The sequence below is a fragment of the Modicisalibacter xianhensis genome, from assembly GCF_900113605.1.
GTDB classification, from domain to species: Bacteria; Pseudomonadota; Gammaproteobacteria; order Pseudomonadales; family Halomonadaceae; genus Modicisalibacter; species Modicisalibacter xianhensis.
Genome location: NZ_FOPY01000004.1, coordinates 228124 through 327455 on the forward strand (window position 1 = coordinate 228124; position 99332 = coordinate 327455).

The 99332-nt window shown below is 60.8% G+C and carries 100 protein-coding genes and 6 tRNA genes (1 of these 106 running past the window's edge); 54 read left to right on the top strand and 52 right to left on the bottom strand.

Annotation, left to right across the window (positions count from 1 at the left end; all coding sequences use genetic code 11):
• From BM194_RS06050 to BM194_RS06110, 13 genes are all read right to left on the bottom strand, one after another.
• On the bottom strand, positions 1–242 hold the beginning of the coding sequence (locus tag BM194_RS06050; protein WP_092844760.1) for a glycerol-3-phosphate dehydrogenase/oxidase. It extends 1399 nt beyond the left edge of the window; only the first 242 of its 1641 coding nucleotides appear in the window; it begins with the start codon at positions 240–242; the stop codon falls past the left edge of the window.
• A gap of 143 nt (positions 243–385) precedes the next feature.
• A complete protein-coding gene (locus BM194_RS06055; protein ID WP_092844762.1) occupies positions 386–2125 on the bottom strand; it encodes an ABC transporter substrate-binding protein in 1740 nt (579 codons plus the stop codon).
• Between the two features lie 55 nt (positions 2126–2180).
• Complete coding sequence (locus BM194_RS06060) at positions 2181–2453, bottom strand: DUF2160 domain-containing protein (protein WP_092844764.1); 273 nt, start codon at positions 2451–2453, stop codon at positions 2181–2183.
• 11 nt (positions 2454–2464) lie between these two features.
• Positions 2465–3358, bottom strand: coding sequence for a carbohydrate ABC transporter permease (locus BM194_RS06065; protein ID WP_218155371.1), 894 nt, complete (start codon positions 3356–3358; stop codon positions 2465–2467).
• Between the two features lies 1 nt (position 3359).
• On the bottom strand, positions 3360–4241 hold the full coding sequence (locus BM194_RS06070) for a carbohydrate ABC transporter permease (protein ID WP_092844766.1): 882 nt from the start codon (positions 4239–4241) through the stop codon (positions 3360–3362).
• Positions 4238–5335: an ABC transporter ATP-binding protein gene (locus BM194_RS06075; RefSeq protein ID WP_092844768.1), complete on the bottom strand. Its 1098-nt coding sequence runs from the start codon at positions 5333–5335 to the stop codon at positions 4238–4240. Before BM194_RS06075 ends, BM194_RS06070 begins: the two co-directional genes overlap by 4 nt.
• Position 5336: 1 nt before the next feature.
• Positions 5337–6425 carry an ABC transporter ATP-binding protein gene (locus BM194_RS06080; RefSeq protein WP_092844770.1) on the bottom strand — a complete coding sequence of 363 codons (1089 nt, stop codon included), beginning with the start codon at positions 6423–6425 and terminating at the stop codon, positions 5337–5339.
• Between the two features lie 345 nt (positions 6426–6770).
• Positions 6771–7400 carry a uracil phosphoribosyltransferase gene (gene upp, locus BM194_RS06085; RefSeq protein ID WP_092844772.1) on the bottom strand — a complete coding sequence of 210 codons (630 nt, stop codon included), beginning with the start codon at positions 7398–7400 and terminating at the stop codon, positions 6771–6773.
• Between the two features lie 110 nt (positions 7401–7510).
• Complete coding sequence (ung, locus tag BM194_RS06090; protein ID WP_092844774.1) at positions 7511–8197, bottom strand: uracil-DNA glycosylase; 687 nt, start codon at positions 8195–8197, stop codon at positions 7511–7513.
• A 14-nt stretch (positions 8198–8211) separates the two neighbouring features.
• Positions 8212–8700 (bottom strand): xanthine phosphoribosyltransferase, encoded by a 489-nt coding sequence (gene gpt / locus BM194_RS06095; protein WP_092844776.1) that lies wholly within the window; start codon positions 8698–8700, stop codon positions 8212–8214.
• Positions 8701–8726: 26 nt separating this feature from the next.
• Positions 8727–9275, bottom strand: coding sequence for an adenine phosphoribosyltransferase (locus BM194_RS06100; RefSeq protein WP_092844778.1), 549 nt, complete (start codon positions 9273–9275; stop codon positions 8727–8729).
• A gap of 8 nt (positions 9276–9283) precedes the next feature.
• Positions 9284–10588, bottom strand: a complete 1305-nt coding sequence (locus BM194_RS06105; protein ID WP_092844780.1) for an NCS2 family permease — start codon at positions 10586–10588, stop codon at positions 9284–9286.
• 175 nt (positions 10589–10763) lie between these two features.
• Positions 10764–11384 carry a riboflavin synthase subunit alpha gene (locus tag BM194_RS06110; protein WP_092844782.1) on the bottom strand — a complete coding sequence of 207 codons (621 nt, stop codon included), beginning with the start codon at positions 11382–11384 and terminating at the stop codon, positions 10764–10766.
• Positions 11385–11844: 460 nt separating this feature from the next.
• On the opposite strand from BM194_RS06110, the gene BM194_RS06115 reads away from it, so the two are divergent.
• The 4 genes from BM194_RS06115 (at position 11845) to BM194_RS06130 (ending at position 14980) form a co-directional block, all read left to right on the top strand.
• On the top strand, positions 11845–12888 hold the full coding sequence (locus BM194_RS06115; protein WP_092844784.1) for a methionine ABC transporter ATP-binding protein: 1044 nt from the start codon (positions 11845–11847) through the stop codon (positions 12886–12888).
• Entirely contained in the window at positions 12869–13522 is a 654-nt protein-coding gene (locus BM194_RS06120; protein WP_092844786.1) for a methionine ABC transporter permease, read from the top strand. Before BM194_RS06115 ends, BM194_RS06120 begins: the two co-directional genes overlap by 20 nt.
• Positions 13523–13598: 76 nt before the next feature.
• The gene (locus BM194_RS06125; RefSeq protein ID WP_143097573.1) at positions 13599–14429 is read left to right on the top strand and encodes a MetQ/NlpA family ABC transporter substrate-binding protein; all 831 of its coding nucleotides are present in this window, start codon (positions 13599–13601) and stop codon (positions 14427–14429) included.
• Positions 14430–14509: 80 nt separating this feature from the next.
• Positions 14510–14980 (top strand): GAF domain-containing protein, encoded by a 471-nt coding sequence (locus BM194_RS06130; protein ID WP_092844788.1) that lies wholly within the window; start codon positions 14510–14512, stop codon positions 14978–14980.
• 48 nt (positions 14981–15028) lie between these two features.
• Here BM194_RS06130 and BM194_RS06135 read toward each other — a convergent pair.
• Both BM194_RS06135 and BM194_RS06140 read right to left on the bottom strand, forming a co-directional pair.
• Positions 15029–15105, bottom strand: a tRNA-Val gene (locus BM194_RS06135).
• 17 nt (positions 15106–15122) lie between these two features.
• Positions 15123–15199, bottom strand: a tRNA-Val gene (locus tag BM194_RS06140).
• Between the two features lie 235 nt (positions 15200–15434).
• On the opposite strand from BM194_RS06140, the gene BM194_RS06150 reads away from it, so the two are divergent.
• Entirely contained in the window at positions 15435–16505 is a 1071-nt protein-coding gene (locus tag BM194_RS06150; protein ID WP_092844792.1) for an endonuclease/exonuclease/phosphatase family protein, read from the top strand.
• Between the two features lie 25 nt (positions 16506–16530).
• On the opposite strand, the gene BM194_RS06155 is transcribed toward BM194_RS06150, so the two are convergent.
• Entirely contained in the window at positions 16531–17910 is a 1380-nt protein-coding gene (locus tag BM194_RS06155) for a class II fumarate hydratase (RefSeq protein ID WP_092844794.1), read from the bottom strand.
• Positions 17911–18118: 208 nt separating this feature from the next.
• Between BM194_RS06155 and BM194_RS06160 the strand changes: the two genes are divergently transcribed.
• The gene (locus tag BM194_RS06160; protein WP_092844796.1) at positions 18119–18652 is read left to right on the top strand and encodes a peptidase associated/transthyretin-like domain-containing protein; all 534 of its coding nucleotides are present in this window, start codon (positions 18119–18121) and stop codon (positions 18650–18652) included.
• On the opposite strand, the gene BM194_RS06165 is transcribed toward BM194_RS06160, so the two are convergent.
• A complete protein-coding gene (locus tag BM194_RS06165; protein ID WP_177223357.1) occupies positions 18636–19610 on the bottom strand; it encodes an alpha/beta fold hydrolase in 975 nt (324 codons plus the stop codon). The two genes, BM194_RS06160 and BM194_RS06165, sit on opposite strands and share 17 nt — an antisense overlap.
• 69 nt (positions 19611–19679) lie before the next feature.
• On the opposite strand from BM194_RS06165, the gene BM194_RS06170 reads away from it, so the two are divergent.
• Positions 19680–20057: a Rieske (2Fe-2S) protein gene (locus BM194_RS06170; RefSeq protein ID WP_092844800.1), complete on the top strand. Its 378-nt coding sequence runs from the start codon at positions 19680–19682 to the stop codon at positions 20055–20057.
• 45 nt (positions 20058–20102) lie between these two features.
• Here BM194_RS06170 and BM194_RS06175 read toward each other — a convergent pair whose 3' ends face one another.
• Positions 20103–20627: a gamma carbonic anhydrase family protein gene (locus tag BM194_RS06175; RefSeq protein ID WP_092844802.1), complete on the bottom strand. Its 525-nt coding sequence runs from the start codon at positions 20625–20627 to the stop codon at positions 20103–20105.
• Positions 20628–20819: 192 nt separating this feature from the next.
• On the opposite strand from BM194_RS06175, the gene hmgA reads away from it, so the two are divergent.
• From hmgA to BM194_RS06195, 4 genes are all read left to right on the top strand, one after another.
• Positions 20820–22130, top strand: coding sequence for a homogentisate 1,2-dioxygenase (hmgA, locus tag BM194_RS06180; protein ID WP_092844803.1), 1311 nt, complete (start codon positions 20820–20822; stop codon positions 22128–22130).
• 34 nt (positions 22131–22164) lie between these two features.
• Positions 22165–23184 carry a fumarylacetoacetate hydrolase family protein gene (locus BM194_RS06185; RefSeq protein ID WP_092844805.1) on the top strand — a complete coding sequence of 340 codons (1020 nt, stop codon included), beginning with the start codon at positions 22165–22167 and terminating at the stop codon, positions 23182–23184.
• 10 nt (positions 23185–23194) lie between these two features.
• Entirely contained in the window at positions 23195–23839 is a 645-nt protein-coding gene (gene maiA / locus BM194_RS06190; protein ID WP_092844986.1) for a maleylacetoacetate isomerase, read from the top strand.
• Between the two features lie 116 nt (positions 23840–23955).
• On the top strand, positions 23956–24375 hold the full coding sequence (locus tag BM194_RS06195; protein ID WP_092844807.1) for a secondary thiamine-phosphate synthase enzyme YjbQ: 420 nt from the start codon (positions 23956–23958) through the stop codon (positions 24373–24375).
• 21 nt (positions 24376–24396) lie between these two features.
• On the opposite strand, the gene hda is transcribed toward BM194_RS06195, so the two are convergent.
• Positions 24397–25098, bottom strand: a complete 702-nt coding sequence (hda, locus tag BM194_RS06200; protein WP_092844809.1) for a DnaA regulatory inactivator Hda — start codon at positions 25096–25098, stop codon at positions 24397–24399.
• On the bottom strand, positions 25098–26174 hold the full coding sequence (locus tag BM194_RS06205) for an AI-2E family transporter (protein WP_092844812.1): 1077 nt from the start codon (positions 26172–26174) through the stop codon (positions 25098–25100). Before BM194_RS06205 ends, hda begins: the two co-directional genes overlap by 1 nt.
• 115 nt (positions 26175–26289) lie before the next feature.
• Here BM194_RS06205 and purM point away from each other — a divergent pair, with 115 nt between their 5' ends.
• Together purM and purN are read left to right on the top strand one after the other, a co-directional pair.
• Positions 26290–27366, top strand: coding sequence for a phosphoribosylformylglycinamidine cyclo-ligase (purM, locus tag BM194_RS06210; RefSeq protein WP_092844814.1), 1077 nt, complete (start codon positions 26290–26292; stop codon positions 27364–27366).
• The gene (gene purN, locus BM194_RS06215) at positions 27363–28100 is read left to right on the top strand and encodes a phosphoribosylglycinamide formyltransferase (RefSeq protein ID WP_092844816.1); all 738 of its coding nucleotides are present in this window, start codon (positions 27363–27365) and stop codon (positions 28098–28100) included. The genes purM and purN overlap by 4 nt, the downstream gene beginning before the upstream one ends.
• A gap of 61 nt (positions 28101–28161) precedes the next feature.
• Here purN and BM194_RS06220 read toward each other — a convergent pair whose 3' ends face one another.
• The 4 genes from BM194_RS06220 to BM194_RS06235 all read right to left on the bottom strand — a co-directional run bounded on the left by BM194_RS06220 (position 28162) and on the right by BM194_RS06235 (position 32962).
• Positions 28162–30066, bottom strand: coding sequence for an autotransporter domain-containing protein (locus tag BM194_RS06220; RefSeq protein WP_092844818.1), 1905 nt, complete (start codon positions 30064–30066; stop codon positions 28162–28164).
• A gap of 173 nt (positions 30067–30239) precedes the next feature.
• On the bottom strand, positions 30240–30806 hold the full coding sequence (gene dcd, locus BM194_RS06225) for a dCTP deaminase (protein WP_092844820.1): 567 nt from the start codon (positions 30804–30806) through the stop codon (positions 30240–30242).
• Positions 30807–30888: 82 nt separating this feature from the next.
• Entirely contained in the window at positions 30889–31689 is an 801-nt protein-coding gene (gene apbC / locus BM194_RS06230) for an iron-sulfur cluster carrier protein ApbC (protein ID WP_177223362.1), read from the bottom strand.
• 88 nt (positions 31690–31777) lie between these two features.
• Positions 31778–32962, bottom strand: coding sequence for a M24 family metallopeptidase (locus BM194_RS06235; protein WP_092844825.1), 1185 nt, complete (start codon positions 32960–32962; stop codon positions 31778–31780).
• A gap of 138 nt (positions 32963–33100) precedes the next feature.
• Between BM194_RS06235 and BM194_RS06240 the strand changes: the two genes are divergently transcribed.
• Positions 33101–34423: an erythromycin esterase family protein gene (locus BM194_RS06240; protein ID WP_092844827.1), complete on the top strand. Its 1323-nt coding sequence runs from the start codon at positions 33101–33103 to the stop codon at positions 34421–34423.
• 95 nt (positions 34424–34518) lie between these two features.
• On the opposite strand, the gene BM194_RS06245 is transcribed toward BM194_RS06240, so the two are convergent.
• On the bottom strand, positions 34519–35604 hold the full coding sequence (locus tag BM194_RS06245; RefSeq protein WP_092844829.1) for a coiled-coil domain-containing protein: 1086 nt from the start codon (positions 35602–35604) through the stop codon (positions 34519–34521).
• A 314-nt stretch (positions 35605–35918) separates the two neighbouring features.
• Positions 35919–36332, bottom strand: coding sequence for an alternative ribosome rescue aminoacyl-tRNA hydrolase ArfB (gene arfB, locus BM194_RS06250; protein WP_092844831.1), 414 nt, complete (start codon positions 36330–36332; stop codon positions 35919–35921).
• 204 nt (positions 36333–36536) lie between these two features.
• Between arfB and BM194_RS06255 the strand changes: the two genes are divergently transcribed.
• A complete protein-coding gene (locus BM194_RS06255) occupies positions 36537–38294 on the top strand; it encodes a diguanylate cyclase (protein ID WP_177223358.1) in 1758 nt (585 codons plus the stop codon).
• A gap of 22 nt (positions 38295–38316) precedes the next feature.
• Here the strand turns inward: BM194_RS06255 and BM194_RS06260 are convergent, their stop codons facing one another.
• The 5 genes from BM194_RS06260 to BM194_RS06275 all read right to left on the bottom strand — a co-directional run bounded on the left by BM194_RS06260 (position 38317) and on the right by BM194_RS06275 (position 42642).
• Positions 38317–38667: a HopJ type III effector protein gene (locus BM194_RS06260; RefSeq protein ID WP_092844835.1), complete on the bottom strand. Its 351-nt coding sequence runs from the start codon at positions 38665–38667 to the stop codon at positions 38317–38319.
• Positions 38668–38681: 14 nt separating this feature from the next.
• Positions 38682–39278, bottom strand: coding sequence for an exopolysaccharide biosynthesis protein (locus BM194_RS06265; RefSeq protein WP_092844837.1), 597 nt, complete (start codon positions 39276–39278; stop codon positions 38682–38684).
• A 49-nt stretch (positions 39279–39327) separates the two neighbouring features.
• Positions 39328–40293: a magnesium/cobalt transporter CorA gene (gene corA / locus BM194_RS06270; protein WP_092844839.1), complete on the bottom strand. Its 966-nt coding sequence runs from the start codon at positions 40291–40293 to the stop codon at positions 39328–39330.
• Positions 40294–40319: 26 nt separating this feature from the next.
• Positions 40320–40466 (bottom strand): hypothetical protein, encoded by a 147-nt coding sequence (locus BM194_RS20420; RefSeq protein WP_244890890.1) that lies wholly within the window; start codon positions 40464–40466, stop codon positions 40320–40322.
• 82 nt (positions 40467–40548) lie between these two features.
• Positions 40549–42642, bottom strand: coding sequence for a putative bifunctional diguanylate cyclase/phosphodiesterase (locus BM194_RS06275; RefSeq protein WP_092844841.1), 2094 nt, complete (start codon positions 42640–42642; stop codon positions 40549–40551).
• 307 nt (positions 42643–42949) lie between these two features.
• Here BM194_RS06275 and BM194_RS06280 point away from each other — a divergent pair, with 307 nt between their 5' ends.
• Positions 42950–43864, top strand: a complete 915-nt coding sequence (locus tag BM194_RS06280) for a YihY/virulence factor BrkB family protein (RefSeq protein WP_092844843.1) — start codon at positions 42950–42952, stop codon at positions 43862–43864.
• A 19-nt stretch (positions 43865–43883) separates the two neighbouring features.
• Here BM194_RS06280 and BM194_RS06285 read toward each other — a convergent pair whose 3' ends face one another.
• Genes BM194_RS06285 through BM194_RS06295 form a run of 3 tightly spaced genes read right to left on the bottom strand, consistent with a single transcriptional unit; the run spans position 43884 to position 45940 of the window.
• The gene (locus BM194_RS06285; RefSeq protein WP_092844845.1) at positions 43884–44519 is read right to left on the bottom strand and encodes a DUF6064 family protein; all 636 of its coding nucleotides are present in this window, start codon (positions 44517–44519) and stop codon (positions 43884–43886) included.
• Between the two features lie 12 nt (positions 44520–44531).
• A complete protein-coding gene (locus BM194_RS06290) occupies positions 44532–45479 on the bottom strand; it encodes an aldo/keto reductase (protein WP_092844847.1) in 948 nt (315 codons plus the stop codon).
• Positions 45476–45940 (bottom strand): tellurite resistance TerB family protein, encoded by a 465-nt coding sequence (locus tag BM194_RS06295; protein ID WP_092844849.1) that lies wholly within the window; start codon positions 45938–45940, stop codon positions 45476–45478. Before BM194_RS06295 ends, BM194_RS06290 begins: the two co-directional genes overlap by 4 nt.
• A gap of 95 nt (positions 45941–46035) precedes the next feature.
• On the opposite strand from BM194_RS06295, the gene BM194_RS06300 reads away from it, so the two are divergent.
• Complete coding sequence (locus tag BM194_RS06300) at positions 46036–47100, top strand: serine hydrolase domain-containing protein (RefSeq protein ID WP_092844851.1); 1065 nt, start codon at positions 46036–46038, stop codon at positions 47098–47100.
• A gap of 3 nt (positions 47101–47103) precedes the next feature.
• On the opposite strand, the gene BM194_RS06305 is transcribed toward BM194_RS06300, so the two are convergent.
• Positions 47104–48576, bottom strand: a complete 1473-nt coding sequence (locus BM194_RS06305; RefSeq protein ID WP_340148071.1) for a phospholipase D family protein — start codon at positions 48574–48576, stop codon at positions 47104–47106.
• Between the two features lie 91 nt (positions 48577–48667).
• On the bottom strand, positions 48668–50278 hold the full coding sequence (locus tag BM194_RS06310; RefSeq protein WP_092844853.1) for a BCCT family transporter: 1611 nt from the start codon (positions 50276–50278) through the stop codon (positions 48668–48670).
• A gap of 273 nt (positions 50279–50551) precedes the next feature.
• Between BM194_RS06310 and BM194_RS06315 the strand changes: the two genes are divergently transcribed.
• Together BM194_RS06315 and thiI are read left to right on the top strand one after the other, a co-directional pair.
• Positions 50552–51172, top strand: a complete 621-nt coding sequence (locus tag BM194_RS06315; RefSeq protein WP_092844855.1) for a rhomboid family intramembrane serine protease — start codon at positions 50552–50554, stop codon at positions 51170–51172.
• Positions 51173–51216: 44 nt separating this feature from the next.
• Entirely contained in the window at positions 51217–52719 is a 1503-nt protein-coding gene (gene thiI / locus BM194_RS06320; protein ID WP_244890891.1) for a tRNA uracil 4-sulfurtransferase ThiI, read from the top strand.
• Between the two features lie 12 nt (positions 52720–52731).
• On the opposite strand, the gene BM194_RS06325 is transcribed toward thiI, so the two are convergent.
• From BM194_RS06325 to BM194_RS06335, 3 genes are all read right to left on the bottom strand, one after another.
• Positions 52732–53472, bottom strand: a complete 741-nt coding sequence (locus BM194_RS06325) for an alpha/beta fold hydrolase (protein WP_092844857.1) — start codon at positions 53470–53472, stop codon at positions 52732–52734.
• Positions 53472–54011, bottom strand: a complete 540-nt coding sequence (locus BM194_RS06330; RefSeq protein ID WP_092844992.1) for a DUF421 domain-containing protein — start codon at positions 54009–54011, stop codon at positions 53472–53474. Before BM194_RS06330 ends, BM194_RS06325 begins: the two co-directional genes overlap by 1 nt.
• A 62-nt stretch (positions 54012–54073) precedes the next feature.
• Complete coding sequence (locus BM194_RS06335; RefSeq protein WP_092844859.1) at positions 54074–56434, bottom strand: DNA polymerase II; 2361 nt, start codon at positions 56432–56434, stop codon at positions 54074–54076.
• 336 nt (positions 56435–56770) lie between these two features.
• On the opposite strand from BM194_RS06335, the gene BM194_RS06340 reads away from it, so the two are divergent.
• The 16 genes from BM194_RS06340 to BM194_RS06415 all read left to right on the top strand — a co-directional run bounded on the left by BM194_RS06340 (position 56771) and on the right by BM194_RS06415 (position 75961).
• Positions 56771–57976, top strand: a complete 1206-nt coding sequence (locus BM194_RS06340; RefSeq protein ID WP_092844861.1) for a saccharopine dehydrogenase family protein — start codon at positions 56771–56773, stop codon at positions 57974–57976.
• Positions 57976–59148, top strand: a complete 1173-nt coding sequence (nspC, locus tag BM194_RS06345; protein WP_092844863.1) for a carboxynorspermidine decarboxylase — start codon at positions 57976–57978, stop codon at positions 59146–59148. The genes BM194_RS06340 and nspC overlap by 1 nt, the downstream gene beginning before the upstream one ends.
• Positions 59149–59271: 123 nt before the next feature.
• A complete protein-coding gene (gene metG, locus BM194_RS06350) occupies positions 59272–61314 on the top strand; it encodes a methionine--tRNA ligase (protein WP_092844865.1) in 2043 nt (680 codons plus the stop codon).
• Between the two features lie 200 nt (positions 61315–61514).
• Positions 61515–63101, top strand: coding sequence for a diguanylate cyclase domain-containing protein (locus tag BM194_RS06355; RefSeq protein WP_092844867.1), 1587 nt, complete (start codon positions 61515–61517; stop codon positions 63099–63101).
• Between the two features lie 117 nt (positions 63102–63218).
• The gene (gene rsxA, locus BM194_RS06360) at positions 63219–63800 is read left to right on the top strand and encodes an electron transport complex subunit RsxA (RefSeq protein ID WP_092844869.1); all 582 of its coding nucleotides are present in this window, start codon (positions 63219–63221) and stop codon (positions 63798–63800) included.
• A 22-nt stretch (positions 63801–63822) separates the two neighbouring features.
• The gene (gene rsxB, locus BM194_RS06365; RefSeq protein ID WP_092844871.1) at positions 63823–64458 is read left to right on the top strand and encodes an electron transport complex subunit RsxB; all 636 of its coding nucleotides are present in this window, start codon (positions 63823–63825) and stop codon (positions 64456–64458) included.
• On the top strand, positions 64451–66511 hold the full coding sequence (gene rsxC, locus BM194_RS06370) for an electron transport complex subunit RsxC (protein WP_092844873.1): 2061 nt from the start codon (positions 64451–64453) through the stop codon (positions 66509–66511). The genes rsxB and rsxC overlap by 8 nt, the downstream gene beginning before the upstream one ends.
• The gene (gene rsxD, locus BM194_RS06375) at positions 66508–67578 is read left to right on the top strand and encodes an electron transport complex subunit RsxD (RefSeq protein ID WP_092844875.1); all 1071 of its coding nucleotides are present in this window, start codon (positions 66508–66510) and stop codon (positions 67576–67578) included. Before rsxC ends, rsxD begins: the two co-directional genes overlap by 4 nt.
• Complete coding sequence (gene rsxG / locus BM194_RS06380; protein WP_092844877.1) at positions 67575–68216, top strand: electron transport complex subunit RsxG; 642 nt, start codon at positions 67575–67577, stop codon at positions 68214–68216. Before rsxD ends, rsxG begins: the two co-directional genes overlap by 4 nt.
• Positions 68213–68911 (top strand): electron transport complex subunit E, encoded by a 699-nt coding sequence (locus BM194_RS06385; protein WP_092844879.1) that lies wholly within the window; start codon positions 68213–68215, stop codon positions 68909–68911. The genes rsxG and BM194_RS06385 overlap by 4 nt, the downstream gene beginning before the upstream one ends.
• A 48-nt stretch (positions 68912–68959) precedes the next feature.
• Complete coding sequence (gene nth, locus BM194_RS06390; RefSeq protein ID WP_092844881.1) at positions 68960–69598, top strand: endonuclease III; 639 nt, start codon at positions 68960–68962, stop codon at positions 69596–69598.
• 104 nt (positions 69599–69702) lie between these two features.
• Positions 69703–70464, top strand: a complete 762-nt coding sequence (locus BM194_RS06395; protein WP_092844883.1) for a YdcF family protein — start codon at positions 69703–69705, stop codon at positions 70462–70464.
• A 95-nt stretch (positions 70465–70559) separates the two neighbouring features.
• The gene (locus tag BM194_RS06400) at positions 70560–70931 is read left to right on the top strand and encodes a response regulator transcription factor (protein WP_092844885.1); all 372 of its coding nucleotides are present in this window, start codon (positions 70560–70562) and stop codon (positions 70929–70931) included.
• 2 nt (positions 70932–70933) lie between these two features.
• A complete protein-coding gene (locus BM194_RS06405; protein ID WP_092844887.1) occupies positions 70934–72958 on the top strand; it encodes a 3'-5' exonuclease in 2025 nt (674 codons plus the stop codon).
• The gene (locus BM194_RS06410; protein WP_092844888.1) at positions 72955–73209 is read left to right on the top strand and encodes a hypothetical protein; all 255 of its coding nucleotides are present in this window, start codon (positions 72955–72957) and stop codon (positions 73207–73209) included. The genes BM194_RS06405 and BM194_RS06410 overlap by 4 nt, the downstream gene beginning before the upstream one ends.
• A complete protein-coding gene (locus tag BM194_RS06415) occupies positions 73199–75961 on the top strand; it encodes a sensor histidine kinase (RefSeq protein WP_092844890.1) in 2763 nt (920 codons plus the stop codon). Before BM194_RS06410 ends, BM194_RS06415 begins: the two co-directional genes overlap by 11 nt.
• Here the strand turns inward: BM194_RS06415 and BM194_RS06420 are convergent.
• The 3 genes from BM194_RS06420 to BM194_RS06430 all read right to left on the bottom strand — a co-directional run bounded on the left by BM194_RS06420 (position 75950) and on the right by BM194_RS06430 (position 78755).
• Complete coding sequence (locus tag BM194_RS06420; protein ID WP_092844892.1) at positions 75950–77095, bottom strand: DUF294 nucleotidyltransferase-like domain-containing protein; 1146 nt, start codon at positions 77093–77095, stop codon at positions 75950–75952. The genes BM194_RS06415 and BM194_RS06420 overlap by 12 nt on opposite strands.
• Positions 77096–77195: 100 nt before the next feature.
• A complete protein-coding gene (locus tag BM194_RS06425; RefSeq protein ID WP_092844894.1) occupies positions 77196–77483 on the bottom strand; it encodes an HlyU family transcriptional regulator in 288 nt (95 codons plus the stop codon).
• A 51-nt stretch (positions 77484–77534) separates the two neighbouring features.
• On the bottom strand, positions 77535–78755 hold the full coding sequence (locus BM194_RS06430; RefSeq protein ID WP_092844896.1) for an argininosuccinate synthase: 1221 nt from the start codon (positions 78753–78755) through the stop codon (positions 77535–77537).
• A gap of 211 nt (positions 78756–78966) precedes the next feature.
• Between BM194_RS06430 and rnt the strand changes: the two genes are divergently transcribed.
• Entirely contained in the window at positions 78967–79632 is a 666-nt protein-coding gene (gene rnt / locus BM194_RS06435) for a ribonuclease T (RefSeq protein WP_092844898.1), read from the top strand.
• Between the two features lie 93 nt (positions 79633–79725).
• Here rnt and BM194_RS06440 read toward each other — a convergent pair whose 3' ends face one another.
• Positions 79726–80364, bottom strand: a complete 639-nt coding sequence (locus BM194_RS06440) for an HPF/RaiA family ribosome-associated protein (protein WP_092844900.1) — start codon at positions 80362–80364, stop codon at positions 79726–79728.
• A 198-nt stretch (positions 80365–80562) separates the two neighbouring features.
• A complete protein-coding gene (locus BM194_RS06445) occupies positions 80563–80910 on the bottom strand; it encodes a Grx4 family monothiol glutaredoxin (RefSeq protein WP_092844902.1) in 348 nt (115 codons plus the stop codon).
• A gap of 304 nt (positions 80911–81214) precedes the next feature.
• Here BM194_RS06445 and argF point away from each other — a divergent pair, with 304 nt between their 5' ends.
• The 3 genes from argF (at position 81215) to BM194_RS06460 (ending at position 83492) form a co-directional block, all read left to right on the top strand.
• Positions 81215–82132 carry an ornithine carbamoyltransferase gene (argF, locus tag BM194_RS06450; protein ID WP_092844904.1) on the top strand — a complete coding sequence of 306 codons (918 nt, stop codon included), beginning with the start codon at positions 81215–81217 and terminating at the stop codon, positions 82130–82132.
• A gap of 4 nt (positions 82133–82136) precedes the next feature.
• The gene (locus BM194_RS06455) at positions 82137–83192 is read left to right on the top strand and encodes an ABC transporter ATP-binding protein (protein ID WP_092844906.1); all 1056 of its coding nucleotides are present in this window, start codon (positions 82137–82139) and stop codon (positions 83190–83192) included.
• A 114-nt stretch (positions 83193–83306) separates the two neighbouring features.
• A complete protein-coding gene (locus tag BM194_RS06460; protein WP_092844908.1) occupies positions 83307–83492 on the top strand; it encodes a hypothetical protein in 186 nt (61 codons plus the stop codon).
• Between the two features lie 85 nt (positions 83493–83577).
• Here BM194_RS06460 and BM194_RS06465 read toward each other — a convergent pair whose 3' ends face one another.
• The 3 genes from BM194_RS06465 to BM194_RS06475 all read right to left on the bottom strand — a co-directional run bounded on the left by BM194_RS06465 (position 83578) and on the right by BM194_RS06475 (position 85097).
• Complete coding sequence (locus tag BM194_RS06465) at positions 83578–84174, bottom strand: DUF4142 domain-containing protein (protein WP_177223359.1); 597 nt, start codon at positions 84172–84174, stop codon at positions 83578–83580.
• Positions 84175–84273: 99 nt separating this feature from the next.
• Positions 84274–84678: a hypothetical protein gene (locus tag BM194_RS06470; RefSeq protein ID WP_092844912.1), complete on the bottom strand. Its 405-nt coding sequence runs from the start codon at positions 84676–84678 to the stop codon at positions 84274–84276.
• Positions 84679–85021: 343 nt separating this feature from the next.
• Positions 85022–85097 (bottom strand) — tRNA-Ala (locus BM194_RS06475).
• A gap of 257 nt (positions 85098–85354) precedes the next feature.
• On the opposite strand from BM194_RS06475, the gene uvrY reads away from it, so the two are divergent.
• From uvrY to BM194_RS06505, 6 genes are all read left to right on the top strand, one after another.
• Complete coding sequence (gene uvrY, locus BM194_RS06480; protein ID WP_092844914.1) at positions 85355–86002, top strand: UvrY/SirA/GacA family response regulator transcription factor; 648 nt, start codon at positions 85355–85357, stop codon at positions 86000–86002.
• Positions 86003–86072: 70 nt separating this feature from the next.
• Positions 86073–87890, top strand: a complete 1818-nt coding sequence (uvrC, locus tag BM194_RS06485; protein ID WP_092844916.1) for an excinuclease ABC subunit UvrC — start codon at positions 86073–86075, stop codon at positions 87888–87890.
• Between the two features lie 62 nt (positions 87891–87952).
• Entirely contained in the window at positions 87953–88501 is a 549-nt protein-coding gene (pgsA, locus tag BM194_RS06490; RefSeq protein ID WP_092844918.1) for a CDP-diacylglycerol--glycerol-3-phosphate 3-phosphatidyltransferase, read from the top strand.
• 62 nt (positions 88502–88563) lie between these two features.
• Positions 88564–88638, top strand: a tRNA-Gly gene (locus BM194_RS06495).
• 16 nt (positions 88639–88654) lie between these two features.
• Positions 88655–88728 (top strand) — tRNA-Cys (locus BM194_RS06500).
• Between the two features lie 36 nt (positions 88729–88764).
• Positions 88765–88852, top strand: a tRNA-Leu gene (locus BM194_RS06505).
• A 97-nt stretch (positions 88853–88949) separates the two neighbouring features.
• Here the strand turns inward: BM194_RS06505 and BM194_RS06510 are convergent.
• Positions 88950–89555: an exopolysaccharide biosynthesis protein gene (locus BM194_RS06510; protein WP_092844920.1), complete on the bottom strand. Its 606-nt coding sequence runs from the start codon at positions 89553–89555 to the stop codon at positions 88950–88952.
• Positions 89556–89842: 287 nt separating this feature from the next.
• Between BM194_RS06510 and nadB the strand changes: the two genes are divergently transcribed.
• Positions 89843–91405, top strand: a complete 1563-nt coding sequence (nadB, locus tag BM194_RS06515; protein WP_092844922.1) for an L-aspartate oxidase — start codon at positions 89843–89845, stop codon at positions 91403–91405.
• Here the strand turns inward: nadB and BM194_RS06520 are convergent.
• Together BM194_RS06520 and BM194_RS06525 are read right to left on the bottom strand one after the other, a co-directional pair.
• Positions 91394–91726 (bottom strand): hypothetical protein, encoded by a 333-nt coding sequence (locus BM194_RS06520; RefSeq protein WP_143097574.1) that lies wholly within the window; start codon positions 91724–91726, stop codon positions 91394–91396. The two genes, nadB and BM194_RS06520, sit on opposite strands and share 12 nt — an antisense overlap.
• 25 nt (positions 91727–91751) lie before the next feature.
• On the bottom strand, positions 91752–92030 hold the full coding sequence (locus BM194_RS06525) for an FAD assembly factor SdhE (protein ID WP_092844926.1): 279 nt from the start codon (positions 92028–92030) through the stop codon (positions 91752–91754).
• 201 nt (positions 92031–92231) lie between these two features.
• Here BM194_RS06525 and BM194_RS06530 point away from each other — a divergent pair, with 201 nt between their 5' ends.
• Genes BM194_RS06530 through lapB form a run of 3 tightly spaced genes read left to right on the top strand, consistent with a single transcriptional unit; the run spans position 92232 to position 94058 of the window.
• Complete coding sequence (locus BM194_RS06530) at positions 92232–92528, top strand: integration host factor subunit beta (protein WP_092844928.1); 297 nt, start codon at positions 92232–92234, stop codon at positions 92526–92528.
• Positions 92529–92564: 36 nt separating this feature from the next.
• Positions 92565–92870, top strand: a complete 306-nt coding sequence (locus tag BM194_RS06535) for a lipopolysaccharide assembly protein LapA domain-containing protein (protein WP_092844930.1) — start codon at positions 92565–92567, stop codon at positions 92868–92870.
• Positions 92871–94058: a lipopolysaccharide assembly protein LapB gene (lapB, locus tag BM194_RS06540; RefSeq protein WP_092844932.1), complete on the top strand. Its 1188-nt coding sequence runs from the start codon at positions 92871–92873 to the stop codon at positions 94056–94058. It begins immediately after the preceding gene.
• On the opposite strand, the gene pyrF is transcribed toward lapB, so the two are convergent.
• Positions 94036–94752 carry an orotidine-5'-phosphate decarboxylase gene (gene pyrF / locus BM194_RS06545; RefSeq protein WP_092844934.1) on the bottom strand — a complete coding sequence of 239 codons (717 nt, stop codon included), beginning with the start codon at positions 94750–94752 and terminating at the stop codon, positions 94036–94038. The genes lapB and pyrF overlap by 23 nt on opposite strands.
• A gap of 203 nt (positions 94753–94955) precedes the next feature.
• Here pyrF and BM194_RS06550 point away from each other — a divergent pair, with 203 nt between their 5' ends.
• A complete protein-coding gene (locus BM194_RS06550; protein WP_092844936.1) occupies positions 94956–95219 on the top strand; it encodes a ComEA family DNA-binding protein in 264 nt (87 codons plus the stop codon).
• A gap of 72 nt (positions 95220–95291) precedes the next feature.
• Here the strand turns inward: BM194_RS06550 and BM194_RS06555 are convergent, their stop codons facing one another.
• Positions 95292–96053 (bottom strand): SDR family oxidoreductase, encoded by a 762-nt coding sequence (locus BM194_RS06555; RefSeq protein ID WP_092844938.1) that lies wholly within the window; start codon positions 96051–96053, stop codon positions 95292–95294.
• 166 nt (positions 96054–96219) lie between these two features.
• Between BM194_RS06555 and BM194_RS06560 the strand changes: the two genes are divergently transcribed.
• The 4 genes from BM194_RS06560 to BM194_RS06575 all read left to right on the top strand — a co-directional run.
• The gene (locus BM194_RS06560; protein WP_092844940.1) at positions 96220–96732 is read left to right on the top strand and encodes an FxsA family protein; all 513 of its coding nucleotides are present in this window, start codon (positions 96220–96222) and stop codon (positions 96730–96732) included.
• Between the two features lie 187 nt (positions 96733–96919).
• A complete protein-coding gene (locus BM194_RS06565; protein ID WP_043526490.1) occupies positions 96920–97213 on the top strand; it encodes a co-chaperone GroES in 294 nt (97 codons plus the stop codon).
• A 68-nt stretch (positions 97214–97281) separates the two neighbouring features.
• Positions 97282–98916 carry a chaperonin GroEL gene (gene groL, locus BM194_RS06570; RefSeq protein WP_092844942.1) on the top strand — a complete coding sequence of 545 codons (1635 nt, stop codon included), beginning with the start codon at positions 97282–97284 and terminating at the stop codon, positions 98914–98916.
• 134 nt (positions 98917–99050) lie between these two features.
• Positions 99051–99332: helix-turn-helix domain-containing protein (locus BM194_RS06575; RefSeq protein WP_143097575.1), on the top strand; the 282-nt coding region annotated here is incomplete at its 3' end.

The window sequence follows — 99332 nt, forward strand, 5'->3', positions numbered from 1 at the left end:
TTGCATAGCTTGCGCACTAGCGCAAAATCCCCGCTCTCCATGTACTTGATGCCGCCCCAGACCAGATTCGAGGAGTGCATGCTGGTGCTGCTGGCAAAGTCTCCGCGGTCGATCAGGGCCACCCTGGCGCCCTTGCCGCTCAGCGCTGCGGCCGCCGAGGCCCCATTGATACCTGCCCCGACCACGAGGACATCGAAGACCTCGCCGGTAAGCTTCTTGATGTTGTTCTCTCGCAGTTGCATCTTGAACCCTTTCTGAAGGCAAAGAGCCCCGCTCGGTCATGCCGAGCGGGGCTCTCAGTCCCGTTCAGGCAACCGTTCACACGTTACCGTTCGCCCCGCCTTTCCTTGCCTGGTTCGGCGGAACACGATGCTTTCTCACGGGTTCAGCGTGTACCGGCAGCCATCCACTGCTTCATCAACTCGTCGTAGGGCACCGTGGTTCCCTGAGGCATCTCGTTGTCCAGCTTGGCTTTCGGGGCTCCCGGCTGGGACAGCCAATACTCGGGATCGCGCTCTTCGTTGAGATTGGGTGCATAAGTTTCGAAGACCTTGGCCCGGGCCAGACGCGCCATGATGCTATCCAGGTCGCCCGCCAGGTTGTCGAGCGCCTCCTGGGGAGAGATGTCGCCACTCACTGCCGGAGACAGGTTCTGCCACCATAGCGGTGCCATGCGTGGATAATCCGGCACGTTGGTACTCGACGGTGTCCACTGGGACTCGTTGGGACTGCGATAGAATTCGACCAGGCCGCCAAGCTTGGGTGCCATTTCGGTCATCTGGTCGGAGAAGACATCGGATTTACGGATCGGCGTGAGACCGGCCATCAGTTTTTCGAGCGATACGCTCTTGGACACGGTGAACTGAGCGAAAAGCCAGGCTGCCGTGCGCCGGTCTTCGGGCGTGGAGTCGAAGAAGGTCCAGGCCCCCACGTCCTGATAGCCGACCTTCATGCCCTCTTCCCAGTAAGGACCGGTCGGCGATGGCGCCATGCGCCACTTGGGTGTGCCGTCTTCCTCGGTCACCGGCAGCCCCGGATCGGTCATGTCGGCAGTAAATGCGGTGTACCAGAAGATCTGCTGGGCGACATTGCCCTGTGCCGGGACCGGTCCGGCCTCGCCAAAAGTCATCCCGCTGGCCTCGGGTGGTGCATATTTCTTCAGCCAGTCGACCATCTTGGTCACGGCAAAGATCGAGGCCGGCGAGTTGGTGGCACCGCCTCGACTCACACTGGCCCCCACCGGCTGGCTCTGCTCGTTGACGCGAATCCCCCAGTCATCGACGGGATTGCCGAATGGCACTCCCGGGCTACCCATGCCGGCCATCGACAGCCAGGAATCGTGAAAACGCCACCCCAGCGAGGGATCGCGGCGGCCGTAGTCCATGTGTCCATAAACCTTGGTGCCATCGATTTCACCGACATGTTCCGTAAAGAACTCCGCAATGTCCTGGTATGCCGTCCAGTTGGTGGGTACGCCCAGGTCATAGCCATAGATATCACGGAACTGCTTCTGTAGATCCTCGCGCTGGAACCAGTCGTACCGGAACCAGTAAAGGTTGGCGAACTGCTGGTCGGGCAATTGATAGAGATTGCCGTCCGGGCCGGTGCCGTACTGAATACCGATGAAGTCATCCAGGTCCAGACTCGGCAGCGTGTAGTCCGCCCATTCGTTCTTCATGGCCTCGGAGAGATTGACGGTGCTGCCGTAGCGAATATGCGTTCCTATGGAGTCCGTATCATTGATGTAGCCATCGTAGATGTTGCGCCCGGACTGCATCTGCGTCTGCATGTTGTTGACCACATCACCCTCGCCGATGATGTTGTGCGTCACGTTGATGCCGGTCAGTTCACTAAATGCTTCGGCGAGCACATCGCGCTCATAGATATGCGTGGTCAGCCCTTCGGCAACCGTATTGATATCCATGCCGCGGAAAGGTTCGGCCGCCTTGGCGAACCATAACAATTCCTCGATTTGCTGTTCGCGTGTCAGCGTCGAATCCTGGAAATGCTCGTCTATCAAACGCTCGGCGATGGCACGGGCATCATGGTTGTCGGCGTGCAACGTCCCACTGGCCAGCATGACACCGGCAGCGAGCAGAGAGAGTCGTATTCTTGTCGATTTCATAATGACCTCTTCGTTTGTGGTAGTTCGTCCATGAACCAGCAGTTCCATGTCGTTGTCAGCCCCAGCGCAACAGCACCAGAATCCAGAGAATGGACAACCCCAGGGCTATCCAGATACTCAGTGGCGTAAACCCCACCACCAGCAGATGGATGTAGGCGGCGGAAAGCAGCCCGATGAAGAGCCGATCCCCCCGTGTAGTCGCAAGCGGCAGAAAGCCCCTGCGCTCGATGGTCGGTGAGGCAATCTCCCAGGCCGTCATGCCGACCAGCATGGCTGCGATGACAGAAAAGAAGATCGCGGTAGGTGTGGTCCAGACCATCCATTCCATAGCGTGACTCCTCAGGTCCGTCCCAGGGCAAAACCCTTGGCAATGTGATTGCGCACGAAGTAAACGACGACGATACCCGGCAGAATGGTCAGTGCACCTGCGGCGGCCAGCGTTCCCCAGTCGATGCCGGATGCACCCTTGGTCTGGGTCATGACCGAGGCAATCGGCTGCGCATTTGTCGCGGTCAGTGTGCTTGCCAGGAGCAATTCGACCCAGGAGAACATGAACAGGAAAAACAGCGTGACACCAATACCTGAGCTGATCATGGGAATGAAAATCTTCACGAAGAAGCGCGGAAAGCTGTAGCCGTCGATGAATGCCGTCTCGTCGATTTCCTTGGGCACGGAGCTCATGAACCCTTCGAGGATCCACACCGCCAGTGGGATATTGAACAGACAGTGCGCCAGCGCCACGGCAATATGGGTATCGAACAGGCCCACCGTGTAATACAGCTGGAAGTACGGCAGCAGGAAAACCGCAGGCGGTGCCATCAGGTTGGTCAGCAACCAGAAGAACAGGTGCTTGTCGCCGATGAACTGGTAACGGCTGAAGGCATAGGCTGCCGGCAGTGCCACAAGGATGCTGATGACCATGTTCATCAGCACGTAGGCAATGGAGTTCAGGTATCCCATGTACCAGCTTGGGCTGGTGAATATCTTCACGTAATGCTCCGTCGTGAAGCTCTCCGGCCACAATGTGAGTCCACCGAGTATCTCGTTATTGGACTGGAAGGACATGTTGAGCAGCCAATAGATGGGCAGGAGCACGAACACGATGTAGGCCGCCATCAGGCCTCGGCGCCGCCACTGCGCCAGGGCCGAACGCGATTTGCGACGCCGTCGGGCAGCCGCTTGTGCCGCGTGCTTGCGTACGGCGTCGGGGGTACTGACCAGCGAGTCGGTCATCTCAGGCCTCCTCATTCTTCTTGTCTTTTTGCATGTTCATGATCGCCGTGTAGAAGACCCAACTGACGAGCAGAATGATCAGGAAGTAGATCAGGGAAAAGGCTGCCGATGGGCCCAGGTCCTGCTGACCGATGGCCATGGTGGTCAACGACTGGCTGAGGAAGGTCGTTGAACTCCCCGGCCCGCCCCCTGTCAGCACGAAGGGCTCGGCATAGATCATGAAGGAGTGCATGAATCGCAACAGCACGCCGATGACCAGGACATTGGTCAACTTGGGCAGCTGGATATAGCGGAACACGGCCCACCGGGATGCCCGATCAATGCGTGCTGCCTGGTAGTAGGCATCCGGAATCGAGCGCAGGCCACTGAAGCAGAGCAAAGCGATGAGCGGCGTCCAGTGCCATACATCCATCAGGATGATGGTTGCCCAGGCATCCACGGGATTCGCCGTGATGTTGTAACCGTACCCGAGTTCACGCAGGCTCCAGCCCATGAGCCCGATGTCACCGCGGGTGAATATCTGCCAGATACTTCCCACCACGTTCCAGGGAATCAGCAGCGGCATGGTAACCAGGATCAGCACGGCCGAGGCCTGCCATCCCCGCTTGGGCATGATCAGGGCAATGCCAATTCCCAGCGGCACCTCGATGGCCAGTACCGTGAGCGAGAAGGCGAACTGGCGCAGCAACGCAGCCTGCAACGCCGGATCATTGAGCATTTCCTTGAACCACTCGGTGCCCGTGAAGAAACGTGTATTGGCATCGAAGACATCCTGTACCGAGTAGTTGACCACGGTCATCAACGGGATGATGGCAGAGAAGGCCACCAACAGCAGCATCGGCAGGATCAACCACCAGGCACGGTTGTTCTGAATCTTGTTCATGAAGCAATCTCCACGCGGAACTCATCGACATACAGACCGATCCACTTGCCAGGGAAGCGCAGATAGGCCTTGCCGCTGGGCGTCGGCTGTTCTTCCTCGATGCGCGCCTTGAGCGTGGTATCGCCGAGCCTGAGATAGAGAATGGAGTAGGTTCCCAAATCCTGGGCATGGATGATGTCTGCCACCATGCTGCCCTCGACGTGGGCGTCGTGGACCTCGATGAATTCGGGGCGAATGCCCAGCTTGACGTTCGTCGAGCGGATCTCACCCAGCGCATCGGCAAACTCCCGGCCGACAGCCAGCTCCGTCGTGCCTGACACGACGTGTCCATCGCGCAGCGAGACCTCGAGGAAGTTCATGCCGGGGCTACCGATGAAGTAGCCGACAAAGGTGTGGTTCGGTGCCTCGAAGAGTTCGCGTGGCGTTCCGAACTGAACGACCTGGCCCTCATACATCACCGCGATCTTGTCAGCGAAGGTAGAGGCCTCCAGCTGATCATGAGTTACGTAGACCATTGTGATCTCGAAGCGCTGGTGGATTTCCTTGAGCTTGCGCCGTAGCTTCCACTTGAGGTGGGGATCGATCACCGTAAGCGGTTCGTCGAAGAGAATCGCGGACACGTCGTCACGCACCAGCCCGCGCCCCATGGACACTTTCTGCTTTTCATCGGCCGTCAGGTTCTTGGCCTTGCGCTTCAACTGCGAGGTCAATTCCAGCGCATCGGCGACTTCCATGACTCGTTCATGAACCCGGTCTTCGGGTGTCTTCACGTTGCGCAGGGGGAAAGCCAGGTTGTCATAGACGGTCATGGTGTCGTAGACGACCGGAAACTGGAAAACCTGCGCAATGTTGCGCAACTCGGGAGGCAGCGCATTGACACGTTCACCATCGAACAGGACATCGCCACTGGAGGGTTCCAGCAATCCTGAAATGATGTTGAGCAGGGTCGACTTGCCACAGCCCGAGGGGCCAAGCAGTGCATAGGCGCCCCCCTGCTGCCAGACATGATTCATCTCGCGGATGGCATAGTCTCCCGGTGACTCCGGGTTGGACAGGTAGCTGTGAGCCAACGATTTCAAAGCAATCTCAGCCATCTCACAGGCCTCCCAGATGAGTCGGAATGTGCACCACGGCACCCTGTCGATCGAAGGCGTAGATCCGGTGTGTCGGAAAGTAGAGAGTGACCGGTGCCCCGCCATTGAAGCCATGCACGCCACCCAGGTGCACCGACAGATGAAACAGGTCGTTGTGTGCGTGCAGGAAGGTCTCTGAACCGCTGATTTCCGCCATGTCGACGATCATCGGCACCTCGATATCGTCACCGGCACGCGGCGTCAGGGAGATATGCGATGCGCGAACACCGAAACGGTAATCACCGGGCGGTAGTGAACGCAGGTCCTCGTTCACCGGGAAATGCAACCGATTGTCGAAAGTCACCTCGGTGCCGGAGATGGTGCCGTGCAGGATGTTGATCGGTGGCTCGGAAAACATTTCGGCCGTCTGGATATCGCGCGGACGATGGTAGACATCCTCGGTACGGCCATACTGCAGCAGGCGCCCTTCATGAAGAACGGCAGTATTGCCTCCCAGCGCCAAGGCCTCGGCCGGTTCGGTCGTCGCATAGACGGCAATACAGCGACGTTCGCTGAATACCGAGCGCAGCTCCTCGCGAAATTCCTCACGAAGCTTGTAATCCAGGTTGACCAACGGCTCGTCGAAGAGAACGATATCCGCATCCTTCACCAACGCTCGCCCCATCGCGGTGCGTTGCTGCTGGCCACCGGACAGTTCCAGGGGCAAGCGGTTTAGAAAGGGGTCGATATGCAGCATTTCGGCGATGCTGCGAACGCGACGATCGATCTCGCCACGACTGACCTTGGCCAGTTTCAGAGGTGACGCAATGTTGTCGTAGACGGTAAGACCCGGGTAATTAATGAACTGCTGATAGACCATGGAGACGTTGCGCTTGCGAACCGGAACGCCAGTGACATCCTGGCCATTCATCAGCACCCGCCCTCGTGTCGGGGTATCGAGACCAGCCATGAGGCGCATGAGCGATGTCTTGCCCGCCAGCGTGCGCCCCAGAAGAACATTGAACGAGCCGGGTTCCAGCTCGAGGTCGATGCCCTCGATGTGGGTTTCTCCGCCAACCACACGCTCGAGGTTTTCAAGAATCAAAGACATACTGTGCTCGGTTGTTCGTTGTTATCGAGTATTCGTAAGCGGCTAGTTTGAACACTAGTCGAGATTCGAATACAAACACAAATGTCCACAACCGAAAAAAACCAGCAGCGCGTTAAAAATGCGTCAGAAGCGCATTTAATTTACTGTTTTAAAAAGATTAAAATTGGACATTAAACTTTTGACCAAGACGATCGAAAAAGCTGGCGGGAAAGCAAAAGCTTATGTCATGTTCGGTATTGGTCGATTCCGAACATCAGCAGAATAGACAACGAAAAGAAGGGAAGGTCGACGTAAGGACCGAACGGGGCCCGGCTGGCCGACGAGCGGCTAGCCGGGCCGTGGCCCTCAGCGAGTCCCGAAAATCTTGTCTCCGGCATCCCCGAGGCCCGGCACGATATACCCCTTCTCGTCGAGCCGCTCGTCAATGGCAGCGGTATAAATCTCCACGTCGGGGTGTGCTTCCTGCACCCGGCGGATGCCTTCCGGCGCAGCGACCAGCACGATGACCTTCATCAGCGGACAGCCACGGTCCTTGAGCATGTCCAGCGTGGCGACCATCGATCCGCCCGTTGCCAGCATCGGGTCGATGACGATGGCCAGGCGCTCCTCGATGTCGTTCGCGAACTTCTCGAAGTAAGGCACCGGCTCGAGCGTTTCCTCGTTGCGATACAGCCCAACCACACTAATGCGGGCACTGGGAATCAGGTCGGTCACTCCTTCGAGCATCCCCAGACCGGCCCGCAGGATCGGCACTATGGTCACCTTCTTGCCCTTGAGGTGCTCCACTTGGATAGGCTGACCATTCCAGCCCGGAATGGTCACCGACTCCACTTCAAGGTCCTGAGTCGCTTCATAGGTCAACAGCTTGGCGACTTCGCCAGCCAGTTCACGAAAGCTCTTGGTACTGATATCGGCGGTGCGCATCAGGCCCAGCTTATGCTTGACCAGCGGATGATCGATGGCGTGTACGCTCATGGCGAGACCCCTTGAAGGCGGTGAAAGGAGGGACGGGCTAGGCCCGAAAATCGCGCGCAATTCTATCGCGACCTGCCCGCCGGGTTAAGGGCCAATCTCGGCCAGGCCCATCATGCCGGGACGGACGGCAATTGCCAGTCGATCGGACCCCGCCCTTTTGCTTCGAGAAAGTCGTTGGCACGAGAAAAGTGGCGCTGCCCGAAGAACCCTCGATGGGCGGACAACGGTGAGGGGTGAGGTGCGTGGAGCACCAGATGCCGCTCACGATCCACGAACGAGGCCTTTTTCTGGGCATAGCTGCCCCATAACAGAAACACCACATTCCTGCAGTGTTCATTGATGGACTGGATGGCCCGGTCGGTAAACGTTTCCCACCCCCGGTTGCGATGCGCACCGGCGTTGCCCTGCTCGACGGTCAGTACGCTGTTGAGCAGCAGCACCCCCTGTCTCGCCCAGCTCTCAAGAAAACCGTGGTCGACCGAAGTGAAGCCGACATCCTGCACCAACTCCTTGTAGATGTTCTGCAACGAGGGGGGTGCAGGCACACCCGGGCGAACCGAAAAGCACAGCCCATGGGCCTGGCCCGGACCGTGATAGGGGTCCTGGCCGAGAATCACGACCCGAACCTGGTCCAGCGGCGTCAGCTCGAAAGCCCGGAACCAGTTCGAGGAGTGCGGATAAATGACCTTGCGTGCCTGCTTTTCCGCCGCCAGGAAGTCTCGCAGCGAGTGCATGTAGGGCGCCTCGAACTCGGCACCCAGAAAACGATCCCAGCTTTCGGGTAGCGGCGATACCATGGTGCGTCCTTAGCCTAGCTATCCTGACCGCGCATCTGATCCACCAAGGGTTCGACATAGGCAATCCCCATGTCCCAGGGGAACTGGATCCAGCAGCCCTGGGCCACTTCGGTAAGGTACTGGTCGACCAGCGGCTTACCCTCCGGCTTGGCATAGACGGTCACGAAATGTGCCTTGGGCAACATGTCACGAACGGCACGCGCCGTCTTGCCGGTATCGACGAGATCATCCACCAGTAGCCAGCCATCACCGTCATGATCGACGCCTTTCATGACATCCAGGCCGCCCTGTTCCATGTGGTCATAGCTCTTGATGCAGACCGTATCGATCAGCCGCACGTTCAGTTCGCGGGCGATCAGTGCCGCAGGGATCAGACCTCCACGAGTGATGGCCACGATACCCTTGAAATCGCGCTCGACGAGCTGATGGCACAGGGCTCGCACATCGCGATGCAGTTGATCCCAGGAGACGGTGAAGTGCTGGTGGTAACGATTGGCGCTCATGGACGATTTCCCTGGTGTGTTACGACTCAATCGTCGTCTTCCGAGAAGGAGCAGACCGCAAATACGCTATGCCCTTCTTCGCGAATTTTCTGCGACCCCCCAAGTTCGGGAAGGTCGATGATCGAGGCCGTCTCGACGACCAGACCGCCGCTGCGCTGGATCAACTTGGCGGCAGCCAGCATGGTCCCGCCAGTGGCAATCAGGTCGTCCATCACCAGAATGCGGTCGCCCTCGCGGAATGCATCGGAATGCAACTCCACAGTCGCCTCGCCGTACTCCAGCGTGTAGGTCTCGCTGATGGTCCTGAACGGCAGCTTGCCCTTCTTGCGCACCGGCACGAAGCTGCATCCCAGTTCATAGGCAACCGGGGCACCGATGATGAATCCACGCGCATCGATGGCGGCAATCGCATCGAGATTCATGTCCTGATAACGATGCACGAAACTGTCGATCAGCTTGCGAAAAGCCGACCGGTTCTGCAGCACAGGTGTAATATCTCGGAAATTGACGCCCGGCTGAGGCCAGTCGGGCACGGTACGTATCACGGACTTGATGTAGTCGCCGTAGATGCTCATGGATTTCCTCAGTCAAGGAACAGGTATTTCAAGGCAAACAGAATCGCCAGTACGGTGACGGCCGGGCTGAGCTCCCTGAAGCGCCCGGACAGCGCCTTGATGGCGGCGTAGCTGATGAAGCCCAACGCGATGCCATTGGCGATCGAGTAGGTCAGCGGCATGGACAACGCAGCTACCAGCACCGGCGCGGCCTCGGTCACGTCGTCCCAGTCGGCGCGCGCCAGGCTGCCACACATCAGCACTGCGACGTAGAGCAGCGCACCAGCCGTCGCATAGACAGGAATCGACCCTGCCAAGGGGGCGAAGAACAGGCTGATCAGGAACAATCCGGCGACCACGACTGCCGTCAGCCCCGTGCGGCCTCCAGACGTGATGCCTGAAGCACTTTCAATATAGCTGGTCGTCGACGAGGTCCCCAGCAACGCCCCGGTCATGGTTGCCGTGCTGTCGGCCATCAGCGCCTTGTTCAGGCGGGGCAGCTTGCCATCCTTGTCGAGCAGGCCGCCACGCTGTGCCACACCGACAAGCGTGCCGGCCGTATCGAAGAGATCGACGAACAGGAACGCGAACACCACGCTGATCATGCTGATGTCCAGTGCCCCGGCGATATCGAGCTGCAGGAAGACCGGGCCCATCGAGGGCGGCATCGACACGACACCACCGAACTCACTATGGCCAAGCAGGATGGAGATGACCGTCACTCCGAGGATGCCGATCATTACCGCGCCCATCACACGCAGATGTGCCAGCGCGGCAATGACGAAGAACCCGCCCAGGGTATATAACGCAGCCGGCTGAGCGATATCGCCGATCGTCAGAAGCGTCGCGGGATGATCGACGACGATACCGGCATTCTGCAGGGCAATGATCGCCAGGAACAGGCCGATCCCGGCCGCAATGCCCAGGCGCAAAGAGATGGGAATGGAGTTGATGATCCACTCTCGAATACGGAAGATGCTCAGCAACAGGAAGATCACGCCTGACAGGAACACGGCACCGAGTGCGGCCTGCCAAGTATAGCCCATGCCCAGCACCACGCCGAAGGTGAAGAAGGCATTGAGACCCATGCCAGGCGCCAGCGCAATCGGGTAATTGGCCAGCAGCCCCATGATAAGACATCCGATGGCCGCTGCCAGGCAGGTTGCGACGAATACGGCGCCCTGGTCCATGCCGGCCTGCGCCAGCACGCTCGGATTGACGAAGATGATGTACGCCATCGTCAGGAACGTGGTGAGTCCCGCGACGATTTCGGTGCGGATCGAGGTCTGGTGTTCTTCCAGCTTGAAGAAGCTGTTCAGTTGTCGTTTTAGCATTTAGGGGCCTGCGTACCTGGAACGGAATCCTTGGGAAGCGGGAAAAGCCGCACATGGTACCCAATGGCCTAACGATACGCGAGAGACACTGAGTACCGGCGGCCTTGGCTCGTCGGTCATGAGCAAGCTTACTGCCACAAGCCGCAGCGCATCCCAACGCAAGTTGACGACGCGGTCAACGCACTGGATCGTTGCGGCTGGCCAGGACACGCTCGACGGTCTCGACAATGGCCTGCGTTTGAGGATCGATCTCGATGTTGACCCGATCGCCAGGGGCACGATCGCTCAGGGTGGTTCGCGCCAGGGTCTCGGGGATCAGGTTGACGCTGAAGCGTGCCCCACGGACATCGCCGATGGTCAGGCTGATACCATCGACCCCGACATAGCCCTTCTCGAAGAGAAAGCGTGCATACTCGGCGGGCAGTTCGAACCACAAGCGACGGTTGTCAGGAGCCTCGTCGATTTCGACCAGTTCGGCCATGCAAATGACATGGCCGGACATGGCATGTCCACCAATCTCATCCCCGAAGCGTGCAGCCCGCTCGATATTGACCCGATCACCGACCTTGAGGCCGCCCAGGTTGGTCAGGCGCAGCGTTTCACGCATCAGGTCGAAACTGACCCGCTCGCCCTCGATGCGCGTCACGGTAAGGCAGCACCCGTTGTGGGCCACCGATGCCCCGATCTCGAGCCCCTTACGCATGACATCGTCCATGTCGAGCACATGGGTGCGAAACTCGTTTCTTTCCTCGACCGACACCAGTTCGGCCGTACCCTGCACGATTCCGGTAAACATCACGCTCCCCCTTGCTGAGGTCGCCAGTCTAGCCAAGAGGCAGAAGGATCGTCCACGCTTTGGTGAGTGGGCGGCACGCCCAACAGGATAAAGCTCCGAAAACACGCCGTATTACAAAAATAATTTCTATATATAAGCGGCAAACATTCGCACATATTCCAGGGCGATTGACACGTTTCATCTTACTCCCTAGAATCCAGCGCACATCATTCAGGCGCCGATTTGTACCCGGATTGCGGGCGCCTCCGGAGCCTTGTGTTCCGGAAAGTGCAGCTAAAAGGGTGTGTCCAGCGTTGATGGCCACCCACCAGGGTGGCCTTTTTTTTTGCGAGTCCGCTACCCTCCTGCTGTTCGAGCATCATCCCGCCCGCATATGCCGATACGTCCTGCCCTCTTCCCGGCGGGCCGGTGGGACAGTATCGCCACTAGCGTACGTTGGCGCCGCGTTTCGACCAGGACCATGATCACACTCGAGAACGTCTCCAAAACCTATGGCAGCGGCCCACAGGCGGTCCATGCCCTCAAACCGACCGACCTGCACGTGGCGCAAGGAGAGATCTATGGCGTCATCGGCCTGTCCGGTGCCGGCAAATCGACGCTGATTCGCTGCGTCAACCTGCTCGAGCGCCCCACTACCGGTCGTGTTGTCGTCGATGGCCAGGAACTCACTTCGCTCGGGCGCCAGGCGCTCAATCACGCGCGCCATCGTATCGGCATGATCTTCCAGCACTTCAACCTGCTGTCGTCGCGTACGGTCTTCGATAATGTCGCCCTGCCCCTGGAACTGATGGGCGTAGCCAAGCGCGAGATACGCGAACGTGTTCAGCCCCTGCTGGACCTGACCGGGCTGAGCGACAAGCATGACAAGTACCCGGCCGAGTTATCCGGTGGCCAGAAGCAGCGCGTAGCCATTGCCCGCGCCCTGGCCAGCCGACCCAAGGTACTGCTGTGCGACGAAGCGACCTCGGCCCTCGATCCGCAGACCACGCAGTCGATTCTCGACCTGCTGAAGGACATCAACCGCAAGCTTGGGCTGACCATCCTGCTGATCACGCACGAAATGGAAGTGGTCAAGTCGATCTGCCACAAGGTCGGCCTGATCTCCGCTGGCAAGCTGGTCGAGGAAGCCGATGTCGGCGACTTCTTCACCTCGCCGAGCACGCGCCTGGGACGTGAGTTCCTCAATGCCTTTCTGGAACTCGATCCGCCACAGGCGTTGATCGACCGCATGGAAGCCAAGCCCGGCCCGCAGACTCACCCTGTGGTACGCCTGGCATTTACCGGCGATGCCGTATCCACACCGCTGATTTCCCGCCTCGCTCGCGACTGCAATGTCGATGTCAGCATCCTCGAAGCCAAGGTCGAGTCGATCCAGGACCGTACCCTGGGGCTGATGATCGCCGAGTTGATCGGCCCTCAGGAGAAGACCCAGCAGGCACTCGCCTACCTCAAGTCACACGATTTGCAAGTGGAGGTGCTCGGTCATGTCCGGCGCAATGCTTGAACTGATACTGATGGCCACCCTCGACACCCTCTACATGGTGGGTATCTCGGGCCTCGTCGCCGCTGCCCTGGGCGTACCGCTGGGCGTTCTGCTCTACGTGACTCGACCCGGGCAGATACTGGCCCGCCCCGCCCTGAACGGGATTCTCGGCATCGTCACAAATATCGGTCGCTCGATTCCGTTCATCATTCTGATGGTCGCCATCATTCCCTTTACCCGGCTGGTCGTCGGCAGCTCGATCGGCACCAACGCCGCCATCGTACCGCTGACCATTGCGGCGATTCCCTTCGTGGCACGCCTGGTCGAAGGCGCTCTCAACGAAGTCTCGCCCGGCCTGATCGAGGCAGCACAATCCATGGGAGCCACCCCCTACCAGATCATCACCAAGGTGCTGCTGCCCGAAGCGCGCGGCGGCATCATTACTGGATTGACGATCACCGTGGTCACGCTGGTCAGCTATTCGGCCATGGCCGGTGCCGTTGGCGGCGGTGGCCTGGGCGATCTGGGCATCCGCTATGGTTATAACCGCTTCAACCCCGTGGTGATGCTGATCACGGTCGCCATCCTGGTCGTCATGGTGCAAGGCTTCCAGAGTCTCGGCGACACCCTGGTACGCAAGGCGGACCACAAATAGCCCGTTACGACTTGAAACACCGGCCGGCCGCCATCATGAAGGCAGGCTATCGCCATCACCTGCAAGGAGATATCGAATGACACCGACCCTGTCGCACCGTTTCAGCCCCGTCCGCCTGCTGGGCGCGGCAGCCCTGCTCGGCAGCGCCCTGCTCGCCGGCTGCGGCGGTAACGACGATGCCGAATCGTCCTCGATCAAGGTCGGCACCGTGGCCGGTCCCGAAACCGAGGTCATGCAGGTCGCCAAGCAACTGGCCAAGGAAAACTACGACCTGGATGTCGAGATCGTGGAGTTCACCGACTACGTCTCGCCCAACGCCGCACTGGCTGATGGTAGCCTGGATGCCAATGCCTATCAGCACGAGCCCTACATGCGCAGCATGGTCGAGGACCGCGGCTACGATTTCGCCATTGCCGGGCGCACCTTCGTCTACCCGATCGGTGCCTATTCCGAGAAATACGACAGCATCGATGCCCTGCCCGACGGCGCCACCATCGCGCTGCCCAACGATCCGTCCAATGAGGGCCGTGCACTGATCCTGATGCACAACGAAGGCCTGATCGAGCTCAAGGACCCGACCAACCTCGAGGCCACGCCGATCGACATTGCCAAGAACCCGCACAACTTCGAGTTCCGCGAGATCGAGGCCGCCCAGTTGCCACGCGTGCTGCCTGACGTCGACATGGCATTCATCAATAACACCTTTGCCCAGCCGGCCGGCCTGAGCCTGGACGACGCATTGATCCGTGAAGGGCCTGAATCGCCCTACGTGAATCTGATCGTGGTACGCGAGGGTGACGAGGACCGCGAGGCGATCCAGCAACTCGTCGACGCCTACCAGAGCGAGGAAGTCGCTGCCAAGGCACAGGAACTGTTCAAGGGCGCGGCCGTACCGGGCTGGGAGTAATCCCGTCCAGGCAAACGCCACACGTCGAGGCCAGCCGCTGTGCTGGCCTTTTTCATGCTTTGTGACTCGAGGACATGGCCATGACCGATTATGCCTTGTTGACCCGCCAACTTGATGCCCTGCTAGATACCCGCGACTGGCTGACCAATGCTGCCCAGACCTGCGCGTTCCTCATGCAGGAACTCGACGACCTGAACTGGGCCGGCTTCTATCTGTACCGCCAGCCCGAAACCCTGGTACTCGGCCCGTTCCAGGGCAAGCCGGCCTGCAATCCCATTCCTTTCAGCAAGGGTGTCTGCGGAGCTGCAGCTCGCTCACGTCAGACTCAGCGCGTCGAGGACGTACATGCCGTGGCCGACCACATCGCTTGCGATACCGCGTCACGCTCGGAACTGGTCGTCCCTATCATGGTCGACGATAGCGTCTGGGGTGTGCTCGATCTGGACAGCCCACGCCTGGCCCGCTTCAGCGAAGCGGACAGGCAAGGCATCGAGCGGTTGGTCGAGGTCTTCATCAAGGCCAGCGAACTTTCTCCACTGGCCGACGGATAAGCGACCTGAAACGAAAATGCCCCGAGGAAAAACCTCGGGGCATGAATCTGGTAGGACCAAGCGGATTTGAACCGCTGACCTCCACGATGTCAACGTGGCGCTCTAACCAACTGAGCTATGGTCCTGCAATGTGACGACCTGCTGGTAGGACCGAGCGGATTTGAACCGCTGACCTCCACGATGTCAACGTGGCGCTCTAACCAACTGAGCTACGGTCCTTCAGGCGCTTTCCGCGATCACCTCGCGGCAACGGATGCGTATTCTACGCAATTTCTTGCAGATTGCAAGCTTGCGCACGAAAAAACGTGGATGATCAAGCAAGTGAGCCGCCTCCTCGTTACTCGATGGCAACGGAGAGATGCTTGAACGTAAAACGAATGGCACCATGAACAAGAATATGGCGACACACTGGACAGTGTCGTCTCGTTTCGCCTTGGCCAGGAGGCACATTGCAATGCTCGATATCGGACTGGGCATCATCGCCGCAGGACTACTGATCGCGACACTCGTCCCCTTCCTCCACATTCGCTACTGGTGGGTCCGCGGTTTCGATTTCCCTCGCCTGCAACTCGCGTCGCTGGCCGTGATCGTTGGCGCCGCCCACTGGTTCTGGGGCACGGCCGACTGGCGCTGGTGGTCGATCGCTGCCTGCATAGCGGTAGCCGTCATCCAGGCGGCGCACATTCTGCCCTGGACTCCGCTGTGGCCCAAGCCGGTAAGGACAGCGACCAGCAACCGGGAGATGCGTTACCTTACGCTGATGGTATCCAATGTGCTGACCCCCAACCGCAACGCCCAGGGCCTGCTCGAACAGATTCATGAGCACCAGCCGGAGGTCGTGCTGACGCTGGAATCCGACGAGTGGTGGGGTGAGCAGCTCGAAGCCTCACTCGGTGAAGAATGGCCACATAGCGTACGCATCCCTCTCGATAACCTCTACGGCATGCATCTCTACTCCCGGATTCCGCTAGAAGAGACCGAGGTCAAGTGGTTGATCCAGAGCGATATTCCATCGATCCACACCTGGCTGCGGATGCCCTGCGGTGCCCGGATTCGTTTTCACGCCTTGCATCCTCGCCCTCCTGCCCCCAGCGAGAGCGAGCAATCGCTATGGCGCGACGCCGAGCTGCTTCTGGTCGGCAAGGGAATCCACCGTCATGAACAGCCCACACTACTGGCAGGCGATCTCAATGATGTCGCCTGGTCACGTACTACGCGGCGTTTCTGCCGGGTTAGCGGCATGCTCGATCCACGTCGAGGCCGGGGCATGTTCAGCACCTTCCACGCCAGCTACCCATTGATACGCTGGCCGCTGGATCACATCTTCATCAGCGAACACTTCACTCTGGTCAACATGCAGCGCCTGAAAGCCTTCGGCTCGGATCACTTTCCAATCATTGCCACGTTGTGCTATCGCCCGGCACGCGCCGACGAGAACGAGACGCCCGAGGCCGACCGCCAAGAACGCCGGGAAGCTGCAGAGACGATCGACAAGGCGCGCAAGGAAGGCGATGGCGAGGCCTGAGCCCCGCCATCGACAGGAGGGAGAACTACTCGGGAATGCCTCCCCGGGTGAGCTGGGCCGGATCTAGCAGGCGTTCGAGCTCTTCCCGGCTGAGGTCGGTTTCCTCTTCGGCTACATCCACGATTGGCCGCCCGGCCTGGTAGGCTTTCTTGGCAACGGCTGCCGCCGCATTGTAACCGATGACCGAATTCAGGGCCGTGACCAGGATCGGATTGCGCGACAGCGGCGCGTCGATATTGTCGCGGCGCACCTTGAAGGTGGCGATGGCGCGATCGGCCAGCAAGCGACTGGTATTGGTCAGCAGCGTGATCGAGGTCAGTAGATTGTTGGCAACCAGCGGCAACATCACGTTGAGCTGGAAATTGCCGCTCTGCCCAGCCACGGTCACGGCACTGTCGAGCCCGATGACCTGCGCGGCAACCTGGGCGGCCGACTCTGGAATCACTGGGTTGACCTTGCCGGGCATGATCGAACTCCCCGGTTGCAAGGCTTCAAGCTCGATCTCGCCCAGGCCGGCCAGCGGCCCCGAGTTCATCCAGCGCAGGTCATTGCTGATCTTCATCACGGCGCAGGCATAGGTGCGCAAATGGCCGGACAATTCGACGGCGGCGTCCTGAGAGCCCAGGCTGGCAAAGAAACTGTCGTTGGGCCGCAGTTCGAGCCCGGTCTGGGTCGCCAGCGCCCTGGCCATGCGTTCGGCGAATTCGGGATGCGCGTTGATGCCGGTACCGACCGCCGTCCCCCCCTGCGCCAGCCGCCCCAGGCGCTGCTGCCCGTCCTTCAGGCGCTCGATGGCCTGACCCACCTGGCTCGACCAGGCCCCTAGCTCCTGGCTCATGCGCACCGGCATGGCATCCATCAGGTGGGTGCGTCCGGTCTTGACGACGTCGTCGAGTTCGCCGGCCTTGCGCTCGATGGTCGCCTTCAGATATTCCATGGCCGGCAGCAGGCGCTCCTTGACCTCCAATGCAGCGGCTAGATGAATGGCAGTGGGAATCACGTCGTTGCTCGACTGCCCCATGTTGACGTGATCGTTGGGACCGACTTCCGCCCCCTCCTGCGATGCCAGGTGCGCGATCACCTCGTTGACATTCATGTTGCTGGACGTCCCCGAGCCGGTCTGAAACACATCGATGGGAAACTGGTCGACATGCTGCCCATCCACCAGTTGTCGAGCGGCATCGACGATGGCCGTTGCCCGTGCGTCGTCCAGCAGTCCAAGATCGCGGTTGACCTCGGCAGCCGCCAGCTTGATACGGGCAATGGCTCGGATGAAGGCTGCCGGCATCGGCTGCCCGCTGACCGGAAAATTATTGACGGCACGCTGGGTCTGGGCCCCGTAAAGCGCCTTGGCGGGGACTTCCAGTTCACCCATGCTGTCGCGTTCGATTCGTGTGTCGCTCATAGCACTCTCCTATCCTTCATGATCAGCGGTTGGCCGAGGAGAACTGCGTAACCCCCAGCATCGTCACCCTCTTGTTTCGCGACGCCGCTTGCAAGCGGGCCCAACGCATCGCAACCATAGCGTTGGCTTATCGGTTGCCGTTTCGACCAGTCTTTGTAGACTGCTTCAGAAGATAGCCCCCGTGCCACAAGCCACAAGGAAACGTGTCATGAAACGATGGATTTCCGTTGCCCTGATTGGCAGCTTGCTTGCCGGATGCCAATTCATCGGCACCGATCGAGGCGATACCGCCCCGCCTGAAATCGAGGACCTCGGCGCGCCGGCCCCCGGTGTTCCCGAGCGTGCCGAACGCCAGGTAGCCTTTCCCGAAGGTGAATACGCCAAGTTAGAAAAAAATGGCAACGCGGTGCTCACCGGTCAACTTTTCGTCACGACGCCGTCGGGCCAGACGGTCTATGGCGCGAACGAAACCGTCTCGGTAGCGCCGGCAACGACTTATACGGCCGAGGCCGCCGAAGCCGCACTGGCCGGCAAGGTACTGGAAAAACAGGACCCCCGCGCCCAGGAATACACGCATTACGCCAAGACCGACGATCGAGGTTACTTCAAGGTGACGGGGTTACCCTCGGGCGTCTTCTACGTTGGCGGCCGGGTCAGTGTTCCCGGAGGCAAGCGCTATGTCATTATCGACCAGGTCCGCCTGAGCTCGGGAGAGACGGCCAAGATTACTCTCGATCGCTGACGCGATCATGGCTTGTCACCGCCTCAGCCACATGGCGAACCAACTCGGCACAAGCCTCGGGGCGCGTGATAGGAAGCATGTGTCCCTCGCCAGGGAGTCGCTTCAGTGCAGTCACGGAGACGATCCCCGCCAGCGATATGCCGTGCCGTTCGGGGTCCAGCAAATTGTCTGCTTCACCGACAAGCACCCCGATCGGCATGTTCAATTCCGAATAGCGCTCGAACATGGCCGGCATCGGATCGTTGAGCTGGCTCAACTCGAGACTCAATGTCGAAAAGGACGCCGGACGCAACCCCAGCAAGGCGCCTCCACGATGGGCAAAATCTCTTGGTGGGGTCTGCGGGGCGAATATGCGACGTAAGGTACGTCGCGCGGACAAGATTGACAGCGGTATGCCAAAGGTCGAGGCCACGGCCTTGCGTAGCCATGCCGAACGAATGGCGATCATGCGAAACGCACCGGGAATGGGCTGCACCCGAATGAGAGGCGCCAGCAATACCAGTCCACCGACGAGCTCGGGATAGTCGAGCGCGATACGCAAGGCCAATGCGCCCCCCAGGGAATGACCCACCAGCAGTGGGCGCTCCAGCCGCTCCTCCCGAATAAGCTCCGCAATGCAACGGGCCTGGAACGCCAGATCCGCGGTTTCCTCATTTCGCCACGCCGAATACCCCATACCGGGACGATCCACCGCCAAGACACGGAAACCCTCGAGTCGCTCGACCAGCGCGTAGGTAAAATGATTGAGCTGTCCGCCCAAGCCATGGAGCAAGATCACGGGCGTCCCTTCGCCCTGCTCGACGACATGCAGGCGCACGGAAGGCAAGTCGACATACCGGCCCTGCGCAGGTACCTCCCCCTCTACCCGACGCGCAACCCATCGGGTCAGCCCCCACGACACCAGCGCCAGGAGCATTAAAATGACGACGAAAAGCCCAATGACATCGAATAAAGGCATGACGTACCCTTCGGGTGCAAACATGAGTTAACGAAACATCAGCATAGCCGGCGAGAAGAATCGAGGATCATGGCTTGGGACAGTTACAAGAGCGCGCCTCCCCGAGGCACCCGTCTGCTGGAATCACACCAATTGGAGGTTGACGGCGTCCACAGCCTCTCCGTGACAAGCGACAATGGCACGTTTCCCGTCCTGCTGGTTAAGGCTCGGGAAGGCATTCACGCCTACGTCAATGCTTGCCCTCATCAATACCTGCCGCTGGATCAACGCAGCGAGAACATTCTCAGCAGTGACGGTGAACTGATTCGTTGCTCCAATCATGACGCCGCGTTTCGTGTCAGTGACGGCGAAGGCGTAGAGGGCCTGGGGCTCGGCGATTGCCTTGATGCCATTCCGGTGCATGTCGACGATCAAGGCTGGATCGTGATCGGTGAAGCCAGCCCCTAGCTGGTACAGGAGCCGTGCCCTCCTTCAGCGAAGGGCACGGGGCACTCAATCGATACGCTCGAGTGTCGTTTTGTGCAGCGCGCCGCGAGCGACATAGCCTTGCGCATTCTGCTTCAACTTTTCGATAGCCTCAGGCGTCAGTTCCCGCACGACCTTAGCTGGCGCGCCCAGTATCAATGAGTTGTCAGGGTAATGCTTGCCCTCCGTGACCACGGCCCCCGCCCCGACCAGGCAATGCTTGCCGATGACGGCTCCATTCAGTATGACCGCCTGAATGCCGATCAAGGAACCATCGCCGATCGTGCAGCCGTGCAGCATGGCTTGATGCCCAATGGTCACGCCAGCGCCGATGATCAGTGGAAATCCCGGGTCGGTGTGCAGCACGGCCCCATCCTGAACGTTGCTCCCCTCGCCCACCTCGATGGGCTCGTTGTCTGCGCGCAGCACAGCCTGGTACCAGACGCTTGCCTGGCGCTTCAGCGTTACCTTGCCAATCACCGTCGCCGATTCCGCCACATAGGTTTCCTCGCCGATGGTGGGTGCCTGCTCATCCAGCTTGTAGATCGCCATTATCCCTGCCTTTTGCAATGCCGTGAATCTCCCTTCTTACCTTATCGTGAGTGTGTCACGACATACGGCTTTGGCCGGATAGCCCCGCCAATCGCTTGACGCCCTCGGCGGCGACACCTAGCATGCGCATATAGTTTCATTTGAAACTTAATACAGGCCAGTCAAGCTTCGCCTGCGATCCGAGGAATAACCATGAACAACAACACTCAGGAATACCTGTGCGGTTTCCGCAATCACCACGCCACGGAAGCCCTGCCCGGCGCGCTTCCGGAAGGCCAGAACTCGCCCCAGCGCTGCCCCTACGGACTGTATGCCGAGCAGGTGACCGGCTCGGCCTTCACCGCGCCGCGTAGCCATAACCTGCGCAGCTGGCTCTACCGCATACGTCCCTCGGTGGCGCAAAGTGCGTACCGGCCCCTGCCCGCCGGGCTACTGGCCACGGCCCCCCCGCGCGAGCCGGCTGCCGACCCTAACCAGATGCGCTGGGATCCGCGCCCGCTGCCCGAGGCCCCCACCGATTTCATCGACGGGTTGTTGACGATCGCCGTCAATGGCGATGCCGCCGCACAGACCGGCTGTGGCGTGCATATCTACGCCTTCAACCGCGACATGCACGAGCGCTTTTTTTACGACGCCGATGGCGAGTTGCTGATCGTGCCGCAGCAGGGCGCCATCACGCTGCGCACCGAGTTGGGAACCCTGAAAGTAGTTTCAGGTGAAATTTCCGTCATTCCGCGCGGCATCAAGTTTCAGGTCCACCTCGGTGAGAATACCGACGCCGCCCGCGGCTATGTCTGTGAAAACTACGGCAGCCCCTTCGAGCTACCCGGCCTGGGGCCGATCGGGGCCAATGGCCTGGCCAACCCGCGCGACTTTCTGACCCCGGTGGCCGATTACGAGGACCTAACCGGCGAGTTCGAGCTCATCGCCAAGTTCTCGGGCCGGCTCTGGACCACCCGACTGGACCACTCGCCACTGGACGTGGTGGCCTGGCACGGCAACTACGCGCCTTACAAGTACGACCTGGCCCGTTTCAACACCATCAACACGGTCAGCTTCGATCACCCCGACCCCTCGATCTTCACCGTGCTGACCTCGGCGTCCGACACACCGGGCATGGCCAACATCGACTTCGTGATCTTTCCGCCACGCTGGATGGTGGCCGAAGAGACCTTCCGTCCGCCTTACTTCCATCGAAACCTGATGAGCGAGTTCATGGGCCTGATCCATGGCGAATACGACGCTAAGGCCGAAGGCTTCCTGCCCGGCGGTGCGAGCCTGCACAACAGCATGTCGCCCCATGGCCCCGATGCGGAGACCTTCGAGAAGGCCACTGCGGCCGAGCTGGCACCCCAACGCCTGGCCGATACCTTGGCTTTCATGTTCGAGAGCCGCTACGTGTACCAGCCGACACCAGCCGCCCTGGAAGCCGATTTCCGCCAGTACGACTACGTCGATGTCTGGGCGGGGCTACGCTCGCACTTTACGCCCGACCAGCGCTGACAACCGATTCCTGACGACAACCAAGGACCGCTTCATGAAACTCGCTTCACTCAACCAGGGCCGCGACGGCCAATTGATCGTGGTCTCACGCGACCTGACCCGCGCCGTGCGCGTGCCGCAGATTGCCGCCACCCTGCAGCAGGCCATCGAGAACTGGGACACCCTCGCGCCTCGGCTGGAAACGATCTATGCCGATCTCAACGACGGCCAGGCCACGGACGCCTTCGATCTCGACACGACCGCCCTGCACTCCCCGCTGCCACGCACCTACCACTGGGCCGATGGCTCGGCCTACCTGAACCACGTCCAGCTGGTACGCCAGGCGCGTGGCGCCGAGATGCCCGAGACGTTCTGGACCGACCCGCTGATGTATCAGGGCGGTGGCGACAGCTTCCTGGCGCCGACCGAGGACATCGAGGCGGTCAGCGAGGAGCACGGCATCGACCTCGAGGGCGAACTGGCAGTGATCGTCGACGACGTGCCGATGGCCGTGTCTCCCGAGCGAGCCGCCGATCACATCAAGCTGGTGATGCTGGTCAATGACGTCAGCCTGCGCGGCCTGATCCCGGGTGAGCTGGCCAAGGGCTTCGGCTTCTTCCAGTCCAAGCCCGCGTCGAGCTTCTCGCCGATCGCCGTGACGCCGGATGAGCTGGGCGATGCCTGGCGCGACGGTCGAGTCCATTTGCCGCTCACCGTGCACCTCAACGGTGAAAAGTTCGGCGAGCCCGAGGCCGGCCCCGACATGATCTTCAGCTTTCCGCAGCTCGTTGCCCACGCGGCGCGGACGCGCCATCTGGGCGCCGGGGCGATCATCGGTTCGGGCACCGTCTCCAACCCGGGCATCGACGGCGGCCCCGGCAAGCCCGTCGCCGATGGCGGTGTCGGCTACAGCTGCCTGGCCGAAGTGCGCATGGTCGAGAAGATCCTGCATGGCGAGATGAAGACGCCCTTCCTGCGCTTCGGCGACCGGGTGCGCATCGAGATGTACGACCGTTGGGGCAACAGCATCTTCGGTGCCATCGATCAGCAGGTCGTGCGCTACCAGCCGACATGAGCAGAGGCGCCTGATGAAACTGTACGGTTATTTCCGCTCCTCGGCGGCCTATCGCGTGCGTATTGCGCTCAACCTCAAGGGCCTGGCCTATGAGCAGGTCGCAGTCAATCTGGTCAACGGCGAGCAGCGTGGCGAGGACAACCTCGACCGCCACCCGCAGGGATTGGTCCCGACCCTCGAGACTGAGGACGGCACGCGGCTGACACAGTCGCTGGCCATCTGCGAGTATCTCGACGAGCGTTATCTCGAAACGCCCCTGCTACCTGCGGACGCCGAAGGGCGCGCTCGCGTTCGCGCCCTGGCCCAGATGATTGCCTGCGAAATTCATCCGCTCAATAACCTCAAGGTGCTCAAGTACCTGACCGGGGATCTGGGCCTGGGCGAGGATGCCAAGCTCGCCTGGTACCGGCACTGGATTCGCGATGGCTTCGAGGCACTGGAAGTCATGCTGGCCAGTTCGCCCGCCACCGGTACGTTCTGTCACGGCGATGCGCCGACCCTGGCCGATGCCTGCCTGATTCCGCAGGTCTTCAACGCCCGGCGCTTCGAGTGCGACCTGAGCGACTACCCCACGCTCCGGCGCATTGCCGAGCACTGCGACACGCTGGAGGCTTTCCAGCAAGCCGCACCGAGCGTGCAGCCGGACGCCAGGTAACCCGAAGTACTGGCAAGGCGCCCTCTCAGACGATACCTTCAGAACAGCGGCGAGTACGGTGCCAGCACCCTCTCGCCGCTTTTGTACACTCCACTTCAGCGAGGAAAGGCAAGCCCATGTGGTGTCAGAAGGAGATCCGGCTCAAGTCGCATGTGCGCGGCTTTCACCTGATCACGGAACAGGTAATTCAGGAGTTGCTCGAACTTCGGCGTATTTCCGTCGGACTGTGCCATATCTTCATCAAGCACACCTCGGCCTCGCTGACCATCAACGAGAATGCCGACCCTACCGTCCGACAGGACTTCGAGAGCTTCTTCAGCCGCGCGGTGCCCGCCGACGAGCCCTACTACCGGCACACGCTCGAGGGCAGCGACGACATGCCTGCTCACCTCAAGAACAGCCTTCTGGGCAGCAGCGTCAGCCTGCCGGTGAGCGACGGCCGCTTCAATCTCGGTACCTGGCAGGGCATCTACCTTTGTGAACATCGGGATCACGCCAGCAGTAGAACACTGGTGGTAACGCTGCAGGGGGAATGAGCAGGCGCTGGCGGGCGTCAGCTACCAGCCAAGCGCCTGCTTGACGAAGGGAATGGTCAGCTTGCGCTGCGCCGTGAGGGAAGCCCGGTCGAGACGTTCCAATGTGGAAAACAGCTCGGGCAGGCGGCGAGAGCCGCGGTGCAGGATATATCGTGCCACTTCATCGGGTAGCTGCATGCCCCTCCCCTGGGCGCGCAACTTGAGTGCCTCGAAGCGACCTTCGTCGTCCAGTCGCTGGACCTGGAAGGTAACTCCCCAGGTCAGCCGTGAGGCCAGGTCGGGTAATTTGACGTCAAGCTGGCGCGGTGCAGCCGGTGCGGAAATGATCAAGCGCTTGCCGGCATCGCGCAGCCGGTTGAAGCCGTGGAACAAGGCCTCTTCCCAACGCTTTCTACCGACGACCTGATCGATGTCGTCGATCACCACCAGGTCCAGGCGCTCGACGTCCTCGAGCATATGCGGGGGGAAATGGCCCAGGTCATTCAAGGGCAGGTAAAGGGCTCGCTTGTCGCGACGACTGGCCTCGTGACAGGCGGCCTGGAGAAGATGGCTACGGCCGGAACCCTCGCTCCCCCAGAGATAGATGAAGGTTTCACCACCGTCATCCAGTTGAGCCTGCAACGCGGCAAGTGCCGCTGCATTGCCACGCGGCATGAAATTGGCGAAGGTCGCATCGTCGCGCAGGCCGATACCGAGAGGAAGCTGCGCAGGCCCGGGTCTCATCAGGTGTCCTCATTGCCGCCGCGTTGATCGGCGACATCGTACAAGGTGCTGTTTTTATAGCGCTCATGAAGGTAGCGCAATAGTACCATGACAACTGCGGCGACGGGTAAGGCGAGCAGGATACCGGTAAAGCCGAACAACTGCCCCCCGGCGAGTACGGCAAAGATGACCGCGACCGGGTGCAGCCCGATCCGGTCCCCCAGCAGCAACGGCTGGAGCACCATGCCTTCGAGCATCTGCCCCACGGCGAATACGGCCCCCACCCCGGCCAGGTGCAGCAGGTCGCCATACTGGAAGAACGCCACCAAGGCGGCAATCGCCAAACCGACGATGACTCCCAGATAGGGGACGATGCTCGCCAGCCCGGCAACCAGGCCGATCAACACGCCGAACTGAATGCCGATCAGCGTCAGCCCGATGGCATAAATGATGCCAAGGCTGAGCATGACCATCAGTTGCCCGCGCAGGAACGCAGCCAGTACCTCATCGCACTCCTTGGCCAGGCGGGTCACGGTCGGCTCGAAGCGCCTGGGCAATAGATTCTGGATGTGCCGCTTGAGGCGATCCCAGTCCAGCAACAGGTAGAAGGTGACCACCGGAATCAGTGCCAGGTTGGCAATCCATACCAAGAAAGCCAGGCCCGAGCGCGACACCTGCGCCAGCAACGTGGCGGCAAAGGTGCCCGTCTCCTTCCAGTTGGCCATCAATGTCTGGCGCAACTGGTCGAAATCGGTGGAAAAATCCATGCCGCTGACCGACTGCACCCAAGGCAGCACCGTGGATTGAACCCAGGCGAGAATGATCGGAATCGCCTCGATCAACTGGGCGAGTTGGCGTCCCAGCAGCGGGATGAGAATCAGACAGGCCGTGCCGATCGCCAGCGACAGCACCAGAAACACCACACTGACGGCCAGCCGGCGCGAGAGCCCCTTGGCTTCCAGCCAGTCGGTCAAGGGGTCGCCCAGGTAAGCCAAAATCATGCTGACGAAAAACGGCATCAGGATCGGCGCCAGCAGCGCCAGCAACCAGATGATGGCAGCCAGCCCCAGCAGCGACCAGACTTGGATTCGTGACATTCCGCTTCCCTAGCAACTAGAAGTATTGTGGGTCCGCCTCGGCGATGCACCCTGACAGGCGCGATGCTACAATGCGCGCGCTTCCTACCACCAGGCCATTCTGACAGGACACATCATGACTCGCAGCGCTTCCGACAAGCCACAGTCCCCCTCATTGAGCTACAAGGATGCCGGCGTGGATATCGATGCCGGCAATGCCCTGGTCGAGCGCATCAAGGGCGTTGCCAAGCGCACCACTCGCCCAGAAGTGCTGGGTGGCTTGGGCGGCTTCGGTGCGCTGTGCGAGCTACCTGCCGGCTATCGCCAGCCGGTACTGGTCACCGGCACCGATGGCGTCGGAACCAAGCTGCGCCTGGCCATGGACCTGAATCGTCACGACACCATCGGCATCGACCTGGTAGCGATGTGCGTCAATGATCTCGTGGTAGCCGGTGCCGAGCCGCTGCAGTTCCTCGACTACTATGCCACGGGCAAGCTCGATGTAGATATCGCCGCCGACGTGGTCACCGGCATCGGCGAAGGCTGCCTGCAGGCCGGCTGTGCCCTGGTGGGTGGCGAGACCGCCGAAATGCCTGGCATGTACGAAGGCAGCGACTATGACCTGGCCGGCTTCTGTGTCGGGGTGGTCGAGAAATCCGAGATCCTCGACGGCAGCAAGGTCGCCGAAGGCGATATCCTGCTCGGGCTGGCGTCTTCCGGCCCGCATTCCAACGGTTATTCGCTGATTCGCAAGATCCTCGAGGTCAGCCAGGCCGATCTCGACACCGATCTCGACGGCCAGCCGCTCGGCGACGCCCTGCTTGCCCCGACCCGCATCTACGTCAAGCCCTTGCTCTCACTGATCAAGGAGAGCGGTGTCGATGTACACGCCCTGTCGCACATCACCGGTGGCGGTCTGCTCGAGAACGTACCTCGCGTGCTGCCTGCCCACCTGACAGCACGCATCGATGTGCGGGCATGGCAGCGGCCTGCCGTGTTCGACTGGCTGCAGAAGCAGGGCAACGTCGCCGAACGCGAGATGTATCGCGTGCTCAACTGCGGTATCGGCATGATCGTGGCCATACCGGCCAACCAGGCCGACGCGGCGACCCGCCATCTCGAAGCCGCCGGTGAGTGCGTCTATCGCCTGGGCGAGATCGTGGCGCGCGACGGCGACGAAGAACAGGTTCGTCTGGAGAATCTAGAGGCATGAGCGACGAGCAGTCCACCGATACGCTGAATGACTTCACAGCGGAGCAGGCCGATGCACGGCGCATCGTCGTTCTCATTTCAGGCAACGGCAGCAATCTGCAGGCGCTGATCGACGCCCAGTCCTATGGCGAACTGGGCGGCGAGATCGTCGCAGTGATTTCCAACAAGGCCGATGCCTATGGCCTGCAGCGCGCCAGGGATGCAGGCATCGACGCCGTGGTCCTGCCGCATCACGAATATGAGAACCGCGAGGCCTTCGATGGCGCCTTGATCAAGGTCATCGAACGTCACGAGCCCGACCTGGTGGTGCTGGCCGGATTCATGCGGATCCTCACGCCGATGTTCGTGCACCGCTTCCATGGGCGGCTGCTCAATATCCATCCGTCGCTGCTCCCCGATTACCAGGGCCTGAATACCCACGCTCGGGTTCTGGCTGACGGCTGCACGGAACATGGCGTCAGCGTGCACTTCGTGACCGAGGAGCTCGATGGCGGACCGGTGGTGATGCAGGCCTGCCTCAGGCTCTGCGCTGACGATACTGAGGAAAGCATTATCGAGCGCATTCATGCCCGCGAGCATCTGATCTACCCGATCGCCGTGCGCTGGTTCCTCGAAGGCCGACTTCAGCTTGGCCCCAAGGGGCCAACGCTGGACGGCATGCTGCTGCCAGCGCAGGGCATGCGCCTATCCCATGAGGATGCTGCCGAAGAGCTGGACGAAGAGATCGACGACTGAAGCGTGTCAGCCGCCATGGCCCACGCAATGGCGCCATGGCGCGAGCCCGCCGGCGACACTATCAGAAGTTGAAGCCGGCACTCAGTTGCACATGCGTTGCCGCCTCACCCCAACCCTGCACGCCACCTCCTGCCTGCACGGTGAAATCGCCTAGTCGCAGACGCAGCCCCGTATCGAGGCGAAGATAGTTTTCGTTCTCGCGCTTACGGTCTTCACCTGACCAGCGGTTGGTCGGCAGCGCTGCCAACCTGACCTCGGCACCTTCGCGAGTCTCGTCGAGATAACGCCCTCCCGCCACTTCGGCAAAGAAGCCCAGGCCACCCAGCGGCGCCCGGTCTACCAGGAAACCGATTTCCGCCTGCCGGTCGGTCACGGACTGGCCGGAAACCAGCAAGGCATTGGCCGCCGAGCCTTGCTCACGGTAGCCCTCGACATCGGCCTCGATATGCCGATAACCAATGAACGGGGCGTTGTACCAGGGGGAGTCGCTGTCGGTCAGGCGATAGTCGAGTCGCAGGTCGCCTGCCCAGCCATCGCCCTCGGTAGCGCCCTCAAGTGTCCTGCTAGCCAGCCCCAGCACGACCCGCCGCTGCAGGTCGAGGTCAAAGCTTCCCCGGCTGGCAATTGCCTGCACTCCGAGACGACCAACCTGCTGGCGCGTGAACAGGCTGAAGACTTGGCCGTCGAGTTCGGTATCCATGGGAGCGTCAAGCGAGGCTTCGCGTTGGGCGACAGCCATTCCCAGCCACCCTCGCCCGACCGGGACGACAGCCCCGACGGCTGCAGCACGATGCGTCGCCTCGAGCCTGGGGTCGTCGACATAACCACGGTTATCGTCCCAGTGCTGCTCGCCCTGCACGAACAGGCGAACCCCGTCGCTCTGCTGACCGGGACGCAACTCGCTGGCCATGGCCTGTTGCTGTGCCGCCAGGGAACTTGCAGTCAGTTCTCCGCCCAGTGCCAACCACTGCGGTGCCGCAATCAATGCATAAGCATAGTCGGCCAATATCTCCTGGCCTGCCGTGGTCGGATGCACCGTGTCATGGAACAGCAGGCGGGAGGGATCCGGCGATCCAGACGCCAGTCCATAAGCGGAGGTATCGCAAACGGGGTCACTGAAGCAGACATCGGACAACGGGATATCCGTCGCCAGCCCGAACTCGTCAGGGGATGCTGTCACCTCATCGAACAGGCCTGCAACATCCAGCCGAATGATATCGATGCGCCCATCGTAGCGGGCCAGACGCTCGCCAAGCGCCTGGTTATACACATCGACCAGCGCCGAGAATGCGTCCCGCTGGCCGCTCACCAGCCCTGCCGGTGAGTCGCCAACGTCCGGCAGGTTAGAGACCATGATGGTTTGAGCGCCTGCCGCGGCCAAGGCGTCGATCCCCATGGCCAACGTATCGGCGCTCTCTATCGCATCCGCCGGCTGGGTTACCAGGCCATCGAGAAAATCGTTACCGCCGCCATTGACGTAATACAGCGCCTTGGGATCGGCGCGGTCGTTCTCTATCAGGTAGCCATCCCGTGTACGCAGCGTCAATCCCGACCGGCTGACGACAGACCCTTCCACCTCGGTGATGGAGCCAACGATATCGTCAGTGGTATACCCGCCCGTGGCATAGTTGGTGCCATCCGGTAGCCCCAACTGATCGCGAATGACCGAAGTGGACGGTAGCAACGGCTCCAGTCCCAGGGCATCGGCCAAGCGTTGGGTACTGACTTCGCCGTAGGGCGAAGGTGCCCGGTACGTAGGTCCCTCCCGGTTGGTGAAGCGCAGGCTGCCAAGTTCGCCTAGAAGCAGGCGCTCTGGATCGGGAAACTGGCCCGAATCGCTCAGGCTGTCGCCAAATACGACCAGTTGGGAATAGCCAGTGGCACTCGTCGAAAGCAAGCAGGCCGTCAAAACGACCAGGCCTCGGCGTAACCCGAACAAACGACGAGATACGAGAAAGTCTCTCATGCGTCAGCGCCTCGCAGGATCAGGGGTGTCATGACACCCGACCGCAGCGCCATGCCTTCACAGCGTAGCCGACACTCCCCTGACTTGACGCCAAATGTGCGATTCAGTGGGCTGAAACGATACGGCCGAGCCCTGTTGGCTCGGCCGTCAATGCCGCTGTCGTCACGCCAGTCTCACGCCCTGGGCAGTGTCACGCCCCGCTGCCCCATGTACTTCCCGCCACGGTCCTTATAGGACACCTCGCAGATCTCGTCGGACTCGAGGAACAGCATCTGAGCCACCCCTTCGTTGGCATAGATGCGCGCCGGCAAATTGGTAGTATTGGAGAACTCCAGCGTGACGTGTCCTTCCCACTCCGGCTCCAGTGGCGTCACGTTGACGATGATGCCACAGCGCGCATAGGTGGACTTGCCCAGGCAGATGGTCAGAACATTGCGCGGAATGCGGAAATACTCCACCGTACGCGCCAGGGCGAACGAATTGGGCGGGATGACACATGCATCGCCCTTGACGTCGACGAAGCTCTTTTCATCGAAGTGCTTGGGATCGACGACCGCCGAGTGAATGTTGGTGAAGACCTTGAACTCGTCGGCACAGCGCACATCGTAACCGTAGCTCGACGTCCCGTACGAGATCACCCGCTGGCCATTGACGTGACGAACTTGATCGGCCTCGAAGGGCTCGATCATGCCTTCGCGTTCGGCCATGCGGCGTATCCACCGGTCGGATTTGATGCTCATGGGGCGTCCTTTGGGTTGGCGCAGTAAAAAACGGGGCCGTTATGATAACGGCCCCGGTGTCGTTTAATAAAGACGCCTATGTTCAGTCGCTGAAGGAAATGCTCGGCGACTCGTTGGCCTGCCCCTCGACGCCCTCGGCCACAGCACGCGCAATGCTGCGGAAGGTCTCGGTAATCCCTCCCTCGGGGTCGGCCACGACGGTCGGCTTGCCACCGTCGGCCTGTTCGCGAATCGACAGTTGCAGCGGCAATTGTCCCAGCAGCTGGGTGCCGTACTGCTCGGCAATACGCTCCCCCCCGCCCTGGCCAAAGATCGGCTCGCTGTGACCGCAGTTCGAGCAGATATGCAGGCTCATGTTCTCGACGACACCCAGCACCGGCACATTGACCTTGCGGAACATCTCGATGCCCTTGCGGGCGTCCAGCAGGGCAATGTCCTGTGGTGTCGTCACGATGACTGCACCGGAGACCGGCACCTTCTGCGCCAGGGTCAACTGAATATCCCCGGTGCCTGGCGGCATGTCGATGAACAGGTAGTCGACATCATCCCACACCGTCTGGTTGAGCAACTGCTGGAATGCCCCTGAAACCATCGGTCCACGCCAGACCATCGGCTCGTTGATGTCGACCATGAAAGCCATCGACATCGCCTGAATGCCATAAGCCGGCAACGGGCTGAAGCGGTTCTCCCCAGCCATCTTGGGGCGCACGCCTTCGCCAATGCCCAGCATCTGCGCCTGGCTGGGTCCATAGATATCGGCATCCAGCAGGCCTACACGGTACCCTTCGGCCGCCATGGCCAAGGCCAGATTGGCCGTCACCGTCGATTTGCCTACGCCTCCCTTGCCGGACGCCACGGCGACGATATGCTTCACACCCTCGATCACGGGTTAACTCCTTTGGTACGTTCGCCTCTTGGTATTCCCCGAGTATAACCCTCAACCCGAGGGTAAACCCAAGCGTCGTTGTCGGCTATTGTGTCGATGCCAGGGCCCAGGGGTTGTCGGTCAAGGGGAGCGCTCCATCCTCGGTGACGCATACCGTGTCGCTGCAGCCGATTCCCCACTGGCCGGGAATCCGCAGGCACAACGGCAAGTGAAATACCATGCCGGGCTCGAACACCTTCCCATGTCCGCGGGCAATAAAGCCCGATCCCTCGACCCATGAGGGTGGAAACTGGGCGCCGACCGTATAACCGAACACGCCGGAAAAGAACGCGTGTTCCTGGAGCGGCGCCAAGGCCTTTTCTGCGGCCTGCGCCGCACTGTCGAACGACTCGCCAGGGCGTATGGCGCCAATCAGAGCGTCGTAGATTCGCCGGCAGGTATCGAAGACATGGATCATCTGCGAGGAGGGCTGCCCAGCCACGAGCGTACGCATCATGGGCGCCGTGTAACGCTGCCAGGCTGCGCCGAACTCGAGGAAGACCGGGTCACCCTCGTTGATGCGACAGCGCTTGTGGTTGAGGTGGATCACACTGCTGCGGGGACCGCTGGTCACGATCGGCTGCATGCTCATGAACTCACTACCTGCGGCATGAAGTGCACGTGCCCCTTCGGCAGCCACCTCGGAGTCCAGCACGCCACTGCCGACGGCATCAGCGGCCGCCTCGATACCCACGCCTGTCAGACGCGCGCTTTCGGCCAGGCAATCCAGTTCTTCTGCCGACTTGACGATCTTCACGCCCGGCAGCAAGTCACCGGCATTCAGGAACTCGCAGCCGGCCATGCGCTCCTTAAGTCCTTGAACCAGGCCATGGCGCATTCCACCCTGCCAGGGATCGATGCCGATGCGCCCATGACAGCCGGTTAGCGCATCCATCAGCGGGTCCAGGACTTCATCGATGTTTTCCCAGCGGTAGCTGCGTATGTCGTCGATTCGGGTGCAGGCCACTGCTGGCCCAGTTTCGATCGAGGGTACCTGTAGGGTCAGACGATCCTCGGTCAACATTAGCGCCGTATGCACGGACACCTCGAACGTGCTGTAGCCAGTGAGGTAATAGATATCGGCAGGCGACGTAAGTAGAAGCGCTGTCAGTCCAGCCTCGTTCATGCGCTGGCGAGTCATCTGACGTCTTCGCTGCAGTTCGTCTTCGCTGAAGACACATTCCGACCCGGCCAGGCCAGTGAGACGCTCGCGGTAGCTCTCGAAATCCATGCCGCCCCCTTGAAAGGAAACCTGATATCAGGGTAGTACGCCCCCTCTCTACATTTCGATACCGAATAGCGGCTCACGCAGCCATTGCGGTTGTCTAGAGTCACAAGACATCGACGCATGTCTCAGGGAGGAAATCGCATGACGACGCCACTCGAAAGCATACACAACGTGGCCTTGCCACTTGAAGGCACTCGCAGCGACTACGATGCCCTGCTGGAGCAGATCGGCGACCGTCCCATCGTATTGTTGGGCGAAGCTTCGCACGGCACACAGGAGTTCTATCGCATGCGGGCCGACATCAGCCGCCGCCTGATCGAGGAGAAAGGCTTCGAGGCCGTGGTCGTCGAAGCCGACTGGCCCGATGCACTGCGACTCAACCGCTATGCCCGCCATGACAGCGACGACACGTTGATTGAGGCCTTTGCGGATTTCCAGCGCTTTCCGCAATGGATGTGGCGTAACCATGAAGTGCGCGATTTCCTGGCTTGGCTGCACCAGCACAATGCCGGGCGCGACAGGGACCAGCAGGTCGGTTTCCATGGGCTGGACGTATACAGCCTGCATCGCTCGGCCGAGGCGGTGATCGATTATCTGGAAGGCACCGACCCCGCGCAGGCAAAGCTGGCCCGTGAAGGCTATGCCTGCCTCGATCACACCGACGACCCCTTCCGTTACGGGCGTAATGCTGCCTTCGGCATCAACCAGAGTTGCGAAGATGCGGCTGTGCGCCTGTTGGCCGACCTGCTGGAGAAATCGACCCAGTATTTGCGTGAGGATGGTCGTAGTGCGGCCGACGAGCAGTTCTTTGCCGAGCAGAATGCGCGGGTCGTGATCAATGCCGAGGCCTATTATCGCGCCATGTTCGGCTCACGGGTCGATACCTGGAACCTTCGCGACGACCACATGACCGATACCCTGGCCGAGTTGCGCCAGCACCTTCGCAACCATGGCGACCAGGGCAAATTGATCGTCTGGGCCCACAATTCCCACCTGGGCGATGCCAGCAGTACCGAAATGGGCTGGGCTCGCCATCAGCATAATGTCGGCCAACTGGCTCGGGAGCGCTTTGGCGCCGATAACGTGTTTCTGGTCGGCTTCACCACTCACACCGGCTACGTTTCGGCAGCCCAGGATTGGGATGGCCCCGTCGAGCATCGCTGGGTACGTCCGTCGCTCGAGGGTAGTTATGAGCGCCTGTTTCACGAGAGCGGGTTGGATCGTTTCTACCTGCCGCTCACCGGCGAACGTATCGCGCCGTTACGAGAGATTCGTCTGGAGCGGGCTATTGGAGTCATCTATCGGCCCGAAACGGAGCGCCAGAGCCATTATTTTCAGGCCTCGCTGCCCAGCCAGTTCGATGCCGTATTCCACCTCGACGAGACGACTGCCGTCGAGCCATTCGAAAAAGGCGAGTTATGGCGCCCCGAGGTCATCCCCGACACCTACCCTTTCGGGGTCTGACCCATCAGTGCTAACTGAGATGACACTTCTCTGGAACCAAGAAAAAGCCGGCCCACAGTGGCCGGCTTCATCATGACGAGGCGAATCGTCGCTAGTTACTGGCTGGATTGCTCGGAAACGGCACCGCTCGTCCCCCATTGAGCACCGGATTGTTGACCACTGCCACCTTGGTTGCCGGACTGCTGGTCGCTGCCACCCTGGTTGCTGGACTGCTGGTCACTGCCACCCTGGTTGCTGGACTGCTGGTCACTGCCACCTTGGCTCCCGGTCTGTCCCTGGGTCGCGGCCTCGACACTCTGGCTCAGCTCGGACAAGGTGTCCTGCATCGCAGCGATACGGGACAGTTCCTGCTGCACGTCGGCAATACGCTCCTGCAAGGCCGACAGTTGCTCGACACGTGCCTGGATCTGGGATTCCAACTGTTGTAGCTGCTGCTCGGCCTGCTGAACCTGTGACGCGACCTGCTCCTGCTGCTGCTGAGCTTGGGACAACGCCTGGCGCTCCTGTTCCAGGTTCTCGCGTGTCTGCGCCAGTTGGCCCTCGAGTTCCGCCAACTCCGATTCACGCTGAGAAATCTGCTCTTCCAGCGTATTCAGGCGCTCATTGCGGGCGCTCACCTTCTCTTCAAGCTCCGCATATTGGCCTTCGAGCTCGGCAGTACGATCCTGCACATCCTGCAGTTCGGTTTGCGCATTGCGCAGACGCTCTTCTGCGGCCTGCGCTTGCCCCGAAACCTCGTCAAGGTTGGCCTGGGCCTGCTGAACCTGGTTCTGCAGGGACTGCAGTTGCTGGTTGGCTTCCTCAACCTGGCCTTGGCGCTCAGACAACTGGCCTTCCGCCTCACCGATCTGGGTCTGCAGTTCGTTCATCCGGGTTTCGGCATTGCCGATGTTGCTCTGCAGCGAGGCGTATTCGCTCTGTGCGTTCTCGACACTGGAGTAGATCTCTTCGAACTCGGCATTCCGATCACGCAAGTTCTGGTTGTCACTCTCCAGCGTGGATATCCGCTCTTCCAGCGAAGCGCGTTGTGTATTCCACTCCTCCTCCTGAGAACTGGCACTGGAAGCAATGTATATCGCAACGATCACCGCAATGATGGCCACAATGACGACAGCGCGGACCCGATTGTCCTTGAATGGCTGATTGGAATTATTGGGCTGGTCCGGCGAGGATTCTGCCATGAAACGTTCTCCTTCAGTTCGACTTGTCGGTGGGCTCCGTGGCCAGGCGAGACCGTGGCATAGGTGCAGGTCGGCTCTGTACCGACCGCGATCCCGCTCCATACTGGACCATGCCGCCAAGTAAAGTATTGCGTCATGCCGGACCAGACGATGGAAGCGTTCGCGAACGGGTCTGCAGCACTTTGCAAAGGGTTACTTTTCAGCAGCAAAAAGACGCACTGCCTGGAAACACGGAAAACCCGGTTACAGGGGCTTCGCTTCCCCTTACACAAACCTTAGCCTGTCACGGGCCAGGTTCAAGCCGTTGGGCTTACTCAATGGTCGATCTTGCGCCGCAACGACTTGCGCTCACCCTTGCGCGCCTTGCTTTCCAGGCGACGTCGCTTGGCTGCACGGGTAGGCTTGGTCGGAATGCGCTTCTTTCGCTCACGGGTCACTTTCACCAGTAACTCGCGCAGGCGTTCCAGCGCATCCTCACGGTTCCTTTCCTGGGTGCGATAGGCCTGTGCCTTGATGATCAGGACACCCTCCTTGGTGATGCGCTGGTCGTTCAGTGCCGCCAGGCGTTGCTTGTACTTTTCCGGCAACGAGGACGCAGCGATATCGAAGCGCAGATGTACCGCCGAAGATACCTTGTTGACGTTCTGGCCGCCGGCGCCCTGTGCACGCACGGCATGCATCTCGATCTCGTGGTCGGGAATGGCAATTTTCCGTGATACCTGCAGCATCCTGCCTGACTCCTCAGTATGATTTGCCAACCTGCAATGACAGATGTCATCGGCGCCACTTGCCTGCCCCGAAAGCACCTTGTCAGGCTTGGCTCAAGGTCTCGAGCGTTGAACGATGAAGCCATGGAACCATTGATCTTGCCAGGCGCTGAGAGACAATCAGCGTCGGCTCGCCATTGGCGCGCTACTGACGAGGCCGTGCCTGTGCAAAGAAGAACGCCCCCGGGTTGGAAGAACGCTTGCCCTTCATTCAAGGTGGCCAAGTGGGCACTCGCCCTACTCCTGCTTTGGCTGTCATCGGCACTCGTCAAGGCTGGCGAGCCTGACAGCATCGAAATCGGCACCCTGCAACATCAGTTATTACGCGCACCAGCCAGCTATCTCGTGACCGACACGCGCTCCTCCCTGACGGAAGTCATCGGTCGCGACTTTCAGCCACTCACTGACAGGAGCGTCAATCAGGGCATCAGTTCACGCACGTACTGGATACACGTTCGTCTGCAAAACAGCAGCCACCAGGATCGCCGCTGGGTCATGCATCACGAGACGGCCTACCTCGACAACGTGACCGCTTATGTGATGGATGACGGAAAGTCACCGCACACTATCGCCATGACGGACCGGGGTCCCTTCGATGCACGCCCTCTGGATTATCGCAAGCTGGCCTTTGCGCATACGACACCGGCCGGGGGCTGGAGCGATGTCTACCTGCGCCTGGATTACGACAAGGCGGACTCGGTCAGTCTGAACGTTCACTTTTGGGAGCACCAGGCGTTCGTACAACGTCTACACAAAGAATACCTTCTGTTCGGCAGTTACTTCGGGATGATTCTGGCGCTCTGCCTGATTGCCCTGCTCTTTGCGCTGGTCATGCGCGAATCGACCTATCTCTACTACGCGCTATTTCTAATCATCAGCGGGGCCATGTGGGCCCAGATCAACGGATTCGCCTATCAATACCTCTTTCCCCACCTGCCCTACTGGCATAATGAGGGATGCCACATTAGCTATCTGCTGTTCGTCATCGTCACCTTCCAGTTCACCCGTCGATTCCTTCATACCAGCGAGTATTTTCCGCGTATCGATCGGCTGATGTATGGATTGCAGGCCGTCATGATATTGGCGATCGGGTTACGCTTGCTTGGTGATTATGATGTGGTTCTGCATATTGCCTACGGTAGCCTGACCCTGCCGTTGCTCCTCTTGCCCGCTCTGGGCTGGTTCGCCTATCGCAAGGGACTGGTCTACGCGCGCTGGTTTGCCCTCGCCTGGTTGATCTATTCGCTGGGGCTGGTGATCAGCCTGGTAAGCGCTTATACCAAGCTGCTGCCTTGGGGCATGGACGCCTTGATCTATACGCAGATCGGCAGTCTGCTGGAGTCGCTGTTCCTGCTGGTGGCACTGGGCGAACGCCTGCGATCACGCGAGGAGGATCGTCGCCAGGCGCTGCGACTGGCCAACCACGATCCATTGACCCAACTCGGCAACCGGCGACTGCTGGCCCAGCAATACGACCTCATGGCACGACGCTTCGAAAGCGACGGAGTACCGGTCTTTCTGCTGATGATCGATCTGGATCACTTCAAGGCACTCAACGATACCTATGGGCACCTTGCCGGCGATCACATTTTGCAGAAACTTGGGGGCCTGCTCAGGCAATATTGCCAGGACAGCGATGCCTGCGTGCGCCTCGGTGGCGAAGAGTTCGCCATGTTGTTCCAGGCCCGCGACCAGCAGGCGGCCCTGGACACCGCCGAGCGCATTCGCCAGGCATTCTGCCGAATACCGACCGTTTATCGCGACCAGCGCATCGTGCATACGCTGAGTATCGGCCTGACCCCGGTCCTGACCGCCGAACACCAGTTGTCGTTGCAGGAAGCGATGATCCAGGCAGATGAGGCGCTCTATCAGGGCAAGGTCAGCAGCCGCAACTGTACGACCGTGTATCAAACCGCCACATGAGTGCCGCCCGAAGCCACTGTGCTCACATCGCCAAGGGCGTCAGTGGATCGCGGTCGAAGGCGATTTCCTGCCATCCCGTTTGCATGAATTGGCGAATGTTGCGATGACCTTCGCCAGTCGGATCACTCAACACGTCCTGCCGATAGAAGCGGCCAAAACAGTGCAGCGTCTGGCTCTCGCTGAGGCCATGGCGCCTGGCGAAGGCGAAGATTCGGCACGAGCCGGCGTTCTCGCCGGGCGCATTTTCCAGGGGACCATTGCGGAAGCCGGTCGGCGTATAGCGATAATTCGCCTCGATGACTTGCTGCGTGTCATCGAACTCGACGCGATCGGGTGCAGTTTCGATGGCAGCTATCAGGGCATCGAGGGTCATGACATGTCTCGTTCTCAACTCAATTGATAAATGATGAAACCGGCCGTTCCCGTGACCAGCATGAAGCCGATCAAGGCCAGTAGACCATCACGTGCGATCAGTGCCAACCCGAACAACGTCAGGGCGGCCCCTGCGCCATTGGCGGAAAAGGGAACCACCTCCATGAGCGGCATGCCAAGCGCAATCAGGCTGCACGTCGCCGCGACAGTGAGAATTCCCGGGCCTCGCACCAGCCTCACCAGGCGCGGTTTGAGCAGCTTGTCGATGCCTCGGGCCGGACGGCGCATCCAGCGTATGCCTCGCGTGAACTTGCCCCCGTCCACCGAACGCTCGAGTAACCATTGAGGCAGCCAGAAATGCCGTCGTCCGACAACCAACTGCCCTGAGACCAGCAGCACGAGAATTCCCATGACAGTGGGGACACCCGGAATATCGCCAATCAGCGGTGCCAGGGTGATCAGGCCGGCAATCAACAGCAAAGGCCCGAACGAGCGGCTACCGACCGTTTCCACGATCAGGCTCAGGCTGACCCGTTCGACACCCCGGGTCGAATTATCCAAATGCTCTATTAACTGCGTCAGTCCATCGAACTGCTGTGTGTCATCATCCATGACTCACCGCTTGCACTGATAACGCTCCTCTTTCTTAACCATCCACGGCTCAGAGCCAGCCAGCCTTGCGAAACCGATAGTACAGCCCACCACAGGCCACCCCCATCAGCCCCAAGGCCATAGGGTAGCCGAGTTTCCAGTCCAGCTCCGGCATATGCTCGAAATTCATTCCCCATATTCCGGCCAGTACCGTTGCCACCGCAAAGATGGCAGCCCATGCAGCCAGGCGCTTGTGCACTTCGCCTTCATCGATGGCTACCATGGAGAGGTTGACTTGGATGGCAGTGACGATGGTATCGCGCATCGAGTCAATCGCGGTTTCGATACGATGCAGATGGTCGTATACGTCCCGATAGTACTCTTGGGTGTTGACGCTCAGCGTCGGCACTCTGCCCCCGAACAGATGCACCAGTGCCTCGGCCAGCGGTGTGACAGTATGCTTGACCTGGGTCGCCTTGCGCTTGAGCTGATAGAGATGCTCAATGTTCTCGCGAGCCGCATTCTTGACGAAAATACTCTCCTCGATGGTTTCCAGCTCCGATTCCAGCGCTTCGACGACGGGAAAGTAGCGATCAACCACCGCATCCATCAGGGCATAAAGCACAAAGGACGGTCCCAACTTGAGCAGATGTGGCTCGCGCTCACAGCGTGCCCGCACGTTACGGAAGTCCTGCTGTGATTGGCTGCGGACCGATAGGATGTAATCCGCCCCGACGAAAACCGACATTTCCCCATGGTCGATTTCGCCGTCATGTACGCTCAAGGTACGCATGAAGGCAAACAGGCACTCGCCGTACTCCTCTATCTTGGGACGTTGATTGCCATGCAGCGTATCTTCGACCGCCAGCGCATGCAGCGAGAAGACCTTCTGCATATGCTCCACCTCACCGGGAGCAGGATCGGCCAGCGCCACCCACACAAAGCAATTAGGCTGGCCCAGATAATCGGCGACGTCCGCTACCTCGATATCGCGGAGACGTCGGCCGTCCTGGTACACCACGCAGTTGACGATCATGGCCGCTTATCTCATTTCGTAAATAGCTACTGTCCCCATTGCCCGCTACGACGCATCTGCCCCCACTGATGCTTGCGCCGCGCAAACCATTGCCACATGCCACGAAAGCGCCACAGCGTGTTGAGCTGACGGTAGCCAACATTCTCGAGGATGGCCATTAGGAAGAGAAGCAACACATCGCGGATAGGATTAGGCCATGCCGTATCCTACATATGAAATGCAGCATACATTAGCCTAGACGCAAACGGGAAAAGGTTATGTCTCGAGAGCCTCGCGGGTGGACAGGAAAGCGCTAAGCTCCTTGGCGGGCAACGCCTTGCTGCACAGGTAACCCTGGTACTGGTGTCCCTGAAGCTGACGGATGAATGCCAATTGTTCTTCTGTCTCGATCCCCTCGGCGATGATTTCCAGGTTGAGGCTGTGCGCCAGCGCAACGACTGCCTTGACGATGGCGGCGTCCTGGTTGTTTGACACCACGCCAGCCATGAAGGAGCGGTCGATCTTCAAGCGATTGATGGGAAAACGTTTAAGCTGCGACAGGTTCGAGTAACCGGTACCGAAGTCGTCAATGGACAGCACGACACCCAACTCGCGCAGTTCGCGCAGAATCAGCAGCGCATGATCGGGATTCTGCATGATTGCACTCTCGGTCAGCTCGAGCTCGAGATAGTGCGGCGGAAAATGCGTCTCGCCGAGGACATTCCTGACCACGGTCACGAAGTTGCGGTTGTTGAGTTGGATGGCCGACAGGTTGACAGCCATCGGCAGCAGGTCGTGTCCCTCCCGGTACCAGGCCTTCGACTGACGACACGCCGTACGCAACACCCATTCGCCGATGGGCAGGATGAGCCCGGTATCTTCGGCCACAGGAATGAGTTCGTCGGGTGACACGACCCCCAACTCGGCGTCATGCCAGCGTAACAGGGCCTCGACACCCGTGATGCGGCCGGTGACGACGTTGACCTTGGGCTGGTAAGCCAGCATCAGAGTGTCATTGTCGATGGCCAGGCGCAGTCGACTCTCGAGCAGCGCCCGCCGCTCTGCGACCGACGACATGCCCTGCTCGAAGAACTGGAAGTTGTTGCGTCCCATGTCCTTGGCGCAGTACATGGCCGCGTCGGCATGAATCATCAACTCGTGCTTGTCCCGGCCATGCTCGGGATAGAGACTGATACCCACACTGGACGATACCCGCACGATGGTATTGTCGATCTGGAACGGCTTGCCAAACGAGCTGACGATGCGCTCGGCCAATGTCGTGATCACCTCGCGGTGTGTGCCGGTGCCGGTGATCACCATGAACTCGTCGCCTCCGACCCGGGCTACCGTGTCGGTTTCGCGTACCGCTGCCTGCAGGCGGGAGGCCGCCTGCTTGATCAGCTCGTCGCCGGCATGATGCCCGAGCGAGTCATTGACCGTCTTGAACCGATCCAGATCGACGAAGAACACTGCGAACCCGCTACGTTCGCCAGCGGCTTGAACCAGCTGGCCATCAAGACGTTCCTCGAAAAGCAGTCGATTGGGCAACTGGGTCAACTGGTCCCGGTAGACCATGTCCTTGAGTTCACGGTTGGCTCGTTGCAGGGAATCGGCCAGGCGCGCCGTTCTCGAGGAAAGGTGGGCATCGTAGATGGACATCATCAGTGCGGCGAGCATGATACAGGTCGAGACCAGTGCCACCATTACCGCCAAATGGTCCGGCGATACGCCTCCCGAGGTCTCGTGCATGACGCCGGGAGGATAAATGGCGGCAGCCATCCCGGTGTAATGCATGCCGGTAATCCCGCTCGCCATGACCAGTGCCGCTATGCCACGCTGCCAGAATGGCGAACGCCGTCCTGTCATGCCCGAATTGAGACGGAAAGCCAGCCACAGCGCGACCACCGAGGCAGACACTGCAATCAGCACCGAGATTGCGAAGAGCAGCGGGCGATAGGTCAGCGCTTCCTGGGTCTGCATGGCTTCCATGCCGACATAGTGCATCAGGCATACGCCCGTCCCCATGACGATGCCGCCAAACGCCAGTCGGCGCATCGCAAGTGCGCCCGACTGGACAATGGAAAGCGCCAAGGCCGAAGCCAGGATGGCGGCGGTCAGCGAGACGAAAGTCAATGACATGTCGTAGCCGAACGACACAGGCATGTTCAGTGCCAACATGCCGATGAAATGCATTGCCCAGATTCCGGTTCCCATGGCAAAGGCGCCACCGGCCAGCCAGACATGCGTTGCCACCCCTTCACTGACGCGTATGCGGCCTGCCAGGTCCAGCGCTGTCAGCGAGGCAATGGCCGCAATACCGTAGGACAGCACAACCAGCGCCAGGTCATAAGAGCCATGCATTTCATTCATGGGAGACTACCCGAGAGACCACCAAAGGAAACCGGCATCGAGACACAGGCAAGGCCGAGACGCAGTCAATGCTGGATGTTCCTCCGGATTAACGGCCCCTGCCGAGAGAACTTTAACCTGGCCAGTCCTGGCTATGCGCCAGGCGGCCAGGACTGGCATCGGCAGGAAAAACGCTGTCGGGTAGGCTGGAACAGGCTGACAGGCCTCGTCGAAATTGCCATTTGCAAGGTGCGGTGAACGGCGGCCACTATAATTCCATCCCCGAGTTACATAGTCGACCCGACATACGAAACCACGGATTCCATTGATGCCCATACGCGACCACGCCCCGAAAGAGCGCCCCTTCCGCAAGGTTATCCCGCATCTCATGCGCTTTATCCTGCGCGTGCTGGGCGCTTTCTTCCATAATCGTGGCATCCTGCTTGCCGGCGGGGTCGGCTACAGCGTGCTGCTCTCGGCGGTACCGCTGTTTGCGGTGCTGTGCGTATTGCTGACCCATATCGTGCAAGAGCAGCAACTGTTGGCCATCATCACGGTTCAGGCTCGTCACTTGGCTCCTACCCATGCCGACGTGATTCTGGACTCGGTGCGAACCCTGCTCGACTCCCGAGATGTGGTCGGCATCGTCGGGACACTGGTGTTGCTGTTCTTCAGCTCCTTTGCTTTCCGCATGCTGGAGGATTCGATCAGCTTGATCTTCCACCAGCCAGAAGACCCTGCCAGGCGACGTTTCTGGGTGTCCGTGCTGCTACCTTACGCGTTTATGGTCATGCTTGGCGCCGGCCTGCTCGCCCTGGCCCTGCTCGTGGTGCTGGCCAACGCCTTCAATTCGCTGATAATCGCGCTGTTCGGCATCGAGTTGCATTCGGCACAACTCGCCACGGCGTTGCTCAACCTGTTCAGCTTTCTTGGCATGTTCCTGCTATTCAGTGCCATCTACAAGGTCATGCCGGTGGTACGCATCGGCTACTACCGTGCCTTGATTGGCGGCTTCGTGGCGGCACTGCTATGGGAAGTGGTCAGGCTGGTGCTGGTGTACTACTTCGCCAACATCTCGCTGGTCAACGCGGTCTACGGCTCCCTGGCCACCATCATCGTGGTGCTGCTGAGCCTGGAAATCGGCTCGATCATCCTGCTGCTCGGCGCGCAGGTGATCGCTGAGCTCGAGCGCAGCGCCAAGGCGGGGCTGCCCTGGTATTGCGATCCCAGCCGGCCGCGCTGAGCCATCAACGCCAGCGAGTTTAGCTACGTGAACGGTACGCAAGCACTGCCAGAGATATCAGGCCGGCTGCGGGAAGTACGGCATCCTGTACCAGTCCCAGCCACCATGCCAATACACCGGCGATCAGGGCCCACAATACGGGCACGGCGAACAGCAGGTAGGTGACACGCCCTGTAGCCAGCAGCAATCCGCCCAAGGTGACCAGCAGTGTCGCCCCCGGCGCCATGGGAAAATAACGCAGGCTCTGCCATGTCTGCCCCAGTGCCGCATCGACCAACGGGTAGCCGAACAGGCCATACCCCAGCAACCCCACGCCGGCCCCCCCTGGCAAGCCACGCGCCAGGCGATAGCGCGGGCTCGCCTTGAGAGCGGCAATGGCAAACAGTGCAGCCTGGATAAGAAACAGCGCCCCGTAGTAAGGCGCGGCGAAATTGAACGGCGCGAAATGCACCAGATGAAAGCCGACCCCCGTCCAGGCCCAGGCCAGTGCCAGAAAGCCATTGACCATGCGAGCAGCAGTGGCACTTTCTGGCCTTTTGACAACCAGCAGCATCAAGACCAGCGCCAGCAGAGTGAAACCCAACTGAGCCGGCCACACCACCTGATTGAACTGCGCGTAGATGGCAAAGAGTATCTCTGGGGAATAGGGCAGCATGATCAGGCCCCGCTACAACCGCTCGACATAACGGACCATCTGTTCACGCATTGCCTGATCGGGTTGACGCCCATACATTGCGCCCGTGTCCTCGCGCATGTGATCGACTCGGGTGGTGGCAGGAATCGTGCAGGTCACGTCCGGGTGCGAGACGATGAACTTGAGCAGGAACTGTGGCCAGTTGGCACAATCGATCTCGCTTGCCCATTCCGGCAACGGTGCATTCTCGAAACGCGAAATCAGCCGCTTCTGGCGAAACGGACGGTTGGCAATCACTGCGATGCCACGTTCCCTGGCCAGGGGCAGGATGTCTTTCTCGGGCTCGCGATCGAGGATGTTGTAAGTCAGTTGCACGAAATCGATGGGCTCGTTACGCATGATCGACATCAATTCCGCGTGGCGTCGCCCGTGCGAGGTGGTGATGCCAATGTAGCGCAAGCGCCCCTGGTCCTTGTCGTCCAGCAGTCGGGGCAAGTGGGTCTGCCAGTCGACCAGGTTGTGTATCTGCATCAGATCGAACGTTTCGACACCCCATAGCCGACGCGACTCAGCCATCTGGGCCGCCCCGCGATCCGCCATGCGCGTCCAGACCTTGGTCGCGGCGAACAGGTCATCCGGTTCGTCGAGCTGATCCAGGCAATATCCCACCACGGCCTCCGAAGTGCCGTACATGGGCGACGAATCGATGATCCGCCCACCCCGAGCGAACAACTCGGCCACGATCTCGGCGCGCTGCGCTCGCAGGCTCGCCAGTTCGCCCACATTGAAGGTGATCCAGGTGCCCATGCCGATTGCCGGAATCCGTTCTCCCGTGGCAGGAATCGGCTTCATCAAGGGCTCGCCGCGCTCGCCTTGCTGTGCCGGCACGCACGGCGTCCAGCCCAGGGCCGCGGCAGCCCCAGTGCCGATTAGTCCCCCAAGAAAACCACGCCGGGTCAGGGGCGGGAATATGCCGGTCATGTCTGCGCTCCGCCGCGCCCCTCCTGAACGCGCAACTTGGTGCGAATGAAATCGCTATGGCGCACGAACAGCAGATCGGCCAACTTGCGGATACGGTGTTCCTCGAGCGCGTCCAACTGCTCATCGGCATACGCCAGGCGCCACATCAACTCGACCAGTTCGACCTTGTCGACATAGTCGTAATGCTCGTTGACCAGGCGCACGAACTGGAAGTGGTCGACGGCCTGGTCGGCCTCCGCGGCTGCCAGTTCCATCAGCTCGTCGACTGCCGCACGGTTCAGGGAAAACCGTGACTGCAGCATGTCGCGCAGCGTATCGAGTTCCTGCGGCTCCGTCTGGTAGTCGGCCCTGACCACCTCGCACAGCAGCGCAGCGGTCGCCAGTTCCAAAGTCAGGGCGCGATTCGCATCGTCCTGAGGCGCCAAGGTGCGAGTGAAGAACTGCTGAATGGCATCAAGCATCGGACCTCCTACCCTTATTATCAGGATGGCCGCGCTGGCGGCCTCACGCCATTGGACCGCATCGGGACGAAAGGTTCGCCAACGAAGGAAGCGCCATGCCTGTCATCACGCGTCGTCTATTGTCACGCCATTGGGGATTATGTTGCCTATTAGCCGGGGGTGTACTGATCGCCCCGGTGGCCTGGGGCCAGGACGCCACGCCCGGCCTGCCTCGCTCAGCCATCGATGACGCCACATTGCGAGCGGCGGCACTGCCGCGCCTGCATAGCCTGGTAGTGGCACATCAGGGCGAGAAAGTCATCGAATATACCGCCAAGGGGGAGAGCCTCAGCGAGCCGGCCAATATCAAGTCCTTGGCAAAGACCCTCATGTCCGCCATGGTGGGTATCGCAATCCAGCGCGGCGTGATCGAAGGCGTCGACCAGCCGATCGTCGACCTCCTGGACACACGCATACCTGACGAGGCCAGCCCACGCATCGATAACATCACGGTGGGCAACCTGCTGTCCATGCAGGCCGGCCTGGAACGCACCTCGGGCCCGAACTACGGCGCCTGGGTGGCCAGCGACAACTGGATCGATTATGTCCTGACGCGCCCGTTCGTCGCCGAGCCCGGCGGACGCATGCTCTACTCTACCGGCAATACCCACCTGCTATCCGCCGCACTGACACTCACTACCGGCCGCGACACCCACGCCCTTGCCCAGGATTGGCTGGGAGAGCCGCTGGATATCGCCATACCGCCCTGGACGCAGGACCCTCAGGGCATCTACATGGGAGGCAACGAGATGGCGCTGTCACCGCTCGCCATCCTCCGGTTCGGCGAGATGTATCGACAGGGCGGCACCCTCGATGACGAACGCATCCTGTCCCGAGAATGGATCGAGGCATCATGGACGCCGCGCACGCGCTCGGTCTTCAACCATGATCAGTATGGCTATGGCTGGTTCATCACCGAACTGGCTGGCGAAGACGTCTATTACGGCTGGGGGTATGCGGGCCAGATGCTGTATATCATCCCCGAGGTTGGCTTGAGCGTGGTGATGACCTCCAACCCCACCCCGCCGTCGCCAGGGCAAAGCTATCTGGAAAAGCTGGAAGCCATCGTCGCCGAAGTCCTGATTCCTGCCGCACAGGATGCCCGGTTCACGAAGAGCTGAGGGTCAGAACGTCGAGAGACCGGTTGCTTCCATCAGCCGATACTGCCAGTAGCGCCAGCGCGACTCGTCAGCATAGGTGGCATAAGGCACGCTTAACCGCTGGTCCTCGGGGTTGTGCCAATAGCGTTCGAACCAGCGCGCGGCATCGGCGATTGCCGGCGTGTTCTTCGAGGCGACCAGACGCACGCTGGTTTCCAGGTTGAGATCGTCGAGATTACGTCGCGTGAAATTGGCCGAGCCGAGATAAAGCACGGCGTCACCGCTCAATGAACGCTTGAGCAACACCTTGGCGTGGCATTGCTCACCATTGGTGGCACACCAGCGCACCGGAATGCCTGCCTCGTGCAGTTCGGCCGCGACCGGCCGGTTGGGTATGCCCGATTTCTCGAAACCGAAGGCGTCCTTGTTAGGATCGAGCACGACCCTGATTTCTACGTCGCGGGCTTGCGCCTCCTTGAGCGCATCGATCAGATCGCGGTGCGCAAGATAGAATGTGGCAATATCGATGCGATCGCCCGGCTCGGCACTCTGCACTGCAATGACCAGGGCATCGCGAATGTTGCCTTCGGTCAGCACCTGCATGCGCGGCCCCTCGGGCACCACCGACCCGCGCAACTGAAGCGGATCGAAATCGATGTCGCCCCCAGACAGGTGCGCCACGGCACGCTCACTCTCGAGCAACTCCGCCACGGCCGGGCCCTGGAAGCGCAAGGCAACATTACCATGGCTGCTACTGGCATCGTGGGGATTGGCCGAGGTCACCATCCCGGCCCAACCATCATCGACATCAACAACCAATGTCTTGCGATGATTGGCCTTGAAGTTGACCATGGTCAGGTAACTGCGCAGTGTCACCTGCCCCGGCCCCAGCGGATTGTCCAGCCAACCGCCCTCGGTTGTGTTGCCCAGCCACTGGCAGCACCAGTACCAGACTCCCGACCAGGCCGGGTTGGAGGCGCGCAATTGGGTGAGATCGGTCGTGATCAACTTGACCCCGGCGGCACGCAGCGCCGTGAAATGCTCGAGTGTCAGCCCGCCATACATCGTATTGAGTGGATCGGTAATGACCACCGCTTCCAGGCCCGGCATTTGTGCCTTGCGGTCGATCAAGGCACGCGCGAGCTGTGACGACAGCGGTCGGTAGTCCCCGTTCGCCTCGCCGGCAAAGTCATTGAACAGGAACATGTCCAGCACCACCAGACGCTTGGCCTGGCCGATCAGGCGCAGCATTTCATCGAAGATGGCCTGTTCGGATTGACGATTGCCCGCGGCGTCGAGATAGGTGACGTCCGCCAGGAAAGCCACGTCGGAGACCGGCAGCAATGGCGAGGCGACACTGATCCCATCGGGCAATGGCTTGAACGCCTGATAAATGGCCATGCCAAGATAAGCGGCAAGCAGCAGAAGCAACCAAGGGCGCAGCCATCCGCGCCGCTTGCCCGCAAGTTCATTGGCTACCGTATTGCCACTGGTCACACTGCACCTCTACCCGTTCCGTTGTTGCCGCTGGTGCGCAGTATACGCGCTATCGGCGATGTGTCGCTCAACGAACAGGAAGCGCGCAGCCCTACAGTTCATCCACGCGGGGAGGCTCGGCCACCTGGGTCTTGCTGATGCTTTCACTGCCCAATGCCCGTAGCAAGGCGAAGACCATTGCGAAAACCAGCAGGAAGATCGGGAAGCCAAGTACCGTGATGACCTGCTGCAGGGCATTCAGCCCGGCTTCGCCCGCCAGCACGATGAGCATGGCCGCCACTACCCCCTCGGAAACGCCCCAGAAGACCCGCTGACGCACAGGGCCGGGGTCGGCATCACCGGTACATAGCATGTCGACGACCAGTGACGCGGAGTCCGACGACGTGGCAAAGAAGATGGCCACGATGACGACCGCCAAGCCCTGAATCAAGGTCGTGAAGGGAAAATGCTCGAAAAACGCGAACATTGCCAACGGCACACTCTCCTCCACCGCCGCGGATAATGCGCCGGCCTGCTCTCCCAGCGCGGCACGCGCTTCGGCACCGATACCATCGATCTCCATGGCAGACCAGCCGAAGATGGCAAACCAGACCAGGGTGAACAGCGACGGTGCGAAAAGCACACCGAGCACGAACTGACGAATGGTCCGCCCCCTGGAGATACGCGCGACAAAGATGCCGATGAACGGTGACCAGGACACGGTCCAGGTCCAGTAGAAGACCGTCCAGTTACCTTGCCAGCCCCAGCCCCCGTTTTCCGAGGTGTATTGCGCCAGCATGTCGTTCCAGAACGCCATCGGAACGAGGTTGGAGCCGTAGATGGCGACTGTCTCGACGATGCCTCGCAACAGGAAAACGGTCGACCCGGTAACCAGCACGAAGATCATCAATGCCGTGGCCATGCCGATATTGATGTTGGATAAGCGCTTCACCCCCTTGTCGAGGCCCACCACGATCGAGGTGACGGCGACACTGGTCAGGACAGTAATGATGATGACCTTGGAGACCACCGAGTCGGAAACACCGGTCAGCTCCGTCAGTCCGGCGTTGATTTGCGATGTGCCGAGACCGACCGACACCGCCACGCCGAACAGGGTGCCCAGCACAGCGAAGATATCGATCGTCTTGCCTATCGGACCGTAAATTCGGTCATGCAAGAGCGGATAGAACACCGAGCTGACGCGGACCGGCAATTCATAACGATAGATGAAATAGGCAAAAGCCAGGCCGGGCAGCGTGAAGATGGTCCAGGTGTGCAGCCCCAAATGATAGATCGAGAAGCCCATCGCGTCTCGCGCGGCCTCGACCGTGAAGGGCTCGACCTCATCGTATGGCGGGTTGGAAAAATGAGAAATGGGCTCGGCCACGCCCCAGAACATCAGCACGGTCCCGATCCCACCGGCAAACAGCATGGTAAACCAGGAAAGGTTGCCATACGCGGGCTTGGCGTCCTGCCCACCGAGGCGAATACGCCCGTGACGGCTTGCCGCCAGGTAAAGAAGAAAGATCAGCCAGGAATTCACGCCAAAGATGAAGAACCAGCCGAGATTGGTGACGATCCACGACCGACCACTGGCAAAAATGTCGCGAATCTGTTCGGGCGCAGCCAACAGGGCGATCAGGAAGACGATCATGCACCCCGCTGAAACAAAGAAGATGGTGGGATCCGTACGCAAACCGAGCCGCTTGGCTAGCTGTTCCATTTGGCGACCTCGCTTCCTGATTGTTTTACATTGTGAACTGCAGGCAGTTGCCGATATCGAACGTCTCGCGTGTCAGCCAACGGCTGTTGACCATGGGAGTATTCAGATCACGCCCAGACTCAGCATGGTTGCTTCCCCTGGCAGCGTCCAACCAGCGACGGTAAAGGGAACGTAAACGAACATGTCGTGGCAGAGCGACAAGCACGACAAATCTGGCATGATGTCGATATCGATACGGCGCTATGGATAGCCCTCACCTGAACGGAGACTGCCATGCTGGACCTGACCCAAGCCCCGATCACCCTGGTGCTGCTGATCGTCAACGTGATCGTCAGCCTGTACGTACTGCAGCGACGTCCCCAGCTCATCGACCGCTTATCGTTTCGTCCCGACCGGATTCGACGAGGGGAGTTCTATCGCCTGGTGACGGCCGGCTTCGTGCATGTCAACGGCGCCCACCTGCTGGTCAATATGCTGACGCTGTACTTCTTCGGTCCGTTGCTGGAATACGTGCTGGGACCCGTCGGCTATCTGATTCTCTACTTTGGCTCGGATCTCGCTGCCCACGGTCTTTCTCTTATCTTTCATTACCGCAATGCCCGGTATTCGGCGGTAGGCGCCTCGGGAGCCATCAGCGGGCTGGTGTTCGCCTTCTGCCTCTATGCGCCTTTCGAAATGCTGTATATCTTCTTTGCCATACCCATCCCCGCCATCGTCTTCGCCATCGGTTTCGTGGCGATCTCCATGTATGCCATGCGCCGCCGCGATCCCCACCGCACCGGCGGCCTGGCCCATGAAGCCCACCTGGGCGGCGCACTGGGCGGCGTGATCATCACCATGCTGCTGGATGCCTCGGCGCTGCCACGCTTTCTCTACCAACTGGGGCTGTCATAGGCGAGCAGGTGGGCACATGGAGGCATGGCGCATGACTTGTTACCATGATGTGCCCACCCGCCAACGTCATCCGTAGCATGCGTTATCGAGTAAAGCTGTTTCCGGAAATCACTATCAAGTCACGCCCGGTTCGCCAGGAGATGGTGCGCTGCCTACGTACCAATATCCGTAATGCACTCGAGCGGATCTCCCCCGGCGTACGCGTTGCCGATTGCTGGGATGCTCTTGAAGTCCGACCACGCCACACACTCGACGCGGTCGACCAGGAGGCGCTGGAAGCCAGCCTGACCCGAATTTCCGGTATCCATGAAGTGCAGGTCGTGGAGACCCACGATTTCGTCGGCATCGACGAGGCCGCTGCCCGTTTGGTACCGCTGTGGCGCGACGCCCTGGCAGGCCGGCGCTTTCGCGTCAGGGTCAAGCGCCGCGGTCGTCATGCCTTCAGTTCTGAAGAGCTTGAGCGCCACTTGGGTCGCGTCCTGCTCGAGACTACCGAAGGTGCCTCCGTCGATCTCAAGCGGCCCGACATCGAGGTCCGTGTCGAACTGAAAGATGACCGACTGGTACTGGTCACCCGGCGCCTGCCGGGACTCGGTGGTTACCCGCTGGGTACCCAGGGAGAGGCACTGGCGTTGATCTCGGGCGGGTACGACTCGCCGGTTGCCGCCTGGCAATTGCTGCGACGGGGGCTCAAGACGCATTTCGTATTCTTTAACCTTGGCGGGCCGGCCCACGAACAAGGCGTGCGTGAGGTGGTGTATCATCTCTGGCAGCGTTACAGTGCCTCGCACCGGGTCAATTTTGTCAGTGTGCCTTTCGAAGGTGTGGTCAACGAGATCCAGCGTAACGTGCCCACGGGACTTGCCGGCGTGGTTCTCAAGCGCATGATGCTGCGTGCCGCCAATCGCGTGGCGGCCAGGGCGCGTATCCCTGCCCTGATTACCGGCGATGCACTGGCCCAGGTATCCAGCCAGAGCCTCACCAACCTGGGATTGATCGATGCCGTCAGTGAGCGCCCTATCCTGCGACCGCTGATCGCCAGCGACAAGCAGGCCATCATTGCCGATGCCCGACACATCGATACCGCGCGCTTTGCCGAACGCATGCCGGAATACTGCGGCATCATTTCCAAGCGCCCCAACGTGCGCCCCAGCGCGGGGAAGATCGAGCGTGCCGAGGCCTCATTCGATTTCGCCGAACTCGATGCTGCGGTATCGGGATCGACCCTGACGCGAGTAGACCGGCTGCTTGATGTAGCAAGGACATTGCCCGATATTCCTGAACTCGATTCCGGGGAAGCGCTGAGCAGTTCGGATGACATCACCGTGATCGATATACGCCATCCCGAGGAACGCGATGCCCAACCGCTGGAGCTGCCGCGAGGCAGGCCGCTGGCGATTCCGTTCTTCGAACTGATGGAGCGCGCGGAGACGCTGCCCCGCGACCGACGGTACCTGCTTTACTGCACTCAGGGCAGGATGAGCTGGATGCAGGCGCTTCAACTGGCTGATAAAGGCCTGACGCAGTTCGGCGTCTATCACGCCTGACTCGGCCTCCCTTCAGAAAACCAGGAACGGACGCATCGCCTCAGCGACGCGCCCAGGGGCACTGAACTGCACGGCATGTCCCCAACCGGCAATCTCCTTCACCTGAGCTGCACCATGCCGTCGCGCGGCTTCGTCCAACCAGCGTCGCGGCGCGACGGGATCGAACTCGCCACGCATCAGCAGCAGCGGCTGGTTGAGTCTTGGCAACTTGTCCTCGGTGGCATACGCGAACATGGCTTGCAGTTCAGGGACGAATCGCCATCCCATGCGCAGGTAATCCCAGGCCACACGTGGCACCAAAGCCACACGTTCGAAGGGAATATCGACCACGAAACGCAGCACCTGTCGGGGCAGACTGCGCCCTGCCGGGTCCAGGGTGGGTGCGATCAGTACCAGCCGGTCGACACACGCCGGCTGGCGCAACGCCGCCTCGACCACTACCTGACAGCCAAGGGACTGTCCGGCCAGCACGACCGGTCCGAGTTTCATGGCTGCCAGCCATTCCAGCAGTGCCTGGGCCAGCGATTCGATGGAGCGAGTCCGGCACGTTGCCGGGCTATGCCCGTGCCCCGGCAGGTCCGGCGCGTAGACATCGTAGGTGTCGGCCAGGCAGCGCATGACCGGCTGGAAATATCGGCTGGATACGCCCAATCCATGCACGAATACGACCGGCAGCCGGTCCTGGCGTGACTGGCCAACGATGCATCGATAGAACAGAGGGCGGCCCTGAAGCACAATCCAGCGCTTCTCCATCAGACGTGCCTCGGCGCCTCGTGCGGCCCCGGGCGCACCACATCGCTTAGGCTGGAGGCTTCGTCATCTGCCCTCCGCTGAACCACGCTGAACGAACCATCCGTTTCCAGCACCACGGCTTCAACCTCGCCCAGTGTCGACACGCCTGACGCACGAATGGCAGCGCGAATCTCCGCCTCGGTGACCCGTGCATGTTTCAAGGCCTGAGACAGGTAATCGCCGCGGTAGAACAGCAAGGCCGGCTCCCCAGTCACCAGCCGACGAACCCAGCGCACGCGTACGCTGGTCCAGGTCACGACGAACTGCATCCCGATCAATAGTCCAAACGCTACCACGCCCTGACTGAGCGTGACGCTCTTGCTGAGGATCACCGACGCCAGCGTCGATCCCAGCGCCACGGTAACGACCAGGTCGAAGGCGTTCATTTTCGACAACGTGCGCCGGCCCGAGATTCGCAACAACAGGACGAGGCTCGCATAGGCGAGCACGCCGAGAATGCCGGTACGCCAGATTGCCTGCCAGCTATCGAACAAGATCATTTCCACGCGCATCTCCTGATTTACCGTCAGAAGTAGCGTAGTTCACGGATACGGCGATCTAGCTAGAACAAACCGAGTTGACGATCGATCAGCGCCTCGAAGGACTCGCCGATGAACGGCAGGATCGCATCGGCGACCGGCTGGAGTTGCCGGCTCAGGTAGTGCTGGTAATCGATTGGCGAACGTCGCGTCTCCAGTGGTTCAGGCCCACTCACGGTGATCACGTAGCTGATCCAGCCACCCTGCTGGTATTGACGCGGCCGGCCCAGTTGGGCGTTGTATTCGTCGGCCAGTCTTGCCGCGCGCACATGGGGTGGCACGTTGCGCTGATAGTCAGCGAGTCGGCGACGCAGGCGCTTGCGATAGATCAGCCGCTCGTCATATTCACCGGATAGGGTGCGACTGACATAATCGCGCACGAATTCCTGGCAGGGCTCGTTGAGGAAAACGCGCCGATAGAGTTCCTGCTGGAAGAATTTTGCCAGCGGCGACCAGTCGGCACGCACGGCTTCGAGCCCCTTGAAAGCCAGCCGCTGGCCGCCGTCGGCGTCCCGTACCAGTCCGGCGTAGCGTTTCTTGCTGCCCGCCTCCGCGCCGCGGATGGTCGGCATCAGAAAGCGTTCGAAGTGCGTCTCGAACTGCAGCTCAAGGGCACTCTCCAGACCATATTCCTGTTGAAGGTATTCTTGCCACCAGCTATTGGCACGGGCCACCAGAGCCTGACCAATGCACTCCGCCTCGCTATTCTCATGAGACCGCCCCAGCCATACGAACGTCGAGTCAGTGTCACCATAGATAACGGTATAACCATCGGCTTCGATCAACTCGCGGGTGCGCTTCATGATCTCATGGCCGCGCAGCGTGATCGATGACGACAGTCGCGGGTCGAAGTAGCGGCAGCCACGTGCGCCCAGGACACCATAGAAAGAGTTCATGATGATCTTGAGCGCCTGGGCCAGTGGCGCATTGCCTTCGCGCTTGGCCGTCTCACGCCCCTCCCATACCCGGGCCACCATGTCGGGCAGCGCATGGCGCTTACGTGAAAAACGCGCACCGCGAAAGCCAGGCACCGTATCGTCTTCCGGCTCATCCAGTCCCTGCACCAGTCCGACCGGATCGATCAGGAAGGTGCGAATGATCGAGGGGTACAGACTCTTGAAGTCCAGCACGAGCACCGAGTCGTAAAGGCCGGGGCGTGAATCCATCACGAACCCGCCGGGGCTATTCTCGCCACGCTGCTCGCCCAAGGCAGGAGCCACGAAGCCGAGCCGATGCATGCGAGGCAGGTAAAGGTGTGAGAAGGCGGCCACCGAACCACCGCTGCGGTCGACGGGCAACCCCGTCACGGAGGCTCGCTCGAGCAGGAAGGCGATCAGCTCGGTATGCGCGAAGATCCGCGTGACCAGTTCGCAGTCCTTGAGGTTGTAGCGCGCCAATGCCGGCTTGTCCTCGGCGAACATGCGGTTGATGTCGTCCATGCGCTGGTAAGGGTTATCGATGGCCTTGCCCTCGCCCAGCAGCGCCTGTGCGACATGCTCCAGGCTGAATGACTCGAAGCTCCAGGTCGCGGAGCGCAGCGCCTCGATACCGTCGATGACCAGTCGTCCCGGCACCGATGCAAAGAAATGGTTGGCATTGCTGCCGTGGACGCGACATTCCATGGGCTCGCCACCTCGGCCCAGTCGCAAGGGCACACCCAGCGCCTCTGCATGGCGCTGCAGGATCCGCAAGTCGAACTGCAACACGTTCCAGCCGATGATGGCATCGGGGTCGAAGTGGGCCATCCAGTCATTGAGCCGCTCGATCAGCTCCTCACGGCTCTCGCAATAGTCCAGCGAAAAATCGACCGCCTCCCCCCTGCGCGGCCCGCTCACTGGCCCCAGCATGTAGACCTGGCGTTGACCACACCCTTCCAGCGCGATGGAATACAGCTCGCCACGCTCACTGGTCTCGATATCCAGCGACGCCAGCGACAACCGCGGGCGATACTCCGGTGCCGGCTTGAGCTGCGCCTCGATCAACTCGTCAACCGCCCTCTCTTGCCCGGTAAAGGTCACTGCCGCGGTGATGAAACGTTCCATCAGGTAGCGCTCGGGCGGGCGAATATCGGCCTCGTAGACATCCACGCCGGCCTCGCGCAGGCGCCGCTCCAGGTGAATGAGCAGGCGATGCTGGCGGCAGTACAGGCCAAGCACTGGGCGATGCTGGAAATCGCACAGCTCGAGCGGGCGAAGCTCGACGTCGCGCTCCGCTTCCAGCACTCGCTCGGCCAGGGCACGCTGCTCGGCTGGCACGAACGCCACCGAGGATTGTACCGGCAACCGGACATGACGCGGACCAGTATCGGTTGCCAGCCAGAACGACACCTCGGTGCCTTGGGGCGTATCGCGCCAATGGCGGGTCAGGACGAAACCTTGCTGCACGGGACTCTTTCAGTGGAGCGCATTTCCGCCATGGTAATGGGTATCGCCAAGCTTGTCGCAATGGACACAGCTCCGGTCATCGAATCTCAATAAGCGATATTTACATTGTTAGCGAAAAAGACTTGAGCCTGGCCCCTGAGTTGCGCATTATCGGCGCCCTCTTGCCAGGCTCCTCGGGGCCGGGTGAGGCCATGACCGGAGTGAATACCGACCGGACGTGCGTCCGTCGCTCACTTCCGACTAGGCTGTGTGTCTGAGCGGATGGCAAGCGCAGCTTGCTTTCGGGCACAGCCTGGACTCGACCACTGTTGAATTCATCCTTCTGGAGGCGAACGCATGAGCAAAGCCTTGATTATTGGCGCCGGCGGCGTCGGTGGTGTCGTGACTCACAAGTGCGCGCAGCACCCCGAGGTGTTCCACGAGATCTGTCTGGCCAGTCGCAACGAAGCGAAGTGCAAGGCGATCGCGGACCAACTGGACCGTCCCATCCAGACAGCCCAGGTCGACGCCGATGACGTCGAGGCGCTGGTCGCGCTGATCGAGTCGTTCAAGCCTGACGTGCTGATCCATGTGGCCCTGCCCTACCAGGACCTGACCATCATGGAAGCCTGCCTGCGTACCGGCGTGCCCTACCTGGATACCGCCAACTACGAACACCCGGACGAGGCCAAGTTCGAGTACAAGGAACAGTGGGCGTTCCAGGAGCGCTTCGCCAAGACCGGCAACATGGCCACGCTGGGCTGCGGCTTCGACCCCGGCATGACCAACATCTACTGTGCCTACGCCCAGAAGAACCTGTTCGACGAGATTCACCGCATCGATATCCTGGATGCCAATGGCGGCGACCATGGTTACCCGTTCGCCACCAACTTCAACCCGGAAATCAACATTCGCGAGATCACCGCGAATGGCCGCTACTGGGAAAAAGGCGAGTGGAAGGAAACCGCGCCGCTGGCCGAGAAGCGCAAGTTCGACTTCGATGGCATCGGCGAGAAGGACATCTACCTGCTCTATCATGAAGAGCTGGAATCGCTGTCCCAAAACATCAAGGGGCTTGAGCGCATCCGCTTCTGGATGACCTTTTCCGAGAAGTACATCACCCACCTCAAGGTGCTCGAGAACGTCGGCATGACCAGCATCGAGCCCATCGAGGTCGAGGGCTGCAAGATTTCGCCGCTGCAGTTCCTCAAGTCTGTGCTGCCCGACCCGGCCTCGCTCGGCCCGCGCACCAAGGGCAAGACCAACATCGGCGTGATTCTCGACGGCATCAAGGATGGCAAGCGTCGCAAGGTGTACATCTACAACATCTGCGATCACGAGGCGAGCTACCGCGAGGTCAAGTCACAGGCGATCTCCTACACCACCGGCGTGCCAGCCGTGACCGGCGCCATGCTGATGCTGCAGGGCATATGGAAGGGCGAAGGCGTGTTCAACGTCGAACAGCTCGATCCCAACCCGTTCATGGAGCGCATCGGCGACATGGGCCTGCCGTGGCAGATGGTCGAACTCGATCCCGATGACGACCCGCTGGCAGACGAGTGATGGCGGACACGACTTACCCGTCCGACGCATACCCGTTTGACATCGGGGCCTGTCCGTCGCCGGCCTACGTGGTCGACGACGCCCTGCTGCGTCGCAACCTGGAACTCCTCAAGGAGGTCCAGGTGCGTAGCGGGGCGAAGATCCTGCTCGCCCTGAAGGGCTTCGCCATGTGGGATACCTTCCCGCTGGTCAGCCAGTATCTGGTGGGCACGACCTCCAGCGGACAGGATGAAGCACGCCTCGGCGCCGAGACCTTCGGCGGCGAGGTCCACGTCTACTCGCCGGCTTTCACCGAGCCCGAGATGGACGTGGTGCTGCGCTACGCGGACCACATCAGCTTCAATTCGCCGGGCCAGTGGCGCCACTTTCGCGACAAGGTCGCATCGGCGCCGCGCACCGTCTCCTGCGGGTTGCGGGTCAACCCCGAGCACTCGACGGGCGAGGTCGCCATCTACGACCCCTGCGCACGCGGCTCACGGCTCGGTACCCGAGCCGTGCATGTCAATGCAGAGGTGCTGGACGGCCTGGACGGATTGCACTTTCACACGCTGTGCCAGCAGAACAGCGACGCCTTGGAAGCTACGCTGGCCGCCTTCGAGAAGAAGTTCGGCGAGTATCTGCCGGGCATGCGCTGGGTGAATTTCGGTGGCGGGCACCACATCACCCGCCCCGATTACGATGTGGAACGACTGGTACGGCTACTCTGCGACTTCAAGGCGCGCTACCCGCACCTCGAGGTCTACCTGGAGCCGGGCGAAGCCATCGCGCTGAATACCGGATACCTGGTATGCAGCGTGCTGGACATCGTCGACAATGACGGGCCGATCGCCATCCTCGACACCTCCGCCACCGCGCACATGCCAGATGTGCTGGAAATGCCCTACCGGCCCGAGATCATCGGCGCCGGCATGCCGAGCGAGAAATCTCACGCCTACCGGCTGGGCGGCATGACCTGCCTCGCCGGCGACGTGATCGGCGATTACTCGTTCGACAGGCCGCTCGAGATCGGCGACCGACTGGTGTTCACCGACATGGCTCACTACACCATGGTCAAGACCACCACCTTCAATGGCATCCGCCTGCCGTCGATCTGCCGAGTCGACGAGACGAGCCGCGAGGTGCGCACGGTCAAGACCTTCGGTTACGTGGATTACATGCAGCGCTTGAGTTGAACCGTTCGTGGGGCAGGCTAGCGGCCGCCCCACGGATGCACCCGGCGGCCAGGCGGGCTACAATCGACCTTTCGTCCTAGCTGACGCCCGAATTTTCGTTTCCGAACCAGTCACAGAGCCGCCATGCCCACTACCGCCAACGCCAAGCGCAAGATCCTGGTCACCAGTGCCCTGCCCTATGCCAACGGCTCGATCCATCTGGGCCACCTGCTCGAATACATCCAGACCGATATCTGGGTGCGCTTCCAGAAAAGTCGCGGCAATGAATGCCACTATGTGTGTGCAGACGATGCCCATGGCACCGCGATCATGCTGCGTGCCGAGCAGGAAGGCATCACCTCGGAGCAATTGATCGAGCGAGTGTCGCAGGAACACCAGGCGGACTTCGCGCGCTTTGGGGTGGCCTTCGACAATTATCACTCGACCCATTCGGAAGAGAACCGCATCCATAGCGAGCGCATCTACACCGCCCTGCGCGATGCCGGCCACATCTCGACCCGCGACATCGAGCAGATGTACGACCCGGTCAAGGGCCTGTTCCTGGCCGACCGCTTCATCAAGGGCACTTGCCCGAAGTGCAAGACGCCGGATCAGTACGGCGACAACTGCGAAGCGTGTGGCGCCACCTACACCCCGGCGGAGCTGATCGATCCGGTATCAGCGATCAGCGGCGCCACGCCGGAAGTGCGCAGTTCCACCCATTATTTCTTCAAGCTGCCCGACTTCGAGGACTTCCTGAAGCGCTGGACCCGTGCCGGTCACGTGCAGCCGCAGATCGCCAATAAATTGCAGGAATGGTTCGAAGCCGGCCTCAACGAATGGGATATCTCGCGCGATGCGCCCTACTTCGGCTTCGAGATTCCCGATGCCCCGGGCAAGTACTTCTACGTGTGGCTGGATGCGCCGATCGGCTACCTGGCCAGCTTCCAGAACCTGTGCGAGCGCGAAGGCATCGACTTCGACAGTTACTGGAAGAAAGAATCCGAAGCCGAGGTCTACCATTTCATCGGCAAGGACATCGTCTACTTCCACGCACTGTTCTGGCCGGCGATGCTCGAAGGGGCCGGCCTGCGCACACCGACCGCCATCAACTGTCACGGTTTCGTGACCGTCAACGGCGCGAAGATGTCCAAGTCGCGCGGCACCTTCATCAAGGCCGAGACCTACGCCGAGTATCTGAATCCGGAATACCTGCGTTACTACTTCGCTGCCAAGCTGACCTCGCGCGTCGACGACCTCGACCTGAATCTCGAGGACTTTGCCTATCGGGTGAACTCCGACCTGGTCGGCAAGGTGGTCAACATCGCCAGCCGCTGCGCCGGGTTCGTCAAGAAGCTCGGCGGAGGCAAGTTGTCGGAGACATCGGCGGAGCCCGAACTGCTGGCCCGCTTCATCGCCGCCGGCGACGAGATCGCCGAGGACTTCGAAGCCCGCGAATTCGGCCGTGCCATGCGCAAGGTGATGGAACTGGCCGACGAGGCCAACACCTACATCGCCGACAAGGAACCGTGGGTACTGGCCAAGCAGGAAGGCCGCGAGCAGGAGGTGCTCGACATCTGCTCGGTGGGCATCAACCTGTTCCGCCAACTGATGGTCTACCTGGCCCCGGTCGTCCCGGCCATGGCCGACGAAGCACGCGTGTTCCTGAACCTCGACAGCCTCGATTGGCATACCCGTCACGATGTGCTGGAAGGCCACAGCATCAACAAGTTCAAGCCGTTGATGACCCGCATCGAGCGCGACAAGATCGACAGCATGATCGAAGCCTCCAAGGAGGACCTTGCGGTGGAAAAGAAACTCAAGGAAACCCCGAAAGGCCCGTTAGCCGACACGCCCATCGCCGACGAGATAGCCTTCGATGACTTCGCCAAGGTCGACCTGCGCATCGTGCGCATCGCCAAGGCGGAGTACGTGGAAGGCGCGGACAAGCTGCTCAAGCTGACCCTGGACCTGGGCGGCGAGACGCGCACGGTGTTCTCCGGTATCCGCTCGGCCTATGCCCCGGAAGCCCTGGAGGGCCACCTGACGGTAATGGTCGCCAACCTGGCGCCGCGCAAGATGCGCTTCGGCGTCTCGGAGGGCATGGTATTGGCCGCCGGCGATGGCAAGGGAATTTACCTGCTTGAGCCGCATAGCGGTGCCGAGCCGGGGCAGCGAGTGACCTGATTGCATCGTCATTCAGCCCAAGATGTTAAGCGCGGCCCCTGGCCGCGCTTTTTGTTGTCTCTGCTCACTCGGTCACGGGAAGGACTCTGCTCGAAACGCCCGCAATATCGGTTAAAGCTCTTTTCAACCAAGCCGATAAAAAGCATATCTCTAAGTACGCCTAGGGCAGTTATGCCTCACAAGACACGGTATGCAACGTCATGAAGCGAGCCCTGAACTCCCTGCGTTATCGGTTTTTCCTGGCTCTGGGAGTCGTACTGCTGATGGCGCTGTTGGCCTTGGGCGTCATTGCCAAGGTCCTGGTCATTCCCGCCCTGCTCGCCAAGGAAGAGGAATATGCCAGCCAGGAGCTTGACCGGGCCGAGCGCGCCATCAATAACGAACTCAAGCACTTGAGTCTGCTCAATAACGACTGGGCCGTCTGGGATGACAGCTACGACTTCATGCAGGGGAAGTCACCCGACTATCTCGAAACCAACCTTGCCGAAGGCTTGGTCTTCAAGGACGCCAACCTGCGCTTGATTGCCTTCTTCAATCCTGATGGATCGCCTTATTGGCTGGCCGGGATCAACCCGGGAAGCGGGGAGTATACCTCCTGCTCAAGCCTGTCCGACGCCTGCCAATGGACACGACAGACCGTACAAGCACTCTCCACCCGTATCCAGAATGATACGACTCAGACTCGGCAAACCTGGCTTCAGGCGTCGCCAGAGCGCGCCCTGGTCAGTCTCAATCCTGTACTGAGAAGTGACGGCAGTGGCCCTATCGTGGGCTGGATGGCCATGGTTCGCAGCATGAACGAAAGCTGGTTTGCGCGCCTGGAGGAGAGCACGGGCCTTCCGTTAAAGGTAAGAGCCGTACGCGACCTGACGACAGCCTGGTTCGGAACCACCATCGAGCGAATCGATGAGAAATCGATGCTGGCGACACGTGGCATTGCCGCGTTACCTCAAGGGTATCATTTACGACTTCAGGCCACGCTTCCCCGACAAGGGTTCAAGGCAAGCCTGGAGACCTTTCGCTTTGCCTTGTACTGGACTATCGGGCTGATCATCGTAGTCGTCTCCGTCGTACTGATTCTTCTGGAGCGCATGATCCTTTCTCCACTGCGCCAGTTTGCTGCCTTTACCCAGCAAGTTCAGTCAGGCAAGGCTGAAGAGCCTCCCTCGGCCCTGCTCCGACGACGTGACGAGATTGGAACCTTGGCTCGTGAGTTCCAGCAGTTGCTTGAGTTACAACGACGCCAGACGTCTTCTCTGGTTGAACTCTCTCATCACGACCCCCTGACCGGGCTCGCCAACCGGCGCCTTTTTGATCAGACCCTGGAGGAGACTCTCCAGCAGGCACACCTTCACAGCCAGCCAATGGGCCTGCTGATGGTCGATATCGACAGCTTCAAGAATTACAACGACCATTTCGGCCATCCCGCTGGCGACGCCTGTCTCAAGGCCATCGCCGATGCCATGCAGCGTCACTTCCTGCGCCCGAATCAACTGGTGGCACGCACAGGCGGAGAAGAGTTCAGCATTGTCCTGCCCGGCAGCAGCGAGGCGGTCTGCGCAAGGCTCGCCGAGAGCTTGCGCCAGGCCATCGAAGCGCTGGGCCTGCCGCATCCTGCATCGGAGGTCAGCCCGGTGGTCACAGTCAGCGTTGGCGTTGCCTGTTCCGCCCCCGAGCAGCCTCGCTCGCCCCAGGAGCTGGTTGATGCCGCCGATGCCGCGCTGTATGCCGCCAAGCAGGCGGGACGCAACCAAGTAAGCATGGAAGGTGAGCAGGCCACAGCCTGACTCTCTCCCCGGCACGGTAGGCCGCACGACGAGAGGCGCGTATAATGCCGGCCTCGATTCAAGGCACCGGCATCCGCTCACGGCCAGCCGGTCGCCACTGCGCTGCGGTTGGCTGCGATGACGCATTATCTCCTGATTCTGGTCAGTACCGTTCTGGTCAATAATTTCGTGCTGGTCCAGTTCCTTGGGCTATGCCCTTTCATGGGCGTCTCCAACAAGCTGGAATCGGCCATGGGTATGGCGCTGGCCACGACCTTCGTGCTGACACTGTCATCGGTGGCCAGCTACCTGACGTTTCATTATCTGCTGGCTCCACTGGGGCTGGAGTACCTGCGCACCATCGCCTTCATCATGGTGATCGCCGTCGTCGTGCAGTTCACTGAGATGATGGTGCGCAAGACCAGTCCGCTGCTCTACCAGGTGCTGGGCATCTTTCTGCCGCTGATCACCACCAACTGCGCCGTGCTCGGCGTGGCACTGCTGTCGCTCAATCGCAAGTCGAGCTTCATGGAGGCCACCCTGTACGGTTTTGGCGCAGCGGCGGGCTTTTCTCTAGTGTTGATCCTGTTCGCAGCAATGCGCGAGCGCCTGGCGGTAGCCGATGTGCCCAAACCCTTTCGCGGCGCGGCCATTGCCATGATAACGGCCAGTCTCATGTCGCTGGCCTTCATGGGCTTCAGCGGGCTAGTTCAGGTCTAGCCGCCGGCGACGGAGAATGACGATGCTCGAATGGCTCACCGCTCACGGTATTCTCGCCGCCACCCTTGCCCTGCTGGGCCTGGCAGTGGCGTTCGGCGCCCTGCTGGGCTTCGCTGGGCAGGTCTTCAAGGTCGAAGGCGACCCGGTGGTGGAGCGTATCGATGCACTGCTGCCCCAGACGCAGTGCGGTCAGTGCGGCTATCCCGGCTGCAAGCCCTACGCCGAGGCCATCGTTCAGGGCGACGACATCAACAAGTGCCCGCCCGGTGGCGACGCGACCATTGCGGCCCTGGCCGATCTTCTGGGCCGCGAGCCCAAGCCACTGGATGGCGAGGCGCAAGACATCCCCAGGGTCGCCTACATCCGTGAAGAAGAATGCATCGGTTGCACCAAGTGCATCCAGGCCTGTCCGGTGGACGCCATCCTCGGTGCAGCCAAGCACATGCATACGGTGATCGTCGATGAATGTACCGGCTGCGACCTGTGCGTCGAACCCTGCCCGGTAGACTGCATCGACATGCTCCCCCATCCCGACCTGGCCAAGCAGTGGCACTGGCCACGCCCACCCGGCCCGGGGCATCGACCGTCGCAGCCCATCGCGGCCACGCTGATCGCCAGCGACCGCCAGCCTGCACCGGAGGAGCGTGCACATGGCTGACTTCGATTTTCCCGGCGGCATCATGCCGCCTGAACGAAAAACGCTGTCCAACCAGGCGCCGCTGGTCAAAGCGCCTCTGCCCGCTCGAGTCATGCTGCCGCTGACCCAGCATGTCGGCCAACCCGCCGAACCGGTCGTCAGCGTTGGCCAGACGGTACGCACCGGAGAAATCATTGCCTGTGCCCAAGGCATGATCTCGGCACCGGTGCATGCCAGCATCACCGGTACCGTCACGGCCATCGAGGAGCGCGCCGTGCCCCACCCCTCGGCGGCGGTGGGAGAAGCGAAAGCGTTGTGCATTGTCATCGAAGGCAACGGCCAGGACGATGACTGGCAACGTATGCCGCCGCTGGACTGGCGCAGCGCCAGCGACGAGGCCCTGCTCGAACGCTTGCAGTCGTCCGGCGTGGTCGGCCTCGGCGGGGCCGGGTTCCCTGCTGCGGTGAAAGCCCAAGTCCGCCAGCGTCACGCCATCGACACCTTGATCGTCAATGCCGCCGAGTGCGAGCCGTACATTACTGCCGACGACCTGACGCTGCGCACCTACCCCGGTGATGTCATCGAGGGCGCGCGCATGCTTGCTCGACTCTGCGGCGCCGAGCGCATCCTGATCGGCATCGAGGACAACAAGCCCGAGGCGGTCGCCGCGCTGCGTCAGGCCTTATCGACCTCGAATGACACCACGCCTGTCGAACTCAAGGTCGTGGCGACGCGCTACCCGAGTGGCGGCGAGAGCCAGCTAATCCAGAAGCTCACCGGTCGCGAAGTGCCCTCGCGCGGCCTGCCGGCGGATGTTGGCTTGCTATGTCACAATCCGGGCACGCTGCTGGCTTCGCTGCGGGCAGTCCGCGACGGCGAGCCGATGATCTCGCGGATCGTCACCCTGACTGGCGAGGCGTTGACCCGCCCGGGCAATCTTGAGGCACGCCTTGGTACGCCCCTGCATGCACTGCTGAGCCTCGCCGGACTGCGCCCGGCGCGGCTGTCACAACTTATCCTGGGCGGGCCGATGATGGGCTTTACCCTGGATAGCGATGCTTTGCCACTGGTCAAGACTGCCAACTGTCTGATTGCCGGAACCGCCGACGAATTCCCGCCGGCGCCGCCCGAGCAGGCCTGCATTCGCTGTGGTGCCTGCGAGACGGCCTGCCCGGCCTCGCTGCTGCCCCAGCAGCTGTACTGGTTCAGCAAGAGCCGCGAGCATGACAAGGCCGAGCTGTTCAATCTGTTCGACTGCATCGAATGTGGTGCCTGCGCCTACGTTTGTCCCAGCCATATTCCACTGGTGCAGTACTATCGCGCTGCCAAGGGCGAGATTCGCCTGCATGAACGCGAAGCACGCAAGGCCGAGCATGCCCGCCATCGGTTCGAGTTTCGCCAGGCACGCATGGCTCGCGAAGAGGCTGAAAAGGAAGCACGGCGAAAGGCTCGCCTTCAGCAGGCCAGAGCGTCACGTCCGGCGCCGGAACAACGCAAGGCTGCGGTATCTCCTACTCCCAGCGATACGCCTCAGAGCGACAGCCAGGACAGCGCCGCCGAACTCAAGAAGCTGAAAATCGCCCAAGCCGCTGCCAAGGCCGCCGTCAGGAAGGCCGAGAGGGCACTAGCCCGCGCCAGCGAAGGCGGTCAGGACCCGTCGGCGGATGTTAACGATCTGGAAACCCAGCTGGCCACGGCGCGCGAGAACCTCAAGGCGACCGAGACCCGCCTGGCCGCATTGCAATCCCGAACGGCACCCGCTGCCACTCAGCCCGCATCGACGACAGCAACGGGACCCGGCGTCCCTGCAAGCCAATCCATGCCTACAGGCACCACTACCGAAGATACGGCCAAGCAGGTCCGCCAACGCAAGATTGCCGTCGCCTCGGCCCAGGCCGCCTACCGCAAGGCCGAAAAAGCCCTGGAAAGTGCAGCGGCACAGAATGACGACGCGACCTTGGCAGCGGCCCGGCAGAAGTTCGAGCGTGCACAAGGCAATCTGGATCGCGCCCGCAAGGCGCTCGAGGAAGCCGAGACCACTGCCCACGAACCCAAGGACACCTCGACGCCATGAGCCTGTTGCACGCCAGTTCGCCGCATACTCACGCCGCGACATCCACCGGACGCATCATGGGCTGGGTTCTGCTGGCCACGCTACCGGGCATTCTCGTCGCCACCTTCCATTTCGGCTGGGGTGTACTGATCAACGTGCTGTTTGCCGCCGTGGCGGGGGTGATTCTGGAAGCCGGCGTGCTGCGCCTGCGTCAACGCCCGCTGGGCATGACACTGCGCGACAACAGTGCCCTGGTCACCGGCGTATTGCTTGGCGTCTCACTGCCCCCGTTCGTCCCCTGGTGGCTGATTCTGGTGGGAATGGTCGCTGCCATCGTCGTTGCCAAGCATCTTTTCGGCGGGCTGGGCCAGAACCCCTTCAATCCGGCCATGGTCGGCTATGCGCTGCTGCTGATCGCGTTTCCAGTCGACATGACGCAGTGGGCCGCCCCCCTCGGCCTGTTCGGAGCGGACGCCATTGCCCCGGGCGATGCGCTACGCCATTTCCTGGGGCTGATTGCCCCCACCGATGCCATGACCGGCGCCACCCCACTTGATGCCTTCAAGCACAAGGGCGAGACGCTGCTGGCCAGTGAGTTCTGGGCTGCCGACCCGTTGCCTCCCGGTACGCTCGACGCCTGGCACGACGTCGCCCTGGCCTGGCTGGCAGGCGGCGCCCTGCTGCTCGTCAAGCACATCATCACCTGGCATATCCCGGCGAGCCTGCTGGGTAGCCTGACGCTGTTGGCCAGCGTGCTGTACGCCATCGACCCCAGTCATTTCGAGACGCCGCTTTTTCACCTCCTAAGCGGGGCAGCTATCTTCGGCGCCTTTTTCATTGCCACCGATCCGGTGAGTGCCGCCACCAGCCGCCGCGGCAAGCTGTGGTACGGAGCTGGCATCGGCTTGCTGATCATGGTGATTCGCCCGACCGGGGCCTACCCGGATGCCGTGGCCTTTGCCGTACTGCTGATGAATTTCGCCGTACCATTTATCGACTATTATACCCAGCCTCGCACCTATGGGCATGCGCAGGCCAACCGCGGCATCAAGGTGCGCCAACTCGATGACGACGAGGAACTGCCGTGAGCGAACTGACACGAAGCATTCGGCGCGGCGCCGTGGGGCTCGGCCTGTTCGCCATGGTAACGGCGGGTGTGGTGGGCGTGACGCATTCGCTGACTGCCGGGCGGATTCATGACAACCGGCTCGCCAGTCAGTATCAGGCGCTCGGCCAGGTGATGCCGGCCGAACTGCATGACAACGGCCTGCTCGATGGCGCCGTCACGCTGCCTGGTGCAGAGGCCCTAGGCCAGCCGGGCCCCTTCACCGCCTGGCGAGCCCGGCGCGAAGGACAGGTCAGCGCAGTGATTCTCCCGGTCGTGGCCCCTAATGGCTACAGTGGTGACATTGCCCTGCTGGTCGGCATCGCCGCCGATGGTACGTTGACCGGGGTACGTGTGCTGTCCCACCGCGAGACCCCGGGCCTGGGTGACAAGATCGAAGCCCGCAAGGCCGACTGGATCGAACAGTTCAACGGGCTGTCACTGAACAATCCGCCGACGGGCGAATGGGCCGTTCGGCCCGATGGCGGCACGTTCGATACCTTTACCGGTGCGACGATCACGCCGCGTGCCGTGGTTGGTGCCGTGCGGCGTAGCCTGGAATACTTCGCGGCCAACCGCGCCATGCTGCTGGACCGCGCCGAAGGAGACACCTCGCCATGAGCCAGTTCAACGAACTCACCCGAAACGGCCTGTGGAGCAACAATCCCGCGCTGGTCCAGTTGCTCGGGCTGTGCCCGCTGCTGGCAGTGACCAGTACCGTGGTCAACGCGCTCGGCCTGGGCCTGGCCACGCTGCTGGTAATGGTGGGTGCCAACGTCTCGGTCTCGTTGATTCGTCATCATGTCCCGGCCAGCGTTCGCCTGCCCGCCTTCGTGATGATCATTGCCGCCTTCGTGACCTGTGCCGAACTGCTGATGCAGGCGTACACGTTCCGTCTCTATCAGATCCTCGGCATCTTCATCCCGCTGATCGTCACCAACTGCGCCATTCTCGGCCGGGCCGATGCGTTTGCCGCCAAGAACCCCTTGCTGCCCGCCGCAACCGACGGGCTGATGATGGGCCTGGGCTTTGCCGCTGTGCTGGTAGTACTCGGCGCGGTGCGGGAGCTGTTCGGCCAGGGCACGCTTTTCGCTGGCATGGACCTGCTGCTGGGCCCCGTCGCCACCGACTGGCAGGTCACCGTCTTTGCTGACTACAGCTTCCTGTTTCTGGTCCTGCCCCCGGGGGCGTTCTTTGCCACGGGGCTACTGATCGCTGCCAAGAATGTCATCGACGATCGACTGGAGCGCCGGCGCCAACAGGCCACACAGCCGAAGGAAAGCCGTCGGGTACGGGTGACAGGCATCATACGCTGACGACGATTTGTTACACTTTCGCTTTCGATCCAGACGCATGAGCCCCGGATGAACGCCCAGAAACGCCACGATATCTTTGTCCGTCTGCGCGAGCACAACCCTACGCCCACGACCGAACTCAACTGGACGACGCCCTTCGAACTGCTGGCGGCGGTGCTGCTTTCCGCCCAGGCCACTGATGTCGGGGTCAACAAGGCGACGGCTCGCTTGTTTCCGGTCGCCAACACGCCGCAGGCCATCATTGACCTGGGCATTGACGGCTTGAAGGAGCACATCAAGACCATCGGCCTGTACAACACCAAGGCCGAAAACCTGATGAAGACCTGCCGCATCCTGGTCGAAGCGTACGCTGGCAAGATTCCCAAGACGCGACAAGGACTGGAGGCCCTGCCGGGCGTAGGCCGCAAGACCGCCAACGTGATACTCAACACGGCGTTCGGCGAGCCCACCATTGCCGTGGACACACACATATTCCGGGTTTCCAACCGCACACGCATCGCCACCGGCAAGAACGTCAACGAGGTCGAGCAGAAACTGCTGCGACATGTCCCGCGGGAATTCCGCCAGGATGCTCATCACTGGCTGATCCTGCATGGCCGTTACACGTGCGTGGCGCGCAAGCCCCGCTGCGGCAGCTGCGTGATCGAGGACCTGTGCGAATATCCCGACAAGACCGAACTCTACTGAACGGGACGCTTCCCCGGTTTGCGAAACGCAGCGTCTGGGTTACCTTCTGAAGATCAGCCAGCATGCGCTGGCATACTGTGTGACCAGTCACCGGGCCACGACGCATGCTGCTTACTATCCTGAAATACTTTTTCCTTCCTCCGTTGGCCAATGCCCTGCTGATCCTGGCCGGCTTGGGACTCTGGAAGCGCCATCGCCGCTGGGGCCTATCCCTGGTCACACTGGGTCTGGCCACACTGCTCATTCTCGCGACCCCATGGGCCAGCTATTTGCTGCGCTGGAGCCTGGAGCCCTACGACCCACCGACACCTGCCCAACTGGAAGAGGCCCAGGCGATCGTCGTGCTCGGCGGCGGACGCGACTACGGCGCACCGGAATTCGGCTGGGGAGATGCGCCAGCCAATGCCACATGGCGGCGCCTGGCCTATGCCGCCTGGCTGACACGACAGTCCGGCCTGCCCCTGCTGGTCTCGGGTGGCCGCGTGCATGGCGAGACCACGGCCGAAGCCACCCTGATGGCCCAGGCACTGGAAGAAGTGTTCGGCCTGAAGGCGCGCTGGCAAGAGAGCCGTAGCCGCACGACGGCCGAGAATGCAGCCTTCAGCGCCGCCATCCTCAAGCGCGAGGATATTCGTACTGTACTGCTGGTCTCCCAGGCCTGGCACTTGCCTCGTGCCGTGCCCGAGTTCATCCACGCCGGCATGGTAGTGATTCCCGCGCCGACCGAGTTCGCCAGCCAGCCACCACCAGGGCTCATTGCCTGGGTACCCCGCGCCTATCACCTGCATCACAGCACCCAGGCGCTGCACGAGTGGCTGGGCCGGGCTTTTTACCTGCTGCGTTCGCGACTGGTGCCGGGTTACTGAGCGAAACTGTAAATACGGGATTCTTGACTCGGCTTCGCCATACCCTGACGACACGGAGCTAGACTCAAGGAAATGGCTGTTGGCGAGGCACAGGCATGGCACGCATTCTGATTGTCGATGACGAACCCAACATCGTCCTCTCGCTGGAATACCTCATGCAACGCAGCGGCTTCGAGGTCGACACTGCCAACGATGGCAGCCAGGCATTGCAAGCCCTGCAAACCCAACCGCCCGACCTGGTCCTGCTCGACATCAGCTTGCCTGACATCAGCGGCTTCGACGTTCTTCGGCAGTTGCGCCAGACATCTTCCATGCGCACCTTGCCGGTCATCATGCTGACTGCGCACGGTCGTGAAGTCGAGCGCGAAAAGGGCCTGGCGCTGGGCGCGGACGATTACGTGACCAAGCCCTTCTCCACCCAGGAACTGGTTGCCAAGGTCCAGGCGTTGCTCGATGAGGTGCGTTGATCATGCCACACCAGCGACGCCTGCTAGGACTATGGATGCTGGCCTGTGGCGCCCTGCTCTTTGGCGGTGCCTTTCTTGCCTTGTGGCTGGACGCGCGGCTGACGCCAGACACCCTGGCCCGGGCCTGGCTCTGGCTGGTCGCCCTCGCTCCCGGTACTTTCGGCGTGGCGCTGGGCTGGTGGCTGAGCCATTACCTGCTTACCCCGCTACGGCACCTTCGTGTGCAATTGTCACGGCTCGTGGCCAACCCACAAGCCCAGGAAGCCTATTTGCCCGAAGGCTGGCTTCGTGACATGGATGGCGATCTGCAGCGCCTCCGCGACGGCTGGCGCCAGGATCGCGAAGCACTCGCCACGGCTCATGCCGACGGAGCGCGCAACGCCGCCCGCATTCGCCAGGAACTCGAGACGCTGGTGCAATCGCTGCAGGTACCCCTGATCCTCTGCGATGGCCATCGGCGGATCCTGCTGTTCAACCATGCGGCCGAGCAACTTTTCAAGGAGGCGGCGACACCCTTGGGCCTGGGCCGTCAGTTGCAGACGGTATTTTCCGCCCCCAGCCTACACTACGCCTGGAGAGTCCTGTCGTCGACCCACGAACAGCACGAGGTGCTGGTACCCCTCGGCAACCGCTGGTTACGCGTCACCCTGCGCCGGGTCGAGTCCCGACATGGCGAGGTACTCATGACATTGCAGGACGCCACAGCAAGCTGGTTGCGGGAAGTGAAAGATTATAGCGACCTGCATGGTGTTCTCGGCACCCTGCGTACCCATTGTGCCAATCTGCAAACGGGCCTGGCCGCGCTTGAGCAAGCCACAGCCGATAGGGCGATACGGCACCGGCTCGAACAGGCGACTCGTCGAGACGCCGAGACCATCGGCAAGGAAGTCTCACGCCTTGGTGAGCTCATGGAACACCTGACGGCCCAGAGCGAACGGCTGGGCCCGATCTGGTCGAACGATTTCTGGCATTCGCTGGCCGCTCGGCTTGGCGACCGACCTGCCCTGGTCCCGATCGGCCTGCCAGCCTGGTTCCAGGGTGACGTTCCTGCCCTATTGCCAATGATTCAAGCCCTTTGCGAGAACTTGGCCGACTTCGCCGATACGTCGGCTTTGGAAGCGGAAGCCTGCCTGGGCAACCGGCGCGTCTACCTGGACCTGATCTGGCGCGGCCAACCTCTATCTCAGGGAACCTTGGCGACGTGGTGCGAAACATCGCTGGAAGAACTGCCCCTGGCCCCGCGGATCGGCGATCTCCTGCGCCAGCATGACAGCGACTTGTGGAGCCTGGCGGATGCCGACGGACTTCACGCCCGACTTCGCTTGCCGTTGCAGGCCATCCCCCGGGTCGGCTCCCCGTCGCCACCACCTCCGCCACGGCCCGAGTTCCATGACTTCGACATTGCGAATTTACCCGATCCCACGCAGACACTGGCCCATCGAGCCCTTCACCAGCTGGAACTCGTCGTCTTCGACACCGAGACGACCGGACTGGAACTGGCCAATGGCGATACCGTGGTCAGCCTCGGCGCCTGCCGTGTGGTCAACGGGCGACTGCTGGCGGACGATTGCTACGACCAGTGCGTGGACCCGCAGCGCCCGATACCGGCACAAAGCACCCGCTTTCATGGACTGACGGACGATGATGTGCGTGGCGCGCCGACACTGCGCCAGGTGCTGCCCCGCTTTCGCGACTACGTCGGCGATGCGGTACTCCTGGCCCATAATGCCGCCTTCGATATGCAGGCGATCCATCCCCTGGGAAGCTCCGTGCGCTTCGACAACCCGGTCCTCGATACGCTGCTGCTTTCCCGCGCCCTGGACACCACGCTGGATGATCACGATCTGGACGCACTGGTCGAGCGCTATGCCCTGACGATACCTCCCGGCGCGCGTCACACGGCTCTCGGTGATGCCCGAGTCACGGCAGTCCTCTGGCTGGGCATGCTGCCGCGCCTCGAGGCACGCGGCATTGTCACCCTCGGTGATGCACTCAAGTTCCAGAAGCGCAGTGGAGTCAACGCATGAGCGGCCGCCGTCACACTGCCAGGCGAATCGCCCTCGCCATATTGGCCCTACTGCTCTTCAGCCCGCCCGTGATCGGTCTGTTCGATATTCCCTCTGCGATCACAGGTCTATCCTGGCTTCCCCTTTATCTTTTCTGCGCCTGGGGCGGCATCATAGCCTTGACCGCCTGGCTTCAATCCCGCGAATCCGTGCTGCAGGAGATGCCGAGCCTTACTGAAACACGGTCGGACGACGCTCGGCATGAGAAGTAACCTGATCGTCCTGACCGTCGCCTTCGGCTACCTGGCCCTGTTGTTCCTGATCGCCGCATGGGCTGACCGACGCGCGGCGCAGGGGCGCTCATTGATCGGTTCGCCCACCGTCTATGCCCTGTCCATCGCCGTCTATTGCACGGCCTGGACCTTCTACGGCAGCGTCGGGCGAGCTGCTTCCCACGGTCCTAGCTTCCTGCTCATCTACCTGGGGCCCACCCTGGCGATGCTGGTCGCCCCGCTGCTGATCCGCAAGATGGTGCGTATCGCCCGCGCCCAGCGCATCACATCGATCGCCGATTTCATCAGTGCCCGCTACGGCAAGCGTGGCGGGCTCGGCGCCCTGGTGGCAGCGATTGCCCTGCTCGGTATCACGCCCTACATCGCGCTGCAGCTCAAGGCCATTACCCTGGGTCATGCCATTCTGACAACCTACCCGACTCTGCCGGCCGATACGCTGGCCGCCAGTCCTTTCTGGACAGACAAATCCTTCTGGGTGGCGCTGGTTCTGGCCGTCTTCATCATTCTCTTCGGCACCCGCCAGCTAGATGCCAGCGAACGACACGAAGGCATGGTCGCGGCCATTGCCGTCGAATCGCTGGTCAAGCTGGTGGCATTCCTGGCAGTCGGCCTGTTCACGACATTCATGCTTTATTCGGGGCCATCCGCCCTGTTTTCCCGAGTCGCCGCGCAGCCATCGCTGGCCGGTGTCCTGAGCCTGGACAACGTGCCGGGAGGACAAGGGGGCTGGCTGGGCATGCTGGTCCTGGCCACACTGGCGTTTGTGACCTTGCCGCGGCAATTCCAGGTACTGGTAGTCGAGAATGTCGATGAAGCCCACCTGTCGCGCGCCAGCTGGCTCTTTCCGTTATACCTGCTGCTGATCAACTTGTTCGTGATTCCGATTGCCCTGGCCGGGCTGTTGCTCGGCGATGCTGCGCTCGACCCCGACAGCTTCGTGCTGACGGTCCCCTTGGCCGCGGGGCTCGAGACCCTGCCGCTAGTGGTGTTCATCGGCGGCCTGTCTGCGGCCACCGGCATGGTGATCGTCGAGACCATCGCCCTGTCCACCATGGTCAGCAATCATCTCGTGATGCCGTTGCTGCTGCGCCTGGCCCATCGCCGACCGGCCCGCTACAAGGATACGGTCCTGGCCGGCTGGCTGCTGGGAATTCGCCGGATCGCCATCGTGCTGATCCTGATGCTGGGTTATCTCTATCATGCGCTGATCGGAGAAACCTACAGCCTGGTCACCATCGGGCTGGTATCGTTTGCCGCCGCCGCCCAGTTTGCTCCGGCCATGCTGCTAGGGCTGTACTGGCGAGGCGCGACCCATGCCGGTGCTGTCGTAGCGTTGTCGCTGGGCATTGCCACTTGGGCCTATACCCTGCTGCTGCCTGGCTTCGCCCGCTCGGGATGGCTGGACGACACCTGGGTCAATGAAGGGCTGGCCGGCCTGGCCTGGCTACGCCCCTACGCCCTGTTCGGCCTGGAAGGTTGGGATATCTACACCCATGCCCTGTTCTGGAGCTTGCTGTTCAACCTTGGCGCCCTGATCGGTGTATCGCTCTTTACCCGCCAGAGCCCTCTGGAGCGAACCCAGGCCGCGTTGTTTACCGGCGCCCTGCAACCGGGTCTGTGGTCCCGGGCTGTGACCGGGCAAGGGCAAACCACCCAAGGCGAGCTCTATCAACTGCTCACACGTTACCTCGGCCTTGCGGCAGCGACACGTATCTTTGCACAGGCCGACGCCTCCACGCAGACGAGCGCCCATGCACGCCCCGCTTCACCGTCGCTGGTGGCGCGCAGCGAACGCGCCTTGGCCGGTGCGCTGGGCACTGCCTCGGCGCGGGTATTGATGGACAGCGTGGTGCGTGGAGAAACCCTGGATCGGGAAGACATCCTGAGCCTGCTCGACGCCACGTCCCAGGCCCTGGAATACAGCCGGCGCCTGGAGCAGAAATCCCATGAGCTGGAAGAAACCAGTCAGGCGTTACGTGCGGCCAATGCCAGGCTGCGCGAGCTCGATCGCCTCAAGGATGAATTCGTGGCGATGGTCAGTCATGAGCTGCGCACGCCACTGACCTCTATTCGCGCCTTCGCGGAAATACTGCACGACGCAGACACGCTGCCGGAAGCGCAACGTCAGCGCTTTCTGGATGTCATCGTTCATGAGAGCCAGCGCCTGTCGCGCCTGATCGACGAAATCCTCGACCTGGCCCGTCTGGAATCGGGACGCATGACGCTTCACCCTCGGCGCCTGGATCTCGTCGAACTCGTGCGGCGCAGTACGGAAACCATCCAGCGAGTTCTCGCCGAGCGTGGCGTGACTCTCGAACTCGACCTCCCCGATGTGCCAACACCGGTGAGCGGCGACCCGGACCGCCTGGAGCAGGTGATCATCAACCTGGTGGACAACGCCAGCAAGTTCGCGGCACCGGAGCATCCTCGCGTCCGGCTGGCCCTGGCCACTACCGATCGTCACGTCCGCTTGCTGGTCGAGGACAATGGCCCGGGAATCGCCATGGAGGCACGTGAACTCGTCTTCGAGAAATTCCATCGTCTCGAAAATACCTCGCTCAACGTTCCGCCCCATGGCCGCCCGCGGGGAACCGGGCTGGGATTGCCGATCAGCCGGGGCATCGTGGCCCACCTGGGTGGCCGCCTGTGGGTAGACGATGCGCCGACACTGGGCGGTGCCTGCCTGCTCATGGAATTGCCCTTGGCCCCCGACGAGGCTTCAACAACGTAAGGCCGGCTTGGCACGCCGGGCCACGTCCACCAACCGGCTCACCTGCTGGAGTGAATGGCGCAGCCGCAACCGATCCGTGTCGCTCAACTGGCGCAGGTCGACCCAGTCGTCCGCCCTCCGCCCGGCCTCCAGGGATGTCAGTTGGGCGTCGAGCAATAGGGTCTGGCAATGGTCGAGTGCTTCCCCGGCATTTTGTGCCAATGCCGGCCTAAGCACGTCCGCGGCGAGCAGCGCCTGCAACCGGCTACGCGTATCGACGTGACGCACGCCGTACATGATGGCGAGCAGCCGCGCTGCATTCTGCAGCGGCAGGATTCCCTGGCGCTTCAGATTGAGTGCCGCGTCATGCGGCGCCTCCCGGCCATCAGGCGACAGGCGCCCGAAACGATCCAAGGCGACGGGCACCTCATCGAGCAACGCCGTCATTTCATCAAGGAACAAGGTACATGGCGGCAGCGTCTCGACGACCGTGTCGCGCAGGGCATCGGCCAATGCAGCCTCACCGTACACCGGAGCGAAGTCCAGCAGGATGTTCGCTTGCTGGACGCGCTTGACGATGCGCCCGGCCGTCCAGATGCGAAACTGCTCGCGCCATTCCGACAGTCGCTTGCGCCACATGGGCCAACGCGCCATGACCTGTCCGCCGCAGAGCGGAATGCCCGCCTGGGCGAGAGCATCCGTGAAGCGCTCGCCAAGCGCCTGAAAATAGCCATCGATGGTGTCATGCGCATCGTCGGGATAGTCCGCCACGATCATTCCATTGTCCTGGTCGGGCGAAAGCAGGCTTTCATGCCGCGCCAATGACCCCATCGTCAAGACGCAATAGGCTACTGGTGGCTCGCCCCAGCCATCGCTGCGCAAGGAGTCTAGGGAGTGGCGGATCGACTGGCGATAAAGCCAGTCATCATGGTCGCTGAGCACCTGGCTGATACGCCAACCGGGCAGATCGAGGCGCTGCAGGGCACGACAGAGTTCGTACTGCCAGGCTTTTGACGACTTGAGGCTGGGGTCGGGCCCCAGGCAAACGAGTGCATCGCGTAACGGAGCCAGCAAGGGCGGGAACGTCGCCGGGTCCGGTAACGTTTCCCCTGCGAACAGGCCACGCCAGGGAGAGGCACGATGGAGCAGGCGCATGTCGTTTCCTCACAACCAGGCCTGCTTGAAGTGTAGTGGCCATGTCACGAAAAACGGCACCCCATGATAGGGTGCCGTCTCTTGCAGGCAGGCCTGACGATCAACTCGTAAAGATATCGTCGCCACGCTCGTCGATGAACCGTTCGGCCTTGTCGATGGTCAACTCGATACACGCCTCACGGCTACCGACCATGTCCGAGCGCTCGAAACGATGCTCGAGAGTCTGGCCGCCTTCGACCGGCTTGCGGATCCAGCCACTGACCCGGTACTGGCCGCCAGCATCCTGCGGGTCCGGCGTGATCAGGTAACCGCGATAATCCGTTGCCGGTATCTCTTCGGCGCTGACATCGCCACTGCGAAACAGGCCATCGATCAGTTTCTTGAGCATGCCACCTCCCTGGTATCTGGTATCTACCAAGCCATGTCGTCCGGCCTTTCCTCAGCCGGCGTTACGCCCCTTGCCTGCCGCAATGCGCAAGCGCAGCGCATTGAGTTTGATGAAGCCTTCGGCATCCTTCTGATTGTAGGCGCCTGCATCATCCTCGAAGGTGGCAATGGACTCGTCAAACAGTGATTGCTCCGACTTGCGTCCGACCACACTGGCGCTGCCCTTGTACAGCTTCATGCGTACCACGCCATTGACGTACTGCTGGGTCTCGTCGATGGCCGCCTGCAGCATCTTGCGCTCGGGACTCCACCAGTAGCCGTTGTAGATAGTCTCGGCGTACTTGGGCATCAACTCGTCCTTGAGGTGCGCGGCCTCGCGGTCGAGGGTGATCGATTCGATGGCGCGATGGGCGCGCAGCATGATGGTGCCCCCCGGCGTTTCGTAGCAGCCGCGCGACTTCATGCCCACATAGCGGTTCTCGACGATGTCGAGGCGGCCGATGCCGTTGTCGCCACCCAACTTGTTGAGCTTGGCCAGTACCTCGTGCGGCGCCAGGCGCTCACCGTCGATGGCAACGATATCGCCCTTCTCGTAGGAGAGCTCGATGTAGGTGGGCTGATCGGGTGCGGCTTCCGGGGAAACGCTCCAGCGCCACATGTCTTCCTCGGCCTCTGCCCAGGGGTCTTCCAGAATGCCGCCCTCATAGGAGATGTGCAGCAGGTTGGCATCCATGGAGTACGGTGACTTCTTCTTGCTTTTGGAGAAATCGACCGGAATATTGTGCTGCTCACAGTAGTTCATGAGCTTCTCGCGCGAGGTCAGGTCCCACTCGCGCCACGGCGCGATGACCTTGACACCTGGCTTGAGGGCGTAGGCGCCCAGTTCGAAACGCACCTGGTCGTTGCCCTTGCCGGTCGCGCCATGGGAGATGGCGTCGGCCCCGGTCTCGTTGGCAATCTCGATCAGGCGCTTGGCGATCAGCGGACGTGCGATGGAGGTGCCCAGCAGGTACTCGCCTTCATAGATGGTATTGGCGCGGAACATTGGGTAGACGTAGTCTCGCACGAACTCTTCGCGAAGGTCTTCGATGTAGATTTCCTTCACGCCCAATGCCTGGGCCTTGGTGCGAGCCGGCTCGACTTCTTCGCCCTGACCGATGTCAGCGGTGAAGGTCACGACCTCGCAGTCGTAGGTTTCCTGCAACCACTTGACGATCACTGAGGTGTCCAGGCCGCCGGAATAGGCGAGGACGACCTTTTTCACATCGGACATGCGGGGCTCCTTAACTCTCTGGCTTGACGCGATGGGGCAGCAGCGCCCGGCCGCACTGTGGCCGGACCTGACGTTCGATCGCCCAAGTATAACGCCCGGCGTCAGCGACGAACACCGCCGGTCGGGACGCCGAGTCGTCAAAGATGCTAAACTCACGGCCATTGTGGCGCGGGGCGACCGCAATCCATCGACGCTGTATTGGGAGAGGTGCATGACCGAGGCGAACGCCCACGTGCTGATGGCTCAGCGCTTTCGCAGTTTTTTGCCGGTAGTGGTAGATATGGAAACCGGCGGATTCAACGCCGAGCGCGATGCCATTCTGGAGATCGCCGCTGTCACCCTGACCATGGATGCTCAAGGCAATCTATTGCCCGATGCGACCTATGCCTTTCATGTCGAGCCCTTCGAGGGCGCGAATATCGAGCAGGCGGCCCTGGACTTCACCGGTATCGACATCGACAACCCCCTGCGCAAGCGCATGGCCCTCATGGAGTCCCAGGCGCTGGGAGAAATATTCCGGCCGGTGCGCAAGGCGATCAAGGCCAACCAGTGCACGCGGGCGATACTGGTCGGCCACAATGCCTCGTTCGACCACGGCTTCCTGAATGCTGCCGTGAATCGCTGCGGCATCAAGCGCAACCCCTTCCACCCGTTTTCCAGTTTCGATACCGCCACCCTGTCGGGGCTAGTCTACGGCCAGACCGTCCTCGCCCGGGCCTGCCGTGCGGCAGGCATCGAGTTCGACAATTCCGCCGCCCATTCGGCACGCTACGATACCGAGCGTACCGCAGAGCTGTTTTGCGCCATCGTCAACCGGTTCAAGGATATGGGGGGGTGGGACCTGGCCCAGCGTGAGCAGGGCATGGAAGGCGACTGAGCCGTCAAGCGCCGGTAAACAACCCCATAGTCATGACCCACAGGGCCCGGAGACGAGCGTCTTCCGGGCCCAGATTGTCTTGCAGTACCAGTGTCAGTGGTGACGCCCCCAGCCGGCAGCCTGGCTGACATCGTTCTCGACATCATGCGCCCCGGCCACCCCGGGCTTGTCGATGATCTGCACCGTACTGGCCTGAGGCCCCTTCTCGCCCTCCTCGGGTTCGAAACGCACCTGGGTACCTACGGTCAGCCGCTGGAAATCGTTGTGCAGCACGGCGTTGCGATGGAAATAAATTTCTTCGCCGCTGAGGTTCTTGAGAAAGCCATAGCCGTCTTCCTCGAACTTGCGTACTACGGTGGCGACCGGTGGCACCGGCTCGTCACCCTCGTAGTGCTTGACCTTCCTACCCCCGCGCTTGCCGTTTTCCTTCTTCAACTGCTTTTCCATCGCTTCGAAGGCGTGGCGAATGATCGGACGTAGCTGTACCTGCGGATCGGTCACCGTCTCTGTCTTGTCTGCTACCAACTCACGCTTGGCGGGCAAGGAAACTTCGATGTGAGCACGGTACGGGTTACCGGTCCGGTGCGGATTCTGGGTCTGCTCGACCACGACGCGACACGCGACGATGTTGTCGCTCAAGTGTTCGAGCTTGTCGACACGCGACTTGATGTAATCATCGATCCAGTCGGAGCGGGAAACATGGTTATAGGTAATTTCCAGTGGAACCTGCATGTATATACCTCCCTGATCATGCTCACGTTGCCAGCCGATGCGTCTCAGCTGCTCACTCAACCAGCGTGGCTGTGGAGGTCAGTCTTTTCAATGACGTGGAAACGCTAATTTCGTATCCAAACGTATCAATCCGTGCATACAGAAAGGCCTGCGGGGAATCCCCCGCAGGCCTCATCCATACGATGTGCCAGAGGCAAATCAGGCGTTGTCGCCCTGCTCCGCATTGCTCTTGGCAGCAGCGTCCTTGATCAACGTCTCGAGCTCACCGTTCTGGTACATCTCGACCACGATGTCGCAGCCGCCGACCAATTCACCATGCACCCACAATTGCGGGAAAGTCGGCCAGTTGGCGTACTTGGGCAATTCGGCACGGATATCGGGATTGTCCAGCACGTTGACGAAGGCAAAGCGTTCGCCGCAGGCCATCAGTGCCTGGACGGTCTGTGCGGAAAAGCCACACTGCGGAAGCTGCGGCGTTCCCTTCATGTAGATCAGGATGGGGTTTTCACTGATCTGCTGCTTGATGTTCTCCAGAGTGGTACTCATGTGGCGTTCCTTTCCTTAACTCCGGGCCTTGACACCGGGCAGCTCGATAACAACCAGGCCTGCGCGATGCCGCTTACCGGATGAATGATTGCGTATGTCTCATTCTACTGATGCCGCAGGCTGAAAGCAGCCCCCGCAGGCACATGAATGCCTTGCGTGCGTTGCGCTGTGACCCGCCACTGGATAGGATGGTTCCCTTTCGCGCGGTCAGACATTCAGATGTCGTGGCCCGGGCGCCGACGGTGCAGCTCCCGCTCCCTCGGCGCCTTTTTCGTTAGCGGTATGTCGATGACAGGAGCTTGCCATGGCGACACGCCACTTTCTGACCCTGCTGGACCTGACACCGGAAGAGCTTGCCTACCTGATTCGCCGGGCCATCAGCATCAAGATTGGCCTCAAGACTCACGGGCCCACGTATACACCGTTCACCAACCGCACCCTGGCGATGATCTTCGAGAAGTCATCGACGCGGACCCGTGTATCATTCGAAACCGCCATGGCACAGTTCGGCGGCCATGCTCTGTTTCTATCACCGCGTGACACCCAGCTTGGCCGAGGTGAACCAATCGAGGATACCGCACGGGTCCTCTCGGAAATGGTCGATGCCGTCATGATCCGGACTTTTTCTCATACCGGCCTGGAGACGTTCGCCAAGGCAAGCACGGTACCGGTGATCAACGCCCTTACCGATGACTACCATCCCTGCCAGCTGCTGGCCGATGTCATGACCTGGACTGAGTGCCGCGGTAGCGTGAAAGGCAAGACGGCCGTCTGGATCGGTGATGGCAACAACATGTGTCACTCATGGATCAACGCCGCCAGACAGTTCGATTTCCAGCTCAGGGTGTGCTGCCCCGAAGGTTACGATCCCGATCCCGCGATACTGCAAGCTGCCGGCGACCGCGTCACGCTGTTACGCGATCCCCAGGAAGCCGTGGCCGACGCCCACCTGATCACGACCGACGTGTGGGCCTCCATGGGCCAGGAAGAAGAACAGGCCGAACGGGAACGCGCCTTTGCCGGTTTCCAGGTGACCGAGGCCATGCTCGACAAGGCCGCCGACGAGGTACTCTTCCTGCACTGTCTGCCAGCCCATCGCGGCGAGGAAATCAGCGAGACCCTGCTCGACGACCCGCGTGCCGTGGTCTGGCAGGAAGCCGGCAACCGTTTGCATGCCCAGAAGGCCCTGCTCGAGTTCCTGCTCCTCGGACGTGTCGAGTAAGCCCATGTCAGAGCCGCTGCTTCAGGTTCGGGATATCGAGTGCCGTTACGACGACACGGTCGTTACCCGGCACGTCTCATTCACGCTGAACAGCGGTGATATCTGCTGTCTGCTGGGCCCCTCCGGCTGTGGCAAGACAACATTGTTGCGTGCCATTGCCGGCTTCGAGCCGATCGCCGCCGGGACCATCACACTCGATGCCAAGACCCTTTCCGCTCCAGGCAAGCTGATTGCCCCGGAAAAGCGCCAGGTGGGCATGGTCTTTCAGGACTATGCGCTGTTTCCGCATCTTTCGGTGAAAGACAATGTTGCTTTCGGGCTGCGCCGTCTGCCCACCGGCAAGCGCAGCGAACGTGTCGACGAGATGCTAGAACTGGTTGGCCTGACTTCGCTAGCCAACCGTTACCCGCACGAACTTTCCGGCGGTCAGCAGCAACGGGTCGCCCTGGCCAGGGCCCTGGCGCCCCAGCCGCGATTACTGCTACTCGACGAGCCATTTTCCAACCTCGATGTCGAACTGCGTCGGCAGTTGAGTCAGGATGTTCGCCGCATCCTCAAGCAACTCGGTATCAGCGCCATCCTCGTCACCCATGACCAGCAGGAAGCCTTTGCACTGGCCGATCAGGTCGGCATCCTCAACAACGGCCAACTGCAGCAGTGGGATACTCCCTACAACCTGTATCACGAGCCCACGACACGCTTCGTGGCCAGCTTCATCGGCCAGGGGCTCTTCTTGCCCGGCACCATGTGCGAACAGGACCGAGTCGATACCGAACTGGGGCTGATTCAGGGCAACCGCGCCTACCCCTACGCTCCCGGCATGCCCGTCGATGTACTGCTTCGCCCCGATGACATCGTGCTCGACGAACACAGCTCACAAGCGGCGATCGTTGAGGAATGTATCTTCGCCGGCGCCACGACGCTCTATCGGCTGAGGCTGCCCTCACGCCAGGTGGTCGAGGCCGCATTCGGCAATCATGAATTCCAGGCCGGTGAGCATGTTCCAATCCGGCTGGATCCGCGGCACCTCATCCTGTTCGAGAGACACGGCGCAGCGTGACTCGAGGCAGCCCTACCGACTGGTCATTGCCCCGATTCACTTCTAGCTTAGGAAGGTGCGTTCTGGACATGAGCGTATTTTTCGATAGCCAGGGAGCGCCAAAGGAGGCATGACATGGTGACGAACGACGATCAGGAACGGAATGAAGGCATGGAACCGGGTGACGAAGCCGAGCCAGGCACTCCCGGCACCGGGGAAGACATCTGCCGTGCCTGCGATGGCACCGGTCAGCTGGAAGGCAAGGAATGCCCCGATTGCGGGGGATCGGGCTATGTCATCCGCGGCATCGGCGGAGCCTGACAACCCTTTCAACGATATCGCCAAGACCGACATGCGCCCCGCCTTTTGGCCGGGGCGCATTCGTTGGCGCTTGCGACAAGCTTCCCTATAGCACGTCTTTTAGACTCTGCTGTGCCTGCTCGCGGTGCTTCTCGAGCATATCCCGGTAGCTTTCCAGATAGTCGAGCACTGCCGGCTCGTCAGCGCCGGGAATCAACTGGGTGCGTACGACATCCAGCGATACCTCGTGCAACACGACCTGCTTTTCCAGGTACGTCTTGTTGAATTCGTAACCGGTCAGCCCAGCCATGTCTTCGAGAAATGCGTTGACCTGAAACTGGATGCCTTCGCTAATCGAGCTCGAGGCACTCTCGGTGTCGGTTTCCACGGCCTGCTCAAGCTCGTCCACCGCCTGACTTGACGCAGTATGGTCCTGCAGGATGCGGCGCGCCAACTGAGTGACTTCGTTATTGCGCGAATGCTGCAGGGCGAGTTCTGCCTGCTCGGCCTCACCCAGATTGATTGTCTCGAGGACGTACAGGATTTCACCGCTTGTCATCGACTCGGGCTTGATCTCTGCAGTGGTCGCCGTGTTTGTCTCGGGTTCGCTCTGACTGGGCGTGCTGCACCCTGTCGCAGCAAGCCCGAGAAAGACACCCAGAGCAACAATGGCCGGACGAAAGACACCGCTACGTCGTTGCATGACAGCCTCCCTGCTGATGTAACGTTGGATTGTTAGCCTCATGCTTGCTGAGTTTGGGCGATCCCCGGACCGAGAACAAGGGTGTTGCGGCAGGTTGGGTCAGTCGCAGAAAACCTGCCACGTCAGCGGAAAAGCTGTCGATTCGTTTTCGAACCCCAACGTTCCTGTGCCCATGTCATGAACGAATCGCTGATAGCCGGATGAGGCTTTGCCCGTCACCGGCTGGTTGACCTCGCCGCAGAGAATGGGATTTTCCATATCATGATTGATATAAAGGTATCGAAAACTTGCCTTATTGCCATTTTCTACCAGTTGCCTGACCGCACTGACTCCCTGGGAAATTAGTTTTTCTTCCCCAATTTTCTCATACTTTTTTTGTTGAATATTTCCGTCTTCGTTGGAGGTTTTTTCCATAGTGCCCGAGGCCTGGCAAAGCCCCGAAAATGCGACGAAGCCTATGAAAAAAGCCAGACGCCATCCCTGCGCGCCATGTACCAATCTCATAAGGAGACCTCCCTGATACCGAAATTAATTACACTTAATTACGCTAGCAGAGCTCTCCCCAGTGTGGCCAGTCTGGCGATTGACGCTTTGGTATAAGCAATGGTGAATCAAGCGAAAAACGAGTCGACCAGCTCCGCTGGTTCTGAAAAATTCTGCCAATATCGATGATGGATTATCTGCAATATTGGAGAAAATTCAGCTAGCCGAAGCGATGAGACCCGATGACAAAGGTGGGCTTCAAGAAAGAGGGCGATGGGTATCAAGAATCCGCGGGGGCCGAGGCTTGCGCACGAAAAAATCCGCCTGAGCATATGCTCTAAGCGGATGATTTCTTGAAACTTTTTGGTGGAGCCTACCGGGATCGAACCGGTGACCTCAACGCTGCCAGCGTTGCGCTCTCCCAGCTGAGCTAAGGCCCCATCAACACCCTAGAAAATGCTATTTCTACAGGTGAGTGGTGTCCGACAACAAAAGCCTATGCTTCAATAATCGACCTGCAGCCGGTTGCTGCGTTGCCGTCGGAACGGTGCGTATCATAGGGACTCGTCACCGTGGAGTCAAGCCCAGCGAAACGATGCTATACAGTAGATCATCGTTTCGCTACTCAGTACAATTATGATCCCGCTTCGGCCTGAGGCTGACGCCTGAACCAACCGATGCTATGCCAGGAGCGAACTTGATCAAGGTTCTAGTCGCAGACGACCATCACCTCGTCCGTACCAGCATCGCTCGCATGCTGAATGAGGAGGAGGGACTGCAAGTCATCGGCGAAGCTGCCGATGGCGAGGAGGCTATTAGCCAATCACGCGCCCTGCGCCCCGACATCGTGCTGATGGATATTCGCATGCCCGGCATTGGCGGTCTGGAAGCGACCCGCAAGATCGTTCGCGGCATGTCGGATATCAAGGTCGTTGTACTTACGGCCTATCTCGAGGAAACCTTCGCCCAGCGCCTGCTGGATGCAGGGGCCAGCGGCTTCATCAGCAAGGGCAGCGAACTCGAGGAGATGGTGCGTGCCATACGTACCATTCATATAGGTCAACGCTACATCAGCCCGGAGATCGCCCAGCGTCTCGTGCTGGCCAAGCTCGACGCTCAGGACAATCCCTTCGATCAACTGTCCAGTCGCGAGTTGCAGGTGGCCATGATGATCGTCAACTGTCACAAGGTTAGCGATATTTCCGATCGGCTCTTCCTCAGCCCCAAGACCGTCAATACCTATCGCTACCGCATCTTCGAGAAACTTGGGGTGCAGTCCGATGTCGAATTGACGCATCTGGGGCTGCGTTACGGGCTGGTGGACGGCTACAGTAACGACGAGTGATTCGCTATCCGCCACGCGGCTGGCTGGCGATCCGGCTCCTGCCGATTCAGTCTAACGGTCCAACGGTGGCATGAGTTTCGACGCGAAGCACTTTCTCAAGACGGTCAGCGAAGCACCCGGTGTCTACCGGATGCAGGATGACCAAGGCAACGTCCTTTATGTAGGAAAGGCCAAGCGTCTAAAGGCACGCTTGGCCAGCTATTTCCGGGGGGCGCTCAATACCAAGACCCAGGCGCTGGTAGCACGCATCGCCGACATACAGGTGACCATCACCCGCAGCGAGACAGAAGCGCTGCTTCTGGAGCAGACGCTGATCAAGGAGTTGCGTCCGCCCTACAATATTCTGCTGCGCGACGATAAATCCTATCCGTATGTGTTTGCCAGCGACCGGCATCCCTACCCTGCCCTGGAGTTCAAGCGAGCCCGCAGCAAGCGCAACGATGGCCGCTACCTGGGTCCTTACACCAGTTCCAACGCAGTGCGTGAAAGCCTGGCTCTGATGCAGAAGATCTTTCGCATCCGCAACTGCGAGGACACGGTATTCGCCCACCGTACCCGGCCCTGCCTGCAGTATCAGATTGGCCGCTGCAGTGCGCCCTGCGTGGATTACATCAGCCAGGAAGACTATCGCCGCGATCTTGAGCACGCGGTCATGTGTCTGGAAGGCAAGAGCGAGCAGGTCACGAACCAATTAACGGCAGCCATGGAAGCGGCCAGCCATGCCCTCGATTTCGAGGAAGCCGCCCGGCTGCGTGATCAGGTTCAGCACCTGCGCCGCCTGCAGGAGCGCCAGGTCGTCGACACCGACGCCAGCGATGCCGATATCTTTGCCCTGGCTGAACGCCCGGGCGGACTGTGCGTCAGCGTGCTGACCGTTCGCCAGGGCCGCATGCTCGGCGCACGACACCATACCCCGGAAAACGGCCTCGACCTGACGCCAGACGAGCTTCTTGGCGAGTTCGTCAGCCAGTACTACCTGGGCCAGGGCCGTGAATTACCGGCGGAAGTGATAACCAGCCATGCACTGCCTGATAACGACATCCTGCAGGCCGCCCTGTCGGAGCATGCCGGCAAGCGCATTCGTGTCGCGCATCAGGTACGTGGTTACCGCGCCCAGTGGCAGCAGCTGGCTATCACCAATGCCGAGCAGTACCTGGGCACCCAACTGGCCAATCGATCCCAGTTGTCCAAGCGCTTCGAGACACTACGCTCAGCACTCGGCATGGAGCAGCCCCCCCATCGGCTAGAGTGTTTCGATATCAGCCATAGCCACGGCGAGGCGACGGTGGCATCCTGCGTGGTGTTCGATCAGGAAGGCCCCGTCAAATCCGATTACCGCCGCTTCAATATCGAAGGCGTGGCTGCCGGCGACGACTACGCCGCCATGCGCCAGGCGCTGACCCGGCGCTTCAAGCGCCTGCAGCAGCAGGAAGACGGCAAGCGGCCAGATATCCTGTTGATCGATGGCGGCAAGGGCCAGCTCAACATGGCGCGCGAGGTACTCCAGGAACTCGGCGTAACCGATGTTCGCCTGATCGGCGTGGCCAAGGGCACCACGCGCAAGGCCGGGTTGGAAACGCTGTTTCTGGAGACGGTCGACAACACGCTGAGCCTGGAAAGCGGTTCACCGGCCCTGCACCTGATTCAGCACATACGTGACGAAGCGCACCGTTTCGCCATCACCGGGCATCGACAGCGTCGTGACAAGGCCCGGCGTACCTCGACGCTACAGGACATCCCTGGCGTCGGCCCCAAGCGCCGGCGCGAGCTGCTGAAGTTCTTTGGCGGCCTGCAAGGGGTGCGTCACGCCACGCGTGACGAACTGGCCCGTGTCCCGGGGATCAGCGCCAGCCTCGCCGCATCCATTCACCAGGCGTTGCATGGATGAGACACAACGCAACAGATAGAATAACCGTTTTTGACCACTGGCAAGGGACCCACGATACATCAATGAATATTCCCAATATCCTTACGCTCGCGCGTATCGTGTTCATTCCGCTGCTGGTTCTACTGTTCTACCTTCCCTACGCCTGGAGCCTGCCAGTGACGGCCGCCCTGTTCGGCCTGGCAGCCATCACGGACTGGCTGGACGGCTATCTGGCCCGGCGCTGGGACCAGAGCACACCTTTCGGGGCCTTTCTCGATCCGGTGGCCGACAAGGTCATGGTCGCCGTTGCCTTGGCACTGCTGATCGAGCGCTACGAATCGATCTGGCTGACCCTGCCGGCACTGGTCATCATTGGACGCGAAATCGTGATTTCCGCATTACGTGAATGGATGGCCGAAATGGGCAAGCGAGGCAGCGTTGCCGTCTCCTGGGTCGGCAAGGTCAAGACGACGCTGCAGATGATCGCCCTGCTGCTGTTGCTCGGCTTCCTGCCAGGTAGCATCATTGCCAACATTGGCGTGGCGACGCTTTATGCCGCCGCCATTCTGACGCTATGGTCAATGTACCAGTACCTGCGCGCTGCCTGGCCGGAACTCTCCCGCTCGATGTGACTAAAATGGCGTTAAACGTTTGACAGACGCGCACTTATCTGTAGAATGCGTCTCCGAGTCAAGCGGGAATAGCTCAGTGGTAGAGCATCGCCTTGCCAAGGCGAGGGTCGCGAGTTCGAATCTCGTTTCCCGCTCCAAACGAAGACTCATTGAGGCTGGATGGCAGAGTGGTTATGCAGCGGACTGCAACTCCGTGTACGCCGGTTCGATTCCGACTCCAGCCTCCATTTTTTCGCTCGGCCTGACCGGCCCACCCAATCCCCGCCCGGATGGCGAAATTGGTAGACGCAAGGGACTTAAAATCCCTCGGAGGTTGACTCCGTGCCGGTTCGAGCCCGGCTCCGGGCACCAAGATCAGTTGCTTCCCCTCCCGCTTTTATTTGGCCAATTTGGCTATGTCATAGCTCCACATGGCTACCAAGCAATCACTTGCGCTAACACAACGTGATTACATGAACTGGTATGCAATGGCTCCAAGCCCCATCAGGTAGACAGCCACGGTCAATACGACCAGCAACCCGTCGCGTGCGATAAGCCCCAGCCCGATGGCGGCCAGCGCCGCTCCCGACAGGCTATTGGCAAACGGCACCAGTTCCAGCACCGGCATGCTCAGCGCAATGAGGATACAGATAACGGCCACCACCCAGGTCGCCGCGCCATGCGTCAGCATCGTCAGACGATGTTTGATCAGCTTGTCGACCCAACGGGCAGCGGGACGCAGAAACCGTAGCGCCTTGAGAAATCGCTTGCGTGGAACCGAGCGCCTCAATAACCAGCGAGGCAACCAGAAATGTTTTCTGCCGGCCAACAATTGCCCAGCAATCAAGAGCACCAGCAAGCCACATAGTGTCGGTAGCCCGACGATACCGCTAAGGGGAGAAAACACCAGCAGCCCGGGTACGAGCAGCATGGCCCCGAACGAGCGCGAGCCAACGGCATTGAGCATGGTTTCCACACTGATGGAGTCGGCGTCGACCTCTTTGCCAGCCCCCTCGAGAAAGTCCAACAAGCCTTCTAGATCTTCGGGCGCCTGCTCTGCATCGTGGTTCGTCATCCTGACTATTCCTGTTCGTCCCTGACTGATATCAGGTTAACACGCGCGGCCCCACCAAAGGCGTACGGCGAGGAATTGCTAAGCTACTGATAATTGTAGCGCCTTGGCATTTGCCACCCCCTATAGCAGAATAACGTCACGCCGCGCGCCGGCTCGGCTGGCACGAGAGCGGTCCGGATCGCCGCTATCGGCGCGATTCATACCCGTTGATCCTCCCGCCTTTGCCGACGTCTCCTTATGAGCCGGCCCAAGATAGCAACCCAATGATAGAGCCAGGACCGGTAAGCATGACGCACAGCGAACATGATCTTCTCATCATCGGTGGTGGCGTCGCCGGCCTGACCCTGGCGCTGGAAGCCGCCAATTACCGCGATGTGACCCTGCTGAATCCCGGTTTGAGCGCCCTGGGCGCCAGCCGCTGGGCCCAGGGCGGCATCGCCGCGGTACTCGACCCCCAGGATGCCATCGAAGCCCATGTCCAGGATACGCTGGTCGCGGGAGATGGATTATGCGATGAAAGCGCCGTGCGCTTTACCGTAGAGCACGGGCATGAGGCGATCGACTGGCTGATTTCGCTGGGCGTTCCGTTCACCCCGGATACGGCAATGGAGGCCCGTTACCCTTACCACCTGACACGTGAAGGCGGACACGGGGCGCGCCGCATCATCCATGCTGCTGATGCCACCGGGCAGGCTCTCATCGACACATTGACGGAACGCGTCCGGCAAGCGTCCGGAATCCACGTCATCGACCGTCTGAGTGCGGCCCAACTGCTCCGCAATGAGGAGGGCCACTGCTGCGGTGCGCTCTGCCTGGATGACCATGACCAGGCATTCGCACTGGTGGCGCGAGATACCGTACTTGCCACCGGAGGGGCGAGCGGGCTGTATCTCCACACTACCAGCCCCTCTCCTGCCTGCGGCGAAGGCATGGCCATGGCAGCCGAACTCGGCGCCACGCTGATGAATCTCGAGTTCCAGCAGTTTCACCCTACTTGCCTCTACGATCCGGCAGGCACGCCCTTTCTGATCAGCGAAGCGGTACGCGGCGAAGGCGGCCTGTTGCGCACCATCGATGGGCATCGTTTCATGCCCGATTATGATGCCAGGGCCGAACTGGCACCTCGCGATATCGTGGCGCGCGCCATTCACGGCGAGATACTGAAAGGTGCGGCGGAGCACGTCCTGCTGGACATTACCCATCTGGACGCCAAGGCAATTCGCGAGCACTTCCCGACCATCCATGCCCATTGCCTGAGCCGAGGGCTGGATATCACCCGCCAGCCCATTCCGGTGGTCCCCGCGGCGCATTACAGCTGCGGCGGGATCGCTACCGATACCAACGGCAAAAGTGATATCCCCCATCTTTATGCGATTGGCGAAGTGGCCTATACCGGCCTGCATGGTGCCAACCGCATGGCCAGCAACTCCCTGCTGGAATGCCTGGTCTATGCTCGCTCGGCAGCCCAGGCGATGCGCCAGCCCGCCGGCAAGAGCGAGCTTCGGCCCATCAACCTACCGAATCTTCAAGGGAGCTGTGTGCACGAGGGCATAGACACCGCAGTACACGCCTTGCGACGCATCATGAGCGACAGTGCGGGAATCGTGCGCAGCGACGCGGGCCTGGCGGCAGGCCGCTGCGCCCTAGGTAAACTGCATGACGAATATAGCTATCTGGGGCTGGACCAGCCTGTCAGGCTTGCTCACTTCAGGCTGCGGCACATGCTGAGCCTCGCCAGCATGATGCTGGAGCTTGCCAGCGCCAGGCGCGAATCGCGCGGGCTTCACTTCAACCGCGACTGCCCACATCATCAACCCGAGCCGACCCCCTCGCGGATATCACGACGCTGATTGCCAAAGCAGCACGCGCCGCAGGGCCTGGCGCTCCTGGGCGGGAGCGCTGTCGGGCCACAACCAGCAATGATGGCCGGCCACTTGCACCCCGATGAACCAGCGACCGAGGTAGGTACAGCGCAGCGAGACATCACGCCACTCGCCGCAGGTCATGGCTCGCTGCTGCCACCCACCTTCTTCCCCGGGAACCCAGCGCAGTTGCCATGACCTTTGCTGCCTGTGCTCTCGCAGCAGCACCAGGCCAAAACCAAGAACCGCCGTGACCATTAGCCACGGCGGTCCATAGACAGCAAGAAGCAAGCACACGACAACGGCCATTATCCAGGTTGTCCGCCGCTGCCAGTCAGAGGGTGCGATACTGATCGTTACTGGTCGTTTCAGCATACTCGACGATCATTTTCACGATACGACGCAATGCGTCATTCTCGGGCCACTCCCGGCGCATCAACCATATGAACAGATCCTGATCCTCTTCCTCGATCAGGGCGCGATAGGCCGCCTTGTCGGCGTCGTCCAGATCGGGATAGCGATGCTCCAGAAAAGGCAGCAGCAGCAAGTCGAGCTCCCACATGCCACGCCGGGAATGCCAGTACAGGCGCTTGAGGGCAGTATCTTCGCTCACCAGGGGCCCCTTGTGTCTCGGATGAATGTCGCGGCAGTATACCCGAGCCTTTCGGGGTACGATATTGCCGCTGCTCGCCTTCGAATGGCATGGTGTTTGTTGTCTGGCTAGTGCGTTGTTTTCTCACGGTTTACGCAGTATGCTGAACAAAACAACAACACATGCCGCCTGCTGGGCAGGCCATGCCGCACGGAGATATCGATGACCAAGTCCGAGTTGATCGAACAGATCGCCATGCGACAGCCAGAGCTGTCCATCAAGGAAGTCGAGGCAGCGGTACGTATCATACTCGACGACATCACTGATGCCCTGGCTGACGGTGGCCGTGTTGAAATACGTGGTTTCGGCAGTTTTTCGCTGCACTATCGCGAGCCACGGCTAGGCCGCAACCCAAAGACCGGCGAACCTGTCGATCTCGATGGCAAATACGTGCCACACTTCAAGCCGGGCAAGGAACTGCGGGAACAGGTCAATGCCAGCCGAGCGCTTGGCTATTGATTCCCGGACGAGACCGAATTCGAAAAGGATATTGCTATGCGTTGGCTTAAAGGGTTGCTGCTGGCCGCCATTCTGCTGGTAGTCTTGCTGCTAGGCATTCTCTTCGCCGTGAATAACCAGCAGGCGCTGCCACTGAATCTTATCTGGGTCGAGCTGCCTCCTGCCTCGCTATCGCTCTGGTTACTCGTTGCCCTGGCTTGTGGCGTACTTCTGGGCATGCTGGCGATGACCGGCGTCTACCTGCGCCTGCGCACGCTGTTGACCCGTGCCCAGCGTCACAACCAACAGCAGCGCAAGGAGCTCGATCGTCTCCGCATTCAGGAGTTCAAGGAAATTCCCTAAATGCCCGACCTGCTGCTGCTGGCCCTGCTGTTGGCAGCAATTGCCATTGGCTGGTGGCTGGGACGCCGCGAGGCGATCAAGCCACACCGCCAGTCGCAGCAGCAAGCCAGCCTGTCCCGCGATTATTTCGTCGGGCTCAATTACCTGCTCAATGAGCAGCCCGATCGAGCCATAGAGACTTTCGTCCAGGCGCTCGAAGTCAACAGCGATACCATCGAAACCCACATCGCCTTGGGCAACCTGTTTCGTTCACGGGGCGAAGCCGACCGTGCTGTCAAGATACATCAGAACCTGCTTGCCAGGCCCTCGCTGACCAACGCTCAGAGTGACCAGGTCCAGTTGGAACTGGCTCGTGACTTTCTGCATCTTGGCCTGCTCGACCGCTCCGAACGCCTGTTGCAGCAAGTAATGCGCGATACCCAGAACGACACCATGCGCCAGGCAGCCCGGCGCTTGCTCGTGGATCTGTTCGAACGCGAGCGAGAATGGCAACAGGCGCTGGACGTCGCTTTGCCCCAGATGGTACGCCAGGACCAGGATATCCGACGGGCGGCGGCACACTGGCATTGCGAGTTGGCCCAGTTGGATATGCAATCGGCGAGCCCTGCCCTGGCACGCAAACGGCTGCGACAGGCGTTGTCCATCGACGAATGTTGCGTCAGAGCCAATTGGTTGCTGGCACGACTCGAACAGGAAACCGGCAACTACAAGGCGGAAATTCGCTTCCTCAGCAGAATTCCCGAGCAGGATCGTGACTTTGCCCCGGTCGTCCTCGAGCCAATGCGTGACGCCTTTTACAAGCTGGAAAACGAGCCTGGCCTGGAGCAGTACCTTCGTCAGTCGGTCGCGGCCACGCCGCACATAAGCGCCGTGCTGATGCTGGCGGAGCTGGTGGAACGCCGCGAGGGCATCGAGGAAGCAACGCGCCTGGTCAGCGAGCAGTTGGCCAGCACGCCCAGCCTGCGGGGGATCGATTACCTTATGGATCTTTCGCTGCTCGACACCACGGACGCACCGCAACGTGAACGAATCGCCTTGCTCAAGCAGCACACCGAGAAACTGCTCGCTGCACGACCGCGTTTTCGTTGCCAGCGCTGCGGTTTTTCGGGAGGCCAACTGCTCTGGCAATGCCCCAGCTGTCGACACTGGGGCACTACCAAGCCGATTACTGGCCTTGAGGGCGAGTAGCCAATTCTTGCTCGATGGCAACCAATGCTGCCATGGGGTCGTCCGCCTGCGTCACCGGGCGACCGACGACCAGATGCGTGCTGCCTGCCGCCATGGCATCGGCCGGCGTCATGATTCGGCGCTGGTCCCCAGCCTCGCCATTGGCAGGACGAATGCCTGGCGTTACCTTGAGGAAGCTGTCGCCGCAAATCTCGCGTATGCGTGCAGACTCCCGTGCCGAACAGACCACGCCATCCATACCGCTCGCCAGGGCCAGCGCAGCCAGTCGCTCCACCTGCTCCATCGGCTCGATATCGAGACCGGTCTCGGCGAGATCGCTGCGCTCCATGCTGGTCAGCACGGTCACGGCAATCAATCGCGTGTCGAGATTGTGCGTTTCCAGCCTCTCGCGCGCGGCTGTCATCATGCGACGCCCCCCCGAAGCATGGACGTTGACCATCCATACGCCCTGCTCTGCGGCCGCCTGGACAGCACTGGCCACGGTATTGGGAATGTCGTGAAACTTGAGATCCAGAAACACCTCGAATCCACGACCGTGGAGCGCTTCGAGAATGTCCGGTCCACTGCGCGTGAATAACTCCTTGCCGACCTTGACACGGCAGCGACGCGGATCGAGGCGATCCGCCATGCACAGCGCGGCATCCAACGAGGCGTAGTCAAGCGCAATGATCAAGGGAGAGATTGGGGAAGGCATGGCGACTCCAGGGCAGTGTTCGGCGCCAGTATACCAGCGACACCCCAAGGTCGGCATGCAACCTCAATGCGAGCCATGACGTCGTCTCGTCGGGACAATGGCTTACATCATTCGGCGGCAATGACGCTATTACCGAATCGTCCATCGAATTAGGGTAGGACCGGCAATAATCATTGCCTATCGAAAAGAAAAAAGGATATGAGATGAAAAGCTTGCTAAAGGTGGCAATCTTCAGCCTGTTGCTCGGCAGCGCCTCCCTGGCCATGGCGCAGGAAGCCACGGTCAATATCAATACCGCCGATGTCGAGACCTTGTCGCAACTGCCGGGTATCGGCGCCACCAAGGCGCAGGCCATCGTGGAAGACCGTACGGCCAATGGCCCCTTCGCCAGCGTCGAGGAACTCGATCGCGTCAACGGTATCGGCGCTGCCACGATCGAAGGACTGCGTGCCCAAGCCGGTACCTAAGTAGCCACGCCGGCATGCATAAAGGCAGGCACAGGCATCATTCGATGCACAGCGTGCCTGCCACTGCTGGCACTAGATGCGCAACGCACCATCACACTCGATGACTCGCCCACTGAAATAGGCATTCTCGAAAATGTACCGTACGCTGTCGGCGATATCCTCTGGCTGTCCCAGCCGCCCCAGCGGAACGCCCTTGGTAATTTTCTCGAGGATTTCCGGACGCATCGACGAAGTCATCTCGGTCTCTATGAATCCGGGCGCCACTGCGCCGACCCGAATGCCGTAGCGCGCCAGCTCCTTGGCCCAGGTCACGGTCAGGGCAGCTACGCCTGCCTTGGTCGCCGCATAATTGCTCTGGCCCATGTTTCCCGCCCGGGAAATGCTGGAGATGTTGACGATTACCCCTTCGTGACCCGCCTCGATCATTTGCGTGGCCGCCTCTCGCCCGCAGAGAAAGACGCCTGTCAGGTTGACATCGATCACCTGCTGCCACTGCTCGAGCGACATGCGCCCCTCGACTCGCCTTTCCTTGGCCTTGACCAGCAAGCCGTCTCGAGTGATCCCCGCATTGTTGACTAGACCGCACAACGCCCCCATTCGCTCACGAATGGCACTGAATGTCTCGGTGACCGATTTTTCGTCGGCGACATCAGCCACAAATGCTTGCGCCTCGATTCCTGCATCCTTCAGGGTGTTGACTGCCTTATCCAGTGCATCCCCTTCCCTGTCAATCAACGCCAATCGGGCGCCTCGCTCGCCGAGCTGTCTGGCCATGGCCAGCCCCAAACCACGAGCGCCACCCGTTATGGCTATCACTGCATCATCGAGTTGCATGACTTCCTCCTGCCCTAGCGTCTATTGTGCACTGCAATATGTCGAACATAGCATGCTGCGCCCTTCCTCGCTATTGATCATAGGCGGGAGAACTCGATACCGGCCTGGACTTGCAATCCCCGGTTCCGCCACCATTTCCCTATAAGTCACGCGATCCGGAGCGTATATGCCGATTCTCTTTGCCTTCACCCTGTTCGCCCTGCTGGATTTTGTCATCCTGTTTTCGGTCGGCGCCCAGATTGGCCTATTGATGACGTTGCTACTCATACTCGGCACCGGCTTCCTGGGCCTGCACTTGGTGCGCCGCGAAGGCTTGGCTACCTTTCAGCGAGCCCAGCAACGCCTGGCCCAGGGAGAAATCCCCTCTAACGAGCTGATGACCGGCGCAGCGCTGATCTTCGGTGGCGCCCTGCTCATGGCCCCTGGATTTCTCTCAGACGCCCTGGGCTTCATGTGTCTACTGCCTACGTCGCGCCAGTTCCTGGGCAAACTGCTGTCCCGACTCCCTTTCAAGGTACAAAGCTTCACCTCGACCACCTATACACGTGGCAGCGAGGGCTGGTCGCAGCAGACGCGCGAGAACGACGAGACGACCCACCAGCCCCGTCACGACGAGCGCCGCGACGGAGGCACTCCGCTCGAAGGCGACTTCATTTCCAAGGACGAGCCGCGTTATTGAATTTTTTTTCAGGGCAGCCCTTGAAAGGAATTTGCCCGGCCCCATCAAGGGGATCAGACACGGATTCGGTCATTCGGCATTGCCGATTGACCAATAACACCGGGAGGCCAAGGCCTCTCACCCCTTGAGCTTTGCTCGACAGGGATCATGCATTTCGAGTCATGCAACCATCAGGAGAACGTGAGCAATGAACATCCGTCCCTTGCACGATCGCGTCGTCGTCCGTCGCGTTGAAGAAGAACAGAAAACCGCTGGCGGCATCGTGCTCCCGGGTAACGCCCAGGAAAAGCCGACTCGTGGCGAAGTGCTCGCCGTCGGTAACGGCCGGATTCTCGACAATGGGGAAGTTCGTCCGCTGGACGTCAAGGTTGGCGATACCGTCATCTTCAAGGAAGGTTTCGGCGTAGAAAAGCAGAAGATCGACGGTGAAGAAGTGCTGATCATGAGCGAGTCCGACATTCTCGCCGTGGTTGAAGGCTAATAGCGCTAGTCTTGCCCCTTCTCATTTTTGAACGTTGTTTATCGCACTGACTTCAGGAAGCAAAGAAAATGGCAGCGAAACAGATCAAGTTCTCAGACGACGCTCGTAAGCGCATGGCGCGTGGTGTCAATGTTCTCGCCGACGCCGTGAAGGCCACCTTGGGTCCGAAGGGCCGTAACGTCGTTCTCGAGAAATCCTTTGGCGCCCCCACTGTCACCAAGGACGGCGTTTCCGTAGCCAAGGAAATCGAGCTCAAGGACAAGTTCGAGAACATGGGCGCCCAGATGGTCAAGGAAGTCGCTTCCAAGACCTCTGACGTGGCCGGTGACGGCACCACGACTGCTACCGTTCTCGCTCAGTCCATCGTCAATGAAGGCCTGAAGGGCGTGACTGCCGGCATGAACCCGATGGACCTCAAGCGGGGCATCGATCAGGCCATCGTCGCCGCCGTCAAGGAAATCGAGCAGCTGGCCGTGCCCTGCACTGATTCCAAGGCCATCGCCCAGGTCGGCACCATCTCCGCTAACGGTGATGCCCGTATCGGCCAGATCATTGCCGAGGCAATGGAAAAGGTCGGCAAGGAAGGCGTCATCACTGTCGATGAAGGCCGTGGCTTCGAAGACGAGCTGGAAGTCGTCGAAGGCATGCAGTTCGACCGTGGCTACCTGTCGCCCTACTTCGTGACCAACCAGGACACCATGGCCGTCGAACTCGAAGACGCCCTGCTGCTGCTGGTCGACAAGAAGATTTCCAACATCCGCGAACTGCTGCCGGTACTGGAAGCGGTCGCCAAGGCCGGCAAGCCGCTGGTGATCATCTCCGAGGATATCGAAGGCGAAGCGCTGGCCACCCTGGTCGTGAACAACATGCGCGGCATCGTCAAGGTTGCGGCTGCCAAGGCGCCCGGCTTCGGCGACCGTCGCAAGGCAATGCTGCAGGATATCGCCATCCTGACCGGCGGTACCGTGATTTCCGAAGAAGTCGGTCTGACCCTTGAGCAGGCCAACCTGGACCACCTGGGTAGCGCCAAGCGCATCACCATGTCCAAGGAAAACACTACCATCATCGATGGTGCCGGTGCCGAGGGCGACATCGAAGCGCGTGTCAGCCAGATCCGCGCCCAGATCGAAGAGACGTCTTCCGACTACGATCGCGAGAAGCTGCAGGAGCGTGTCGCCAAGCTGGCTGGCGGTGTTGCCGTCATCCGCGTCGGTGCTGCGACTGAAGTCGAGATGAAAGAGAAGAAGGCTCGCGTCGAAGACGCCCTGCACTCGACCCGTGCTGCCGTCGAGGAAGGTGTCGTGCCTGGTGGCGGTACCGCCTTGGTACGCATCCTGACCAAGATTCAGGAGCTCAAGGGCGACAACGAAGATCAGACCCACGGTATCGCCATTGCCCTGCGTGCCATGGAATCTCCGCTGCGCCAGATCGTCACCAACGCCGGCGAAGAAGCTTCCGTCATCCTCAACCGCGTCAAGGATGGTGAAGGCAACTTTGGCTACAACGCCCAGACCGGCGAGTACGGCGATCTGTTCGAGATGGGTGTACTCGACCCGGCCAAGGTGACCCGTACTGCGCTGCAGTCTGCCGGTTCCGTGGCGGGTCTGATGATCACCACCGAAGCGATGATCGCCGAAGATCCGGAAGAGAAGGAAGCCGCTCCGGACATGGGCGGCATGGGTGGCATGGGCGGCATGATGTAATCGCCGACCCGGCAAACCCACTAGCCTTTGCTAGTATCGAGAAGCCCTGCCAACCTTGGCAGGGCTTCTTTTGTTTGGGCTGACCTGTCCTGAATAGAGTTGACACGTTCCGCCCCTTATCTTGGGAGAACGTGATGAATCAACGCATTAAACGCACCCAGCGGGACTACACCCTGGCCTTTAAACAGACGGTGGTAGACCAGGTCGAGCGCGGCGAGATGACCTACAAGCAGGCTCAGGCTCGCTACGGTATCCAGGGCCGCTCGACGGTACTACAGTGGTTGCGTCGCTATGGTCACCAGGACTGGCGTCCCGGGGCCACGGAGCGCGCCGCCAGGAGACCTGTCATGCCAAAATCGCCTCCGACCCCGGAGCAGCGCATCAAGGAACTTGAGGAGAAGCTGCGTCTGGCCGAG

Bases quoted from the DNA above. Each gene is read 5' to 3' on its own strand.
- BM194_RS06055 (WP_092844762.1), bottom strand. From the start codon at position 2,125: ATGAAATCGACAAGAATACGACTCTCTCTGCTCGCTGCCGGTGTCATG.
- BM194_RS06060 (WP_092844764.1), bottom strand. From the start codon at position 2,453: ATGGAATGGATGGTCTGGACCACACCTACCGCGATCTTCTTTTCTGTC.
- BM194_RS06065 (WP_218155371.1), bottom strand. From the start codon at position 3,358: ATGACCGACTCGCTGGTCAGTACCCCCGACGCCGTACGCAAGCACGCG.
- BM194_RS06070 (WP_092844766.1), bottom strand. From the start codon at position 4,241: ATGAACAAGATTCAGAACAACCGTGCCTGGTGGTTGATCCTGCCGATG.
- BM194_RS06075 (WP_092844768.1), bottom strand. From the start codon at position 5,335: ATGGCTGAGATTGCTTTGAAATCGTTGGCTCACAGCTACCTGTCCAAC.
- BM194_RS06080 (WP_092844770.1), bottom strand. From the start codon at position 6,425: ATGTCTTTGATTCTTGAAAACCTCGAGCGTGTGGTTGGCGGAGAAACC.
- upp (WP_092844772.1), bottom strand. From the start codon at position 7,400: ATGAGCGTACACGCCATCGATCATCCGCTGGTCAAGCATAAGCTGGGC.
- ung (WP_092844774.1), bottom strand. From the start codon at position 8,197: ATGGTATCGCCGCTACCCGAAAGCTGGGATCGTTTTCTGGGTGCCGAG.
- gpt (WP_092844776.1), bottom strand. From the start codon at position 8,700: ATGAGCGCCAATCGTTACCACCAGCACTTCACCGTCTCCTGGGATCAA.
- BM194_RS06100 (WP_092844778.1), bottom strand. From the start codon at position 9,275: ATGAGCATCTACGGCGACTACATCAAGTCCGTGATACGTACCGTGCCC.
- BM194_RS06105 (WP_092844780.1), bottom strand. From the start codon at position 10,588: ATGCTAAAACGACAACTGAACAGCTTCTTCAAGCTGGAAGAACACCAG.
- BM194_RS06110 (WP_092844782.1), bottom strand. From the start codon at position 11,384: ATGTTTACCGGAATCGTGCAGGGTACGGCCGAACTGGTGTCGGTCGAG.
- BM194_RS06115 (WP_092844784.1), top strand. From the start codon at position 11,845: ATGATCACACTCGAGAACGTCTCCAAAACCTATGGCAGCGGCCCACAG.
- BM194_RS06120 (WP_092844786.1), top strand. From the start codon at position 12,869: ATGTCCGGCGCAATGCTTGAACTGATACTGATGGCCACCCTCGACACC.
- BM194_RS06125 (WP_143097573.1), top strand. From the start codon at position 13,599: ATGACACCGACCCTGTCGCACCGTTTCAGCCCCGTCCGCCTGCTGGGC.
- BM194_RS06130 (WP_092844788.1), top strand. From the start codon at position 14,510: ATGACCGATTATGCCTTGTTGACCCGCCAACTTGATGCCCTGCTAGAT.
- BM194_RS06150 (WP_092844792.1), top strand. From the start codon at position 15,435: ATGCTCGATATCGGACTGGGCATCATCGCCGCAGGACTACTGATCGCG.
- BM194_RS06155 (WP_092844794.1), bottom strand. From the start codon at position 17,910: ATGAGCGACACACGAATCGAACGCGACAGCATGGGTGAACTGGAAGTC.
- BM194_RS06160 (WP_092844796.1), top strand. From the start codon at position 18,119: ATGAAACGATGGATTTCCGTTGCCCTGATTGGCAGCTTGCTTGCCGGA.
- BM194_RS06165 (WP_177223357.1), bottom strand. From the start codon at position 19,610: ATGCCTTTATTCGATGTCATTGGGCTTTTCGTCGTCATTTTAATGCTC.
- BM194_RS06170 (WP_092844800.1), top strand. From the start codon at position 19,680: ATGGCTTGGGACAGTTACAAGAGCGCGCCTCCCCGAGGCACCCGTCTG.
- BM194_RS06175 (WP_092844802.1), bottom strand. From the start codon at position 20,627: ATGGCGATCTACAAGCTGGATGAGCAGGCACCCACCATCGGCGAGGAA.
- hmgA (WP_092844803.1), top strand. From the start codon at position 20,820: ATGAACAACAACACTCAGGAATACCTGTGCGGTTTCCGCAATCACCAC.
- BM194_RS06185 (WP_092844805.1), top strand. From the start codon at position 22,165: ATGAAACTCGCTTCACTCAACCAGGGCCGCGACGGCCAATTGATCGTG.
- BM194_RS06195 (WP_092844807.1), top strand. From the start codon at position 23,956: ATGTGGTGTCAGAAGGAGATCCGGCTCAAGTCGCATGTGCGCGGCTTT.
- hda (WP_092844809.1), bottom strand. From the start codon at position 25,098: ATGAGACCCGGGCCTGCGCAGCTTCCTCTCGGTATCGGCCTGCGCGAC.
- BM194_RS06205 (WP_092844812.1), bottom strand. From the start codon at position 26,174: ATGTCACGAATCCAAGTCTGGTCGCTGCTGGGGCTGGCTGCCATCATC.
- purM (WP_092844814.1), top strand. From the start codon at position 26,290: ATGACTCGCAGCGCTTCCGACAAGCCACAGTCCCCCTCATTGAGCTAC.
- purN (WP_092844816.1), top strand. From the start codon at position 27,363: ATGAGCGACGAGCAGTCCACCGATACGCTGAATGACTTCACAGCGGAG.
- BM194_RS06220 (WP_092844818.1), bottom strand. From the start codon at position 30,066: ATGAGAGACTTTCTCGTATCTCGTCGTTTGTTCGGGTTACGCCGAGGC.
- dcd (WP_092844820.1), bottom strand. From the start codon at position 30,806: ATGAGCATCAAATCCGACCGGTGGATACGCCGCATGGCCGAACGCGAA.
- BM194_RS06235 (WP_092844825.1), bottom strand. From the start codon at position 32,962: ATGGATTTCGAGAGCTACCGCGAGCGTCTCACTGGCCTGGCCGGGTCG.
- BM194_RS06240 (WP_092844827.1), top strand. From the start codon at position 33,101: ATGACGACGCCACTCGAAAGCATACACAACGTGGCCTTGCCACTTGAA.
- BM194_RS06245 (WP_092844829.1), bottom strand. From the start codon at position 35,604: ATGGCAGAATCCTCGCCGGACCAGCCCAATAATTCCAATCAGCCATTC.
- arfB (WP_092844831.1), bottom strand. From the start codon at position 36,332: ATGCTGCAGGTATCACGGAAAATTGCCATTCCCGACCACGAGATCGAG.
- BM194_RS06260 (WP_092844835.1), bottom strand. From the start codon at position 38,667: ATGACCCTCGATGCCCTGATAGCTGCCATCGAAACTGCACCCGATCGC.
- BM194_RS06265 (WP_092844837.1), bottom strand. From the start codon at position 39,278: ATGGATGATGACACACAGCAGTTCGATGGACTGACGCAGTTAATAGAG.
- corA (WP_092844839.1), bottom strand. From the start codon at position 40,293: ATGATCGTCAACTGCGTGGTGTACCAGGACGGCCGACGTCTCCGCGAT.
- BM194_RS06275 (WP_092844841.1), bottom strand. From the start codon at position 42,642: ATGAATGAAATGCATGGCTCTTATGACCTGGCGCTGGTTGTGCTGTCC.
- BM194_RS06280 (WP_092844843.1), top strand. From the start codon at position 42,950: ATGCCCATACGCGACCACGCCCCGAAAGAGCGCCCCTTCCGCAAGGTT.
- BM194_RS06285 (WP_092844845.1), bottom strand. From the start codon at position 44,519: ATGCTGCCCTATTCCCCAGAGATACTCTTTGCCATCTACGCGCAGTTC.
- BM194_RS06290 (WP_092844847.1), bottom strand. From the start codon at position 45,479: ATGACCGGCATATTCCCGCCCCTGACCCGGCGTGGTTTTCTTGGGGGA.
- BM194_RS06295 (WP_092844849.1), bottom strand. From the start codon at position 45,940: ATGCTTGATGCCATTCAGCAGTTCTTCACTCGCACCTTGGCGCCTCAG.
- BM194_RS06300 (WP_092844851.1), top strand. From the start codon at position 46,036: ATGCCTGTCATCACGCGTCGTCTATTGTCACGCCATTGGGGATTATGT.
- BM194_RS06310 (WP_092844853.1), bottom strand. From the start codon at position 50,278: ATGGAACAGCTAGCCAAGCGGCTCGGTTTGCGTACGGATCCCACCATC.
- BM194_RS06315 (WP_092844855.1), top strand. From the start codon at position 50,552: ATGCTGGACCTGACCCAAGCCCCGATCACCCTGGTGCTGCTGATCGTC.
- thiI (WP_244890891.1), top strand. From the start codon at position 51,217: ATGATGTGCCCACCCGCCAACGTCATCCGTAGCATGCGTTATCGAGTA.
- BM194_RS06325 (WP_092844857.1), bottom strand. From the start codon at position 53,472: ATGGAGAAGCGCTGGATTGTGCTTCAGGGCCGCCCTCTGTTCTATCGA.
- BM194_RS06330 (WP_092844992.1), bottom strand. From the start codon at position 54,011: ATGATCTTGTTCGATAGCTGGCAGGCAATCTGGCGTACCGGCATTCTC.
- BM194_RS06340 (WP_092844861.1), top strand. From the start codon at position 56,771: ATGAGCAAAGCCTTGATTATTGGCGCCGGCGGCGTCGGTGGTGTCGTG.
- nspC (WP_092844863.1), top strand. From the start codon at position 57,976: ATGGCGGACACGACTTACCCGTCCGACGCATACCCGTTTGACATCGGG.
- metG (WP_092844865.1), top strand. From the start codon at position 59,272: ATGCCCACTACCGCCAACGCCAAGCGCAAGATCCTGGTCACCAGTGCC.
- BM194_RS06355 (WP_092844867.1), top strand. From the start codon at position 61,515: ATGAAGCGAGCCCTGAACTCCCTGCGTTATCGGTTTTTCCTGGCTCTG.
- rsxA (WP_092844869.1), top strand. From the start codon at position 63,219: ATGACGCATTATCTCCTGATTCTGGTCAGTACCGTTCTGGTCAATAAT.
- rsxB (WP_092844871.1), top strand. From the start codon at position 63,823: ATGCTCGAATGGCTCACCGCTCACGGTATTCTCGCCGCCACCCTTGCC.
- rsxC (WP_092844873.1), top strand. From the start codon at position 64,451: ATGGCTGACTTCGATTTTCCCGGCGGCATCATGCCGCCTGAACGAAAA.
- rsxD (WP_092844875.1), top strand. From the start codon at position 66,508: ATGAGCCTGTTGCACGCCAGTTCGCCGCATACTCACGCCGCGACATCC.
- BM194_RS06385 (WP_092844879.1), top strand. From the start codon at position 68,213: ATGAGCCAGTTCAACGAACTCACCCGAAACGGCCTGTGGAGCAACAAT.
- nth (WP_092844881.1), top strand. From the start codon at position 68,960: ATGAACGCCCAGAAACGCCACGATATCTTTGTCCGTCTGCGCGAGCAC.
- BM194_RS06395 (WP_092844883.1), top strand. From the start codon at position 69,703: ATGCTGCTTACTATCCTGAAATACTTTTTCCTTCCTCCGTTGGCCAAT.
- BM194_RS06400 (WP_092844885.1), top strand. From the start codon at position 70,560: ATGGCACGCATTCTGATTGTCGATGACGAACCCAACATCGTCCTCTCG.
- BM194_RS06405 (WP_092844887.1), top strand. From the start codon at position 70,934: ATGCCACACCAGCGACGCCTGCTAGGACTATGGATGCTGGCCTGTGGC.
- BM194_RS06410 (WP_092844888.1), top strand. From the start codon at position 72,955: ATGAGCGGCCGCCGTCACACTGCCAGGCGAATCGCCCTCGCCATATTG.
- BM194_RS06415 (WP_092844890.1), top strand. From the start codon at position 73,199: ATGAGAAGTAACCTGATCGTCCTGACCGTCGCCTTCGGCTACCTGGCC.
- BM194_RS06420 (WP_092844892.1), bottom strand. From the start codon at position 77,095: ATGCGCCTGCTCCATCGTGCCTCTCCCTGGCGTGGCCTGTTCGCAGGG.
- BM194_RS06425 (WP_092844894.1), bottom strand. From the start codon at position 77,483: ATGCTCAAGAAACTGATCGATGGCCTGTTTCGCAGTGGCGATGTCAGC.
- BM194_RS06430 (WP_092844896.1), bottom strand. From the start codon at position 78,755: ATGTCCGATGTGAAAAAGGTCGTCCTCGCCTATTCCGGCGGCCTGGAC.
- rnt (WP_092844898.1), top strand. From the start codon at position 78,967: ATGACCGAGGCGAACGCCCACGTGCTGATGGCTCAGCGCTTTCGCAGT.
- BM194_RS06440 (WP_092844900.1), bottom strand. From the start codon at position 80,364: ATGCAGGTTCCACTGGAAATTACCTATAACCATGTTTCCCGCTCCGAC.
- BM194_RS06445 (WP_092844902.1), bottom strand. From the start codon at position 80,910: ATGAGTACCACTCTGGAGAACATCAAGCAGCAGATCAGTGAAAACCCC.
- argF (WP_092844904.1), top strand. From the start codon at position 81,215: ATGGCGACACGCCACTTTCTGACCCTGCTGGACCTGACACCGGAAGAG.
- BM194_RS06455 (WP_092844906.1), top strand. From the start codon at position 82,137: ATGTCAGAGCCGCTGCTTCAGGTTCGGGATATCGAGTGCCGTTACGAC.
- BM194_RS06460 (WP_092844908.1), top strand. From the start codon at position 83,307: ATGGTGACGAACGACGATCAGGAACGGAATGAAGGCATGGAACCGGGT.
- BM194_RS06465 (WP_177223359.1), bottom strand. From the start codon at position 84,174: ATGCAACGACGTAGCGGTGTCTTTCGTCCGGCCATTGTTGCTCTGGGT.
- BM194_RS06470 (WP_092844912.1), bottom strand. From the start codon at position 84,678: ATGAGATTGGTACATGGCGCGCAGGGATGGCGTCTGGCTTTTTTCATA.
- uvrC (WP_092844916.1), top strand. From the start codon at position 86,073: ATGAGTTTCGACGCGAAGCACTTTCTCAAGACGGTCAGCGAAGCACCC.
- pgsA (WP_092844918.1), top strand. From the start codon at position 87,953: ATGAATATTCCCAATATCCTTACGCTCGCGCGTATCGTGTTCATTCCG.
- BM194_RS06510 (WP_092844920.1), bottom strand. From the start codon at position 89,555: ATGACGAACCACGATGCAGAGCAGGCGCCCGAAGATCTAGAAGGCTTG.
- nadB (WP_092844922.1), top strand. From the start codon at position 89,843: ATGACGCACAGCGAACATGATCTTCTCATCATCGGTGGTGGCGTCGCC.
- BM194_RS06520 (WP_143097574.1), bottom strand. From the start codon at position 91,726: ATGGCCGTTGTCGTGTGCTTGCTTCTTGCTGTCTATGGACCGCCGTGG.
- BM194_RS06530 (WP_092844928.1), top strand. From the start codon at position 92,232: ATGACCAAGTCCGAGTTGATCGAACAGATCGCCATGCGACAGCCAGAG.
- BM194_RS06535 (WP_092844930.1), top strand. From the start codon at position 92,565: ATGCGTTGGCTTAAAGGGTTGCTGCTGGCCGCCATTCTGCTGGTAGTC.
- lapB (WP_092844932.1), top strand. From the start codon at position 92,871: ATGCCCGACCTGCTGCTGCTGGCCCTGCTGTTGGCAGCAATTGCCATT.
- pyrF (WP_092844934.1), bottom strand. From the start codon at position 94,752: ATGCCTTCCCCAATCTCTCCCTTGATCATTGCGCTTGACTACGCCTCG.
- BM194_RS06550 (WP_092844936.1), top strand. From the start codon at position 94,956: ATGAAAAGCTTGCTAAAGGTGGCAATCTTCAGCCTGTTGCTCGGCAGC.
- BM194_RS06555 (WP_092844938.1), bottom strand. From the start codon at position 96,053: ATGCAACTCGATGATGCAGTGATAGCCATAACGGGTGGCGCTCGTGGT.
- BM194_RS06560 (WP_092844940.1), top strand. From the start codon at position 96,220: ATGCCGATTCTCTTTGCCTTCACCCTGTTCGCCCTGCTGGATTTTGTC.
- BM194_RS06565 (WP_043526490.1), top strand. From the start codon at position 96,920: ATGAACATCCGTCCCTTGCACGATCGCGTCGTCGTCCGTCGCGTTGAA.
- groL (WP_092844942.1), top strand. From the start codon at position 97,282: ATGGCAGCGAAACAGATCAAGTTCTCAGACGACGCTCGTAAGCGCATG.